This is a genomic window from Stenotrophomonas sp. TWI700, assembly GCF_039673645.1.
Classification (GTDB): domain Bacteria; phylum Pseudomonadota; class Gammaproteobacteria; order Xanthomonadales; family Xanthomonadaceae; genus Stenotrophomonas; species Stenotrophomonas maltophilia_AA.
Genome location: NZ_JBDJMB010000009.1, coordinates 55,259 through 142,517, shown reverse-complemented (window position 1 = coordinate 142,517; position 87,259 = coordinate 55,259). Strand labels below are relative to the sequence as shown.

The following is an 87,259-nucleotide window of genomic DNA, read 5'->3' as shown; positions in this document are numbered from 1 at the left end:
CGGGGACCGTGTGCTGCCATGGAGGGCAGCACACGAGCCTACATGGACGTACTTGCGGCGGGTCCCGGAATGGCAAGCCCGTCGCGCCTAGCTCGAAAGAACATGGTGGCCGCTTTGAGCTTTGAGCTTGAGCTTTGAGCTTTCCCAGCGTTTGACGCCTAGCGCTCGAGCAGAGGAATCAGCCCGACTTCCGCCGGAACAACAACCCGGATACCACCATCATCACGATCGGCGGCAACGCATACGCAATCCGGTAATCGAACTTCAGCGCACCGGCCATGCGGCCGAAGAACAACTGCAGCAACCAGAAGCCCAGCGCGAACAGAATGCCCAGGAACAAGCGCTTGCCCATCCCGCCACTGCGCAGCGAACCGAACGCGAACGGCACCGCCGCCAGACACAGCGCCAGCACATTGATCGGATAGAACCAGCGGCTCCAGTACACATCCTCGTAATCGCGCGCATCCAGCCCATTGCGCTTGCGGTACTCGATGCTGGTGCGCAGATCCATCGCCGTCAGGTTGCGCGGCTTGGAAATGCCGCTGGCCAGCGCAGCCGCGTCCAGGCGTGAATTCCACGGCTCGGACTCGACCGTCTCGCGCGTCGCCGAACGCTCACCAAAGGTATCGCGGCGGATCTTGTTCAACACCCAGCCGTCGGCACCGTGCTCGGCGGTGGCCGCATAGGTCAACGAGGCCAGGCGACCGTCCTCGGCGATCTTGTACAGACGCACATCGTGCAGGATCAGGCGCGTACCGCCGCCGGCCTGCAACTGCTCGTCGCCGCTCTGGGCATTGAGGAACGTATCGCCTTCGCGCGCCCACACGCCCGAATAGCGGGCCGCGCTGAGGCTGCTGCCCCACTTCGCGCTGGCCTTGATCTCGTCCGCCTTGCTCTGACCCCACGGGCCCAGCGTTTCGCCGCTGAACACCATCACCGCGGTCATCAGCGACAGCGCGATCGCCACCGAAACACTCAGGCGCTTGCGCGACAGGCCCAGCGCGCGCAGTGCGGTGAGCTCGGAGGTGGCGGCCAGCTGGCCCAGGCCCATCAGCGCGCCGATCACGGCGGCGGTCGGGAAGAAGGTATAGGCGCGGCGCGGCACGGTGTAGAGCACCCAGGCAGCGGCGTGGCCGAGCGTGTAGCTGCCCTTGCCGACGTCCTTGAACTCGCCGGAGAAGGCCATCACCACGTCCAGGCCGACCAGCACGGCCCAGGTCAACAGGACGGTGCCGAACACGGCACGGCCCAGATACAGATCGAACCGCATGGGGCGCAACACGTTCATGCGGTCCTCCGGGGACGCGACAGTTTGCCGTCGCGGAAATACATCCACAGTGCGAGTGCCAGCAACGGCAGGGTCAGCCACCACAGGCCCGCAATGCCGGGAATCTTGCCATCGGCGATCCAGCGGGTGCCGATGAACATCAGGTTCATGCCCACCATGTAGGCCAGGAAGGCCAGCATCATCCGGCCGTAGCGCTGCTGGCGCGGCGAACTGCGGGCCAGCGGCAGGGTCATCAGGGCGAAGGCCAGGGCGATCAGCGGCGGGGCGATGCGCGAGTGCAGCTGGGCCTGCGCCTCGGGGCGCTCATCGCCGAACAACTGCGTGGTCGGCAGCAGCTCGGGGTCGTCGTCCTTGCGCGTTTCGGCACCGTCGGGCATCGCCACGTCGTTGCGGGCGAAGGTCATCAGCTTGTAGTCCAGGGCGCCATTGGCCGGGCCCTGCACCTGATGACCGTCGTCGAGCTCCAGGTACCGCTGCTTGGCCCCTTCGAAGTACATCCGGCCACGATCGGCGGAGATCACCTCGATACTGTCTTCCTTCTGGCGCTGCATGAAAACCTTGCCCAGCTGGGTGCCGTCCGGGGAGACCGAGGACAGGTAGACCACGCCGCCATTGGGCAGGGACGTGAACTTGCCCGCCTCCAGTCCGGCCATGACCACGCTGCGGTTGGCCTCGTCGATCATGGTCTCGCCGGTGCGGTCGGCCCAGGGGCCCAGCCACAGCGAGCACAGGGCGATCAGCCCGACCACCGGCACCACCAGCATCAGCAGCGGGCGCAGCAGGCGCCTCGGGCCAACACCGATGGCGGTGATGACCGCCATTTCCGAGTCCCGGTAGAGCCGGGCCGTGGCCAGCAGCAGGCCCAGCATCAGCGCCAGCGGCAGGATCAGCGGCATATAGACGATGAACTGCAGGCCCAGCTGTGAGAACAGCAGGCGGGCAGGCAGGCGGCCGTCGGCGATGTTGCCGAGGATGTCCACCAGGACACCACCGACGCTCACCACCAGCAACACGATCAGGGTGGCCAGGAAACTCTGGACGAAATCACGCAGGAGATAGCGATCGAGCTTCGACATGGGGCGGTGGTTTAAACTCTCGGATTCGTTCGCGGTGCTGCCCAGTCTACTGACGGGACGTAAACAGCTCGCGATTGTACGGATTTGCCAACGGAATCTGATCAATGGCCCTGGAATTCACCCTGAACCACGCAGCGCCGGCCTCGGCCGAGTGCGATTGCGTCATCGTCGGCGCCTATGCCGACCAGACCCTGAGCCCGGCGGCACAGGCCCTGGACACCGCGTCCGGTGGCCGCCTGTCGGCCCTGATCGCCCGCGGCGACGTGGGCGGCAAGACCGGCAACACGACCCTGCTGCATGATCTGCCCGGCGTCACCGCCGCGCGCGTGCTGGTGGTCGGGCTGGGCGAGCCGGCCAAATTCGGCGTGCCGCAGTACCTCAAGGCGGTCGGCGATGCCAGCCGCGCCCTGAAGAGCGGGGTCAACCACCACGCGCTGTTGACCCTGACCGAGATCGAGGTCAAGGGCCGCGATGCCGCCTGGAACATCCGCCAGGCCATCATCACCGCCGACCACGCCGCCTACCGCTACAGCGCCACGCTGGGCAAGAAGAAGGCCGACGAGCCCGGCCTGACCACGCTGGCCATCGCCGGCACCGACACCCAGGCGCTGGCCCAGGGCCAGGCCATCGCCGCCGGCGTGCAGTACGCCCGCGAGCTGGGCAACCTGCCGCCGAACGTCTGCACCCCGGCCTACCTGGCCGAGTCCTCGGTCGCGTTCGCCCAGGCCCATGACGGCGCCGAGGCGGAGATCCTGGACGAGCAGCAGATGGAAGCGCTGGGCATGGGCTCGCTGCTGGCCGTGGCCCGCGGCTCGGCCAACCGCCCGCGCCTGGTCGTGCTGAAGTGGAGCAACGGCGGCGACGCCAAGCCCTACGTGCTGGTCGGCAAGGGCATCACCTTCGATACCGGTGGCGTCAACCTGAAGACCCAGGGCGGCATCGAAGAGATGAAGTACGACATGTGCGGTGGCGCCAACGTCATCGGCACCTTCGTCGCGGCCGTGACGGCCAAGCTGCCGCTGAACCTGGTGGTGGTGGTGCCGGCGGTCGAGAACGCCATCGACGGCAATGCCTACCGCCCGTCGGACGTGATCACCTCGATGTCGGGCAAGACCATTGAAGTCGGCAATACCGACGCCGAAGGCCGCCTGATCCTGTGCGACGCGCTGACCTACGCGCAGCGCTTCGAGCCAGCCGCGCTGATCGATGTGGCCACCCTGACCGGTGCCTGCCTGGTCGCCCTGGGCCACCAGACCGCCGGCCTGATGACCAAGCACGACGACCTGGCAAACGAGCTGCTGGCCGCCGGCGAGCACGTGTTCGACCGCGCCTGGCGCCTGCCGCTGTGGGACGAGTACCAGCCGATGCTGGATTCCAGCTTCGCCGATATCTACAACATCGGCGGCCGCTGGGCCGGTGCGATCACCGCCGGCTGCTTCCTGTCGCGCTTCGCCGAAGGCCAGCGCTGGGCCCATCTGGACATCGCCGGCGTGGCCAGCGACGAAGGCAAGCGCGGCATGGCCACCGGTCGCCCGGTCGGCCTGCTGAGCCAGTGGCTGCTGGACCAGGTTGCCCGCGCCTGATGCCCTGCCCGATCGCGGCCGCCCTGCGGTGGCCGCGATCCCGCCCGGCCTGGCGCCGGGTTCCCCCTCCGCTCCAGGCCCTGCCATGTCCCGTGCTGATTTCTACCTGATCGCCAAGCCCCGCTTCCTGACCGAGCCGTTGCGCCTGGTCTGCGAACTGGCCCGCAAGGCCAACGATGCCGGGCTGTTCACCCTGGTGCTGGCGCGCGACCAGGCCCAGGCCGAGGAGCTGGACGAGCTGCTGTGGGCGTTCGACAACGATGCCTACATCCCGCACCAGATCGCCGGCGAAGACATGGACGAGGAAGAGGCGCTGGTGCTGATCGCCGTGCCCGGCACCGAGGTCCCGGCCCGGCCGCTGGTGATCAACCTGCGCGACGACCCCTACCTGGCCGCCTGCGACCGCGTGCTGGAAGTGGTCCCGGCCGACCCGGAAGCGCGCGAACCGCTGCGCGAGCGCTGGCGCCAGTACAAGGCGCTGGGCTTTGACCTGAACAAGTACGACATGTAACCCGCGCGGCGCCCGTCCGGTCGCCGCCGACCCCGGAGACCCTTGATGCGCCTGTTGATCGCCCTGATCTTTCCCTGGTTCGCCTTCTTCACCATCGGCCGCCCGATCGCAGGCATCCTCTGCCTGATCCTGCAGATCACGCTGATCGGCTGGCTGCCCGCCGCGATCTGGGCCGCCTACGCGGTCTCGCAGTTCCATACCGACCAGAAGATCCGCCGCGCCTTCGGGCGCTGAGCTTCCGGCACCCCCACCTTCCGTATTCGATCCTGGTTCCCGCATGACCCAACTCGCCTCCAGCTACGACCCGAAAACCTTTGAAACCGCGTTGTACGACGCGTGGGAGAAGGCCGGCCATTTCAAGCCGTCCGGCAAGGGCGAGCCGTACACCATCCTGCTGCCGCCGCCGAACGTGACCGGCACGCTGCACATGGGCCATGCCTTCCAGCAGACCCTGATGGATGCGCTGGTGCGCTACCACCGCATGCGCGGCTACGACACGTTGTGGCAGGTAGGTACCGACCACGCCGGCATCGCCACCGAGATGGTGGTGTCGCGCAACCTGGCCCTGGCCAACACCGGCGAGACCCGCGATTCGCTGGGCCGCGACGGCTTCATCGAGAAGGTGTGGGAGTGGAAGGCGCAGTCCGGTGACACCATCGAGCGCCAGATGCGCCGCCTGGGCACCTCCAGCGACTGGTCGCGCAGCACCTTCACCATGGACCCGCAGCCGTCCGAAGCGGTGGTCGAGGCCTTCGTGCGCTGGCACGAGCAGGGCCTGATCTACCGTGGCCAGCGCCTGGTCAACTGGGATCCGGTGCTGAAGACCGCCATCTCCGATCTGGAAGTGGAGAGCGTGGAGGAAGACGGTTTCCTGTGGTCGATCAGCTACCCGCTGGCCGACGGCAGCGGCACCCTGACCGTGGCCACCACCCGCCCGGAAACCATGCTGGGCGACACCGCGGTGATGGTCCACCCGGAGGATGAGCGTTACGCGCACCTGATCGGCAAAATGGTCAAGCTGCCGCTGACCGACCGCGAGATCCCGGTGATCGCCGATGATTACGTCGACCGCGAGTTCGGTACCGGCGTGGTCAAGGTCACCCCCGCGCACGATTTCAACGATTACCAGGTCGGCCTGCGCCACGACCTGCCGATGATCAACCTGTTCACCCCGGACGCGGCGATCAACGACAACGCCCCGGAGAAGTACCGCGGGCTGGACCGTTACGAAGCGCGCAAGGTGATCCTGGCCGAGCTGGAAGACCTCGGCATCCTGGTCGAGACCAAGGCGCACAAGCTGCAGGTGCCGCGCGGTGATCGCACCCAGCAGGTGATCGAGCCTTACCTCACCGACCAGTGGTTCGTGAAGATGGACGTGCTGGCCAAGCGTGGCCTGGAGCTGGTCGAGAACGGCAGCATCCAGTTCGTGCCGGCCAACTGGATCAACACCTACCGCCACTGGATGGAGAACATCCAGGACTGGTGCATCAGCCGCCAGCTGTGGTGGGGGCACCGTATCCCGGCGTGGTTCGACGACGCGGGCAACTGCTATGTCGGCCGCGACGAAGCCGAAGCACGCGCGAAGAACAATCTTGCCGCCGATGTCGCCCTGCACCAGGACAGCGACGTGCTGGAGACCTGGTTCTCCTCGCAGCTGTGGCCGTTCTCCACGCTGGGCTGGCCGAACGAGCAGGCGATGGACGCGCGCGGTTTCGAGCGCTACCTGCCGTCGTCGGTGCTGATCACCGGGTTCGACATCATCTTCTTCTGGGTGGCCCGCATGATCATGGCCACCGACAGCTTCACCGGGAAGATCCCGTTCAAGGACGTCTACATCACCGGCCTGATCCGCGATGCGCAGGGCCAGAAGATGTCCAAGTCCAAGGGCAACGTGCTGGACCCGCTGGACATCATCGACGGCATCTCCATCGAGGACCTGGTTGCCAAGCGCACCACCGGCCTGATGAAGCCCAAGGACGCGCCGAAGATCGAGAAGGCGACGCGCCGCGAATTCCCCGAGGGCATCATCGCCCACGGTGCCGACGCGCTGCGCTTCACCATCGCCGCGCTGGCCACCCACGGCCGCGACATCAAGTTCGACATGAACCGCGCCGAGGGTTACAAGAACTTCTGCAACAAGCTGTGGAACGCCAGCCGCTTCACCCTGATGAACACCGAGGGCAGCAGCTTCACCGGGGTGCCGCAGCCGCGCACCGATGCCGAGCGCTGGATCCTCGCGCGCCTGGCCGCGGTCTCGGCCGAAGCGCAGACGCATTACGCCAACTACCGCTTCGACCTGCTGGCGCAGTGCCTGTACGAATTCGCCTGGAACGAGTTCTGCGACTGGTTCCTGGAACTGACCAAGCCGGCCCTCAACGGTGCCGACGCGGACGATGCCGACAGCACCCGCCACACCCTGCTGTACGTGCTGGAAGCGCTGCTGCGCCTGCTGCACCCGCTGACCCCGTTCGTCACCGAGCAGCTGTGGCGCCAGGTCGCTCCGCGCCTGGGCATCACCGACGACACCATTTCGCTGCGGCCGTACCCGACCGCCGAGGAGTTCGCCGGTGATTTCGCCCGCGCCGAAGCCGATGTGGAATGGCTGAAGTCGATGGTCAACGCCCTGCGCCGCGTGCGCAGCGAGTTGAATGTGCCGCCGTCCAAGCTGGTGCCGCTGCTGCTGCAGGGTGGCAACGACGACGATCGTGCGCGCATGACCCGCTTCACCTCCTCGCTGTCGTTCCTGCTCAAGCTGGAGCGCATCGAGTGGCTGGCCAACGGCAGCGACACGCCGCCGGCCGCCGCCGCGATCGTGGGCGATCTCACCCTGCTGGTGCCGCTGGAGGGCCTGGTCGATCTGGGCGCCGAACGCGCACGCCTGGACAAGGAAATCGCCCGGGTGGAATCGGAGAAGGACAAGAGCGAGACCAAGCTGTCCAAGTTCACCGACAAGGTGCCGGCGGCGGTGGTCGAACAGGAGCGCGTGCGCCTGGTCGAGTGGACCGCCCAGCTGGCGGGTCTGCGTTCGCAACGCGCGAAGCTGTAAGCGCATGGGGGGGAGGTAGTGCCACGCCATGCGTGGCTGCCTTTCCGGGGCGGGATGACGTGCAGCCACCCATGGGGTGGCTCTACCCTGGGCCGATGATGTCGCTGTCCCTCTTCTGCATCGTGCTGTTCGCCGCCCTGCTGCATGCCAGCTGGAACGCGATCGTCAAACGCGGCACCGACACGCTGCTGACCACGATCCTGGTCACCGGTTCGGCGGCGGTGATCGCCGCGATCGGCCTGCCCTTCCTGCCCGCGCCCGCGACACAGAGCTGGCCCTGGCTGGCCGCCTCGACCCTGCTCCAGGTGGGGTATTACGTGCTGGTGGCACGCACCTACCAGCTGACCGACATGAGCGCGTCGTACCCGCTGATGCGCGGCTGCGCGCCGATCCTGGTCGCCCTGGTCAGCACGCTGTTCCTTGGCGAGCGCCTGGCGTGGATCGCATGGGCCGGCATCGCGCTGATCTGCCTGGGCATCCTGTGCATGACGCGCGGCCTCCCGCGGCAACACGCGTGGCTGCCACTGCTCAATGCCGGGGTCATCGCCACCTATACGCTGGTCGATGCCTGGGGCGCGCGCCACTCGGGCGCCGCGGTGAGTTACACCCTGTGGCTGTTCCTGCTCTCCGGCCTGCCCCTGCCCCTGTGGGCGCTGTGCACCCGCGCCGGCGCGCTGCGCGACTATGCGCGCCGCAACTGGGGCTACGGCATCGTGGGCGGGTTTGGGACATTGATCTCCTACGGCCTGGCGCTGTGGGCCATGACCGTCGCGCCGGTTGCGATGATCTCCGCGCTGCGCGAAACCTCGATCCTGTTCGGCATCCTGATCTCGGCCTGGATCCTGCACGAACGGGTCACCCGCCAGCGCTGGATCGCCGCCGGCCTGATCGTGCTCGGCGCGGTGGTGCTGAGGATCACGTAGAGCCACCCCATGGGTGGCTGCGCGCGAAGTCGGATCGAAGAGCAGCCACCCATGGGGTGGCTCTACACCACGCTGTCAGAGCGGCGGCATTACCTGGATGTCGTCGTCGACCAGCTCGATGGCCATCACCAGCGCATCCTCGCGACCCTCGCGGGCCGGGTAATAACGCGGCCGGCGGCCGATCTCGTTGAACCCCTCGCTGTGGTACAGCGCCACGGCCGAGGTATTGGACGGCCGCACTTCCAGGAACACGCGGTGCGCACCATGGTCGCGCGCCAGTTTCACCAGCGCACGCAACAGGTGACGGCCATGACCGCGCGACTGGCACAGCGGATCCACGCAGATGTTGAGGATATGCGCTTCATCGGCGGCGATGCTGAGCAGGCCGTAGCCCATCAGCAGGCCATCTTCTTCCATCGCCAGGCCCGGATAGCCGGCACGCAGGCAATCCTGGAAGATGCCGCGGGTCCACGGGTACGGGTAACCACGTACCTCGATGGCCATCACCGCATTGAGATCGCTTTCGCGCAGCGCGCGCAGCGACAACGGCCGCGGCGAGCTCACCGCGCTCACGGGCGGCCCCGCTTGCGCAGCGCACGCAGCTGCGGCCACAACGCACGCTTGGCGGCGGCGCTGCTGCGCAGTTCGTCCAGGTTCCAGCTGGCCATCAGGGCCTGGGTGTCCGGCTCGGCCGGGTTGCAGCCGGAGGCGCGCAGCAGGGCGATCTGCAGGCGATCGGGCATCCGCACCGTGGCGCGGCGGCCGCTGCCGGCGCGCGCTGGAGCGGCGGCCGAAGCAATGGCCGGGGCCTGTTCTTCTACCGTACGCGGGGCATTGCGCCGCACCGGTGGCGGCGCGTCCGCTGGCGGCGCCGGGCGCGGGGAACGCACCGGCGCCGGCGGCTCGGCAACCGGGGCCGCATGCAACTCGATCTCCGGCACAACCAGGGCTTCCGGCTCGACGCTGCCGTCGACGAACACCGTATAGCCCATCGCCTGCAGCCAGGACTGCTGCGCCGGCGACCACAATGGCGGCAGCGCCTGCCCGCTCACGCGTTCGGCTCGACCGTCTTGCGGGTGCGCTGCCACACCCAGTAACACGGGCCGGACAAGGCATACACCACGCCCACCGCGAACAGCACGCGTGGCATATCGATGACCATGATCGCGATGGCGATCGGCACCAGGGCCAGCGCCAGGAACGGCACGCGATCCGCGCGCGGTCCCTTCTCGCCACTGCCCTTGAAGCTCCAGAAGCGGATCCGGCTGACCATCAGCAGGGCCGACACCAGGGTCACGCCAAGGGCGACATAGCGCAGCTGGTTGCCGTCCCAGCCGAGGTTGCCATCGGCGAAGGCCCAGACGAAGGACATCATCAGGCCCGCGGCGGCCGGGCTGGCCAGGCCGATGAACCAGCGCTTGTCGACCACGGTGACCTGGGTGTTGAAGCGGGCCAGGCGCAGCGCGGCGCAGGCGGCGTACAGGAAGGCGACCGCCCAGCCGACACGGCCGAGGACCGGGTCGTCGAACTTCAGCCACGACAGCGACCAGTGGTACATCACCAGGGCCGGGGCCATGCCGAAGCTGACCAGGTCGGCCAGCGAGTCGTACTGCACGCCGAATTCGCTGCTGGTGCCGGTCAGCCGGGCCACGCGGCCGTCCAGGCCGTCCATGACCGCGGCGACGAACACCGCGATGGCGGCATTGACGAAGTCGCCATTGGCCGCGGCGATGATCGCGTAGAAGCCGGCGAACAGGCCTGCGGTGGTGAACAGGTTGGGCAGCAGGTAAATGCTGCGCGAGCGCGGCGGGGGTTTCAGTTGATCCATGGGGCCAGTTTAGCTTGCCAGCACCGGCCCGGGGTGCTGCAATCGCGGCTCTGTCCCGTTCCCGGAGTTGCCATGCGTGCCCTGTCCCGTCTGAGCGCCCTGCTGCTGCTCGCCAGCGCCACGGCCAGCGCCGGCAACGTCTATAAGTGGAAAGACGCCAACGGCGTCACCCAGTATTCGGAGAAGCCGCCGACCGGGCAGAAATACGAGGCCCGCCAGGTCGAGAACCTGGACCCGGTCCCGCGCGCGACGGCAGCCGCCCCGGCCGAGAACAAGGCCTGCACCGACGCCCGCGGCAACCTCGCCCTGCTCGACGGGCCGGGCAAGGTCCTGCAGGACACCGATGGCGACGGCAAGGCCGATACCGCGCTGACCGACGCGCAGCGCAGCGCCCAGAAGACCCTGGCCGAGGCCGCCATCCAGGCCTACTGCACGCCCAAGGCCTGAGCCGCCGGCCCCGCCGCGCGGGGCCGAAAACCACCGGCACCCCCCATCGTGGCGGCCGGACTGGCAGAATATCGGCTTCTGCCGTTCAGCGAAGCCGACGATGCGCCTCTCCCAGTTCCACCTGCACACCACCAAGGAAACCCCCAGCGACGCGGAGCTGACCAGCCACCGCTTGATGCTGCGCGCGGGCATGATCCGCAAGCTGGCCTCGGGGCTGTACACCTGGTCGCCGCTGGGCCTGCGCGTGCTGCGCAAGGTCGAGCGCATCGTGCGTGAGGAAATGGAGCGTGCCGGTGCGGTGGAATTCCAGATTCCGACCATCCAGCCGAAGGAACTGTGGGAAGCCACCGGCCGCTGGGAAAAGTTCGGGCCGCAGCTGCTGAAGATCAAGGATCGCAAGGAGCAGGTGTTCTGCTACAGCCCGACTGCCGAAGAGGCCGCTGCCGACTTCGCGCGCCAGGAGCTGTCCAGCTACAAGCAGCTGCCGGTCAATTTTTTCCAGATCCAGACCAAGTTCCGCGATGAGATCCGCCCGCGTTTCGGCGTGATGCGCTCGCGCGAATTCCTGATGAAGGATGCCTATTCCTTCCACCTGCACGATGAGTGCCTGGTGCGCGAATACGAAAACATGAAGGCGGCCTACAGCCGCATCTTCACCCGCCTGGGCCTGGACTTCCGCATGGTGCAGGCCGACTCCGGCGCGATCGGTGGCGATGCCTCGCAGGAATTCCACGTGATCGCCGAGTCGGGCGAAGACGCGCTGGTGTTTTCCACCGGCTCGGATTATGCGGCCAACATGGAAGCGGCCATCGCCGCCACGCCCGGCGAGCGTCCGGCCGCCAGCGAAACGCTGCGCAAGGTCGAGACGCCCACGCAGAAGACCTGCGAGGCCGTGGCTGCGCTGCTCGGCCTGGGCCTGGAACGCACGGTCAAATCGATCGCGATCATGAGCGAGGCCGGTTTCGTGCTGGCGCTGGTGCGCGGCGATCACGACGTCAATGAAATCAAACTGGGCAAGGTCGAAGGCCTGCAGGGCTACCGCATGGCCAGCGAGGCGGAAATCGCCACGCACCTGGGCAGCCAGCCCGGCTTCCTCGGGCCGCTCAACCCGGCCCAGCCGATCCGCATCGTGGCCGACCGCGAGGTCGCCGCACTGGCCGATTTCGTCGTCGGTGCCAACGAAGCCGGTTTCCATATCGCCGGCGTCAACTGGGGCCGTGACCTGCCCGAACCGGAAGTGGCAGACATCCGCAACGCCAAGGCCGGCGATCGTGCCGCCGATGGCGGTGAACTGAAGATCGCGCGCGGCATCGAAGTCGGCCACGTGTTCCAGCTCGGCCGCCAGTATGCGCAGGCATTGAATGCGACCGTGCTCGACGAAAACGGCAAGGCCGCGGTATTGGCGATGGGCTGCTACGGCATCGGCATTTCGCGCATCGTCGCGGCGGCGATCGAGCAGAATCATGACGACGCCGGCATTATCTGGCCGGACGCGATGGCGCCGTGGCAGGTCGTGGTCTGCATGATCAACCCGAAGCAGGACGAGACCGTGTCGGCCACCGCCGCCGAGCTGCTGACGCAGCTGCAGGCCGCCGGCCTGGACGTGGCGCTGGATGATCGCGGTCTGCGCCCGGGCGCGATGTTCGCCGACATGGAACTGATCGGCGTGCCGCACCGGATCGTGGTTTCCGAACGCGGCGTCGCCGCCGGCACCTTCGAGTACCGCGCGCGCAGCGCGGCCGAAGCGGAGGTCCTCGACAAGGACGCGCTGCTGGCGAAATTGACGAAGTAATGACAAAAGGCCGGGTGAGTAACCCGGCCTTTTTCAATGGCGGACCCGGTTTCAATATTTACAGTTTGTTTGTGTATTTCGCAAAAGAGAATGTATGCTGTTTCCGATGCCAAGGACCGGCTCACCCTGTCCTTAATATATTGCGGAGTAGTAGATGAGCATTGACCTGAGCGGCCTGTCCGCCAAAGAGCTGGGCGCGCTGATCAAGAACGCCAAGAAGCAGCAGACCATCGTCGCCAAGCGTCCGGCGATCAGCAAGGTCCGCGCACAGCTGACCAAACTGGCCAAGGCCCAGGGCTATTCGGTGGAAGAGCTGTTCGGCGGCGCCGCACCGGCCGCACGTGGCCGCGCCGCGGGCAAGGCCACCAAGGCCCCGGCCAAGGCCGTGCGCAAGCTCGGCAAGGTGGCCCCGAAGTACCGCAACCCGGCCAACCCGAAGGAAACCTGGACCGGCCGCGGCAAGCAGCCGCGTTGGCTGGCCGCGCATACCGCCAAGGGCAAGAAGGTCGAAGAGTTCCTGATCAAGAAGTAAGCCGGTCAGTCACTGCTGCAGATGGAAACGCCGGCCTCGCGCCGGCGTTTTCGTGTCCGCTGTCCGGGCGTGCGCCGACCGGGACGGTCAGAGATTCTTGCGCGCCGGAACCAGCAGATTGCCGAACAGCAGGCCGGCCACCAGCGCCATCACCACGTTGAGCACCGTCATCAGCACGGTCTGGCCGGCGCTCATGTCCTGCTGCTGGACCAGGGTCAGCACCCCGCGCAGGCTGGTGCTGCCGGGCACCAGCATGATGATGCCGGGCAGGCGGATGATCGCGCCCGGGCGCTGGGCCAGGCGACCGAACAGATTGCCGGCGGCGGTCAGCAGCATCGCCGACATGAAAATGCCGGCCGGGATGCCCCAGGCCTGGCCCGCGAATTTGGAGATCGCATAGCCGGCGACCGCCGCGGCCATCACCCACGGGAAATCGCGACGGTTGGCCTTGAACAACATCGCGAAGGCGAACGCGGCCAGCAGCAGCGCGCCCCATTCGACCCAGTCGGCCTGCGGCCGCGAGGCGCGGACCAGCGGTTCCAGCCCGACGATGTCCGCCAGTGTCACCGCGATCACCGCGCCCACCGTCAGTTTCAGGATCGTGGTCACCGCACCGGCAAACCGCGCCGTGCCCGAGACCCAATGCTGGCTGGCCAGCTCGTTGACCGCATTGGTCAGCGACATCCCGGGCAGCAGTACCACCAGCGAGGCGATGATCACCGTATTGAGATTGAGCGCCCCGATGAAGGAGGCCACCAGCGTCGCCACCGAGCCGGCCAGCAGCGCCGCCAGCGCTTCATTGGCTTCGCGCGTCGCCGGGCGGCGGTCGGTGTACATGCCCATGACGCCGATCAGCAGGCCGATCACCCCGGCGGTGGCGATATCCAGCCACGGCAGTTTCCACAGGCCGGCCACGCCCGCCGCGCCCAGGCTGTAGGAAAGTATGGTGCGGATCTTGCCCCAGCGGCCCGGATCCTTGTCCAGCTGGCGCAGCGCGGTATGGCCCTGCGCGATGCTCATGGTGCCGTTGGCGACCGCATCGGTGATCTGGTCGGCGATGCTGAGTTTGTGCAGGTCGTTCTCGCCCGGTGCCAGCCGGATCACGCGGGTAATGTCGGAGGAACCGATCGCCTTGGTCGGGTCGCTGAAACTCAGGATCAGCCCGGTCGGGTTCGACCACGGCTCGCAATCCAGGTCCAGGCGCTGCGCCAGCGCGACCACGGCCGCTTCCAGCCGCTGCGCGGTGGTGCCATAGCTGTGCAGGCGCCCGGCCATTTCCGAAACGAAGGCCACGCGCTGTGCGTAGGTGGCCGGTGGTGCAACGATGGTGGGGGCGTCGGCAGACATGCGCCGTAGTATTACCCGAACACGCCCCGGCCTGAAGAATCCCGGTGTCATCGTGCCGCGGCGTGCAGGCCCCGGCCTTGCCGACCGACGCGTTCAGCCCGGTCGGCGCATACGCGAGCCATGCACCCGGACAGGTTATGCTGCGCGCAGGACGCCTACATGACCTCAGACCAAGCCCCCCATCTCGAGCAGGATGCCCAGGAACCCGGCCTGATCCGGTTGTCTGGCCATTGGACATTGCGCACCGCGCTGGACGCGGCCGAAGTGCTGCGCGGCCTTCCGGAGAAAGTGACCGGTCTGGATGCCAGCGGGATCACCCTGCTCGACTCGGCCGGCGTACTGCAGCTGCTGCGGGTCGCGCACCGCGCCGACCTGGGCGAAGACGCCGTGACGTTCCGCGAGGAGCATCGCGCGCTGGTCTCGACCATCGAGGAAGTCGCCGACGACCGGCCGAAGGCCAAGCGCGACTTCGGCGTGCTGGCCGCATTGGAGCGGCTCGGTGTCAGCGTGCACGGCATGGGCCACAACATCGTGGCGCTGGCCAGTTTCCTTGGCGAGAACCTGGTCAAGGGCGCGCGCCTGATCAAGGAGCCGCGCCGCTTCCGCCTGACCGCCACGGTCGCGCAGATGGAACAGGTCGGCCTGGATGCGGTACCGCTGGTGGCGCTGCTCTCCTATCTGGTGGGTGCGGTGATCGCGTTCCTCGGCTCGACGATCCTGCGCGACTTCGGCGCGGAGATCTACGTGGTCGAGCTGGTCAGCATCGCCTTCCTGCGTGAGTTCGCGGTGCTGCTGACCGCGATCGTGCTGGCCGGCCGTACCGCCAGTGCGTTCACCGCGCAGATCGGTGCGATGAAGGCCCGCGAAGAAATCGACGCGATGAAGACGCTCGGCCTGGACCCGGTCGACCTGCTGGTGTTGCCGCGCTTGATCGCCCTGCTGATCACCCTGCCGCTGCTGACCTTCATCGCGATGGTTGCCGGCCTGGCCGGTGGCATCACCGTGGGCGCGTTCGATCTGGATATCCCGCCGCAGATGTACATCGCGCGGATGCACGACACCATGGAAGTGCGCAACATGCTGGTCGGCCTGGCCAAGGCGCCGGTGTTCGCGCTGGTGATCGGCCTGATCGGCTGCCTGGAAGGCCTCAAGGTCGAAGGCACCGCGCAGTCGGTTGGCGAGCGCACGACCTCCAGCGTAGTGCAGGCTATTTCGCTGGTGATCATCCTCGACGCGTTCGCCGCGCTGTGGTTCATGAAGATGGGCTGGTAACCGATGAACACCGATACCGCCCCGGCCCCTGACCGCGACGACGCCGCCACCGATGACGGCGAGCTGCTGATCCGCGTACGCGGGCTGACCAACCGTTTCGGCACGCAGGTCGTGCACGACGGACTGGACCTGGACGTGCGCCGCGGCGAGATCCTCGGCGTGGTCGGCGGCTCGGGCACCGGCAAGTCGGTGCTGATGCGCAGCATCCTCGGCCTGCGCACGCCGGACGATGGCCAGATCGAGGTGCTCGGCGTCGACGCCCGCTCCAGTGATCCGGCCAACCGGCTGCATATCGAACGCAACACGGGCGTCCTGTTCCAGGATGGCGCGCTGTTCTCCTCGCTGACCGTGGGCGAAAACGTGCAGGTGCCGCTGAAGGAACATCACGGCGAACTGCCCGAGCGCTGGCATTACGAGCTGGCCCTGCTCAAGGTGAAGCTGGCCGGCCTGCCCGCCGATGCGATCAACAAGCTGCCCTCGCAGCTGTCCGGCGGCATGCGCAAACGCGCCGGCCTGGCCCGGGCGCTGGCGCTGGACCCGCCCCTGCTGTTCCTGGACGAGCCCACGGCCGGGCTGGACCCGATCGGCGCGGCCGCGTTCGACCGCCTCATCAAGACCCTGCAGGAAGCGCTGGGCCTCACTGTCTTCCTGATCACACACGATCTGGACACCCTGTATGCGATCTGTGACCGGGTGGCGGTGCTGGCCGACAAGAAGGTCATCGCCAACGCCCCGCTGCACGAGATCGAACAACTGGACCACCCGTGGATCCAGGAGTACTTCCACGGACCGCGCGCGCGTGCTGCGCGCGATGCAAAGCACGAGAGCGAGTAAGCCATGGAAACCAAAGCCAATTACGTCCTGATCGGCGCCTTCACCCTGATAGTGGGCCTGGCGCTGCTGGCCTTCGGGCTGTGGGCCGCCAAGTACTCCTCCGACCGCACCTGGACGGAATACCGCGTGGTGTTCCGCGAGGCCGTCACCGGCCTGTCGGTCGGCAGCCCGGTGCAGTACAACGGCATCGCGGTCGGCTCGATCACCGAGTTGAACCTGGTCCCGGATGATCCGCGCCAGGTGGTCGCGCGGATCCGGCTGAACTCCAATACGCCGGTCAAGACCGACACCCGCGCCAAGCTGGCGATCACCAGCCTGACCGGCCCGTCGATCATCCAGCTCAGTGGCGGCACGCCGCAGTCCGCCGCGCTGACCGCGGTCAACAAGGATCCGGCCCCGATCATCCCGACCACGCCGTCGGCGCTGCAGAACATCACCGACGTGGCCAACCGCATCGTCGAGCGCATGGACCAGGTGCTCAGCGACCGCAACGTGGCCAGCATCAATGCGACCCTGGCCAACCTGGAAACGATCAGCGGCGGCCTGGCCGACCGTGACCAGGGCACCCAGGCGCTGCTGCTCAGCGCGCGCGACGCCGCGCGCAGCCTGGATGTCACCCTCAAGAGCACCAACGGCACCATCCAGCGCCTGGACAAGAACCTCGTGCAGCAGCTGCCGCCGATCCTGGACAAGCTGGAGACCACGCTGAGCAAGCTGGATTCGGCCGCCGGCAATGCCGACTCGATCCTTGGCGAGAACCGCGCCGCGATCAACAGCTTCGCCAATGATGGTCTGGCCCAGCTCGGCCCGACCCTGACCGAACTGCGCGGCCTGATCCGCGACCTGCGCCGGGTCAGTGACCGTCTGGACAACAACCCGGCACGTTACCTGCTCGGCCGCGACGCACCCAAGGAGTTCGAACCCAAATGAGCCGCCCGACCTTCTTCCGGCCCCTGCTGCCGATCGCCCTGATCGCCGCGCTTGGCGGCTGCTCGCTGCTGGGCAGCAATGAACGCAGCGCGGTGACGATCTATTCGCCCGTGGTCCGCATCCAGGCCGACCCGGGCTGGCCGACCGTCGATTGGCAGCTGGTGCTGGTCAAGCCCAGCGCCGCGCGCGTGGTCGACAGCCCGCGCATCAACGTGCGCCCGACCCCCTCCGAACTGGAGGTCTACAAGGGGGTGAGCTGGGCCCAGCCGGCCACCGACATGCTCGACGACGCGCTGGTGCGTGGCTTCGAGGATTCCGGCCGCATCAACGGCGTGGCCCGGGTCACCACCGGCATCCGCGCCGACTACAAGCTGGCCATGGACGTGCGCCGCTTCGAAGCCGATTACCGTGGCCAGGCCACGCCGACCGCGCTGATCGAAGTCAACGCGAAACTGATCCACGTGATCGACCAGCGCGTCGTCGCCGATCGTACGTTCCGCCAGGAAAACCCGGTCGGCAGCACCGACGTCGCCCAGGTCACCGCCGCGCTGGAACAGGGGCTGCAGACGCTGACCACGAACGTGGTGGGCTGGACGCTGGTGACCGGCGAGCAGGATCACGCCCGCAGCGCGGTCATCCCTGCCCGGGTGCGTTGATCCAGCGGAACGTGAGATTCAGGCGCTCGGCCAGCGGTCGCGCGCTCTTCGGCAGGGAATGCTGGTAATGGCGCTGGGTCTGCCCGCCCATCACCAGCAGATCGCCATGGTCGAGCAGCACCTCGGCCTTCTTCGCATGGTCGTCCCGACGGCGCAGCAGGAACCGCCGCGGCGCGCCCAGGCTCACTGACGCGATCACCGGCGCCGGTCCCAGCTCAGGTTCGTTGTCGCTGTGCCAGCCCATGCCGTCATCGCCATCGCGGTAGCGGTTGAGCAGCACGCTGTTGAAGGCATGGCCGCAGAAAGCGGTCAACTGATCGCGCAGCGGCAGCAGCGCCGGATGCCAGGGCTGCGGCACGAACTCGGTACCGGAATAGCGGTAGCGCGCGGCCGGGTCGCCCATCCAGCAGCTCAGGCGCGGGGAATCGACCTGGCGGCCGAAGATGCGGATCCTGTGCACCTCCCACGGGACATCGTCGCGGAGGGTGCGCTGGAGGGTGTCGGCGGCGTCGTGGGAGAGCCAGTGGCGGTGCCAGTGCACCTGGGCGTCGGGGAGGTGGAGATCCATGGGGTGACGCTAGCATTCCTTTGCCGGTGAGCGTATCCCGACCAGAGCAGGTCGCAGTGGATTTGCCCCCTGTCCACCAAAGATCGAAAATGACCGTCTGCCGGACCGGCATCGTTGAAAGAGCACCCCATGGCCCCACTTCGCCTCAGCGCTTCACACACCGCGACGGCTGCCAGCGAGGCTGTACCCAGCGCGCGCCACTTCAATGCATCGACGCTGTTCGCTGCGCGCCGCCAGGAAGTGGCGCGATGAGCTCGTCTGTAACCCGCGCGGTCCGCGCAGCCAGCCAGGCGGTTTCCCGGCATGGCGGCGGGCTGACCGGGCTGTGGTCGGTACTGCGGCGCGCTCTCAAGGTCGCCTCTGCAATGGGTGTTCGTGGGCTCGTCAATCGGCTCAAGCAGGCCAGCGCATCACGCATCCAGGTGGCGCAGCCGGTGGAACACCTGTTTCCCGCGCCCGTGCCCCTTGCCCGGCTCCAGCAGCGCGTCGGGCTCATGGCCCATGTGTACTACCCGGATCTGATAGAAGAATTCGCAGAGCTGCTGGCGCACATCCCGGTGCCGTTCGAGTTGCTCGTGTCAGTGATGGACGACACAGCCAAGGTCCAGGCCGAAGAACGCTTTGCAAAGGTTCCGCATCTTTCTGCATTGCACGTCCGCGTCGTGCCCAATCGTGGCCGCGATATCGCGCCGCTGCTGGTCACGTTCCGCGCCGAGATCATGGCCTTGGATATCGTCGGCCATATCCACACCAAGAAGTCGCTGTACACGGGCAGCGAGCAGGAGCAGTGGCGGCACTACCTGCTGCGATCGTTGCTTGGAAGCGAAACACGGGTCGCATGGATTCTGGGCATGTTCGCCGCCGAGCCCCGTCTTGGCATGGTCTACCCGGAAACCTATGAAAGCCTCCCCCCCTGGGCACACACATGGCTGAGCAACGCCGATGTCTGCGCAGCATTGGCGGCACGGCTGGGCATGGAGATAGATCGCACGGCCTACATCGATTATCCGGCAGGCTCCATGTTCTGGGCACGCGTCGATGCGCTGCGCCCCCTCTTCGCGTTGAATCTGACTACCAGCGATTTCCCCGTCGAAACCGGCCAAGTGGATGGCACCCTGCAGCACGCAGTGGAGCGCCTTCTGGCCACCGTCACGCGCCACCAGGGTCTGCTTGTCGGTGTACTGGCCCCGGGCGACACATCTCACCTGATCAGCGAGGGGCAGCGCAACTGGACCGAGGCGTTCGCCACACCGGTTGCCACCCGCATCCAGCTCTCCGCGCTGGATGCAGATCTGGTTACTACCGATGTATTCGATACGTTGGTGACCCGTCCGTTCCTGTCACCACACGCCGCGCGCGACTATCTCTCCTTCCAGGCCCTGGCTCAGTTCGGCGTGGATGATTTCTCGGCGGCGCGCCAGCTCGCCGAGGAACGCGCGCGCATGTCGAGCGGGCGCGATCCCACACTTCATGAGATTTACGCGCACTTCCCTGCGTTGGAATCCGCCGTGGAACCGCAGGCGCTCTTGGACTTGGAAATCACCACCGAGCAGCGTCTACTGCGTCCGCGCGAAGGGGTGTTGGAAGCCGTAAAGGCATTGCAAGGCAAACGCGTTGTCGCGCTATCGGACATGTACCTGCCAGCCGCAGTGCTCCGCCAGGTGCTGCCGCCCGCAGTGTTGGCGCTCACCTCGGAGTGGTGGGTATCGTGCGAGACAGCGATGCGCAAGGACGATCCCGCCACATGGACGACGATCTCACAGCGTGAAGGCATCCCGATGAAACGCTGGCTGCACATAGGCGACAACGAGCACGCCGATGTGCAGATTCCACAGTTGTCCGGCCTGATTTCCCCCGTCCATATCGTGCGCCCTGCGGCGTTGCTGGACATGGTGCCGGCACTGCGTCCGCTCCGACATGCCGCCGGGCTCAACGCACCATGGCCCGAGCAGTTGTGGCGGGGTCTGCTCGCCAACCATTTCGCCGCGGTGGGCGATCGGAGTCCGCCCCATCTCTCGCCGCGACCCACGCTGGATGCCTACAGTGCGGGCTATACGGTCCTGGGACCCGTCGTTCTGGATTATCTGGTGTGGCTGGCAAACCTCGCGAAAGAGCGCGAGATCGGAACGGTGCTCTTCCTCAGCCGCGAGGGATTCCTGCTGCAGCAAGCATGGGACGTCTTGGCCGGCAGCGCGCCGGCTCTGCGATCGCTGACGTCGTCATACCTTCTGGTATCCCGACGCGCCGCAGGCATGGCCAGCCTGCGCAAAGCAGCCGATCTCGAGCGGCTGCTGCATGGCACTTACACCGGTCCTCTGGTAAACCTCGTTGCCTCGCGCCTGGGTGAAGAAGCCGCTGTGGCCGTCCGCGAGCAGCTGGGCACCCTGGCAGATCGCGACATCTATCTACCTGAAATGCTGGATCAGGCCATCGTGACGTTGGCGCCGGCGCTGCCCTCGTTGCTGAACATCGCAGCGCACGAACGCGACGCCTACCTGGCGTACTGGCGCGAGACCGTTGGAGACGATGCTGCTCTGGTCGCGGATATCGGCTATGCCGGCACCATCCAGACCTATCTGTCGAGCATCATTGACCGCCCCTTGGGCGGAGCGTACTTGGCATTGCGTGCCGCTGCCCGGAAGATGGAAGGACATGGCTGGGCGGCGGCCCGGTATCACGATGGTCGCACGGCACCGGAGGAGGCCTCGCCGATTCTGGCCCATGACCTTCTACTTGAAGCACTGCTGGCAGCACCGTCCGGTCAGTTCTGCGGCTTCCGCGACACCGGCAGTGGACGCGAGCCGATGTTCGCGCCGCCCGAGCTGTCCGCCACAGGCCAGGCATCCCTCGCCCAGGTCCATCACGGCGCATTGACCTTCATCGCCGACGCCTGCGCGGCAGTGGGTGAGGATGTGCAGCACCTGAGCTTCGACCCCGAGGGTGTGCTGCTTCCACTTCAGTGCCTGGCCGATGGCCATTGGTCGGCGGGCCCCTGGCTGGAGACGCTCGCCACGGACGACAGCTTCACCGGCCGCGGCAGAGTCGCGGCCGGTGTCGCCGGATCGGTCAGTCGCTGAACGCCACGCCGGTTTTTTCCTTCAGCTCATCGATGCCCACGCCCGGGGCCGCCTCGACCAGCACCAGTCCCTTGTCGGTGACATCGAACACGGCCAGCTCGGTGATGATGCGATCGACCACGCCCACGCCGGTCAGCGGCAGCGTGCACTCGGGCAGGATCTTGTGCTCACCACTCTTGGCGGTGTGCTCCATCAGCACCACCACGCGCTGCACGCCGGCGACCAGGTCCATCGCCCCGCCCATGCCCTTGACCATCTTGCCCGGCACCATCCAGTTCGCGAGGTCGCCCTTGTCGGTGACCTGCATCGCGCCGAGGATGGCCAGGTTGATGTGGCCGCCGCGGATCATCGCGAAGCTGTCGTGGCTGCCGAAGTAGCTGGCGCCCGCGCGGGCGGTCACCGTCTGCTTGCCGGCATTGATCAGGTCGGCATCCACTTCGGCCTCGGTCGGGAACGGTCCGATGCCGAGCAGGCCGTTCTCGGACTGCAGCCACACATCCACGCCGTCGGGAATGTGGTTGGCGACCAGGGTCGGCAGGCCGATGCCCAGGTTCACGTAGGCGCCATCGGTCAGTTCGCGCGCAGCGCGCTGTGCCATTTCATCGCGGGTCCAGGCCATCTCAGTTCGCCTCCTGGCGCACGGTACGCTGTTCGATACGCTTCTCGGGATGCGGGTTGTGCACGATGCGGTGCACGTAGATCCCCGGCAGGTGGACCTGGTCCGGATCGATGCTGCCCACCGGCACCACCTCTTCCACTTCCACAATGCACAGCTTGCCGGCCATCGCGCAGGCCGGGTTGAAGTTGCGCGCGGTCTTGCGGAACACCAGGTTGCCGGCCTCGTCGGCCTTCCACGCCTTGACCAGCGCGACGTCGGCGCGCAGCGCGGTCTCCATCACGTAGTGCTTGCCATCGAATTCGCGGGTTTCCTTGCCGTCGGCCACCACCGTGCCGTAGCCGGTCGCGGTAAAGAAGGCCGGGATGCCCGCACCACCGGCACGCAGGCGCTCGGCCAGGGTGCCCTGGGGGTTGAATTCCAGCTCCAGCTCGCCGGCCAGGTACTGGCGTTCAAATTCCTTGTTCTCGCCCACGTAGGACGAGATCATTTTCCGGATCTGCCGGGTCGCCAGCAGTTGGCCAAGGCCGAAGCCATCCACGCCGGCATTGTTGGAAATCACGGTCAGATCCTTGGCACCGGTATCGCGCAGCGCGGCGATCAGGGCCTCGGGAATACCGCACAGGCCGAATCCGCCGACCGCCAGGGTCTGGCCATCGGCGACGGCACCTTGCAGCGCCTCGGCCGCACTGGCGTACTGCTTGCCACGTCGCCCGGCGTTGTCTGGGGACTTGCTCATCTACGCCCTCACCTCGTTGATGGAAGCAGGCATTGTAGCCATTGCACGGGGGTTTCCCCGGCTTTGGAGACCGCTGCCCGCCCGCCCACCCGCCTGAAAACGATTCCCATACACGGCAGCGGCTAAACTACTGCGCTGACTGTCAGAAGGACTGAATAGATGACGCTCCCCGCATTCAAGGCGTACGACATCCGCGGCCGGGTTCCGGATGAACTGAACGAAGATCTGGCCCGCCGTATCGGCGTGGCACTCGCCGCGCAGCTGTCGCCCGGCACCGTGGTCGTCGGCCACGATGTCCGCCTGACCAGCGGGGCCCTCCAGGACGCCCTGGCCGCCGGCCTGCGCGGCGCCGGCCGTGAAGTGCTCGATATCGGCCTGTGCGGGACCGAGGAAGTCTATTTCCAGGTCGATCACCTGAAGGCCGCCGGCGGCGTGATGGTCACCGCCAGCCATAATCCGATGGATTACAACGGCATGAAGCTGGTCAAGGAGCAGGCCCGGCCGATCAGCTCCGATACCGGCCTGTTCGCGATCTCCGATGCGGTCGAAGCCGACCAGGCGCCCGCCGCCGCGCCGACCGCCGGCCTGCAGTCGCATCCGGACAAGAGCGCCTACATCGCGCATCTGCTGAGCTACATCGAACCGAAGGCGCTCAAGCCGCTGAAGCTGGTGGTCAATGCCGGCAACGGCGGCGCCGGCACGATCGTCGACCTGCTCGCCCCGCACCTGCCGCTGGAGTTCATCCGCATCTGCCATGAGCCCGATGGCAGCTTCCCCAACGGCATCCCCAATCCGCTGCTGCCGGAAAACCGCGAGCTCACCGCGCAGGCCGTGCGCGAGCATGGCGCGGACTTCGGCATCGCCTGGGATGGCGATTTCGACCGCTGCTTCTTCTTCGACCACAACGGCCGCTTCATCGAGGGCTATTACCTGGTCGGCCTGCTCGCTCAGGCGATCCTGGCGCGCCAGCCGGGCGGCAAGATCGTGCACGACCCGCGCCTGACCTGGAACACCGTGGAAATGGTCGAGGACGCCGGTGGCCAGCCGGTGCTGTGCAAGAGCGGCCACGCCTTCATCAAGGAAAAGATGCGCTCGGAAAATGCCGTCTACGGCGGTGAGATGAGCGCGCACCACTACTTCCGCGAATTCGCCTATGCCGACTCCGGGATGATCCCGTGGCTGCTGATCGCTGCGCTGGTGTCCGAATCCGGCCGCTCGCTGGCCGATCTGGTCGAAGCGCGCATGCAGAAGTTCCCGTGCAGTGGCGAGATCAACTTCAAGGTGGCCGATGCCAAGCGTTCCGTCGCCCGCGTGATGGAGCACTACGCCGCGCAGGCACCGGCGCTGGACCACACCGATGGCATCAGTGCCGATTTCGGCGACTGGCGCTTCAACCTGCGCAGTTCCAACACCGAGCCGCTGCTGCGCCTGAATGTTGAAACCCGCGGCGATGCAGCACTGCTGCGCGCGCGCACCGATGAAATTTCGCAGTTACTCAAGGACGCCTGAGGCGAGTACCCCCACCATGCATAACCTTCTTCCCGTCATCCTTTCCGGGGGCTCCGGCACCCGCCTGTGGCCGCTGTCGCGCGAGTCCTACCCCAAGCAGTTCCTGGCCCTGGCCGGCGAACAGACCATGCTGCAGGCGACCTGGCAGCGTGTGGCAGCGATAGCCGGCCGCGCGCCGCTGATCGTCGCCAACGAGGAGCACCGCTTCGTCGCCGCCGAGCAGCTGCAGCAGCTCGGCGTGGCGCCGCAGGCGATCCTGTTGGAGCCGGTCGGCCGCAACACCGCACCGGCGATCGCGGTGGCCGCACTGGAAGCGACCCGCGATGGCGATGACGCGCTGCTGCTGGTACTGCCGTCGGACCATGTGATCGCCGATGAGGATGCCTTCCGTGCTGCGGTACTTCGCGCGGTTCCGGCTGCCGAGTCCGGCAAGCTGGTGACCTTCGGCATCGTGCCGACGGGCCCGGAAACCGGCTACGGCTACATCAAGGCAGCCTCCAACGGTGATGTCCGCGCCGTGGATCGGTTTGTCGAGAAGCCGGATGCTGAAACCGCGAGTGCCTACGTGCAGTCGGGGGAGTACTTCTGGAACAGCGGCATGTTCCTCTTCAAGGCCTCGCGCTTCCTGGCCGAGCTGGAGACGTTCAATCCCGCCATGCTGGCCGGCAGCCGCACCGCCTGGCAGCAGGCGCGCCGCGACAGCGATTTCACCCGCTTGGACAAGGAGGCCTTCGCCGCCGTGCCATCGGACTCGATCGATTACGCGGTGATGGAAAAAACCGCCGACGCCGTGGTCGTGCCGCTGGATGCCGGCTGGAACGATGTGGGCTCGTGGACGGCACTGCGTGACGTGTCCGAACAGGATGGGGACGGCAACGCGCACCACGGCGACGTGATCGCGATCGACTGCCGCAACACCTTCGCCTACGGCGAGCGCCTGATCGCACTGGTCGGCCTCGACGATGTGATCGTGGTCGAAACCGATGATGCGGTCATGGTCGGCAAGAGCGACCGCATGCAGGAGATCAAGCAGGTCGTCGCGCGGATCAAGGCCGAGGGTCGTCCCGAAGCGACGTGGCACCGCAAGGTGTACCGGCCGTGGGGCGCCTACGACTCGATCGACAACGGCGCCCGCTTCCAGGTCAAGCGCATCACGGTCAAACCGGGTGCGACGCTGAGCCTGCAGATGCACCACCACCGCGCAGAGCACTGGATCGTGGTCAGCGGTACGGCTGAAGTGACCCGCGGCGAAGAAGTGCTGCTGCTCACCGAGAACCAGAGCACCTACATCCCGCTGGGTGTGACCCATCGGTTGAAGAATCCGGGCAAGCTGCCGCTGGAGCTGATCGAAGTGCAGTCCGGCAGCTATCTGGGCGAGGACGATATCGTGCGGTTCGAGGACACGTACGGTCGTACCTGAGCATGCGGATGATCGAAAAAAACCCGGCCAAGGCCGGGTTTTTTCATTGCCGGTAGCAACTGTCTTGTCAGATGCCTGCCAGGGCCGCCTCGGCGTCCCGTTTGCGGGCGTTGAGGATGACGAGCATTTTGCGCATGACGGCTACCAGCGCCACCTTGCTGGCCTTGCCTTTGGCCTTCAGGGTGGCGTAAAAATCGCGCAGCCTTGGCTCGTAACGAATAGCGGTTAGCGCGGCCATGTAGAGTGCTTCCCGTACTACGGCACGGCCGCCGGCGATGCTCCGTTTGCCCTGCCAGGTACCGCTTTCGCGGTTCATTGGGGCCAGGCCGACCAGCGAGGCAATGGCCTTGCTCCCGAGGGTTCCCAGCTCTGGCAGTTCGCAGGCCAAGGTACTGACCAGGATCGGCCCAGCGCCTTTGAGGGTCCCGATGTTTTTCCAGCCGGGCTGCGCGTCAAGCTGCTGGGCAATGGCTTTGTCCAGCTGTTTGATGTCTTCGGCCAGCTGGGCAAGATGGCGCTGCTTGATCGTGATCAGGACCGGATCGGTCAGCTGCCGCAAGCGTTGCGTCTCGCTGACGCGCATCTGCACCAGATGACGGCGGCACTGGGCAAATTCGGCCAAACGCCGTTGCCAAGGCGCCGGCGGCACATAGCGGGTAAGCGGCAGAAGGTGGGCCATCTGCGCCAGCACGGCTGCATCGAGCCGATCTGTTTTGGCGGCACGTCCAGTGCCTTGGGCGAAGCGGCGTGCCCGAGCTGGATTGATGCGAACCATCGGAAGGCCGGCTTCGTGCAACGCGTCCAATGCAGCACGCTCATAGCCACCGCTGGCCTCTAGGACGACCTGCCTGGCAGGCCATTGTTTCAGCCATCGAATCAACTGAGCAAAACCGCGCTTATCGTTGCTGAACTGGCGAAATTGTGTTCATGGACGGCCACATCCAGCGCGGCCTGACTCACGTCGATCCCGATCCCATACATGGCAAAACTCCGCTAGGCTGACAGGGTCGAGAGCTCCCCCCGCTTGCCCAGTCTTATCAGTCCGAGCGCCAACTCGATCAACTGTTCGGGCGGATCAGGGAGAATCCGGCGTGGGGACCCAAGCTACCGAGCGGTCGCAAGACCTAGATCCACACGGTCGCCCACGCCGGGCTCTCGGCACCTAAAATGCCAGATCGGCAAGAGATAAGATCCACGCCATGCGTGGATAACCTGCCTGTGATCCTGCACCGCGTCAGCCACACATGGCGTGGCTCTACGCCTCGGTCAGCATTCCGCGATGACCTGCTTCAGGCCGTCCTGCCAGCGCGGCAGGGTGAGGCCGAAATCCTGCTCCAGTTTTGCCACATCCAGGTGCGAATAGGCGGGCCGCTTGGCCGGCGTCGGATACTCGGCCGTGGTGATCGCCTCGACGGTCGGCGCGCGCGCCAGCACACCGGCGGCGACGGCCTCGGTGAAGATGGCCTCGGCAAAACCATGCCAGCTGGTCTCACCGGTGGCCGTCAGATGCCAGGTCCCCGACAGTGCGCCATCGTGCTGCAGCGCCTGTGCGGTCACATCGGCGATCAGCGCTGCCGGCGTTGGCGTGCCCACCTGGTCGGCGACCACGCGCAGCACACTACGATCGGCGCCCACCCGCAGCATGGTGCGCAGGAAATTTGCGCTGTGCGAGGCATACACCCACGCCGTGCGGAAGATCAGATGGCGCCCACCGGCCATACGGATGGCGTCCTCACCAGCCAGCTTGCTGGCGCCATACACGCCGAGCGGTGCCGTCGCGTCGTCCTCGCGATACGGGCGCGTGCCCTGCCCGTCGAAGACGTAGTCGGTGGAGTAATGCACCAGCGGGACGCCGGCCTGCGCGCACCAGCGTGCCAGCACGCCCGGTGCCTCGGCATTGGTACGGAAGGCGGCATCGCGGTCGTCCTCGGCGCGGTCGACCGCGGTGTAGGCGGCGGCATTGACCACCAGCGTCGGCCGGACGCGGTCCAGCAGTGCGGTCAGCGAGCCAGGCTGGTCGAAGTCGGCGACCTCGCACACGCTTCCGTCGGGCAGCGCGCCGCTGCGCGTGGTCGCTACGATCGCACCCAGCGGAGCCAGCGCACGTCGCAGTTCCTGGCCAAGCTGGCCATTGGCCCCCAGCAGCAGGATCGTCACGGCTGGTAGACCGGCAGGCGGTCCTCGGCGATGTCCTTCAGGAACGGCGCGGTTTCATCCTTGCCCGAGAGCGTTGGTGCGCTGATCGGCCAGTCGACGGCGATGTCGGCATCGTTCCAGCGGATGCCAGCATCGGCTTCCTTGACGTAGACATCCGTGCACAGATAGCTGAACAGTGCACGTTCGGAAAGCACGGCGAAACCATGCGCGAAGCCTTCCGGAATCCAGAACTGCTTCTTGTTCTCCGCACTCAGCACCACCGCAGCCCACTGGCCGAAGGTCGGCGAGCCTCGACGGATATCGACGGCCACGTCGTATACCTCGCCTTCCAGCACCGTCACCAGCTTTCCCTGGGGGCGCGGCCACTGGTAATGCAGGCCCCGCAGCACGCCCTTGGCCGAGGCGGACACATTGCTCTGCACGAATGCGCCCGGCAGGCCATGCTCGGCAAAACGATCCGCGTTCCAGGTTTCGAAGAAGAAACCGCGATCGTCGCCAAAGACGGCCGGCTCGATCACCTTGCAGCCGGAGAGCGCGGTCTCGATCAGCTTCACGGCACCACGCCCCGCAATGCCAGCGAATGCAGGTACTGGCCGTAGCCGTTCTTGATCAACGGCGCCGCCAACGCCTCCAGTTGTTCGGCGGTGATCCAGCCCTGGCCGAAGGCGATTTCTTCCGGGCAGCAGACCTGCAGGCCCTGGCGGGTCTGGATGGTCTCGATGAAGTTGGAGGCTTCCAACAGCGACTGATGCGTGCCCGTATCCAGCCACGCATAGCCACGGCCCAGCGCCTGAAGGTGCAGATTGCCCTCGCGCAGGTAACGCTGATTGAGATCGGTGATCTCCAGCTCGCCGCGCGGCGACGGCTTCAGCTCGGCGGCGTAATCGCTGGCGTTACCGTCGTAGAAGTACAACCCCGTGACCGCATAGTTCGAGCGCGGCTTATCCGGCTTCTCCACCAGGTCGATGACCTTGCCGGCCTTGTCGAACTCGGCCACGCCGTAGCGCTCCGGATCGTTGACCCAGTAGCCGAACACCGTGGCGCCGGTATCGCGCTGGTCAGCGTCGCGCAGTATTTCGCGCAGGCCGTGGCCGTGGAAGATGTTGTCGCCCAGCACCAGGCAGCTCGGCTTGCCGCCGATGAAGTCCTTGCCGATCAAATAGGCCTGCGCCAGCCCGTCCGGACTCGGCTGCACGGCGTACTCGATGTTCATGCCCCACTGCGAGCCGTCGCCCAGCAGGCTCTGGAACAGCGCCTGCTCGTGCGGCGTGTTGATGATCAGCACGTCGCGGATGCCGGCCAGCATCAACACGCTGAGCGGGTAGTAGATCATCGGCTTGTCGTACACGGGCAGCAGCTGCTTGCTGACGCCCTTGGTGATCGGATACAGGCGCGTGCCCGAACCACCCGCGAGGATGATGCCCTTGCGTTGAGTCATGCGGTTGTCCTCTGTCTGGTGATCACCGCGCTCAGGCGGTGGTGCCGATGCGCTGCAGGCGGTAGCTGCCGTCGAGCACGCCGTTGACCCAGTCCTGGTTGTCCAGGTACCAGTCCACGGTGAAGCCGATGCCCTGTTCGAAGGTGTACTTCGGCTCCCAGCCCAGCTGGTCCTTGAGCTTGGAGGCATCGATCGCATAGCGACGGTCATGGCCCGGGCGATCGGTCACGTAGGTGATCTGGCCGGCGCGCGGCTGGCCATCCTCACGCGGGCGACGCGCATCGAGCAGGGCGCAGATCGCCTGTACCACCTCGATGTTCTGCTTCTCCGAATTGCCGCCCACGTTGTACGTCTCGCCGACCTGGCCCTTGGCCAGCACGGTGCGGATCGCTTCGCAGTGGTCGCTCACGAACAGCCAGTCGCGCACCTGCTTGCCGTCGCCATAGACCGGCAGCGGTTCGCCGGCCAGGGCCTTGGCGATCACCAGCGGGATCAGCTTCTCGGGGAAGTGATACGGGCCGTAGTTGTTGGAGCAGTTGGTGGTCAGCACCGGCAACCCGTAGGTGTGGTGGAATGCGCGCACCAGATGGTCAGAGGCCGCCTTGGACGCCGAGTACGGCGAGTTGGGCGCGTACGGGGTGGTCTCGCTGAATTTGCCGGTCTCGCCGAGAGTGCCGTACACCTCATCGGTGGAGACGTGCAGGAAGCGGAACGCCTGGCCCTTGTCGGCCGGCAGTGCCTTCCAGTAGTCGCGTACCGCTTCGAGCAGCGCCAGGGTGCCGACCACGTTGGTCTGGATGAACGCGCCGGGGCCGTCGATGGAGCGGTCCACGTGGCTTTCCGCAGCGAAGTTCAGCACGGCGTCCGGGCGGTGTTCGGCCAGCAGGCGAGCGACGAGCGCCTGGTCGCCGATGTCGCCTTCGACGAACACGTGGTCCGGATTGCCGTCCAGCGAGGCCAGGGTCTTGAGGTTACCCGCGTAGGTCAGCGCATCGAGATTGATGACGCGCACGCCTTTGGCGACCGCTTCGAGGACAAAGTTACCGCCAATGAATCCGGCTCCGCCGGTGACAAGCCATGTGGGCACTACCTGTTCTCCTGTTCGATGCGCGTGCAGGGACCCTTGGTGGTGCCCCAACTCAGCGCAACAGGATACATGCCGGCCGTCTTCACGACTGCCCGCCCAGCGTGAACGGCATGGGTTTCCCCTCGGTTTCATGCGGCACTGCAGCACAACCATACGCATTCGCATGGTGCCCCTGCGCCAGTTAGAATCGCTGTCCCACCCGAGAACCGGTTGCTGTGTACAGAACCGGACGTTCCCCCGTTATTGAAGGATCGAGCACCAGATGAAAATCCTCGTCGCGTACAAGCGCGTGGTGGACTACAACGTCCGCATTCAGGTCAAGCCGGACGGCTCCGGCGTGGTCACCGACGGCGTCAAACTGTCCCCCAACCCGTTCGATGAAATCGCCCTCGAAGAAGCGCTGCGTCTGCGTGACAAGGGCATCGCCACCGAGGTCGTGGTCGCCACGATCGCACCGGCCGATGCCCAGGCGCACCTGCGCAACGGCCTGGCCATGGGCGCCAACCGCGCCATCCATGTCGTGACCGACCAGGCCATCCAGCCGCTGACCGCCGCGCGCACCCTGCTCAAGCTGATCGAGAAGGAACAGCCGGACCTGGTCATCCTCGGCAAGCAGGCCATCGACGACGATGCCAACCAGACCGGCCAGATGCTGGCCACGCTGTGGGGCCGCCCGCAGGCGACCTTCGCCAGCAAGCTGGAGATCGCCGACGGCAAGGCCACGGTCACCCGTGAAGTCGACGCCGGCCTGGAAACGCTGGAAGTGGATCTGCCGGCCGTGGTCACCACCGACCTGCGCCTGAACGAACCGCGCTTCATCAAGCTGCCGGACATCATGAAGGCCAAGGCCAAGCCGCTGGAGACCCTGCAGCTGGCCGACCTCGGCGTGGACGCCGCCGATACCTTCAAGACCACCCAGTACGCCGCGCCGGTCAAGCGCAGCAAGGGCGTGATGGTCAAGGACGCGGCTGAACTGGTCGCCGCACTCAAGCAGAAGGGGTTGCTGTAATGACCAAGATCCTCGTTGTCGCTGAACACCACGACGGCAAGCTCAACGCCGCCACCGCCAAGACCGTCAGCGCGGCCGCCGCGATCAGCGGCGCCAGCATCGACGTGCTGGTGCTGGCCGCCGATCCGGCCGCCGTGGCCGCCGACGCCGCGCAGCTGGCCGGCGTGGCCAAGGTGCTGACCGTGACCAACGCCGCCAACGCGCAGGCGCTGGCCCAGGTGCTGGCCCCGCAGATCGCGCAGCTGGCCACCGGCTACACCCATGTGTTCGGCCCCTCGACCACGTTCGGCAAGGACCTGATGCCGTGCGTGGCCGCGCTGCTGGGGGTCAACCAGGTCTCGGACCTGATGACCGTCGAAGGCAGCCACAGCTTCAAGCGCCCGATCTACGCCGGCAACGCGATCATCACCGTGGAGGTCCCGGCCGACCAGATCGTCGTGGCCACCGTGCGTGCCGCGTCCTGGCCCGAAGCGGCCAAGGGTGGCAGCGCCGCGGTTGAAGCGGCCAGCGTGGAGGCGACCCTGCCGTCGCACACCCGCTTCATCGGCCTGGCCGCCGGTGCGACCGACCGCCCGGACCTGCAGAGCGCCAAGCGCGTCGTCTCCGGCGGCCGTGGCGTGGGTTCGGAAGAGAACTTCAAGGTGATCTTCCAGCTGGCCGACAAGCTGGGCGCCGCCGTCGGTGCCTCGCGCGCCGCCGTGGACGCCGGCTATGTGCCGAGTGACCTGCAGGTCGGCCAGACCGGCAAGATCATCTCGCCGGAGCTGTACGTGGCCGTGGGCATCAGCGGCGCGATCCAGCACCTGACCGGCATCAAGGACGCCGGTACCATCGTCGCGATCAACAAGGATCCGGACTCCCCGATCTTCGAGATCGCCGATATCGGCCTGGTGGGCGATCTGTTCACCTTGCTGCCGGAGCTGGAAGCGGCGCTGTAAGGTTAAGCTGTGAGGTAGTAGGCTCTGCCACGTCGGCCGCCTTGTGCGGCCGACGTTCTTCCCGCCCTGTCCAGGATCTCCTGCAAGCGTGTCTTCGTCGTCCTCAACGCCAGTGCCACAGAATGACTTGCATCGAAATGCGATGCGGGCAGGTTCATTCTCTCCGGATGTATCCGTCGTCGTTCCAGTTTACGGGTGCGCCGGCTGCCTTGAAGAACTGACCGAAAGGGTGCTGGCGGCGATCGCAGGCATGGGCCGGACGGCCGAGGTCATCTTCGTCGACGACAACAGCCCGGACCAAGCATGGAGCCGCATCTGTGAACTATCCCACCTGCATGCGGAGGTACGCGGCCTGAGGCTTTCCCGAAATTTCGGGCAGCACGCAGCCATCAGTGCAGGAACCAGCCACGCCCGTGGCAACGCCATCGTCGTGATGGACTGCGACCTGCAGGATGTCCCCGAAGAGATTCCTGCACTTCTGCAAGCACTTACACACGACGTCGAGATAGTCCTCGGCCAGCGCATCGAGCGTCGGGACACATGGTTCAAACGCACCGGTTCGCGCACCTTCTATCGCACCCTGGGTTGGCTCACTGAAACCAACTACGATCCAAGCACCGCGAACTTCGGCGCGTACAGCCGACAGGTCATCGATGCCATGAATGCGATGCCTGAGACGGACCGATTCCTTCCGCTTCTAGCTCGTTGGACCGGCTTTCGGACAGTCCGCATTCCTGTCGAGCACGCGCAGCGAAGCGAGGGCAAGAGCGGCTATACGCTCGGGAAGCTGCTGCAGATGGCTACCCGGATTGCACTCTCCTTCTCCGACAAGCCGTTGCGGTTGGTGATGACCGCCTCCTTCGCGCTCACCGGGGTTGGCCTGTGCGTTGCCGCCTTTGCCGTCTACCGGTATCTGATGGGGGACATCCGTGTTGCTGGCTTCACCAGCATCCTCGCCTCTGTCTGGCTGGTGGGTAGCTTCATCATGGCCAGCATCGGCGTGGTCGGCCTCTATGTTGGACGCATGCACAACGAAACCAAACGGCGCCCGCAGTACCTGGTCTGGCAGGATTCCTGGAGTGTCCGCCATGACTGAACATCGTCTGCTCAGGCCCTCACCGTTGGACTCGAAACGTTTCGCGATTCACGTCGAGCGTGCAAACATCGGCGCGAATACGCCTGAAGACATCGCCATCCATGCGATTCACGCTTCGTTGGCCGATCTGATCATCGCGCGTTTTCCTGCAGGTGCCTGCACGATCCCCAATGCACTCATACAACAGGGGGAGACGCTGATCCATGCCGACACGCTTGTCTACTATGACACTCCCCTTCCCTCCCCGGCGGGCAAAGAAGCCGGCAATGTGCGGCGTGCGTCGGCGACCGATCTTGAGGCGATCCACCATATCGCGTCTGCGGCCTTCCAAGGCTATCGCGCTCACTATGCCGCCAACCCGTTGCTGCCAGCCAAGCAGATTCTCGATGGGTACATTGAATGGGCGCAGAGTCGTGCGGACCCCACCGATTCCTCTAACGATACCTGGCTGGTGTTCGACGAAGACGCCGCAGCAGGCTTCGCCACGTGTGATGTCCAGGGCAAGAGCATCGAGATCGTGCTGAACGCCGTCCATCCTGCCTTTGAGAGGAGGGGACACTACGGAACGCTATTGCGTCACCTGCTTCACCACTATGCGGAACAGGGTTTGACAAAGCTGAGTATTTCCACGCAGATCTGGAACTACACCGTACAGCGTCAATGGTCGCGTTCCGGCCTGCTACTGGCAAATGCCTACGATACCTTCCATATTGATCGCCGCTTGAGCGCGCAGCGGAGCAAGCCGTGAACCCCACCAGCGCCTTTTTCCCGTGGCTCATGGTGGCCGCAACCGTTCTGCTCACCAGCTATGGCCAGCTCGTCATCAAGTGGCAGGCCACTTCGTACCAGGCGACCAACTTGGGATGGCTCGGGAAGCTGCCGGTCGTAGTCCAGTTGCTGCTCCAACCGTGGGTGATTTCGGCTTTTGTCGCCGCTTTCGGTGCGTCGCTGTGCTGGATGCTCGCCGTTTCGCGGCTGGAACTCAGCCGTGCCTACCCGTTCATGGCATTGAACTTCCTCATCGTCTGCATCGCAGCCGTGCCCTTGTTCGGCGAGGCATTCACCCTGTCAAAGACCATCGGCTTGGCCACCGTCATAGTCGGCCTGATCATCATCAGTCAAGGCTGATCTCACCCTGCTTCCCGCGAAGAGACCTCATGATTCCGTTCAATCGCCCGTTCATGACCGGCAAGGAACTCCCCATGATTGGCCAGGCTCATGCCAATGGCCACCTGTCAGGAGACGGCCCGTTTACCAAGCAATGTCACCAGTGGCTGCGAGAACGTACCGGCGCCGCGACCGCACTACTGACTCACTCCTGCACTGCAGCGTTGGAAGTGTCAGCCTTGCTTCTGGACTTGGAGCCGGGCGATGAAGTGATCATGCCGTCCTTCACCTTTGTATCGACTGCCAATGCGTTCGCCCTGCGTGGTGCAGTACCGGTGTTCGTCGACGTGCGTCGCGACACCCTTAACATCGACGAAACCCTGATTGAGGCTGCGATTACCCCGCGTACACGCGCCATCTGCGTCGTCCACTACGCTGGCGTGGCCTGCGAAATGGATGCCATCCTGGAGATCGCCGAGCGCCACGGCCTTGTGATCATTGAAGATGCGGCGCAAGGCATCATGTCTCGCTACAAAGGGCGCCCCTTGGGCACCATTGGCGATCTCGGTGCCTTCAGTTTCCACGAGACCAAGAATGTCATCTCCGGAGAAGGTGGTGCGTTGCTGTGCCGGGACGCGAAGTTCGGGGAGCGTGCGGAAATCATTCGTGAAAAGGGCACCAACCGCAGCCGCTTCTTCCGAGGCCAGGTGGACAAGTACACCTGGGTTGACGTCGGGTCATCCTATCTGCCCGGCGAAATCATCGCGGCCTTCCTTAGTGCGCAGCTGGAAGACGCTGAAGCGATCACGGCCCGACGCTTGGCGATCTGGGATCGTTACCACGCCTGGGCGGCACCGCACGAGGCCGCTGGTGCGTTGCGGCGCCCGATCGTTCCCGATGAGTGTGCACACAACGCGCACATGTATTACCTGTTGCTGCCCACCCTGGAAGCCCGCACCCAGTTCATCTCCAGCATGAAGGAACGTGGCGTGCAGACGGTGTTCCACTACATTCCCCTGCACTCTTCGCCAGCAGGCGAGCAGTTCGGCAGAACGGCTGGAGCCATGCGTGTCACCGATGACATAAGCAGCAGATTGGTTCGCCTGCCGCTCTGGCTTGGGCTCGAACCGGAACTGGACGCTGTATTGAGTGCTGCCGATGCAGCAATCCACAAGGTGCAGTGATGACGAGCCCAGCATCGGTGGCACGCCAAACGGATCCTGATGGCAGCATTCCCTCCCATGCGGGGTGTGGTCAAGAGCATTCATGGAAGCGCCACGTCGATGCCGGCATGCTGTTCCTGCTGGCATACGTCGCATTTTTCCTGGCTTCGAAGCTCATCGGCTTCACGACAGGCTACGCGCTTGATGATTACGGCATCATCCGGCAGGGCGGGGGCGAGAGCCTCGCTGCGTTCTTCATTTCGCAAGGACGCTATGCCAGCGCCCTGATGGATGTCGTCGTGCACGCAAGCCATCTGACGATGTCGAGCTTTTCGACGATCGGGCTTGTCGCGACTACAGTATTCAGCGGGCTGTTCTTCAAAGACGCGCTTGACCTTCCAAAGAAGGGTTCGGCCTCAGTCGCCATCGGCCTTGGCGCTTTGCTGGGCGCTCACCCCTACTACACGGAGTATGTGTCTTTCCGTCAGTCAGCGCTGCCCATGTCCCTGATGTTCCTTGGCATGTGGTACGCGCTTCGGCTGTATAGAACCGCGCTGGCGAATCACCCAGTCCGGCTGCTCCCACTGATCGGAAGCATCCTGGTTGGCACACTGGTGATGGGTTTCAACCAACTCGCCACGTCCTTCCTGGCCATCGCGGTGTTGTGCGTGCATCTTCGCCGTCAACAGCGGCACGCCCCGCTTGTGCTCGGCGCAGAAGTTCTGCGGCGCGCGGCCTGGATCTCCCCGATCTACCATGCCGCATTGGCCGGAGCCGTGTTGATTGTTGGCAACATGCTCGTAGCTAAACTCTGCATCGTCGTGTTCGATACGCCGGCTATGGAGCGCACCCAGTTGGTCGCCACTGGAGTGCTGGCAGAGCGCGCCAACGACGTCATGCGCCTGCTGCCGTTGCTCTGGACGCGTTCGGAGACGATCGTAGCCTGGCCCTCCAAGGTCATCGCGCTGACCGCCTTCGTCCTTCTGTTCGCCGGCCTTCTTCCCCGGAATCCCCGCCTGGCCGGCATCGCACTACTGACCTTCATGGTTGCCACGGCCGCGGCACTGATTCCTACGGCAGCATCCGCATCGTGGTGGCCGGTTCCCCGGACACTGATCGCAGTCCCATTTGCCTTGGCTGCAGCAATCGCCATGGCGATTCCGGTCGACAGCAGGAGAACGTCACTTGCCGGCATTCTTCTGATTGTGAGTGCCAGCATTTTCGCGGCACACAGCACAACCATTCTTTCGAATCAGCAACGCTTGAACCGCTGGGATCAGATGCAGGCTAGGGATATTACCCAGCTCGCGAACGAGAAGTACCCCGACGCCCCTGGAAAGCTGGCAATCGTCGGGCCCTCATGGGCGCACGATATCGCCCAGAGCATCGCCCAGGGAGATCTCAACATCTCGGCATTGAGTGTCGATTGGGCCCTCGACCCCTTGTTCGACGAGGCTACGGGGCGTGATCAGACGGTTCGTCTTGCTCCGGAGTTCAGCGAACTGTGCTCGACTTCGGCAAAATATCCAAACTCCGCTTCACTGCATCGGGAAGGCGACGAAGTTGTCGTCTGCATGCACTGACCAGCGTGTCAGTGGCGAGACCGCCCGGCCGCAGGCTTGTGGGTGGACGCCCCTTCCCCTTTAATGCGTTTGTGTTCTGAAATTACCCATAGGTACTTCAAGATGAAAGTGTTGGTAACCGGCGGCACCGGATTTATTGGCTCCCATACGACGGTTGAACTGCTGGCACTCCACCATGACGTGGTCATCCTGGACAACCTTGCGAACAGCGATGCGACTGTCGTAGCTGGCGTGACCTCCATAGCTGGACGTGCCCCCGTATACATCGAGGGCGACATTCGTGATCGCCCCCTTGTCGAGCGGATCCTTCGCGAGCACGATATTGATTCGGTCATCCACTTCGCCGCGTTGAAATCGGTTGGCGAATCATGGCAACGCCCCCTCGATTATTTCGAGAACAACATCTCGGGCACGATTGCTCTGCTGCAGGCAATGCAGGCATGCGAAATCAAGAGATTCGTATTCAGCTCCTCTGCAACCGTCTATGGCGAACCGGATCAGTGCCCGATTCCAGAGTCCGCCATCACGCGCACGACCAATCCCTATGGGCGGACCAAGCTCATCTGTGAACAGCTGCTCGAAGATGTGGTGGCCACCTCCCCGCAACTCAATGTTGCGTCGCTACGCTACTTCAATCCGGTTGGCGCCCACCCTTCGGGCCTGATCGGTGAGTCCCCGAGCGGGATACCGAACAACCTCATGCCCTATGTGTCGCAGGTCGCCAATGGCCAGCGCGCGTATCTGCAGGTGTTTGGCGATGATTACCCAACGATCGACGGAACGGGCGTGCGCGATTACATCCACGTCGTTGACCTGGCCATCGCCCATGTGCGGGCGCTCGAATACCTCGATCGCACAGCGCGCAGCACCACGTTGAATCTTGGCACCGGCCATGGCTATAGCGTCCTTGAAGTGGTTGCTGCGTACGAGCGCGTGATCGGACGCAGCATCCCGGTTCAGATCGTGCAGCGGCGCCCAGGCGACGTCGCTTCGTGCTTCGCCGACCCATCTCTCGCGAGTGAGCTGTTGGGATGGACGGCCACGCGGGATCTGGATGATATGTGCAGGGATGCCTGGCGCTGGCAGCTGCGCTTGGCATCCAGAAAGGAGTGACCCAACGATGTCGCCTCACCTTCGTGCGGATGTCACCGCCCTTATCACTTTCCACCGTGAGGGATTGTTGGCACACAAGAGTCTTCTCTCGCTGTTTCGCTGCAGAGAGGCTGCAGAGAAGGCGGGCATCTCACTGGAGATTCTTGCGACGCTTGATCGAGCCGACGAGGAAACGACGCGCATTCTTTCGGGACATGCACAGAGCGGAGCGGTGGACCGCCTGTTATGCCTGGATTGCGGCGACCTCGGCATGTCGCGAAATGCCGGCGTCCTGGCCGCTTCCGGGAGCCAGGTCCTGATCTGTGATGGGGATGACTATCTTTCGGCCGATTTCATTGTCCGCTGCAGAAGATTCAGCGACCTGCATGCACGGAACACGATCCTGCATCCCCAGCTCGTGGTTACGTTCGAGGCGGAGACCGCGCTCTGGTGGCAGACAGGCAGCGACGAGGCAACGTTCGATTCGGCGTGCATGCTGGTCACGAACCCTTGGAATGCCTGCAGCTTTGCGTCCCGCGACGTCTACCTCCAGACGCCCTATGCACGAGCCCGTCCCGGAGAGTCCGGATTTGGATTTGAAGATTGGCATTGGAACTGCGAGACCCTTTCCAAGGGCAATGCGCATCTGGTCGTACCAGACACGGTGCACTACGTTAGAAAGAAGAGTTTTGGCTCACTGAACAATGCCCATTCAAGCCAAGATGCCCTGATTCCTCCGACCAGCCTGTTCGACCTTCAATGACCGTTCTCCGGCGTATCCTTCGCGCTGCTTACCACCTGTTCGACCAGCTGCTGCTCGGGCGGTTGCCGGACAGCGTCCAGCGCCGGTTGATCGCGGCGATGCTGCGGCTCGCAAAGATCATCCATCCATCCGGAAACTGGCCCTCGGGCGAATCGCTGCTTGTGCGCCGGGTATTACTGCCGCCGCCTCCTTCAATGCGCAACCTGCCCTCATGGGCCATAGAGGATCTGCGGGATCTGTCGATCCGGGTAGACCCGCTGTTGACACCGGAACTTGTTCTCGGCCAGGCTCCGGTGGCCTTCATGCCTCCGCTCCATTGGACACAGGCCGGTCACGCTTATCAGCGCATTAGACAGAGAATCGGTAACGGGCAGTTCGACACCATCATTCTGGTTCCGTGGCTGAAGCGCGGAGGTGCCGATCTCGGCGCCCTCCACCATGCGCGTGCCTGCAAGGAGGTGTTCGGGCATCGAACGCTGGTGCTTGCCACTGAAATCGGCGGGTCCCCGTGGGCAGCACGGCTCGATCCATCGATTCCCTTCATCGAGCTGGGCCCCGAGCTTTCGCTTCTAAGCAACACCCAGCATGAGCAGGAGCGGGTACTTGCGCGCCTGCTGATTCAGCTGGCTCCGAAACGGATCCACATCATTAATTCCCATACGGCATGGCGTACCGTTGAAAGGTATGGGAAAGCCATCCGGCAGAACTCCCGGGTATTTTCCTCACTCTACTGCGATGAGCTTAGTCCTGAAGGACGCCGCGAGGGTCTGGCGCAACACTATCTGCCCACTTGCCACCGATGGTTGGACGCAGTCATCACCGACAACAGCGCCTCGCCGCGCGATTGGTGTAGAACGCTTGGCGCGGATCCAGCACTGTTCCACGTTGTTCATTTCCCTGCCCCTGACATGCCGCCAGCGCGCGCCGAGCAGGACAATGTTGTCGCGGGCAAGCGACTACTGTGGGCAAGTAGGTTGGAGCGGCAGAAGCGACCAGACTTACTCATTTCTCTGGCGGAATCGATGCCGGATTTCCACTGGGACGTTCATGGCTCGCCGCTCAATGGTAACGACCCACATCTGAAGCAATTGAAACGACTGAGGAACGTGAGCCTGCATGGGAGCTACGAACGATTCGCCGATATCGTCAGCAGCGGCCATCTGGCGTATGTATACACGACACGCTGGGATGGCCTTCCAAATGTACTGCTTGAAGCGGCAAGTTGTGGCATCGCGATTGTTGCCCCCAACGTTGGCGGCATCAGCGACCTGATTCCGAGTGACCAGCTGGTCGCTAGTGAGGGCCCCCTGGATGCCTACAAACAGGTCATCCGCAGCCTGGTCGACACGGAGACGCATGCTCAGTGGCTCAGCGAACAGAAGAACAGCGTCTGCAGGTTCACATGGGAGCGGTTCATCGCCGAACTCCGGCGGGTTCCCCACTATGCCCAACCGGATCAGTGAACCTGAGCGCGAGGCATAGCCTCAGCGGATCTTGCGAGCGACGAGCAGTCCACTACCGCCGATAGGAAAGCGAATCCCGGCCTTGATCAGGACCCGCTCGACGGTCATTGCCGCTAGCAGCATCCGATTGAGGATCGGGGAAAGCCTCAGCTCGGCATTGGGGTCGTCGGCAAGAGCATCTTTCCGGGAGAGCCGAGAAGCAACCATCATCGGGAGCAATAGGCTCACGAACGACGTGTCCAATTCAACGCGGAAACCTGCACGCTCGACCTTCCTGCGCAGCTCACCAACACGATAGCGACGCACGTGGCACGCGTGCTCATCCGTCACACTCCATAGCCACTGATGCTGCGGGACGGTGAGTATCGTGCCCCCCCCTGCGGCCAGCGTGCGGTGGATCTCGACCAGCACATCTTCGTCCTCCTCGATGTGTTCAAGCACATCGAAGGCTCCCACCACCTCGAATTCATCCTGATAGGGAATGCGTCTGGCGTCCATCTGAAGGAGTTCGGCCTGCCCCAGACGGGCGGCGGCGAATGGTAGGCCGGCGCTGAGTATCTCGCTGCCGGCCATCCTTGCCTCGGGAAACGCCTTGGAGACGCCATCGAGAACGAAACCAGTACCGCAGCCTATTTCAAGGAAGCTCTGCATCCGGGGAAAGTGTCGCCGGAGCGCCCATATAAGTAGCTGATTGCGCGCTTCGAACCAGAAGTTTCCAGCCTCAAGGCTGGCGAGCTCGGAGAAGACCTCGGGATTGAATCCACTGGTCGCGATCGCCGACTCCGGGGCGAACGCTGGGCGCCCATCAATGATCGGCGGCCCAACGCCACATGCAGGGCAAACCCAGGTAATCGCCTCATAGCAGCTATGGCACTTGGTACATTGCTTCATGCTTCGCCTCTCCGGTCCAAAGGGGGTCAACAGCCAAGCTTCGTGCGGCGCGAGGGGGCTTTCTACGCCAGGAAATCATCACCCATACTGCGGGGAACCGGGACAACTGTGCAAGTGCATGGGCGAAAGCGCCTCCCGCGTGCCACAGGCTGCGCTCACATGTGGCGCCTGCACAGCCGAATCAACGCCTGCGAAGCCGTCGAAGAACATGTCCGAGCCGGCACTTCACTGATGGCGGAAGCGGTAGCTTCGCACCCATGCGCCTGACCACCTCGAAGATGCCGACTGTTCCCTGCGCATCGAACCGCCTTGTTTTTGCGAACCGAGTGATTGCCCGGATCGGCCGGGTCCATTTCCATGAACGACTGTGCACGATGCCTTGGAGCAGCTCGCTGGCATTGCGTTCCGCTTCGTGCGCCTGCCGCCATCGAATGTGCTCATGCTCAGCCTGCTCCCGATATTGCCGCGCTTCCGCGCCCACACTCGTGAGCCGTTCCCGGTAGGCCTCCAATCGCTCTTCGATCGACTGTCTGTTCTTGTCCGTGTCGTCTCGCACCGCCTGGGCGTTCTGCAACTCAGCGTTGAGGCGACTTATGTCCTCCTGCAAGCCACAGACAGCAGCCCAGCTTTCGTTCAATCGCATCTCCATCCGCGGCTCGCCCTTGAAGTTGAACGAACGGCGCGCAGCATCATGATTCAACGCCGCCCACTCCAGTGTGTTCTCCACACGCGGCAGTTCCCCGAGCCGCGATTCCAGACGCCGAACCCAGGCAGAACGCTCTTCCAGGTTCAGCGAGTGATCAACGGTCGGCATGTGCTCGAGGAACGATTCAAAACTGCCCTCCACGCCAAGTGATCTGCGCTTCTGGTCATAGTAAGGATTGCTGCTCCGCAGCCAGCACGGAACGCCATTGAGCTGGAGCCAAAGGGTGACATGGTAGGAACATACGTACCCGTATTCCCCCTTCAGCACTGCCGGCGCCAATGCCTCGCCCCCCTTCATGATGTAGGAGACCAACATGATCGTGTTCATGTCGACAAAGGGAAGTCCTCCCTCCAGGCGCTTTACGGTCTCAATCGAATCGACGACCTCTTCTCGCGAATCCTGGAAGGCTTGGAACAGCACAAGGTCACGGTCTCCGGACCGATCGGAAAGCAAGCGCATATGCGCCGAGATCTCCTCGATCTCGGCGCTGTTGCCTGTGTATCCGGAGGAGTTGAGGTGTAGGAAGGCTCCGGTTGCGGCACGCTGCGGCGTGAGAACCTGCGACAGCTCCTGCAGGGGCTCCACCGCGTCATCGAACGAGTAGTACGCGTCTATTCCCAACGACTGCATGGTGCCCAGCGAGTCACGATCACGAACGCCAACCAGCTGCGGCCGGAATGCATTGATGTGCGCCTGAACCGTCGGGGCATAACTCTTCGAAATTTGCTGGCCGGAAATGTAGTAGGCCGCGCCAGGCAGGTGGCGCAGAAAGAACTCTGTCACCTGCAACACGAAACTTCCCCACATCTCATTGAGGAAGCCGCCGCCATAAAGCTGGACGCAGGCTACGTTACGCAGGGTACGCACCCGTGCAAGTCCCAACTGCTCGGCCCGCTCGGCGCTCAGGGGCTCGGGGGAAACAAACATCTGCGCATCGACGCCATATGACTGGCGCAATGCCGATACACCAACGTGGCGCGAGATCGCATCCAACGAAAGCACCGAAACGACCGAGAGAGAAGAAGCCCGCTTGACCCGGTTGATGCTTCCCATGTGTTGCAATAGGTCGCCAAAATTGCCGTAGCCAAAGTCGCTACCGATCAGTACTGCCTTCGCGCCTTCGCAGGCGAGGAGATCAATGCTTTGCGTATCTGCATAAAAGTGGAGGTGTTGCATCAGACAACCTTGCGACTATTCTCGGGGACCAGACAAAGCACGTCATTGACTTGCCGGGCGAAAGCGTCCGCGCCATGGCGCGTATTAATCAGATTCCGGCCGGCTTCCGCCATTCCACGCAGGTCCGTGCCATCCGCGTAGAGTGAAACGATGGCGTCGACATAGGCATCGACCAGGGCCGCATCATCATCCATTGAAGGGATGAGCCACCCGTTCACGCCATCCTTGACCACCTCGCCAATGCCACCCACATCCGGGGCGATGATCGGCAGACCGGCACCCGCCATCTCAAGCAGGATGTTGGGCAAGCCATCGAAGGCGGTTGTATACAGGAAAGCATCGTACTCGCCCACCGGCAACTCGCTGAAGGTCGTAAAACCACCGCGGTATTTGATCTTTGCGCCGCTCTGGGTAAAGAGATCCTTGGCATTGATACTTGGATCAGACATGCCAAATGCGTCAATCTTAACGGCCAAGCCACGCTGTAGCAGTCCTCGGGAGATCGCCGCGACAAGTTCAGGCCGTTTTTCTGGCGCCACGCGAGAAGCCCAAAGCAGCTTTTTGCGAGTTCCCAAACCACTGACGCTTTCGGCATTCACTGCGTCGCAGCGTGCATAGATTGGGCGGTAGGAAGGCAGAGACCCCAGGAAGGCACTGTCGGCGGCAACGATCGCCTCGCAATCGGTCAGCACGCGCCAGAATCCGGCCAAGTGTCTGCGCAGCACGCCTGCTCCCCAAGGCCCGCGCAGGACCTTGCCCTTCCATCGATAGGTTCCATCGCTGAAACGGTAATAGACAATCCGGAACAACCTTGAGAGCACCGGCGCATAGGCATCCAGCAGCCTGTGGGCAAAAGCGGATGACTTGACGTGCAGTCTCGCGTCACCGTCGCGGATGGCCAGCATTGCCCTGATCGTCAACGCATCCAGATCTGCGGTCTCCAGATGCGGAAACGCATTGCAGATGTCGATGAACACCGACCCCGGCGGCAGCTTATTGACCCACTCATGCTTTCTCGCCCTTTCACCAGCGAGCACAATGACCCGCGCAGATGGCTGCTGTGTGACGATCTCGTTGAGGACCTGCAGGATGTACTTCTCCGCCCCGCCAGCATTGAGCCAAGGAAGCAGGACGATGTCGGTAAACCGGCCATCACCGATCATCCGGTACAGACTCTCCAACTGCATGCCCCAATGATTGGGGTTCCAAGGCATCGGGCTGTAGCTGCCTGCGCTCTCCACCCGATGCGGCTCGATCTCCGGCTCCAGCTGTATCGCTTCCTGCAGAAACTCCTGCAGGATCTCGGATTCCACGATGCGTCGGGTCGTGTCCTGATCGAAGATCGACTGCCGTTTGGCTAGCATGGCATTCCAGTCACCGGCTCGCTTCCTGCTGTCGCGCATGTCGGCGAGGAACACGTCCTGATCGAACAGACGACTGTGTGGAATCAACCGGACCGATGCCGCGTTGGCTTGGCGCAGCAGACTACCGGATCGTTGACGGTAGAAAATAACGGTATCGGGTGCGACGATCATGTCGTACCCGGCCGCACGCAACTGGCAGTTGAAATACCAATCCTCATACGCGAACCCGCTCGTCACCCGCAGGTCGTCGTACTTCAAAGTATCGAAGGCGGAGCGCTGGATAAAAATGCGCGACACATAGGGATGCTGGAGCGCGAAATCGGCTGCGGTCAGATACTTCGAATCCACATAGCGCACGTTGTGGTACTGCTCACCAAAGGCGCAGAGATACTCAAGGAATACCGCGACCTTGCCCCCTTGATGCCCACGCGCAGCCTCAAGGAGCGCAACAATGGAATTGGACGACACCAGATCATCCGCGTCCGACGTCCAGACATAGTCGCCCTTGGCACGTTCGATGCCGGCATTTCGCGCCAGGCCCAACGAGCCGACATCAACATCGACTTCTTCGACGCCTGCGAAGGCGGAAAGGTCGTGCGATCGAAATACCTCGCGGGTCGCATCGTCGGCGCGATCAAAAACCGCTACAAGCTCCACGACGACTCCCTCTTCCCGTGCCCTCTTCGCGCATTCAACCAGCGATTTCAGGGTGGGGAGAAGGTAGAGCGCTTCCCTGTGCATGTTCAACACAACGCTCACGTCAATTCGATTCATCAGTAGCTCACCTTGAAAGGCATCTTGAACTTGAACCACATCGGCTGATCTACATCGGCCATTACGTCGAAAACGGCAGCCAACTCGTCCGCGTAGATGGTTACGTTGTCACTGCGATCCCAGCGACTGACCTGATTGACGCGAAGTGCCACTGAGTAGGACTGTCCGCCTCGCAACTGATTGGGTGAGGTGAACCGCACCTTCAACACCTGGCCAGCAACCACGTCCGTGCTCCTACGCTCCGAGTTGAAGATACTCTCGCCAGTCAAATCCTGCCCGAACTGGTCCTTGATCAGAAACCCGACACTGATGTTCTTCAGCGCCCGATAGAAGCGAACGTCGACAGCCAGCGTGAGTTCTTCGCCCTGTTCGATCTTCTTGCTCGGACGACCCTGCGCATCCACCAGTCCCACGCGTTCGATCCGCAGTACGGCACCATCCTCAGGTCGATGATCAGTCCCCGCTGCCGCGATATCACCGCGCTCACCAGAGAGCCCCGCCGCATGCATCGCCTCCGCTTCTTCCATATCTGCTGGCACATGACCACTGGCATCGGCCGCCACCTCGTTTGCCTCGAGGATGATCTTGTTGTGCTCGACGAAAACGTCGTTCATGTAAGCATTCGTCACCTCGGTGACGTTGCCATGCATCTTGAGCTCACCTGCATCGATCCAGATGGCGTAGTCGCACAGCGCACGCACAGCATCAATCGAATGACTGACGAACAGGACCGTGCAGCCGCTTTCCATCAGTTTGCGCATGCGCGCCATGCTCTTGTGCTGGAACCAGGCATCACCGACGCTCAACGTCTCGTCGACGATCAGGATATCGGGGTCCACATGGATGGCCACCGAGAACGCCAATCGCGCGAACATGCCACTGGAATAGGTTTTGACCGGCTGATGCACGTGGTCGCCGATGTCGGCAAAGGCGATGATCTTGTCCAGTTTCCCGTCGATCTCGGGCCGCGTCAGGCCGAGAAGTTGGGCATTCATGTAGATGTTTTCGATGCCAGTGAATTCTGGATTGAAGCCCGAACCAAGCTCCAGCAGCGCAGAGACCCGCCCGGCCACCCGGGCTTCGCCCCCCGTCGCGGCCAAGGTGCCGCAGATGATCTGCAGCAGCGTCGACTTGCCTGCACCGTTCTTGCCGAGAATGCCGTACACCTGGCCCTTGGGAATGCTGAAGGACACGTCCCGCAGCGCCCAGAACTCACGATAGAAGCGCCTCCCGCTTCTGCCCAGCATCATCTGCAGCAGCCGATCACGAGGCTTATCGTAGATCTGATAGCACTTGCTGAGTCCACTCACTTCGATGGCGTTTTCAGATGACATCGGCGAAACCCTTTCTGGTCTTCTGGAACCAAGCAAACCCAAGTGCAGCCATCACCAATGACAACCCGAGCATCTTCAGCCACGTGATCCAGTGCATGCTGCCGTGCCAGATGAGCAGTTCACGGGATTGCTCGATGAAGTAGGTGAGCGGACTGAGATACAGGTAGGGTCGAAATGCCTCGGGCATCGCGGCGGTGGGGAAAAAGACGGGTGACATGAACATCAAGGCCATGGTGACAACGGCGATGGCCTGTCCGACATCGCGCAGGTACACGCCCAGAGACGCCAGGAACCAGGAGAGCCCCAGGCACATCAGCAGCAGAGGGAAGAGAACGACAGGTAGCCAGAGGGTCTGGATCGAGGGCACACCAAACAACACGATGTAGAACAGCAACCACACCAGCATGCTGACTGCGAAGTGGAAGAGCGCTGCACCGAGTGAAACCACTGGAAGGATCTCCAGCGGGAATATCACCTTCTTGACATAGTTTGCGTTGGAAAGGATGAGAGAGGGCGCGCGATTTAGGCACTCGGAGAACAGGCCGAAGATCATCATGCCGATGAACAGGACCACCGCGAACTCTGTCTTTGAACCTGAACCACCTGCCCAGCGAGCCTGAAAGACCACGCTGAAGACGAATGTGTAGACCACAAGCATCAGGACGGGGGTGAAGAAGGACCATAGGAGGCCCATGACCGAGCCCCTGTAGCGGCCGACTACCTCCCGCTTGATCATTTCGAGAATCAGACTGCGGTAACGCACGATCGAGCGTAGCGCGGTGGTCGGCGCCAGGCTCATCGCTTGGTTTGAATTGAACATTCTTGAGCTTCCTGAATTCCCGGCATTGCGTCCTCCGGCGGAAGACGCAACGCATAAGTTCCACATTCGCTGATATCAGCTGGAAAGGGCCCGCTCCAGATCCACCTGCAGATCCCCCAGCTCCTCCACTCCAACACTCAGCCGCACCAACGCATCACTGATCCCCAGCTTCTCCCGGCGTTCCACCGGAATCGAGGCATGCGTCATCACCGCAGGATGATTCACCAGGCTTTCCACCCCACCCAGCGACTCAGCCAGGGTGAACAGCTCGGTCTTCTCGCAGAAACGCTTTGCCGCCTCGTAACCGCCCTTGAGGACGATCGAGACGATGCCGCCGTAGCCGTTCATCTGGCGCGTCGCCAGTTCATGCTGCGGGTGCGAGGTCAGGCCGGGGTAAATGACCTTCTCGACGGCCGGGTGCTTTTCCAGCCACTGGGCCAGGGCCAGCGCATTGGCGCAGTGCGCCTTCATGCGCAGCGGCAGGGTCTTCAGGCCGCGCAGGGCCAGGAAACTGTCGAACGGCCCCTGCACGGCGCCGATGGAGTTCTGCAGGAACGCCATCTGCTCGGCCAGTTCGGCGTTGTCGCCAACCACGACCATGCCACCGACCATGTCCGAGTGCCCGTTGAGGTACTTGGTGGCCGAGTGCAGGACCAGGTCCGCGCCCTGCTCCAGCGGACGCTGCAGCATCGGCGAGGCGAAGGTGTTGTCGACCACCACCAGCAGGCCGTGGCGCTTGGCGATGGCGGCCACCGCGGCGATGTCCACGATCTTTAACATCGGGTTGGTCGGGGTTTCGATCCAGACCATCTTCGTCTGCGGGGTGATCGAGGCCTCGAACGCGGCCAGGTCGGTCAGGTCGACGAAACTGAACTGCAGGCCGGCGGTGCGCTTACGCACGCGCTCGAACAGGCGGAAGGTGCCGCCGTAGATGTCGTCCATCGCCACCACGTGGCTGCCCGCATCCAGCAGCTCCATCACCGTGGAGCTGGCGGCCATGCCCGAGGCGAACGCGTAACCGCGACTGCCGCCTTCCAGGGAGGCCACGCAACGCTCGTAGGCGAAACGGGTGGGATTGTGGGTGCGCGAGTACTCGAAGCCCTGGTGTTCGCCGGGGCTGGACTGGGCGTAGGTGGAGGTCGCATAGATCGGCGGCATCACCGCGCCGGTGCTCGGATCCGGCGATTGGCCGCCGTGGATGGCCAGGGTAGCCAGGGCGAGCGAGCGGTCGCCGTGCCCGGAAGAAGCGTGATCGGACATGTTGTTTCCCAGCAAGGGGAGCCCCGGGGGGCCCCCGCAAAAGGAGCGGAAGTCTATCAGCGGTGGCTTAATCGGCCGTTGACGCGGATAAACATGGATTCATTGCGACACAGACGCTTACTGTACGCGCCGGCGCAGGTAGTTCAGCAGGTCGATCCGGGTGATCAGGCCGAGGAAGTTGGCGCCGTCCATGACGATGGCGACCTGGCCGCGGTCGAACACCGGCAGCAGGGCTTCGATCGGTGATTTCACGTCCAGGCGGTCCAGCTTGCTGACCATCGCGGTGGCGACCGGGTCGCGGAAGCGGGCTTCGTCGCCGTAGACGTGCAGCAGCACGTCGCTCTCATCCACGATGCCCACCAACTGGTCGCCGTCCATCACCGGCAGCTGCGAGACGTCATACAGCTTCATGCGCTGGTAGGCGGTGGTCAGCAGGTCGTTCGGGCCGATCACCACGGTGTCGCGCTGGCCGTACGGGCGCAGGATCAGATCGCGCAGGTCGCCGGACTGCGGACGCTCCAGGAAGCCGTTGTCCAGCATCCAGTAGTCGTTGTACATCTTGGAGAGGTACTTGTTGCCGGTATCGCAGACCAGCACCAGCACCTTCTTCGGGGTGGTCTGCTCCTTGCAGTACTTCAGCGCCGCGGCCAGCAGGGTGCCGGTCGAGGAGCCGCCGAGGATGCCTTCCTTGCCCAGCAGCTCGCGTGCGGTGTGGAAGCTCTCGGCATCGCTGATCGCGTAGGCCTTGGTGACGCGGCTGAAATCGGCGATCGAGGGCAGGAAGTCCTCGCCGATGCCTTCCACCAGCCAACTGCCCGACTTGTCGTTGAGCACGCCGTCATTGATGTACTCAGCCAGGATCGAGCCGACCGGATCGGCCAGGACCAGCTCGGTCTTCGGCGAGAGGGTGGAGAAGGCGCGCGAGAGGCCGGTCATGGTGCCCGAGCTGCCGCAGCCGAACACGATCGCGTCCAGGTCGCCGTCCATCTGCGCCAGAATTTCCGGGCCGGTGCCGAACTCGTGCGCCGCCGGGTTGTCCGGGTTGCCGAACTGGTTGATGAAGTAGGCGCCGGGGGTTTCCTCGGCCACGCGCTTGGCCATGTCCTGGTAGTACTCGGGATGGCCCTTGGCCACGTCCGACCGGGTCAGGCGCACTTCGGCACCCATCGCCTTGAGATTGAAGATCTTCTCGCGGCTCATCTTGTCCGGCACGACCAGGATCAGCTTGTAGCCCTTCTGCTGGGCGACCAGCGCCAGGCCCAGGCCGGTGTTGCCGGCGGTGCCCTCGACCAGGGTCGCGCCCGGCTTGAGGTCGCCCCGCTGCTCGGCGGCTTCGATCATCGACAGGCCGATGCGGTCCTTGATCGATCCTCCGGGATTGGCACTCTCGAGCTTCAGGTAAAGCTCGCAGACGCCGGTATCCAGGCGCTGGGCCTTGACGATCGGGGTCTGGCCAATGAGTTCGAGTACGGAGGAGTGGATTGCCATCGGTTCACATCGATTCGCGCCGCAACGCGGCCGGACCGGTGATTATCCGACGGTTGGCGGCGAAAGTCAGGTTGCCGCGTTCATCAAGCGGCGCGGACGGCACCGGTCGACGAGGTGACCGGAACCGCCCGCGACGTAGGGGCTAATAGACGTGGAGGTAAAGGCGTCAGTGCACGGGGGAGGCGTACATCCGTTCCAGCTTCTGCTTGGCCAGCAGCTTCTCACGCTTCATCTGTCCCAGGGTGAGGCGGTCTATCGGAAGTACGCCCAGCTCGGCATCCATGCACTTCTTGTTCAACTTCTGGTGCCGTTCGTAGAGCGCCTTGAATTCCGGATCCTGCTTGCGCCGTGCGTCGATGTCGCTCTGGGGCTGACCTTCAAACATGATGAACCTCCTATCGCTTCTGCAGAAACAAGAACGCCCCGGCCTGACGGCACGGGGCGCTGCTTGGGGCGGAGTGCACGGCAACCCTGACCTGCGAACCCGCAGCGGCGTCCAGTTCAACCTGGACCTCGGACTGCTCTGATTCGTGGCGCTGGTGCATTGCCGGCCCTCCAATCGTCCAGGCCGCGGAAGGCGACCCGGACAACTGACCCTACGCTTGCTTCGAAGCCGGTTCAACCCTTTCAGACGATATCGTCGAGCCCGCCTAGGCGGGGTTCAGGCTGAACACGCAGAACAACGGAAATTAAACAAAAACAACCAGTTGCGTCATGCCCGAGGGGCATGACGCGCTGCCGGCCGGGCATCACGGCGCGATGATGACCTCGGCCGAACGCGCCTTGGTCGCCGCCGCCTTCTTGCCGCTGACCTGGAGCCGGCTGGCGCTCACGCCGGCGGCCACGAGGGCGTCACGCAGGGCCTCGGCGCGCTGCTGGCCGACACCGGCAGCGGCGTCGTAGGCCTCGATCCGGACCCGGCCCTTCTTGCCGATGTTCAGGTACTCGGCCAGCGCCTTGGCCTGGCCCTTGGCGCCGCCGGACAGGCTGCCCTTGCCGGCCGCGAAAGCGTCGCCGTTGAAGGTGAACACTTCGCCACGGCTGTCGAATCTGGAGCCCGGCAGCTTGCTGCCCGCCACCAGCTCGGCTTCTTCACGGGCCAGCTTGGCCGCGTTCTGCTGGGCCGCGCTCAGGCGGGCGGTCTGCTTGCCGGCCACGCTGGTGAGCGCGGTTTCAGCGTCCTGGCGGGCCAGGGCTTCCTGTTCGGCCGCCTGGCGCAGGCGTTCGCTTTCCTCGGCCTGGATCTGGGCCTGGACGCGCAGGCGCTCGGCTTCCTGGCGGGCCCGCTGGGCATCGCGGCGGCTGGCTTCGATCAGCAGCTCGCTGCGGGTGCGTTCGAGCTGGTCGACCTCACGCTGGGCCAGGGCGGCGCGGACGCTGGTCTCGGCGATCTCGACCCGGCGCTCGGCCAGGTAGCGAGCCTGGTCCAGGTCCCGGCGCTTGGCCTTGGCCAGATCGGCCACGGCCTGCTGGGCCTGCAGGCGCTCGAAGGCGGCCAGCTGGGCCGCATCCGGGTTGGCCTGGATCGCCATCAGGCGCTGGGTCAGCTGGGCCACGGCGGGGTCATCGGCGGCCTGGACCAGCAGCGGCAGGCTGAGGCTGACGGCCAGCAGCAGGCAGGGCATGCGCATCTTGGTGGACATCATCAGCGGTCTTCCCCGGTGGCGAGCTGGCGCTGCAGCTGGCTGACTTCATTGCGACGCAGTTGCAGCTGGGCGGTGGCGGTGGCTTCTTCGCTGCGGGCGCGGGCCAGGTCGGCATCGACCGTGGCGCGAACGGCCAGCATCGGCGCGTTCTTGCGCTCGCGGCGGTCGCCGGCGGCGCGCTGGGCCTGCTCCAGACCCTGGCGGGCCACGGCGATCAGGTCCGGGGCGTACTGGTCGGCATCGGCCTGGGTGGCCTTGTCGACCGCCTGCCGGGCCTGCATCAGTTCCAGGGCGCCATCCTGCGCCTGTGCAGCACCAGAGAGCGCGAATGCGCACACCGTCACATACAGGGCCCGTCGTATTTGTGCGAAGCTAGGTTTCATTGGGGGTGCCGTCGCCAGAGTTGTGTGCGCGGCCATTGTCGGAAGCCTGCGGTGCGCTTGCAATGGCAAGCCGCTGATTGTTGGGGAAACATTTCGCATGGATATCGGCTATTTCCTGAAGCTGATGACCGAAAAGAACGCGTCGGACATGTTCTTGACGACCGGAGCACCGGTATACATCAAGATCGAGGGGAAACTCTATCCGCTGGGCAATACCGGGCTGCCGCCCGGGATGGTCAAGAAGATCGCCTACTCGTTGATGGATGAAGGCCAGGCCCCGCAGTTCGAGCGCGAGCTCGAGCTCAACATGGCCATTGCCCTGCCCGATGCGGGGCGCTTCCGCGTCAACGTGTTCAAGCAGCGCGGCGAGGTCGGCATGGTGATCCGTGCGATCCGCAGCAAGATCCCCAGCATCGAAGAGCTCAACCTGCCCCAGGTCCTGAAGGACGTCATCATGACCCCGCGCGGGCTGGTGCTGGTGGTCGGCTCGACCGGCTCGGGCAAGTCGACCTCGCTGGCCTCGATGATCGACCACCGCAACACCACCACGACCGGGCACATCCTCACCATCGAGGACCCGATCGAATATTTGCACAAGCACAAGATGTCGATCGTGAACCAGCGCGAGGTCGGGCTGGACACGCACACCTTCCACGACGCGCTGAAGAACGCGATGCGTGAAGCACCCGACGTGATCCTGATCGGCGAGATCCTGGATGCGGAGACCATGGAGGCGGCGATCGCGTTCGCCGAAACCGGGCACCTGTGCCTGGCCACCCTGCACTCCAACAACGCCGACCAGACCATCGAGCGCATCCTCAACTTCTTCCCCGAGAGCGCGCACCGCAACGTGCTGATGAACCTCTCGCTGAACCTGCGCGCGGTCGTGTCCCAGCGCCTGGTCAAGGGCAAGGACGGGCGCCGCCTGCCGGCCACCGAGGTGCTGATCAACACGCCGATGATCCGCGACCTGCTGCGCCGCGGCCAGGTGCACGAGATCAAGGCGGCAATGGAAGCCTCGCTGGAGGAAGGCATGGAGAGCTTCGACCAGTGCCTGTTCCGGATGGCCAAGAACGGCATCATCGAGCAGGAGGAAGCGCTGCGCGCGGCCGACTCGCGCGATGGCCTGGCGTTGAAGTTCCGGCTGTCCGAAGGCGGCAGCGAGCACGATCCATACGCGGATTACTCGGCCAGCTCGGCGCCGGCGATCACGCACGGGTTCCAGTAGGTCCCCACCGTTGGTGGGGGCAATTGACACGGCGCATCGACCAACGGTCGATGCCTACCCGTCTCCCTGCGTCGATCGGTCGATGCCCACCGTCACCCTGCGTCGATCTGACGCTCGGGCCGCGCCGCGTCGAAGGCCGGCAGCGCCAGGCAGGCCGCTTCGATCCGCTGCAGGGTCGGGTACGGCGCCAGCGCCAGGCCGAACCGGTGCGCGTTGTACAGCTGCGGCACCAGGCAGGCATCGGCCAGGCCGGGCTGGTCGCCATGGCAGAAGGTGCCCGTCGCGGCATGGCCGGCCAGCAGGGTTTCCATCGCCGCCAACCCTTCCGCCATCCAGTGCAACGTCCATTGCGTGCGCGTCTCGGCGCTGGCCTGCAGGGTGCGTTCCAGGTACTGCATCACCCGCAGATTGTTGAGCGGGTGGATGTCGCAGGCCACCAGCTGGGCCAGTGCCCGCACGCGCGCCCGGCCCCCGGCATCGCCGGGCAGCAACGGCGTGGCCGGGAATACCTCGTCGAGGTACTCCAGGATCGCCATCGACTGCTGCAGCACGCGCTCGCCATGGCGCAGGGTCGGCACCAGTTCCTGCGGGTTGAGTGCGGCATACGCCGCGCTGTGCTGCTCGCCGCCCTCGCGGACCAGGTGCACCGGGGTGATCCGGTGCGGCAGGCCCTTGAGGTTCAGCCCGACCCGCACGCGGTACGCCGCGCTGGACCGCCAGTAACTGAACAGTTCGATCGGGTCCATGACGGTCTCCGCAGCGGCGCTCAGGGCTTGGACGCCTGCTCGATGCGCTGCTCGATCGCACCGAAGATGCTCTCGCCGGCCGCGTCGAACATCTCGATCCGCACCACGTCGCCAAAGGACATGAAGGGCGTGCTCGGCTTGCCGTCGCGCAGGGTTTCCACCGTGCGCTGTTCGGCGAAGCAGGAGGCGCCCTTGCTGGTGTCTTCGTTGGCGATGGTGCCCGAGCCGACGATCGCACCGGCGCCCAGCGGGCGGGTCTTGGCCGCGTGCGCGACCAGCTGGGCGAAGTTGAACTGCATGTCCACACCCGCTTCCGGCGCGCCAAACCAGGTGCCATTGATGTGGGTGACCAGCGGCAGGTGGACCTTGCTGTCCTGCCACGCCTCGCCGAGTTCATCGGGGGTAACGAACACCGGCGACAACGCCGAGCGCGGCTTGGACTGCAGGAAGCCGAAGCCCTTGGCCAGTTCGCCCGGGATCAGGTTGCGCAGCGAGACATCGTTGACCAGGCCGATCAGCTGGATATGGCCGGCGGCCTGCTCGGGCGTCACCGCCATCGGCACGTCGTCGGTGATCACCACCAGCTCGGCTTCCAGGTCGATGCCGTACTCCTCGCTGACCACCTTCACCGCATCGCGCGGGCCGTAGAAGCCGGCGCTGGTGGCCTGGTACATCAGCGGGTCGGTGTAGAAGCTCTCCGGCACCTCGGCGCCACGGGCGCGGCGCACCCTGGCCACGTGCGGCAGGTAGGCGCTGCCGTCGACGAACTCGTAGGAGCGCGGCAGCGGTGCGGCCAGCGCCTGCAGGTCGATGTCGAACACCCCGTCGGCATCGCCGTCGTTCAGCGACTCGTACAGGGCGTTGAGGCGCGGCGCCAGGTGGCTCCAGTCTTCCAGGGCCTGCTGCAGGGTCGCGGCGATGCCGGTGGCGCGCACGCCCTGGCGCAGATCGCGCGAGACCACGATCAGGGTGCCGTCGCGGCCGCCTTCCTTCAAAGAACCAAGCTTCATGGGTGGGTATCCGGGATCGCGAAAATAGGTTTCAAGTGTAATCAAATGGTTGGCGGGCCGACCAGCTGCACCGCCGCATCGCTTTACCGTAATGCATTGCCGACGCGCAGGAGCAGCCACGCATGGCGTGGCTCTACTGTTCCGTCCCCCTGCTCCCAAGCTGAACAGGGGGGTTTGGTATGGGTCTCAAACATCCGTTAGACTATCCGGGTCTGCAGCGGCCGTCCGTTTCCCTTCGGGATCGCCGGCGATATGGATCAAACGATCCGTCGCCCGCCCCCACTCCGACGCCATTCGTCATGCATTCCAGTCTGCGCACCGCGTCGACTGCACCCAATTCTCGCAGCGCGGTTTACGGGAACGCTCCGAGTCAGCCGATCACATTGATCTGCCTCGCGTCCGGCCATTCGGCCTGGCGTTACTTTGTCTTTGGAGCTTCCACCCGATGTCTTTTGAATCCTTGGGCCTTGCCCCGTTCCTGCTGCGCGCGTTGGCCGAGCAGGGCTACGAAACCCCCACCCCGATCCAGGAGCAGGCGATCCCGCTCGCCCTGGAAGGCCGCGACCTGCTGGCCGGCGCGCAGACCGGTACCGGCAAGACCGCCGCGTTCGGCCTGCCGCTGCTGCAGCACCTGGGCACCAACCCGCAGGCCGTCGATGGCCCGCGCCGTCCGCGTGCACTGGTGCTGACCCCGACCCGCGAGCTGGCTACCCAGGTGCATGACAGCCTGCGCGGCTACAGCAAGTACCTGCGCATCCCGAGCGCCTGCATCTACGGCGGCGTCGGCATGGGCAACCAGTTCGACGTGCTGCGCCGTGGCGTGGACCTGCTGGTCGCCTGCCCGGGCCGCCTGATCGATCACATCGAGCGTCGCAGCGTCGACCTCTCCGGCATCGAAATCCTGGTGCTGGACGAAGCCGACCGCATGCTCGACATGGGCTTCCTGCCGTCGATCAAGAAGATCCTCGCCAAGCTGCCGCGCCAGAACCGTCAGACCCTGCTGTTCTCGGCGACCTTCGAAGAGAGCATCAAGCAGCTGGCGCTGGAGTTCATGCGCAACCCGGAGCAGATCCAGGTCACGCCGAAGAACACCGTTGCCGAGAACATCAGCCACCGCGTGCACCCGGTCGATGGCCCGCGCAAGCGCGAGCTGCTGCTGCACCTGCTGGCCCAGGACAGCCGTGAGCAGACCCTGGTGTTCGGCCGTACCAAGCACGGCTGCGACAAGCTGGCCATGTTCCTGGACAAGTCCGGCATCAAGACCGCGGCGATCCACGGCAACAAGAGCCAGGGCCAGCGCCTGCGTGCGCTGGGCGACTTCAAGGCCGGCCGCGTGACCGTACTGGTCGCCACCGACATCGCCGCGCGCGGCATCGACATCAACGAGCTGCCGAAGGTCATCAACTATGACCTGCCGATGGTGGCCGAGGACTACGTGCACCGCATCGGCCGTACCGGCCGTAACGGCTCGACCGGCCAGGCGATCTCGCTGGTGGCGCAGGACGAAGCCAAGCTGCTGCGCCAGATCGTGCGCCTGCTCGACAAGGACATGGACATCCGCGACGTGCCGGGCTTCGAGCCGCAGACCCCGATCCGCTGGGGCAACAGCGCGCCGGGCAAGGCCGAGCTGCCGGGTGGCGATCGCTCGCCGCGCAAGCACGCGCGTCGTCCGCATGCCGAGGCTCCGCGCCACGCCCATGCCGGCCCGAAGAAGGCCGGTGGCGGCCAGCGTGATGGCGCCGGCCGCGGTGCACCGCGCGGTGGCCAGCCGCAGGGCCAGCGCCGTGGCGGCGGCAACGCCGGTGGCGGCCGCAGCCAGGGCGGCGGTGGCGGTCGCGCCAGCTGATTCCTTCGGGCATCGCTGAGACGCAAAAAGGGCGACGCATCTGCGTCGCCCTTTTTTGTTTTTCTGGAGCCGGCCAGCGGCCGGCACTACAACGGCCGTTGAATGGTGCGTTGCCTCAGAAGCTGTAGGCCACCGTGATCCGCGCATTGCGGCCTGGCTCGCTGTAACGGCCGATGCCCTCATCGTTGACGTAGCCGTACAGCGTGTTGGTGCCCTTGTTGATGTTGCGCACGCGCTGCCAGAGGTAGTACTCCTCGTTGGTCAGGTTGTAGATGCCAGCGCTGAGCTTCCACTGCGGGGTGACGTTCCAGGTCCCGTACAGATCCAGCACGGTGTAGCCATCGGCCTTGTCGACGAAGGCTGGCGTGGTGACCTTGCCGGTGGCGTCGGTGGTGTAGGCGTCCTTGGCCTTCTTGGCCACGGCATGGGTCACGCTGGCGGTGAGGTTCCACACCGGCGAGGGGGCATAGCGCACGCCGAGTACGGCGCTGGCCGGCACGATGCTGTCGAGCGGATCGCCATTGCGCTTCTCGCCTTCGCTGTAGGAGGCGGCCAGGCGCGAGGACCATGCATCGCTGATCTGCCAGCGGCCCTCCAGCTCCACGCCCTTGACCGTCACTTCGCCCGCGTTGGTCGGCATCGTGTAGTTGCGCGAATACAGCACCGGGCCGGTCGCGGTGGTGCGGAAGCCACCCGGTACCGACTGGACCAGGTTGGTGTACTCGATGAAGTTCTCGTAGCGGTCGCGGAACACCGACAGGCCCAGCTGCGCGCGGTCCGTGCTCCAGCGGTAGCCGAACTCGAGGTTCAGGCTCTTTTCCGCCTCCAGATCCGGATTGGACACGGTGTCGTTGAGCAGCAGCGGCTGGCCGTTCTGCGCGTTGATCACCTGGGTGGCGCTGGTCGGCGAGTACATGTCCGCCACGGTGGGCGCACGGAAGCCACGACCCACCTGGGCCCACAGCGCGTGGTCGGGCAGGAAGCGGTATTCGGCGCCCAGCTGCCAGGTCGGCGAAGCGAAGCTCACGTCACGCACGGTGCCGGTGCGGTCCACGAAGGTGGCGTCCACCTGCGGCGAGTAGTCGTAACGGTCGTAGCGCGCACCCGCGCTGAGGGTCAGGCGTTCGTCGAGCAGCTGCACGCTGTCGCGCAGGTACAGGTTCCAGGCGGTGACGTCGGTCTTGGGCACCTGGCGCGGATCGATCTCCACCGAGGCCACGGCCCCGGCCGCGTTCCAGCGCGTGTCGACCGCAGTGAAATCGATGTCGCGCTGCTGCCAGGCCAACCCGTACACCACGTCATGGCGCGCGCCCGCGGTGGCGAAGACCTTGCTGAAGTCGGCCGCGGCACGGTCCAGGGTCTGCTTGGTGGAGCGGTTCTCGCTGCGCAGGCACGGCGTGGCGCCGCCCGGGCAGCCGCTGCCGGCCACGATGGTGGTGATGCCACGGCTGTCGGTGACCTGGCGATCCACCTGCGCATCCAGGGTATCGAACAGCGCGTTGTCGGCCCGCCACTGGTAGTTCACCCCGTAGCGGTCGCGGTCGTTGGTGTCACGGCCTTTGCGCGACAGGTAGCCCGGTGCATAGACACGCGACAGGTTGTCCACGTCGTTGGTGGCGCGGCCACGCTCGTACAGAAAGCCCAGCGTATTGGCGTCGTCGAGCTGCAGGTCAAGCTTGCCAAGCAGGTTGTCGCGGGTGCTGTCGACCGGATCAGGCGTGCGGCGACCGACACCGATGCGATCATTCGTGGTGTCGTACCACGATTCGGATTCGTGGCCTTCGCGCCGGGTATAGACCAGCATCGATTCGACGATGCCGGTGCGGTTGGCAAAGGTCAGCGTGCCCATGGTTTCGTCATTGGCGCCCGAGTAGCCCGCCTTGAAACCCAGATGGGTATCGTTGCCGGTGGGCGTGAGATAGTCCGCCGGGTCCTTGGTGGTGAACACCACCGCGCCGCCCAGCGCGCCGCTGCCGGCGCTGATCGCGTCGGCGCCCTTGATCACCGCCAGGCTCTTGAGCGTATCGATGTCCACGTCGCCGCGGCCACCCCGGAAGAACTCGTAGGAACGCGCGGTTTCCACCGATTCGCCCAGGCTCAGGCCATCGACGGTGATCGCCACGCGGTCGCTTTCCAGTCCGCGGATGTTGAAGCCGTTGTCGCCGAAGCGGCCCATGTCCACGATGCTCACACCGGGGATGTAGCGGATCGCTTCTTCCATCGTATTGGCCATCTCGTTGTCGAGATCGGCTGCGGTGAGCACGGTGACGTTCTGGTTGGTCGAGCGCGTTTTCTTGGCACGTTCGGCCTGCACGCGCACGGTATCGAGCGTGCTGGCGTCGTTGAGGGTTTCGGCGTGCACGGTGGCGGACAGGCTGGCGGCAACCGCCAGGGCCAGCAGGGTGAGGGACGACGTCATGATCAGGCTCCGCAGAAGAGGAAGGGAATGGCGTGAGCGCCGCGGTTGGCGGCGGGCCGTTCCTGGCTGCGGCGATCGGTGGACCGAGCGGGGCTGGGAGGCGCAAGGACGCGCGGGGAATCGCGCGCCGGAATCATCGTTGGCTGATACGTGGGACGTGCACGGCACGTCCGGGCCGCTAGCGGTTGCCGTTGGCCGAGTGCGCGCCGGCGACCGGCTCAAGATCGCGCGCATCGACGACGCCATCAGCGTTGCTGTCGGCACGGTCGAACATGCGCTTGCCCGACAGCTGATACTCGGCGAAGGTCATGCGACCATCTTTGTCCTTGTCCAGCGAGGCGAAGCGCACGCGGGCCTGGCGCCCGGCATCGGCGCGCACACGCTGGCGTTGCTGGTCAAGGCGCCCTTCGAACTCGGTGGTGTACTCGGCCAGCGACAACGCGCCGTTGCCGTCGATATCGGTGGCGGCGAAGGCCGCCGCACGCGCCGCGTCGAACTCCGCGCGATCGACCACGCCGTCCTTGTTGCGGTCGTACAGCTCCAGCATGCCGTTGGCGGTATGCGAGGTCGGCATCTTCAACGGATCGCGCGAGGACGCGGCAGCGGTTTCCTGCGTGGCGTCCTGCGATGCCTCGTAACCGGCCCAGGTGCGTTCCCCGGCCGCATCGTATTCGGCGCGGCTGATCGCCCCGTTCCTGTCGCGGTCCAACGCCTTGAAGCGGGTGTCGGTCTGGCGCAGGTGGCCGGCGCGTGCGTCGGCCAGGCGGACATCGAAGCGCTGCAGGTATTCGTCGACGTATTCCTGCTCGTCGACATGGCCGTCGTGGTTGCGGTCGGTCTCGGCGTAGCGCTGTGTGCGGAAGGCCTCGAACTGGGCCCAGCTGACGCTGTCCGCGCCCTCGGTGGCGAACTGCGCCAGGAAAGCGGCCGCGGTCGGCGACACCGTGGCGGTCTTGGTGGCCGGCTGCGCGAGGGCGGCCGGGGTCAGCGCCAGTGCCAACACGGCAGCGGTGAGCGGGACGATCTTCATGGTGGTTCCCCTGGAGAAAGGACGGTGACGGTTCCGAGGACCCGGACGCGCAACCCGGGAGGGTTTGGCGTGGATCGGCGCGACGGTACCGGTGACGCTCGCGTCCAGCGTGAGCGGGCGCCATCCTATTCTTATTGCGAATGATTCGCAATACGGAATTTTCACAGGGGCTGTGATGGGGCGGAATGAACGCAGCCGACGGGGAGTCGGCTGCGTGGGTGGCGGTGTTCGGGGAGCCGGCCAGCGGCCGGCACTACCGGAGGCGAGAGCCGCCAGCGGGATGCCTGCGCGTCGCGGTGGAAACGATTGGGAGCCGGCCCGCGGCCGGCACTACTTGAAGCGGACGCGTCAGCCGCGCGGCTTGGCCGGGTTGAGCTGGTTGCCGAAGAAGATCGCGTTCAACAGCAGGCGCTCGGTGCCGTGCCAGTACTTGCGGTGGGCCGGGTCATCGGCGAACAGGACCACGTTGCCCTGCCCCTGCGGCGACACCACCAGCCACGCGGCACCGGCGACGCGGCTGCGGTTGCGCTCGGACAGATAGCCGTTGACCTTGGGCGCCTCATCGATGCGCACCACGGTGGAGAACGGGTTGCGGCTGGGCTGGAAGCTCAGGCCGTTCTCCTTGTTCACCGCCAGCTGCCGGCGCGGCACGCCGAAGCCCAGCGGATGGGTGTTGTCCACGTCCGCGCTGAGGATGTTGCCGCTGACGCGCTCGATCGCCGCGATGTCACGCTGGTCACCGAACGCACGTCGTGCTGCTTCCGGCTCCTTTTCCTCCGGCCCCAGCACTTCATCGCTGAGCTTCTGCTCGATCGCCCAGCGCGCGGCGGTGCCATAGGTGATCAACGAGCCACCGGCGTTGATCCAGCGCTTCAGCGCCGCGACTGCGGTGGCATCCACGCCGGTGTAGGTGCCGCCGGCCAGGACGATGGTGGTGTAGCGGTCCAGCGTGATCTTGCCCAGCTGGGCCGGGTCGGTCTTGCTGGCCGGCAGCTGCAGGTGCTGGTCGAGCAGGAACCACGCCGAGCCGATTTCGGTGGCGCTGACGCCCTCGCCCATGACCAGGGCCACTGCCGGCTTGCGCAGCGCCTTGACGCTGTCGCTGCCCAGGTCGATGCCGCCCCGGCTCTGCCCACTCGACAGCGCCTGGATGTGCACGCCACTGCTGCGCGCGGCCGCGTCGACCGCGGCGAGCAGCTCGGCGCCTGCCAGCGGCTGGCCTGCAACCGGCACCACGATGCTGCCGTAACCGAACGACTGCTCCCCCTGTGCGGTGGCCGCCGTGAACGGCTGGAACGCGGCACGGGTCAGCAGACCCTTGGCCTGCAGTGCGTACAGCGCGCGGCTGGCGTTGTAGTCGCGCCAATCGAACACATAGGCGTAGCCCGCCTGGCCACCCGCCACGCCACCGTTCGCGGCCGGCACGCTGGCCACGCGCTCGCCACCGGCGATCCGGCTGCGGCTGGCGGCGAAGGCGATGCCGTAGGCCGGCGCGATCGCGTAGGAGGTGCTGCCGTAGAACACATCGCCCTTGATCGGCGGCGTATCGGCGAAGATCGAATGCACCAGGCGGAACTGCGGTTGCGCGGCCTGGACCACGTAGGCGCTGCCCGGCTCGAAACGCTGGCCGTCCACCGTCACCGGCGCGCTCAGTGCCTGCACGGTGATCTGGTGCTGCAGCAGCAGGTCCAGCAGCCGCTGGGTCAGGCCCGGATCGGCCGCGTCGCCGAACACGAACGACTTCACCGGCTGCTGGTTGGCCTGCTTCAACGCGGACTGGAAGAAGTCCTTCTGCAGCTTCAGCAACCCGTCGCGCTCGGTCACCGCACCACGGACCGTGCCCAGGCCGGTCGCCACCTGGTTGCGGATGGTGAAGCCGAAGGTCAGCAGGCCATTGACCGATTCCTGCACGCGGCCACGCGAGCTCGCCTGCTCGACCGTCACCCCGACCGCACCGTGGAAGTCCGGGTAGGTCGAGCCATACACCGGCGAGAAGTTGTCGAAGTTTTCCCCGGTGTAGTACAGCGAGCCCAGCGCATCCAGCGACTGCGCGTGGTACCTGGCCAGGGTCTTGTTGAAGTCATACGACGATGCCGGAATCAGCGGGCTGTGCATGCTCGCCGGCGACGGTTCGAAGTAGTAGGTGCTGTCCTTGCCCATCTCGTGGAAATCGATCTGGACGTTGGGATACCACCGATGGAAATAGGCGATCTTCGGTCGCGTGTCCTGCTGGGTCAGCGCCAGCCAGTCGCGGTTGAGGTCGGTGAAGTAGTGGTTGGTGCGGCCCTGCGGGAACGGCTCGACGTGTTCCTTGTCGGCCGGATCGGGCGAGGCCGGCGACGATGCGTAGGCGTTGTGCCAGCTCGCCGCGCGGTCGCGCCCGTCCGGGTTCTGCGCCGGATCGAACAGCACCACCGCCTGCTGCAGCCACTGCGCGGTCTCCGGGCTGCGGTTGGCGACCAGGTAGTAGGCGGTCAGCATCGCCGCTTCACCGCTGGAGGTCTCGTTGCCGTGCACGCTGTAGCCCAGCCACACCACCACCGGGCTGTTGCCGGCGGCCGAGAGCGGCTGCGCCGGATCGGCCAGGGTGACATGCTGGCGGCGCAGCGTCTCCAGGTTCTGCAGGTTCTGCGCCGAGGTCACCGTGGCGATCAGCAGCGGGCGGCCCTCGTAGCTGCGGCCGATCTCCTCGACCCTGATCTTGTCCGAGTGCCTGGCCAGTTCATTGAAATAGGCCACCAGCTGATCGTGCCGCGTGTAGCGGCTGCCGATCTCATAGCCGAGGAACTGCTGGGGCGTGGGCACGGCCGGATCGAAATCACCGCCGGCCGGGAAGAAGTACGCGCTCTGCGCGGAGGCAGGCGCAGCGAACAGGCACAGCACCAGCGCCAACCAGGCGAGGGGAGACAGCAGACGACGTTGCAAAGACACAGCGATTCCCCGGGGTCAGAAGCGGTAGTCGAAGCCGACCGTGAAGTAGCGGCCGCGCAGGTCGTACTGGCTGAAGTCATACGGCGCGCGGATACCCGGGAACGAGGCGTCGTACGGCGGCTCTTCGTCGGCCAGGTTCTGGATCTTCGCGTACAGGGTCAGCTTGTCGATGCCGGTGTAGCCCACGTACAGATCGAACTGGTTGTACGCATCGACGCGATCCTGCACGGCGGTGGCCACGTCGCTGGCCTTCTGGTCGTAGCCGCTGGTGTAGTACCAGGTCAGCGCAGTGCGGAAATCGCCGTAGCTCCAGTCGAAGGTGGTGGTCGCCTTGTTCTTCGGCAGGGTGGCGCCGAGGTTGCTGCCGGCGTAATCCACCAGCGGACCACCGACCACGGTGGGGCGGCTGTAGTCGCGCACATGGGTGAAGGCGGTGCTCAGGCCGAAGTCGCCGGCACGCGCGGTCGGGAAACGCTGGCGCAGCTCGATGTCGAAGCCGGAGGTCTTCAGCTCGCTCAGGTTCTGGTAGCGGTTGTAGACCGCCAGCAGCTTGCCGCGCTCATCGCGCTGGACCGCACCGGGCACGTCATCGGTGACCAGGGTCTGGGTATTGTTGGTGCCGACCAGGTTCTCCAGCTCGATGCAGTAGTAGTCCACGCTCAGGCTGGTGTTGGACCACGGCGAGAGCACGATGCCGGCGTTGAAGCTCTTGGTGCGCTCCGGCTTGAGGTCGTTGTTGCCGACGGTGAAGAAGGTCGGGTTCTGCCGCGAACCCGGCACGTCCGGGTCGCGCGGATCGATCACGCTGCCGTAGGCGATGCTGGTGCTGTTGGAGTTCTCCGAGAGCGACGGCGCGCGGAAACCCTTGGAGGCGGCCGCACGCACCAGCAGGATGTCCCACGGCTGCCAGCGCAGGCTCAGCTTGGGCGAGAACGCATCACCGAAATCGCTGTAGTGATCGGCACGCGCCGCGGCCTGCAGTTCGAGGCGGTCGGCCAGCGGCACGTTTACTTCGGCATAGGCGGCGGTGACCTTGCGCTCGCCATGCACTTCGGCGATCGCCGGACGGATCTGCAGGCCGGCATCGATCTGCCAGGGATTGTTGGAATCGAGCTTCTCGCGGCGCCACTCGGCACCGGCGGCGAAGCCGATTTCACCGGCCCAGGTATGGCCGATCGCACCGGAGATCTTGGCGTCCACGCCCTGCAGCACCGACTCGGCCGGGCGCAGCGTGCTGATGTTGATCGCGTTGAGCACGTCCTGCGGAGTGGCCGACGGATTGAGCAGGTTGTAGCTGCCGCTGGCCAGCGCATCGGCCAGCGCGTAGCGGTTGGCGAAGCCGCCGGAGACGGTCTCGCGCTCGCTGCTGCGGGCGCCGAACGCACCGACTTCCCAATCCCAGTTCTGCAGGCTGCCGCGCAGCCCGACCAGGCCGCGGTAGGCCTGCGAGCGGTTGGTCTTGATGGTCGCGCCGAGGTTGAAGAAGGTGTATTCGATCGGCACGGCGCGGCCGTACGGGTTGTACGGGCTGCTCGCCGGTAGATTGGAGGAGACCGGCTCGGCCAGCCCGGTGTCGGCGTTGAGCGCGAAGCGGCCGCTCTCGAGGGTGAAGAACGGGCTGCTGCCGAACCAGGAGACGCCCTTGATGTCGCTGTAGAGCACTTCGCCGAACGCTTCGACGTTGTCGTTCACGCGGAAGGTGCCGTTGACGTAGGCCTGGTAGCGCTTGGTCGAGGGGATCAGCGTGGTGTACGGGGCCTGGTTGAAGCCGCAGGTGTTGCCGGCCAGGCCATCGATCGGCGCGCTGGCAACGAGCGTCGTGCCTTCGGGGCAGTTGCCGCTGGCATCCAGCATCGGCACCGAGGTGCCGTTGACCAGATAGCGTGCGCCCTTGGCCGACCAACCGTTCCAGCGGCCGCCGGGCTTGTCGGTATAGATGCCGGACTTCGTCAGGTCGCGCTGGTCCTGGTCCAGGCGCTCGCGGTTGTAGCCTTCCAGGCTGACCAGGATGTTGTAGCCGTCCGTGTCCAGGTCACCGATGCCACCGATGAACTTCAGGTTCTGCTCGTCCAAGCCGCCCTGGTCGGCGGTGCCCAGGCTGCCACCGAGTTCGGCACCTTCGAAATTCTGCCGGGTGATGATGTTGACCACACCGGCCACGGCATCAGAGCCGTACACGGCGGAGGCACCGTCCTTGAGCACTTCGATGCGTTCGACCGCAACCAGCGGCAGCGCGTTGAGGTTAACGAAGGTGTCGGACAGGCCGCCGGCCGGGAAGCCGTAGTTGGCCAGGCGGCGGCCATTGAGCAGCACCAGGGTGTTCTTCTGCGACAGGCCGCGCAGGCCGATGCCGGCCGAACCGGAGGCCCAGCCGTTGTTGGTGGTTTCGTTGGCAGCGTTGCCGGTGTTGGCCGAGATCGAGCGCAGCAGGTCGGCGACGGTGGCCTTGCCGGTCTCCTCCAGCTGCTGGCGCTCGATCACCTGCACCGGGTTGGCCGACTCGGTATCGGTGCGCTTGATGTTGGACCCGGTGACCCGCACGGCAGCGAGGGTCTTGCTGTCGCCGGTGGCGGCGGCATCGGGGGCGGCGTCGGCGAACGCGGTCAAAGGCGTTGCCAGAGCGACGGACAACGCCGCTACAAGAAGAGTGTGCTTGGGCATGAACTTCAGTGGGGTGGTGGACGACAAGTTCCGCAGTAGTCCATGCCTGGCTGAACCACGGCCAATAACATCTCTTCATACGGATATAAGAGAAACTAACATCTCTTCATCCGGATGGAAATGTTTTCGTGAGCAACAATTAACGCGCCGGGCCTGCTGGACCCCCGGCCCACCGCTACAATGCGGCCATGGAAATCTTCAAAGTCTTTACCCTCGAGGCCGCTCACCACCTCCCCAACGTGCCGCCGGGCCACAAGTGCGCGCGCCTGCACGGGCACTCGTTCCGGGTGGAACTCAAGGTGGAGGGGGAGCCTGGCGAGCAGACCGGCTGGATCATGGATTTCGGCGACGTCAAAGCCGCCTTCCAGCCGATCTACGACCGCCTGGACCACCACTACCTCAACGACATTCCCGGCCTGGAGAACCCGACCAGCGAACGGCTGGCGATCTGGATCTGGAACGAACTCAAGCCGGCCCTGCCCGAGCTGAGCGAAGTCACGGTGCACGAAACCTGCACCTCCGGCTGCCGCTATCGCGGCTGATCCGGCGGCGCAACCCATTGATCTTTAAAACATTCACCTGAAACCGGACCACAACGGGCAACGAAATGTTGCAATGCAATATTTTCGGCGTATGCTGCATTGCATCAACGTTCTCGAGCCGTCCTGACCATGGCGTCCGCGTTCACCGATTCCTTCAGCGACTACACCCGCCAGCTGGCCGCCACGGCCACGCGTGCCAACCGGCTCGCACTGGAAAATGCCGAGAGCATGTTCGGGGTGCAGTTGAAGACGCTGGAGAAGAACATCACCGCCACCAGCGGGTTCTTCGGTGAAATCGTGCAGTCACAGGATGCCGGCACGCTGCAGTCGCTGCTGCCCAAGGGCGCGCAACTGGCACGTGACAACCTCGCTCGTTGGACCAGCGCCAGCCAGGAAGTGGCCGGCCTGGGGCTGAAGGCCTCCGAAGCCTTCGGCGAACTCGCCCGGCAGCCGTTCGCGGCCGCCACGCCCAGCGCAGGCAAGACGCGCGGCTGAGCCGGACAACATCGAATTTGCGTGGGTCCCTCCCCCCACGCAATCCCAGACCCGACAGAACCCTCCCTCTGTCGGGTCTTTTTTTGTCCGGCGTTATTGCCGGGTCGTCGGCAGCGAGAACACGAACAGCGCCCCGTCACGGTGGTCCAGCAGGCGGATGTCGCGCCCGTGCAGCTGCAGGATGCGATGCACGATCAACAGGCCCAGCCCGCCGCTGTCCGGCCGCTGGCTGCCGAGTGCCGGCATCGCGGTGAACAGGGTGTCGCGCCGTTCGGGGGCGATGCCGGGGCCCGTGTCGGCCACGCTGATCTGCACCTCGCCCTCGGCCGCGCGCAGGGTCACGGTGATACGACCACCTTCCGGCGTATGCCGGATGGCGTTGTCCAGCAGGTTGGTCAGCACCCGCTCGATCAACGCCAGATCCGCGACCACCGGCGGCAGACCGGGCGGGATGTCGGCGCCCAGCGTCTGCCGGCGTGACTCGGCCGCCAGCTCGAACTTCTGGAATACATCCTGGATCAGATCCGGCAGCGAGAAGGCCTGGCGGTCGAGCACCACCCCGCCGTGCTCCAGCCGGGCCAGCTCGAACAGGGCCTGGGCCAGCCGCCCGACCTTGTGGCTCTGCGACAGAGCGATCGAGAGATAGCGCTGACGCTCGTCGGCGCTGAGCGTGGCGTCCTTGAGTGCCAGTGTTTCCAGGTAGCCGTGCAGCGACGACAGCGGCGTGCGCAGGTCATGGGAAATGTTGGCGACCAGCTCGCGCCGCTGCAGGTCCTGCTGGCGCAGCTGCTGCCACTGCTCGCCCAGTCGCTGGGCCATGTGGCCGAAGCTGTGCTGCAGGATCGCCAGCTCGTCGCGCTCACCGGCACGCAACGGGGCCGGCGGCGGCGCGGCATCCGGCGTGGCGGTATCGACATCGAAGGACTGGATGCGCCGGGTCAGCTGGCGCAGGGGGCGGGTCACCCAGCGGAACGCGACCAGGCCGGCGAGCAGGCCAACGACCGCGACGATCGCCAGCGACCACAAGGTGGTGCGCAGCGTGCTGTTGGCAGCGATGTTGGCGGCGAGTGCTTCGCGCTGCTCACCGACCAATACCACGTAGATGTACCCCGCCTGCCGTCCCTGCACCCACAGCGGCGCCGCATTGAATACCTTGCGGCCGGTCGCACTGCGTGGGTCGTCGCCGAGGATCGGCAGCGGCTCATCGCGCAGCAGCGCCTGCACCGGACCCAGATCGACCCGGGCCCGTTTCAGATGCCCCTCCGGCGCGTCGTGGCCCAGGATGCGCCCCTGATCGTCGAGCAGGTACACCTCCACGCTCGGGTTGACCGCCATCAGCTTGCCGAACAGTGCGCGCACTTCGCCATTGCGCATGCCGCGGCCATCCATCAGCTCGCCACTGCGCGCGATGTGCTCGGCCAGCCCGCGCGACAGGCGCTGCACGGTTTCCTGCTCATGCACGGCGGTGCTGCGCATCTGGATCCACAGCAGCGCGCCCCCGCACAGCAACAGCAGCGCGAAGAACACGGCGGACAGGCGTTGCGACAGCGTGAGCCGGATCATGCGCCTGCGTCCTCGCTGGCATCGACCAGTTTGTAGCCGCGCCCCCACACCGTCTGGATGCGTTGCGGGTTTGCCGCGTCGCGCTCGATCTTGTTGCGGAGCCGGTTGATGTGGGTGTTGACGGTGTGCTCGTAGCCGTCGTGCTGGTAGCCCCAGACCTGGTTGAGCAGGTCCATGCGCGAGTACACCTGGCCGGGATGGCGGGCGAAGAAGTACAGCAGGTCGAATTCGCGCGGGGTGAGTTCCAGCGCGCGGCCGTCGACCAGCGCCGTGCGCGCGACCGGATCGATACGCAGCCCGGCGACCTCGATCTCACCCGCATCGATGCGCGCGTTCTGCGCCATCGCCTCGACCCGGCGCAGCAGCGCTTTCACGCGTGCCACCAGTTCCAGCATCGAGAAGGGCTTGGCCAGGTAGTCGTCCGCGCCCAGCTCCAGGCCGAGAATGCGGTGCACTTCGCTGGCACGCGCACTGGTGATGATGATCGGCGTGTAGCGCGTCATGGCACGGGCGCGCTTGCAGATCTCCAGCCCGTCCACGCCGGGCAGCATCAGGTCGAGCACGAGGGCGCTCCAGGGCTGCGCTTCGAGCAGGGCCAGGCCTTCGTCGCCGGTGGCGGCATGGGTGACCTCATAGCCTTCATCGCGCAGGTGCATGCGCAGCAGGTTGGCGATGTGGACATCGTCTTCGACGATCAGGACGCGCTTGGCACTGCTCATCGGCTCGGGGGGCGGCAGGAGGGCATGGCGCCATTGTCGACGGATCGCGACCGGAATGTGTCACGGAAAATTTAACCCTGCGTGAGGATTCGTTGACCGGCCCGGGCGCAGCATGGCCGCATCGTTCCCGTGCCCGGAGATCGGCCATGCGTTACACACGTCGCAATGTGCTTGGAATGGGTGGCATGGCCGCCGCGGCCGGCCTGTTCGGACTGACCGCCTGCAGCGGGCCCGCCCCGGCTGCCCCCGCCGCGCCTGCGCGCCAGTTCGAGGTCATGCGCAGCGATGCGCAGTGGCGCGAACAGCTCACCCCGGCCCAGTACAGCGTGCTGCGCCGGCAGAGCACCGAACGGCCGTTCAGCAGCCCCCTCAACAAGGAGCACCGGCGCGGCACCTTCACCTGTGCCGGGTGCGCGTTGCCGCTGTTCTCCTCCTCCACCAAGTTCGACAGCGGTACCGGCTGGCCCAGCTTCTGGGCACCGCTGCACGATGCGGTCGGTGAAGACCGCGACACCACGCTGGGCATGGTGCGTGTCGAGGCGCACTGCCGGCGTTGCGGTGGCCACCTCGGCCACGTCTTCGATGATGGCCCACGCCCGACCGGCCTGCGTTACTGCATGAACGGCGTGGCCATGAATTTCGTCGCGGCCTGAGCGCCGCACTTCCCCGCGTCATAGAAGGACCTCTCCATGCTTCTGCTCGTGCTGGCCTACCTCGGTGGCGTGCTCACCATCCTCAGCCCCTGCATCCTGCCGGTGCTGCCGTTCGTGTTCGCCCGCTCGGACCGCCCCTTCCTGCGCAGCGGCCTGCCGCTGCTGATCGGCATGGCCTTGATGTTCGCCGTGGTCGCCAGCCTGGCCGCAGTGAGCAGCCAGTGGGTGGCGCAGGCCAACCAGATCGGGCGCTGGTTCGCGCTGGTGGTGATGGCGCTGTTCGCGCTGGCGCTGCTGTGGCCGGCCCTGGCCGACCGCCTGCTGTCGCCGTTCCAGCGGCTGGGCGCGCGGCTGAGCGCCTCGGCCGATGCGGCCAGTGACGCGGGGCGCGGGGGCGTCGGCACCTCGCTGCTGATCGGCATCGCTACCGGCCTGCTGTGGGCGCCGTGCGCGGGTCCGATCCTCGGCCTGATCCTGACCGGTGCGGCGCTGCAGGGCGCCAGTGTCGGCACCAGCGGATTGCTGCTGGCCTACGCGCTGGGTGCGGCGACCTCGCTGGCGCTGGCGATCTGGATCGGCGGGCGCGTGTTCGCCGCGCTCAAACGCCGCCTTGGCGTGGGCGAGTGGGTGCGGCGTGGGCTGGGCATCGCGGCGTTGCTGGCGGTGATCGCCATTGCGATGGGCTGGGATACCGGCGTGCTGACCCGGCTCTCCACGGTCAGCACCGCCAAGCTGGAACAGGGCCTGCTCGACGTGCTGCCGGCGCAGGAGCCGCCGGCCGGCGGCGCGATGAGGCGCGCCGCCACCACGCCCGGAGAACCGCTGCCGGTGGAAGGCACGTTGCCTTCGCTGGCCGGCGCCACCGGCTGGCTCAACAGCCCGCCGCTGGATGCGCAGGCGCTGCGCGGCAAGGTGGTGCTGGTCGATTTCTGGACGTACTCCTGCATCAACTGCCTGCGTGCCATGCCCTACGTGCGCGAGTGGGCCGAGCGCTACCGCGACCACGGGCTGGTGGTGATCGGGGTGCATGCGCCGGAGTTCGCCTTCGAGCGCAACCTGGCCAACGTGCAGCGCGCGGTGAAGGATCTGAAGGTCACCTACCCGGTGGCGATCGACAACGACTTCGCGATCTGGCGCGGCTTCAACAACAAGTACTGGCCGGCGCACTACTTCATCGATGCGCAAGGCAATATCCGCGCGCATCACTTCGGCGAGGGCAACTACGCGCAGTCCGAGCAGATCATCCGCCAGCTGCTGCGCGAGGCCGGCAACACGCTGCCTGGTGACGATGCACCGGTGGCGATGGCGCTGGACGGCGTGGCGCGCCAGGCCGACATGGACAACCTCAAGTCGCCCGAGACCTACCTCGGCCATGCGCGCGCCGAGAACTTCGCCTCGGCCGGTGGGCAGCGCCACGATCAGCCTGCCGACTACACCGTGCCGACCACGCTGCAGCACAACCAGTGGGCACTGGCCGGACGCTGGACCGTGGGCAACGAAGACGCCCGGCTTGAGACAAGCGGTGGCCGCATCGCCTTCCGCTTCCATGCCCGCGACCTGCACCTGGTGCTGGCCCCGGGCGCAGACGGCAAACCGGTGCGCTTCCGCGTGCGCATCGACGGCCAGCCGCCGGGCGCCGCGGCCGGCGGGGACGTCTCGGCCGATGGTGAGGGCCGGGTCGATGAGAACCGTCTGTATCAGCTGATCCGCCAGTCCGGCGCCGTGCAGGAGCGCACCTTCGAGATCGAGTTCCTCGATCCGGGCGTGCACGCCTACGCCTTTACCTTTGGTTGAGGAGCCATCGCATGAAGATCGCAATCGACAAACTCGTGGCCGGCGGCATCGCTGTCGCCATCGCCGCACTCACCGTCAGCGTGGTGGTGGGTCTTGATCGGCCGGCACACGCGGCCGCGGCCGGCACCACGACGGTGGCCGTGCCGGCGCCCACCGGCATCGCGGACCTGCGCCAGCCCGGGGTGAAGCGCGCCCAGGTGGTGTTTGCCGGCGGCTGCTTCTGGGGCGTGCAGGGCGTGTTCCAGCACATCAAGGGCGTGGACAACGCGCTCTCCGGCTACATCGGCGGCAGCGCGGCCAATGCCACCTACCCGCGCGTGGGCAGTGGCAGCACCGGCCATGCCGAGGCGGTGCAGGTCACCTACGACCCCGCGCAGGTGAGCTACGGCCAGTTGATGCAGGTGTTCTTCTCGGTGGCCCACGACCCGACCCAGCTCAACCGGCAGGGCCCGGACCGTGGCACCCAGTACCGCTCGGCGGTGTATGCCGACGACGCGGCCCAGCGGGGTGCGACCCGCGCCTACATCGCCCAGTTGCAGCAGGCCAAGACCTACGCCGCGCCGGTGGTGACCCAGGTCGAGGGCGGCAAACCGTTCTTCGCCGCCGAGGGCTACCACCAGAACTACCTCACGCTGCATCCGGAATCGCTGTACATCCGGATCAACGACCTGCCCAAGGTCGTCGCGCTGAAACAGCAGTTCCCGGCGCTCTACCGTGAGCAGCCGCGCCTGGTGAGCACCACCATTTCAGCGCGCTGACCGCGCGGGAACACAAGAAAAGACGCACGGCACACAAGATCCTGCCGTGCGTGGGGGAAGTCTGGAAGCGCATGGTAGGCTGGCGCCGGACGCGGATACAGATGCAGATGACTGGCATCCGCACGGTTACAGATTTCCATGGATGCAGCTGCCGATGGCGACCAACCTCTACCAGTCCCTGGCCGATGAAATGGCCGATGCGATCCGCAGCGGACGGCTGCCGGTCGGCACCCGCCTGCCATCGCTGCGCGGACTGGCGACGCAGCGCAGTCTCAGCCTCAACACGGTGATCGCGGCGTATCGGCAGCTCGAGGATGCCGGGCTGGTGTTGCCGCGGCCCAAGGCCGGCTTCGTGGTCAGCCCGCGCCTGCCCGAGCCCACGCAGTCGCTGCGGCAGGCGCCCTCGCCGCCGACCGCCCCTGCACAGCAGGCGATGATGGCGCGCGTGCTGGCCGCGCAGCAGCAGCCGGGCATCGTCGACCTGGCCTTCGCCGGGCCGCGCGGCAAGCGCTTCTATCCCGGTGCGCAGCTGGCCCGCAGCACCGCGCAGGTGCTGCGCCGTGCGGCCACCACCGTGGAAACCTATGCCCGCCAGAATGGCGCGGCACGCCTGCTGACGCAGATCGTGCAGCGTGGGCCGCGGCTGGGGCTGCACACCACCGCCGACCGGCTGGTGCTCACCCATGGCGCCATGGAAGCGCTGCAGCTCGCGCTGCGTGTGGTAACGAAGCCCGGCGATGCGGTCGCGATCGAGGCGCCGTCGTACTTCAACATTTATCCGCTGCTGCGCAGCCTGGGCCTGCGCGCGATCGAACTGCCGACCCATCCGCGCGACGGGCTCGATCTGGACGCGCTGGAAGCGCTGCTCGATGCCGGCGGCATTGCCGCGATCATGGCCATGCCGACCGTGCACAATCCGCTCGGCGGCAGCATGCCGGTGCCGAACAAGCAGCGCCTGGCCGCGCTGGTGAACCACTACCAGGTGCCGTTGATCGAAGACGCGGTGTACGCCGAACTGCAGTTCAAGGAGCCGCTGGAACCGCTTGCCAAGAGCTTCGACCGCGAGGGCTGGATCATGGTCTGCAGCGGATTCTCGAAAACGCTCGCGCCGGACTACCGCATCGGCTGGCTCGACGGCGGACGCTTCGCCGCCGATATCCAACTGCTCAAGTTCCACTCCTCGGGCGCCGAATCACGCCTGCTCGGCGATGCGGTGGCCGCGTTCCTGGAAGCCGGCAACTACGAGCATCACCTGCGCGGGCTGCGCCGGCTCTACAGCGATCAGGTCAGCCACGTGCGCGGCCTGATCGCGCAGCATTTCCCGCCGGGCACGTCGGCCACCCAGCCGACCGGCGGCTTCCTGCTGTGGGTGGAGCTGCCCGCGGCGATCGATGCCGGGGAGCTGTTCGAACAGGCGCTGGCCGAGGGCGTGGTGTTCATGCCGGGCCAGGTGTACTCGCGCGGTGCGCGCTACCGGCATTGCCTGCGTCTGTCCTGCTGCCAGGAGCTGGACGAGCGGTTCACCGGCGCCATCGCCACGGTCGGTCGGTTGGCCACGGCGCTGCTGGCCCGCGCGGACGGCTGACGCTCAGAACACCAGACGGTCGGCCAGGCTGGCCGGGTCCGCGCCCGGCGCATACGGCAGCCGCCCCCAGCACGGCATCGGCAGCCGCGCGGTGAGCAGCGCGATGTTCTCATCCCGTCGTGCCATGGTCGGATCCACCTCGTTGGCGATCCAGCCGATGCAGCGCGCGCCCTGGGCCGCGATCGCCTCGGCGGTGAGCCGCGCGTGGTTGAGGCAGCCCAGGCGCAGGCCGACCACCATCACCACCGGCAGCTCCAGTGCTCGCACCAGGTCGCCCTGGTCCAGCGTGGCCGACAGCGGCGCCAGCCACCCACCGACCCCCTCGACCACCACCGTATCGGCGCTGGCGCGCAGGCGTGCGAACGCCGCTTCGATCGGGGCCAGCGACAGCTGCACGCCCGCCTCCGCGGCGGCGATCTCCGGGGCCAGCGGCTGCTCCAGCGCGAACGGGTTGAGGTCGTCGTATGCCGGCGCCGGCACGCTGGCCGCCAGCAGGGCGGTGGCATCCTCGTTGCGCAGGCCTTCGGGCGTGCGCTCGCAGCCGCTGGCGACCGGCTTCATGCCCACAGCGGTGCCGCCGTGGCGGCGCAGGGCATGCAGCAGTACGCAGCTGCTGAAGGTCTTGCCGATGCCGGTATCGGTACCGGTGACGAACAGGGCGGCAGGGCGCGGCGCAGGCAGGGACATGGGGGGACGACCGGAAGCGGAAACGCGCCATTATCCGCCGTCCCGGCAGCGCCGCCACGCGGTCCGCTGCGTTCCGTCGGGCCCGGCGCAGACGGGCGTGCAGCTTGGTAGACTGCGGCCATGTTCGATACTTCCACGCTCACCGGCAGCAAGCCGGAACAGTACGGCCAGCTGCTGGCCCAGGCCCGCTCCCTGGTGCACGGCGAGCGCGACCGCATCGCGAATGCAGCCAACCTGTCGGCGCTGGTCTACCACGCCCTGCCGCACCTGAACTGGGTGGGCTTCTACTTCTTCGACGGCAAGGAACTGGTCGTCGGCCCGTTCCAGGGACTGCCGGCCTGCGTCCGCATTCCGCTCGACAAGGGCGTGTGTGGCGCCGCGGCCTCGCAGCGCGTGACCCAGCGCATCGAAGACGTCGACGCGTTCCCGGGCCACATTGCCTGCGATTCGGCCTCGCGCTCGGAACTGGTGGTGCCGCTGGTCCACAACGGTGACCTGGTCGGCGTGTTCGATCTGGACAGCCCCTCGCTGGCACGCTTCGATGCCGAGGACCAGGCCGGTCTGGAAGCGATCGCCGCCGTGTTCGTCGAGGCCCTGGGATGAGTGGCGTCAAGCTGCGCAACATCGGCCCGAAGAGCGCAGCCTGGCTGCGTCAGGTCGGTCTGCGTACGCCGGAAGACCTGGTGGCGGTCGGTGCGGTCGGTGCCTTCGTCAAGGTCCGCCGCGCCGGCTTCAAGCCGAGCTTGAACCTGCTCTACTCGCTGGAAGGCGCGCTGCAGGACTGCCACTGGCAGGAACTGCCGGAAGCACGCCGCACTGTGCTGGTGGCCGAGTACGAAGCGATCATCGCCGACCAGCCGCTGAAGAAGGCCCCCCCTGCCTCCGGTCCGGTCTATGACCGCACGGAGGAGCATCGCGACGATGACGGCGACGAAGCACCGCCGTTCGAGGTCGACGACGACAACCGCTGATCCGCGGGCACCGATACACCGTCGGTACCCGCGTGCCTCACACCTGCTGCAGCTCCAGCAGTTCGCCCCACAGCCGGTCATCCTCGCGCTCCACGCGCAGGCGCAGCCGTGTGCCGTGATCGATGCGCAGCGCCCAGCACATCGCCATCGGCAGACCGCACACCTGCGACAGCACCATCCGCAGCGGCCCGCCATGACTGACGATCAGGGTCGGCACCGGGTCCGGGTCATCCAGCAACCGATGCAGGCCACGCGCGATGCGACGCTCGAAATGGCCCCAGCTTTCCCCGTGCGGCGGTGGATTGGCGTGCGGGTCCAGATGGAAGGCCGACAGCGCGTCCATCGGCAGAGCCTCCAGTGCAAGGCCATCCCAGTCGCCGAAGTCGAGTTCCTCCCATTCTTCGTCGGCCTCCACGTCCACCGCGTGGAGAGCGGCCAGCGCCTCGGCGCTCGAGCGTGCACGCTGCCGCGGCGAGGACAGCACGCGCTGCCAGGACAGCCCGGCATAGCGCGCGCACATGGCCTCGGTCGCGCCCTCGTGCAGCGGCGGATCGGTGCGGCCATCCAGATGATCGTCGCGGCCGGTGCTGGCATGGCGGATCAGGTCGAGGATCATGCCCGCTCCCCTCTGCTGCCCGCTGCGGCCGGCCAGTGAAGGTCACGGGCGTCGGTGCCGGGGTGCTGCAACCACGTTGGGGTCATGGAGATCACATCGAAAAAGCGAGGCGCATTCTAACCGGTGCGCTCCACCGGCCCGGCCGATGGCTTAGACTGCGCCCACTTTCAGGTGACCCGGGGCTGCAAGGCCGCCAGGTTGAAACGGGAAGCCGGTGACGCGTCAGGCTCTGTGCCACGCCGCCACTCCGGCGCTGCCCCCGCAACGGTAAGCGTGGAAACACCAGGCAATACGCCACTGTGCTCCGGCATGGGAAGGCGCCTGGCACGATGGCACCGCCATCGACCCGCGAGCCCGGAGACCGGCCTGGAAGACGACTGGTTGCGATGCGGTGGGCATGGCGGCGGCAAGCCGGCGCCTGCGCGCCCGCCCACCGTCGATGGCCCCTGCAGCGCGATCATCCCCACCCCTTGCCGCGCGGGCGTGCGCGGTGCATGGAGTCATCGATGAAGCTGCAAACCCGCGTTCTTTCCCTGGCCGTGCTGTCGGCCCTGCCCCTGCTGGCGTCCGCACAGGACGATGCCACCGCACTGGACCAGGTGCTGGTCACCGCCACCCGCACCCCGATCGCCCTGCAGGACAGCATCTCGCCGGCACAAGTCATCGACCGCGCCGAGATCGAGCGCAGCCAGGCACCGTCGCTGCAGGATCTGCTGCGCGGCCGTGCCGGCATCAACCTCAACAACAGCGGTGGCCTGGGCAAGCAGAGCTCGCTGTTCCTGCGCGGCACCAATTCGGCGCACACCCTGGTGCTGGTCGATGGCGTGCGCATCAACACCGGCGACCTCGGCCTGGCCATGATCCAGGACCTGCCGCTGGCGCAGATCGAGCGCATCGAAATCGTGCGGGGTCCGCAGTCCAGTCTGTACGGCGCCGATGCGATCGGTGGCGTGATCCAGATTTTCACCCGTCGCAACGCCGGCCAGTTCGCGCCGCACCTGCAGCTCGGTGGTGGCAGCAACGGCCTGCGTGAGGCCAGCGGCGGTTTCGGCGGCAGTGGCGCGCGTGGCTGGTTCGGCACCGACATCGCCTACCAGCACACCGATGGCATCAACGCCTGCCGCGGCTCGGTGTCGCCGTTCGCCGGGTGCGGCGCCGATGAGCCCGACCGCGACGGCTACCGCAACCTGTCGATGAGCCTGCGCGGCGGCTATGCGCTGACCGACACGCTGAGCCTGGAAGGCACCGCGCTGCGCGCCGAAGGCGAAAACCATTACGACGGTTACTACAACTACTCCGAGACCCTGCAGCAGGTGCTCGGCGGCAAGCTGCGCTACACGCCCAGCGAGCGTTTCAACCTGACCGTGAATGTCGGCCGCTCCGACAACGAATCGGACAACTTCAACGGCGACACCTGGCTGGGCAACGCGCAGACCCACCGCGACAGCGCCTCGGTGCAGGCCGATATCGGCATCGCCGACGGCCAGCTGCTGAGCGCCGGGGTGGACTGGAGCCAGGACAACCTGGACGGCAGCAGCGCCGGTTACCTGGTCGACAGCCGCGACAACACCGGCGTGTTCGTGCAGTACCAGGGTCGCTTCGGCGCACACCACCTGCAGGCCAGCGTGCGCAACGACGACAACGAGCAGTTCGGCAACCACACCACCGGCAGCCTCGGCTGGGGCCTGGAGCTGGGCAGCGGGTTCCGCCTCAACGCCAGCTACGGCACCGCGTTCAAGGCGCCGACCTTCAGCGACCTCTACGACCCGTGGAGCGGCGTGCCGACCCTGGATCCGGAAACGTCCAAGAGCGCGAACGTCGGCATCGCCCAGCAGGGCGACGGCTGGCGCTGGGGCCTGGACGTGTACGAAACCCGCATCGATGACCTGATCACCTACGATGCGACCACCTTCATGATGTCGCAGGTCGAAAAGGCCCGCATCCGCGGTGCCGAACTGACCGGCGCGATCACCGTCGCCGGGTTCGACCTCAACGCACAGCTCAGCCACACCGACCCGCGCAACCGCACCGACGGCAGCGCGCAGTTCGACAACTGGCTGGCCCGCCGCGCACAGAACACCGCACGCCTGGACGTGGATCGCCGCTTCGGTGACTTCCGCGCCGGCCTCACCGCCAACGGCGCCGGCAAGCGCTACGACGACGCGGCCAACAGCGTGCGCCTGGGTGGCTACGGCACCCTCGACCTGCGTCTGGAATACGCCCTGACCCGCGACTGGTCGGTGCTGGGTCGGGTCAGCAACGTGTTCGACCGCGACTACGAAACCGTCGCCTGGTACAACCAGCCCGGCCGCGAATACCGCCTGAGCGTGCGTTACCAGCCGAAATAAGGCGTCCGGACGGCGGCACCGCCGCCGTCCCGGCCCAGGTGGGTGCGGCGGGGTGTGGGGCTCATTTTTCCGGGGTTTGGGGCCGCCGGTGGGGCGGCACACGCCTTGATGCGTCACAGCACCAGCAGTTCCCGCAGATCATCCACCACGGCAACCGCCTCAACGGTGTCCAGATCCAGCCCACGCGGATACCCATACCGCACCAGCGCCACCTGCATGCCGGCATCCACCGCGGCACGGTAATCGGTGATCGAATCACCCACCATCAGGGCCGCCTCGACGGCCACCCCGAACTGCGCGGCGATATGCCGCAATGGCGCACCACTCGGCTTGCGCTCCGGCAAGGAATCCCCACCCAGCACCAGCGCGAATGCGTCCTGCAGACCGAAGTGCTGCAGCAACGGCGCCACCAGCGCGGACGGTTTGTTGGTGCAGATCGCCAGGGTCACCGAACGTTCGCGCAAGGCAGCCACCGTTTCGGCGACACCATCGAACAGACGCGGGCTGCGCAACAGACACGCTTCGTAGTGCCGCATGAAACCCGGCATCACCTTGTCCAGATCGATATCACTGCCGGCTGCGGTAAACGCCTGCTCGACCAGCCGTCGCACGCCATCCCCGATCCACGTCAACACCGTCGCCTCCGGCACCCGCGGCAACTGCCAGTCCTGCAGTGTGCGGTTGAGCGCTTCGGCGATATCGGCAGCGCTGTCGACCAGCGTGCCATCCAGATCGAACACCACCAACGGGTACGGATAAGACAAGAGGACACTCACTTCAACGACGTGGGGAGGCCATTGTACGGGGCGGCTTGCAACGTCGGCATCACTCACGCTTGACCATGCCGCAAGGAAAAATCGAGCGTCAGGCAGTCAGCTTGTAAGCCCGTGGTAGCGCCATTGCATCACCCCATCCACATCGCAAATTTCTGCGGTCAGCCGTGCCTCGGTGGGATGGCCGTCCGAATACAGCGTGCATTCGATCCCCCAGGTCCGCGGCGCGTTACGCTCGAAGACATCAAATGGCGCCATGCCGCAGAAATTCTCGGTGAAGGCGATATCCCAACCAGGCATACGCAGCGTCATTGGGTTCAGTGCATACCTCGCCAGTTCCTCGTCGATCTCTTCAAGACTACCGGCATGCACCGCGAAACGCTGTTGCAGCTGCGCCGTGTCGCGCGCACGCAAGGCCGCAATGAATTCAGAGGTGAGTTGGTAGGCCAGCGCGGAAGTCATTGGCGCATTATCGCTGATGGGGTCGAACACATTCAGATCTGTGCAAGAAATGCTTGGCTGGCGAACCGCTCCACCAGGAAATCCAGGAAGCTGCGCATGATCGTCGGCAACTGCCGGCGAGACGCATATACCGCGTGGATGCCCAGCTCTTCGACCTCGTAATCCGGCAACACTTCGATTAGCTCGCCACTGCGCAGCAACGGGGCGATCTGGTACGTCGGCAACATCGCGATACCCGCACCGGCGCGCACCGCTTCGAGCAGCAGCGACGCCTCATTGGCACTGATGTTGCCGCCCACCGCCACCGCGATCTTCCGTCCCTCGCGCTGCAGATGCCACACGCTCTTGCCGACGTAGTGATGGGTCAGGCAGTTGTGCGCGGCAAGTGCGTCGGCCGTGGCCGGCGTGCCGCGCTCGGCCAGGTACGCCGGCGCCGCGCACAGCACCGAACGGCACGGCGCCAACGGCCGCGCGATCAGGCTCGGATCGATCGCGCGCGAGATGCGCACGGCGATATCCACGCGCTCTTCGACCAGGTTCACCACCCGATCGACGAGGAGCAGTTCGACCCGTGTCAGCGGATGCCGTTTGACGAACTCGGCTACCGCCGCGGCCAGGTGGATCTGCCCGAACGAGACACTCGCGGTGACCCGCAGCAGCCCGTGCGGCTCGGGGTTGTCGGTAGCCAGCTCGCCGCGCAGCTCATCGCCGATCGCCAGCATCTGCCGGAAGCGCAGCAGCGCCGCCTCGCCCGGCCCGGTCAGGCTGATCCGGCGCGTGGTCCGGTGCAGCAACCGCGCGCCCAGCCAGCGCTCCACCTCGGCCAGGTAGCGCGTCACCATCGCCCGCGACATCTCCAGCGCCTCGGCCGCAGCCGTCAGGCTGCCGCGCTCAGCAACCTCGACGAACACGTTCATGGCGGTCATCCGGTCCATTTGATCGATCCGTGCAACAAATTAGGCCGTTATACGCGGTTTTTCGTTCGATTCCAGAGGCATACGCTGGCCTTCCTTCCTCAACGGACCTTCCCCATGAAAATCGCGCTTGTTGGTGCCACCGGCAACATTGGCCGTGAAATCGCCCGCCAGGCTCTCGCCCGCGGCCATCAGGTCACCGCCATCGTGCGCCGTGAGACCGACCTCCCGGCCGAACTGGACGGCGCCCAGCTGGCCGTGGCCGCGCTGGACGACACCGATGCGCTGGCCGCCGTGATCGCCCGCCATGACGTCCTGGCCAGCGCCTTCGGCCCGCGCCCGGGCGATGCCCCCACCACGGTGACCACCACCAGTGCCGCACTGGTCGCCGCTGCGCGGCAGGCCGGCGTGCCCCGCTTCATCATGGTGGGTGGCGCCGGCAGCCTGGAAGTTGCCCCCGGCGTGCAGCTGGTGGACACCGAGGGCTTCCCGGACGCCTACAAGCCGGTCGCCCTGGCCGCCCGCGAGACGCTGACCCAGCTGCGGGCCGTCGACGACCTCGACTGGACGTTCTACTCCCCCGCCGCCGAAATCGGCCCCGGCCCGCAGCGCGGCGGCTTCCGCACCCAGGCCAGGAATTTCCTGGTCGGCGATGACGGCCACAGCCGGATCAGCTACGCCGACTACGCCGACGCCTTCGTCAGCGAGATCGAGACCCCGCAGTACCTCCGCCAGATCGCCACCGTCGCGTACTGAGCCCTGCCCGCCCCGGCGATTCCCGCCGGGGCCCTGGATGGAACCCACCGCATGTCAATGCTCTTCCGCGCCCCCCTCGCCCTCAGCCTGGCCCTGATCACCGGCCTCACCGCCCTCGCGCCGGCCAGCAGCCACGCCCGCCCGGCCGCGACCGCCCCGGCGCAGGCCGCTCTCCTCGCGGTGCAGCCCTACCATCCCGGCGACGACGCCCTGTTCGCGGTCTCCTCCACCCTGATCACCGGCCGCCACGACGCCATCCTCGTCGACGCCCAGTTCGCCGCCACCGACGCCGCGCAACTCGTCCAGCGCATCCGCGATTCCGGCAAACGGCTGACCACGATCTACATCAGCCACGGCGACCCCGACTACTACTTCGGCCTGGCCACCCTGCAGGACGCCTTCCCCGACGCCCGCATCGTCGCCACCCCCGCGACCGTCGCCCACATCAACGCCACCCAGGCCGCCAAACTCGCGTACTGGGGCCCACAGATGGGCGCAGGCAAACCCACCCGCATCGTCATCCCCAAACCCCTCGACGGCGAGACCCTCACCCTCGAAGGCCAACCGATCAGGATCATCGGCCTCACCGGCCCCACCCCGGACCGCACCGTCCTGTGGATCCCCGCCCTGCGCACCATCCTCGGCGGCATCCCGGTCGTCGCCGGCGAACACGTCTGGATGGCCGACACCCAGAGCGCCCCATCGCACGCGCACTGGCTGCAGACACTGGCAACCATCAAGGCGCTGAAGCCCACTCGTGTCATCCCCGGCCATTACGCAGCAGGTGCCCCCCTCGACATCAGCGCAGTGGATTTCACCGCCGACTACATCCGCGCCTTCGACGAAGAAACCGCACGCAGCAAAGACGCCAACGCACTGATCGCCGCCATGAAAAAACGCTATCCGAATCTCGCGGGCGAGAGTTCACTGGAACTGAGCGCGAAAGTAGCCAAGGGCGAAATGCAGTGGCCGTAACGATGCGGACGTAAGGCAAAGCGATGTCGATTTTCCATGCGCACCGACCCAGTGTCGGAGGGACGGCGCGGGTGGGGTATCGGGACCGTGTGTTGCCATGGATGGCAACACACGAGCTTACATGGGTGAAGGCGCATTGCTTGCGAGGCACTGCCTCGCATGCGACTGAACGCACAGCCGCCAGCGGCTGGGCCGGGCCGCGGAGCGGGACTTGCAGCGGGTCCCGATACCCCATCCGCGTCGTCCCAAACCCTCATCACCCGTACACCAGCGCATCAGCCGTTGCCGTTGCCTTTGCCTTTGCTGTTGCCATCACCCAGATGATCAAACAACCCCGGCTGGCGCACCACCTCCCGCTCCCGGAATCCCCCCAACCCCACCCCCACCAACCGATACCGCGTCTCCAGCGGCAACTCCACCCGCGCCCGCAACCCCAACGCAATCTCCCGCAGCTCCTCCAACGAATCCGGCGGCGACTCCGGCGTAAAACTGCGCGTAATGATCCGGAACTGCGACGTCTTCAACTTCAACACCACCGTATGCCCCACCCGGTCCGTCTTCCGCGTCGCCTGCCAGGTCTTCTCCGCCAACTGCACGATCGCCGGCGCCAGATCCTCCAGCAACAGATCCTCCGCGAACGTATCCTCCGACGAAATCGACTGCACCGGCTGGTCCGGCTCCACCGGCCGCTCATCCACGCCGCGCGCACGATTGAACAACCGTCCCCCGAACGTCCCGAACCGCGCCTCCAGTTCCTCCAGCGACAGCGTGCGCAGATCGCCCACCGTCGCCACGCCCAGCTCCGCCAGCTTCGCCGCCATCACCTTGCCCACGCCCGGCACACGGTTCACCGGCAACGGCGTCAGGAACTGCTCGATGCGATGCGGCGGCACCACGAACTGACCATCCGGCTTGCGCCAATCCGACGCGATCTTGGCCAGGAACTTGTTCGGCGCGATCCCCGCCGAGGCCGTCAACTGCGTCTCCTCGCGGATCTGCGCACGGATGATCTGCGCGATCTCCGTCGCCACCGTCATCCCGCCCTTGTGTTCGGTCACATCCAGATACGCCTCATCCAGCGACAGCGGCTCCACCAGGTCCGTATGCCGCAGGAAAATCTCGCGCACCTGGCGTGAGACCGCCTTGTAGCGCACGAAATCCGGCGGCACGAACACCGCATCCGGACACAGCCGCTCCGCGCGCACCGCCGGCATCGCCGAACGCACCCCGAACACCCGTGCCTCGTAGGACGCCGCGCAGACGACCGAGCGCATTCCCCGCCACGCCACCACCACCGGCTTGCCCCGCAAAGAAGGGTCGTCACGCTGCTCCACGGACGCGTAAAACGCGTCCATGTCGACGTGAATGATCTTGCGGGGGCGGGACACGGGCGTCGGCACTCGGATTCAGATGAACAAGATTACAGCCACACGCCGCAGTATGGTTGTTGGATAACAACGACATGCGTTTTTGAACCTGAAAACACTACGGCGGCGTACGGTTAAAACGTTTGATTGAATCACTTTTTCTCATGCACTCTTGAGCACTTGCTTCATGCAAGAGCAGTCGACCTGTGGTCGGCTCACCCCGATGACAACTTCTTCAGGATTGCGTTTTCCATGACTCGTCTCAACGCGTTCTCGCGCGACCAGCTGCTGGCCAGCGCCCGCGGTGAACTGTTCGGCCCGGGCAGCGGCCGCCTGCCCAATGATCCGATGCTGATGTTCGATCGCATCACCGACATCCGCGAGGACGGCGGTCCCCATGGCAAAGGCATGGTACGCGCGGAACTGGATATCCGCCCTGACCTGTGGTTCTTCGACTGTCACTTCCTCGGCGACCCGGTCATGCCCGGTTGCCTCGGCCTGGATGCCATGTGGCAGCTGACCGGCTTCTTCCTGACCTGGATCGGTGCGCCCGGCCGTGGCCGCGCCCTGGGCTGCGGCGAAGTCAAATTCACCGGCCAGGTGCTGCCGAGCGCCAAGCGCGTTACCTACGAAATCGACATCTCGCGCGTCATCAACCGCAAGCTGGTGATGGCACAGTCCGATGCCCGCATGCTGGTGGACGGTCGCGAAATCTATTCTGCCAAGGACCTGCGTGTAGGTCTGTTCACTTCCACTGAGAACTTCTGATGCGTCGCGTCGTCATTACCGGAATGGGCATCACTTCGTGCCTGGGCAACGATCTGGACACCGTGTCCTCGGCACTGCGTGAAGGCCGCGCCGGCATCCGCCACCTGCCCGATCACGCCGAAGCCGGCCTGCGCAGCCACGTGGGCGGCAATATCGAGCTGGACCTGGACGCGCAGATCGACCGCAAGGTGAAGCGCTTCATGAGCGATGCCTCGGCCTACGCCTACATCGCCATGCGCGACGCCATCGCCGACGCCGGCCTGGACGAGGCGCAGGTCGCCAATCCGCGTACCGGCCTGATCGCCGGTTCCGGCGGTGGCTCCAGCCAGTGGCAGGTGGAATCGGCCGACATCCTGCGTGCGCGTGGCGTGCGCAAGGTCGGCCCGTACATGGTGCCGCGCACGATGTGCTCCACCGTGTCGGCCTGCCTGGCCACCGCGTTCCAGATCAAAGGCCTGAGCTATTCGCTGTCGGCCGCCTGCGCCACCTCGGCGCATTGCATCGGCGCCGCCGCGGACCTGATCCGTCATGGCGCGCAGGACGTGATGTTCGCCGGTGGCGGTGAAGACCTGCACTGGTCGATGAGCGTGATGTTCGATGCGATGGGCGCGCTGTCGACCCGTTTCAACGAGACGCCGGCGTCCGCCTCGCGCCCGTACGACAAGGACCGCGACGGCTTCGTCATCGCCGGTGGCGGCGGCATGCTGGTGCTGGAAGACTACGACCACGCCGTGGCCCGTGGTGCGCGCATCTATGCCGAGCTGGTCGGCTACGGTGTCACCTCCGATGGTGCCGACATGGTCGCCCCGTCCGGTGAAGGCGCGGTGCGCTGCATGAACATGGCGATGGAGCACATCACCGCCCCGATCGACTACCTCAACACGCACGGCACCTCGACCCCGCTGGGCGACGTCACCGAGCTGAAGGCCGTCCGCGAAGTGTTCGGCGAGAGCATTCCGCCGCTGTCCTCGACCAAGGCGCTGTCCGGCCACTCGCTGGGCGCCGCAAGCGTGCACGAAGCGATCTACTGCCTGCTGATGATGCGCGACGGCTTCATCGCCGGCTCGGCCAACATCGGCGAGCTGGATCCGCTGGTGGAAGGCTTCCCGATCGTGCAGCAGACCCAGCCGGCACAGCTGAACACCGTGATGTCCAACAGCTTCGGCTTTGGCGGCACGAATGCGGCGCTGGTGTTCAGCCGCATCTGAGTACCGCCTGGATCGACATGAAAAAGCCCGGCCATGTGCCGGGCTTTTTCGTGGTCCAGACGGGCGACGCCGTTCGTTACCGCGCGCCGGTCACCGGCAACAACGGCACCAGCAACTGCCGCGCATCCAGCAACGAATCGACGATGCGATGCCCCAGCGCGCGCAGTTCCTCGTCCGGATGCACCAGGTCCGGCACCTGGATCGCGGTCATGCCCGCACCCACCGCCGCGCGGATGCCGGCGGGGGAATCCTCCAGCGCCAGGCAGCGCGCCGGGTCCTTGCCCAGCTTCTGCGCCGCCAGCAGATAGATGTCCGGGGCCGGCTTGGGATGCGACACGTCGCTGCTGGTCACCACCACCTCGAAGAACGGCAGCAGCCCGGCCGCCGCCAGCTTGCGCGAGGCACGCGGCTGCCGCGTCGAGGTCGCTACCGCACGCGGAATGCCGTGTTCGTGCAGCAGCTGCAGGATTTCCAGGATGCCCGGACGCAGCGGCAGCCCCTGCTGTGTCCGCGCCTCGTACAGGTCATGACAGCGCGCGAACAGCGCAGCGACCTGCGCGGCATCCACCGTCTGCAGCAGCAGGCGTTCGCAATCGCGATCACCCAGGCCCACCATGCGCAGCCAGAACCCCTCCGGGAACGGCAGCGCCAGTTCCTGCGCCGCCTGCGACCAGCACGCGACCGAGACCCGCTCGCTGTCGA

Annotated in this window: 77 protein-coding genes, 2 pseudogenes and 1 riboswitch (1 of these 80 only partly in view); of the genes and pseudogenes, 40 read left to right on the top strand and 39 right to left on the bottom strand. The window is 65.6% G+C overall.

Annotation, left to right across the window (positions count from 1 at the left end; all coding sequences use genetic code 11):
• Positions 1–178: 178 nt before the first annotated feature.
• Together lptG and lptF are read right to left on the bottom strand one after the other, a co-directional pair.
• Positions 179–1,288 (bottom strand): LPS export ABC transporter permease LptG, encoded by a 1,110-nt coding sequence (lptG, locus tag ABE473_RS09515; protein WP_346489302.1) that lies wholly within the window; start codon positions 1,286–1,288, stop codon positions 179–181.
• Positions 1,285–2,364 carry an LPS export ABC transporter permease LptF gene (lptF, locus tag ABE473_RS09510; RefSeq protein ID WP_346489301.1) on the bottom strand — a complete coding sequence of 360 codons (1,080 nt, stop codon included), beginning with the start codon at positions 2,362–2,364 and terminating at the stop codon, positions 1,285–1,287. The genes lptG and lptF overlap by 4 nt, the downstream gene beginning before the upstream one ends.
• Before the next feature lie 104 nt (positions 2,365–2,468).
• Between lptF and ABE473_RS09505 the strand changes: the two genes are divergently transcribed.
• From ABE473_RS09505 to ABE473_RS09485, 5 genes are all read left to right on the top strand, one after another.
• A complete protein-coding gene (locus tag ABE473_RS09505) occupies positions 2,469–3,947 on the top strand; it encodes a leucyl aminopeptidase (protein WP_346489300.1) in 1,479 nt (492 codons plus the stop codon).
• An 85-nt stretch (positions 3,948–4,032) separates the two neighbouring features.
• On the top strand, positions 4,033–4,458 hold the full coding sequence (locus ABE473_RS09500) for a DNA polymerase III subunit chi (RefSeq protein ID WP_346489299.1): 426 nt from the start codon (positions 4,033–4,035) through the stop codon (positions 4,456–4,458).
• A gap of 45 nt (positions 4,459–4,503) precedes the next feature.
• Complete coding sequence (locus tag ABE473_RS09495; RefSeq protein WP_121042605.1) at positions 4,504–4,692, top strand: YqaE/Pmp3 family membrane protein; 189 nt, start codon at positions 4,504–4,506, stop codon at positions 4,690–4,692.
• Between the two features lie 43 nt (positions 4,693–4,735).
• Entirely contained in the window at positions 4,736–7,504 is a 2,769-nt protein-coding gene (locus ABE473_RS09490; protein WP_346489298.1) for a valine--tRNA ligase, read from the top strand.
• A 98-nt stretch (positions 7,505–7,602) separates the two neighbouring features.
• The gene (locus ABE473_RS09485) at positions 7,603–8,427 is read left to right on the top strand and encodes a DMT family transporter (protein WP_346489297.1); all 825 of its coding nucleotides are present in this window, start codon (positions 7,603–7,605) and stop codon (positions 8,425–8,427) included.
• Positions 8,428–8,502: 75 nt separating this feature from the next.
• Here the strand turns inward: ABE473_RS09485 and rimI are convergent, their stop codons facing one another.
• The 3 genes from rimI to pssA are packed head-to-tail and all read right to left on the bottom strand — an operon-like array spanning position 8,503 to position 10,255.
• On the bottom strand, positions 8,503–9,000 hold the full coding sequence (rimI, locus tag ABE473_RS09480) for a ribosomal protein S18-alanine N-acetyltransferase (protein WP_176991052.1): 498 nt from the start codon (positions 8,998–9,000) through the stop codon (positions 8,503–8,505).
• Complete coding sequence (locus ABE473_RS09475; protein WP_346489296.1) at positions 8,997–9,479, bottom strand: hypothetical protein; 483 nt, start codon at positions 9,477–9,479, stop codon at positions 8,997–8,999. Before ABE473_RS09475 ends, rimI begins: the two co-directional genes overlap by 4 nt.
• Positions 9,476–10,255 (bottom strand): CDP-diacylglycerol--serine O-phosphatidyltransferase, encoded by a 780-nt coding sequence (gene pssA / locus ABE473_RS09470; RefSeq protein WP_176991050.1) that lies wholly within the window; start codon positions 10,253–10,255, stop codon positions 9,476–9,478. Before pssA ends, ABE473_RS09475 begins: the two co-directional genes overlap by 4 nt.
• A 72-nt stretch (positions 10,256–10,327) precedes the next feature.
• Here pssA and ABE473_RS09465 point away from each other — a divergent pair, with 72 nt between their 5' ends.
• The 3 genes and pseudogenes from ABE473_RS09465 to ABE473_RS09455 form a co-directional block, all read left to right on the top strand.
• Positions 10,328–10,702, top strand: coding sequence for a DUF4124 domain-containing protein (locus tag ABE473_RS09465; protein ID WP_179461123.1), 375 nt, complete (start codon positions 10,328–10,330; stop codon positions 10,700–10,702).
• 100 nt (positions 10,703–10,802) lie between these two features.
• A complete protein-coding gene (locus tag ABE473_RS09460) occupies positions 10,803–12,494 on the top strand; it encodes a proline--tRNA ligase (RefSeq protein WP_346489295.1) in 1,692 nt (563 codons plus the stop codon).
• A gap of 154 nt (positions 12,495–12,648) precedes the next feature.
• Positions 12,649–13,023 (top strand): annotated as a pseudogene (locus tag ABE473_RS09455) (H-NS histone family protein); the annotation flags it as partial.
• A 90-nt stretch (positions 13,024–13,113) separates the two neighbouring features.
• Here ABE473_RS09455 and ABE473_RS09450 read toward each other — a convergent pair.
• The gene (locus tag ABE473_RS09450; RefSeq protein WP_179461125.1) at positions 13,114–14,373 is read right to left on the bottom strand and encodes a threonine/serine exporter family protein; all 1,260 of its coding nucleotides are present in this window, start codon (positions 14,371–14,373) and stop codon (positions 13,114–13,116) included.
• Between the two features lie 159 nt (positions 14,374–14,532).
• Between ABE473_RS09450 and ABE473_RS09445 the strand changes: the two genes are divergently transcribed.
• Genes ABE473_RS09445 through ABE473_RS09430 form a run of 4 tightly spaced genes read left to right on the top strand, consistent with a single transcriptional unit; the run spans position 14,533 to position 18,065 of the window.
• Entirely contained in the window at positions 14,533–15,645 is a 1,113-nt protein-coding gene (locus ABE473_RS09445; RefSeq protein ID WP_346489294.1) for an ABC transporter permease, read from the top strand.
• A 3-nt stretch (positions 15,646–15,648) separates the two neighbouring features.
• Positions 15,649–16,479 (top strand): ABC transporter ATP-binding protein, encoded by an 831-nt coding sequence (locus ABE473_RS09440; RefSeq protein ID WP_346489293.1) that lies wholly within the window; start codon positions 15,649–15,651, stop codon positions 16,477–16,479.
• A gap of 3 nt (positions 16,480–16,482) precedes the next feature.
• Positions 16,483–17,409 carry an MlaD family protein gene (locus tag ABE473_RS09435; protein ID WP_176991044.1) on the top strand — a complete coding sequence of 309 codons (927 nt, stop codon included), beginning with the start codon at positions 16,483–16,485 and terminating at the stop codon, positions 17,407–17,409.
• The gene (locus tag ABE473_RS09430) at positions 17,406–18,065 is read left to right on the top strand and encodes an ABC-type transport auxiliary lipoprotein family protein (protein ID WP_346489292.1); all 660 of its coding nucleotides are present in this window, start codon (positions 17,406–17,408) and stop codon (positions 18,063–18,065) included. The genes ABE473_RS09435 and ABE473_RS09430 overlap by 4 nt, the downstream gene beginning before the upstream one ends.
• Here ABE473_RS09430 and ABE473_RS09425 read toward each other — a convergent pair.
• Positions 18,043–18,633 carry an alpha-ketoglutarate-dependent dioxygenase AlkB gene (locus ABE473_RS09425; RefSeq protein ID WP_346489291.1) on the bottom strand — a complete coding sequence of 197 codons (591 nt, stop codon included), beginning with the start codon at positions 18,631–18,633 and terminating at the stop codon, positions 18,043–18,045. The two genes, ABE473_RS09430 and ABE473_RS09425, sit on opposite strands and share 23 nt — an antisense overlap.
• Before the next feature lie 248 nt (positions 18,634–18,881).
• Between ABE473_RS09425 and ABE473_RS09420 the strand changes: the two genes are divergently transcribed.
• Entirely contained in the window at positions 18,882–21,710 is a 2,829-nt protein-coding gene (locus ABE473_RS09420; protein ID WP_346489290.1) for a rhamnan synthesis F family protein, read from the top strand.
• Here ABE473_RS09420 and ABE473_RS09415 read toward each other — a convergent pair.
• Both ABE473_RS09415 and ABE473_RS09410 read right to left on the bottom strand, forming a co-directional pair.
• Positions 21,700–22,329, bottom strand: a complete 630-nt coding sequence (locus ABE473_RS09415) for a CoA transferase subunit B (RefSeq protein ID WP_121042580.1) — start codon at positions 22,327–22,329, stop codon at positions 21,700–21,702. The genes ABE473_RS09420 and ABE473_RS09415 overlap by 11 nt on opposite strands.
• Before the next feature lies 1 nt (position 22,330).
• A complete protein-coding gene (locus ABE473_RS09410; RefSeq protein WP_346489289.1) occupies positions 22,331–23,065 on the bottom strand; it encodes a CoA transferase subunit A in 735 nt (244 codons plus the stop codon).
• Positions 23,066–23,224: 159 nt separating this feature from the next.
• Between ABE473_RS09410 and ABE473_RS09405 the strand changes: the two genes are divergently transcribed.
• Positions 23,225–24,574, top strand: coding sequence for a phosphomannomutase (locus tag ABE473_RS09405; RefSeq protein ID WP_346489288.1), 1,350 nt, complete (start codon positions 23,225–23,227; stop codon positions 24,572–24,574).
• Between the two features lie 16 nt (positions 24,575–24,590).
• Complete coding sequence (locus ABE473_RS09400) at positions 24,591–25,994, top strand: mannose-1-phosphate guanylyltransferase/mannose-6-phosphate isomerase (RefSeq protein WP_346489287.1); 1,404 nt, start codon at positions 24,591–24,593, stop codon at positions 25,992–25,994.
• 67 nt (positions 25,995–26,061) lie between these two features.
• Here ABE473_RS09400 and ABE473_RS09395 read toward each other — a convergent pair.
• The 5 genes and pseudogenes from ABE473_RS09395 to rfbB all read right to left on the bottom strand — a co-directional run bounded on the left by ABE473_RS09395 (position 26,062) and on the right by rfbB (position 30,676).
• Positions 26,062–26,975 (bottom strand): annotated as a pseudogene (locus ABE473_RS09395) (transposase).
• A 285-nt stretch (positions 26,976–27,260) separates the two neighbouring features.
• Entirely contained in the window at positions 27,261–28,151 is an 891-nt protein-coding gene (gene rfbD / locus ABE473_RS09390; protein ID WP_346489286.1) for a dTDP-4-dehydrorhamnose reductase, read from the bottom strand.
• Complete coding sequence (gene rfbC / locus ABE473_RS09385) at positions 28,148–28,705, bottom strand: dTDP-4-dehydrorhamnose 3,5-epimerase (protein WP_346489285.1); 558 nt, start codon at positions 28,703–28,705, stop codon at positions 28,148–28,150. The genes rfbD and rfbC overlap by 4 nt, the downstream gene beginning before the upstream one ends.
• Positions 28,702–29,589, bottom strand: coding sequence for a glucose-1-phosphate thymidylyltransferase RfbA (rfbA, locus tag ABE473_RS09380; protein ID WP_346489284.1), 888 nt, complete (start codon positions 29,587–29,589; stop codon positions 28,702–28,704). Before rfbA ends, rfbC begins: the two co-directional genes overlap by 4 nt.
• A 31-nt stretch (positions 29,590–29,620) precedes the next feature.
• Positions 29,621–30,676, bottom strand: a complete 1,056-nt coding sequence (gene rfbB, locus ABE473_RS09375) for a dTDP-glucose 4,6-dehydratase (protein ID WP_346489283.1) — start codon at positions 30,674–30,676, stop codon at positions 29,621–29,623.
• A 262-nt stretch (positions 30,677–30,938) separates the two neighbouring features.
• Here rfbB and ABE473_RS09370 point away from each other — a divergent pair, with 262 nt between their 5' ends.
• The 10 genes from ABE473_RS09370 to ABE473_RS09325 all read left to right on the top strand — a co-directional run bounded on the left by ABE473_RS09370 (position 30,939) and on the right by ABE473_RS09325 (position 40,890).
• Positions 30,939–31,685, top strand: coding sequence for an electron transfer flavoprotein subunit beta/FixA family protein (locus ABE473_RS09370; RefSeq protein WP_176990683.1), 747 nt, complete (start codon positions 30,939–30,941; stop codon positions 31,683–31,685).
• Complete coding sequence (locus ABE473_RS09365) at positions 31,685–32,623, top strand: electron transfer flavoprotein subunit alpha/FixB family protein (RefSeq protein WP_346489282.1); 939 nt, start codon at positions 31,685–31,687, stop codon at positions 32,621–32,623. The genes ABE473_RS09370 and ABE473_RS09365 overlap by 1 nt, the downstream gene beginning before the upstream one ends.
• A gap of 88 nt (positions 32,624–32,711) precedes the next feature.
• Positions 32,712–33,719, top strand: a complete 1,008-nt coding sequence (locus ABE473_RS09360; protein WP_346489281.1) for a glycosyltransferase family 2 protein — start codon at positions 32,712–32,714, stop codon at positions 33,717–33,719.
• Positions 33,712–34,467, top strand: coding sequence for a GNAT family N-acetyltransferase (locus ABE473_RS09355; protein ID WP_346489280.1), 756 nt, complete (start codon positions 33,712–33,714; stop codon positions 34,465–34,467). The genes ABE473_RS09360 and ABE473_RS09355 overlap by 8 nt, the downstream gene beginning before the upstream one ends.
• Positions 34,464–34,847, top strand: coding sequence for a hypothetical protein (locus ABE473_RS09350; RefSeq protein ID WP_346489279.1), 384 nt, complete (start codon positions 34,464–34,466; stop codon positions 34,845–34,847). The genes ABE473_RS09355 and ABE473_RS09350 overlap by 4 nt, the downstream gene beginning before the upstream one ends.
• A gap of 29 nt (positions 34,848–34,876) precedes the next feature.
• Complete coding sequence (rffA, locus tag ABE473_RS09345) at positions 34,877–36,010, top strand: dTDP-4-amino-4,6-dideoxygalactose transaminase (protein WP_346489278.1); 1,134 nt, start codon at positions 34,877–34,879, stop codon at positions 36,008–36,010.
• Positions 36,011–36,117: 107 nt separating this feature from the next.
• The gene (locus ABE473_RS09340) at positions 36,118–37,572 is read left to right on the top strand and encodes a hypothetical protein (RefSeq protein WP_346489277.1); all 1,455 of its coding nucleotides are present in this window, start codon (positions 36,118–36,120) and stop codon (positions 37,570–37,572) included.
• Positions 37,573–37,674: 102 nt separating this feature from the next.
• Complete coding sequence (gene galE / locus ABE473_RS09335; protein ID WP_346489276.1) at positions 37,675–38,685, top strand: UDP-glucose 4-epimerase GalE; 1,011 nt, start codon at positions 37,675–37,677, stop codon at positions 38,683–38,685.
• A gap of 7 nt (positions 38,686–38,692) precedes the next feature.
• Positions 38,693–39,427 (top strand): glycosyltransferase family A protein, encoded by a 735-nt coding sequence (locus ABE473_RS09330; RefSeq protein ID WP_346489275.1) that lies wholly within the window; start codon positions 38,693–38,695, stop codon positions 39,425–39,427.
• A complete protein-coding gene (locus ABE473_RS09325) occupies positions 39,424–40,890 on the top strand; it encodes a glycosyltransferase family 4 protein (RefSeq protein ID WP_346489274.1) in 1,467 nt (488 codons plus the stop codon). Before ABE473_RS09330 ends, ABE473_RS09325 begins: the two co-directional genes overlap by 4 nt.
• A 21-nt stretch (positions 40,891–40,911) precedes the next feature.
• Here ABE473_RS09325 and ABE473_RS09320 read toward each other — a convergent pair whose 3' ends face one another.
• From ABE473_RS09320 to ABE473_RS09275, 10 genes are all read right to left on the bottom strand, one after another.
• Positions 40,912–41,781, bottom strand: coding sequence for a class I SAM-dependent methyltransferase (locus ABE473_RS09320; protein WP_346489273.1), 870 nt, complete (start codon positions 41,779–41,781; stop codon positions 40,912–40,914).
• Positions 41,782–41,962: 181 nt separating this feature from the next.
• Positions 41,963–43,663 carry a hypothetical protein gene (locus ABE473_RS09315; protein WP_346489272.1) on the bottom strand — a complete coding sequence of 567 codons (1,701 nt, stop codon included), beginning with the start codon at positions 43,661–43,663 and terminating at the stop codon, positions 41,963–41,965.
• Positions 43,663–45,801, bottom strand: a complete 2,139-nt coding sequence (locus ABE473_RS09310; RefSeq protein WP_346489271.1) for a glycosyltransferase — start codon at positions 45,799–45,801, stop codon at positions 43,663–43,665. Before ABE473_RS09310 ends, ABE473_RS09315 begins: the two co-directional genes overlap by 1 nt.
• Positions 45,801–47,135: an ABC transporter ATP-binding protein gene (locus ABE473_RS09305; protein ID WP_346489270.1), complete on the bottom strand. Its 1,335-nt coding sequence runs from the start codon at positions 47,133–47,135 to the stop codon at positions 45,801–45,803. Before ABE473_RS09305 ends, ABE473_RS09310 begins: the two co-directional genes overlap by 1 nt.
• Positions 47,125–47,955, bottom strand: a complete 831-nt coding sequence (locus tag ABE473_RS09300; RefSeq protein WP_346489269.1) for an ABC transporter permease — start codon at positions 47,953–47,955, stop codon at positions 47,125–47,127. The genes ABE473_RS09305 and ABE473_RS09300 overlap by 11 nt, the downstream gene beginning before the upstream one ends.
• Before the next feature lie 75 nt (positions 47,956–48,030).
• A complete protein-coding gene (locus tag ABE473_RS09295; protein WP_346489268.1) occupies positions 48,031–49,215 on the bottom strand; it encodes a cystathionine gamma-synthase in 1,185 nt (394 codons plus the stop codon).
• A gap of 117 nt (positions 49,216–49,332) precedes the next feature.
• A complete protein-coding gene (locus ABE473_RS09290) occupies positions 49,333–50,703 on the bottom strand; it encodes a pyridoxal-phosphate dependent enzyme (RefSeq protein WP_102788976.1) in 1,371 nt (456 codons plus the stop codon).
• A gap of 166 nt (positions 50,704–50,869) precedes the next feature.
• Complete coding sequence (locus ABE473_RS09285) at positions 50,870–51,088, bottom strand: YdcH family protein (protein ID WP_176990672.1); 219 nt, start codon at positions 51,086–51,088, stop codon at positions 50,870–50,872.
• Between the two features lie 364 nt (positions 51,089–51,452).
• Positions 51,453–52,346 carry a hypothetical protein gene (locus ABE473_RS09280; RefSeq protein WP_176990671.1) on the bottom strand — a complete coding sequence of 298 codons (894 nt, stop codon included), beginning with the start codon at positions 52,344–52,346 and terminating at the stop codon, positions 51,453–51,455.
• A 2-nt stretch (positions 52,347–52,348) separates the two neighbouring features.
• A complete protein-coding gene (locus ABE473_RS09275) occupies positions 52,349–52,732 on the bottom strand; it encodes a DUF4398 domain-containing protein (RefSeq protein ID WP_183073797.1) in 384 nt (127 codons plus the stop codon).
• Between the two features lie 97 nt (positions 52,733–52,829).
• Between ABE473_RS09275 and ABE473_RS09270 the strand changes: the two genes are divergently transcribed.
• Positions 52,830–53,960, top strand: coding sequence for a PilT/PilU family type 4a pilus ATPase (locus ABE473_RS09270; RefSeq protein WP_179461154.1), 1,131 nt, complete (start codon positions 52,830–52,832; stop codon positions 53,958–53,960).
• A 92-nt stretch (positions 53,961–54,052) separates the two neighbouring features.
• Here the strand turns inward: ABE473_RS09270 and maiA are convergent, their stop codons facing one another.
• Together maiA and ABE473_RS09260 are read right to left on the bottom strand one after the other, a co-directional pair.
• A complete protein-coding gene (maiA, locus tag ABE473_RS09265; RefSeq protein ID WP_346489267.1) occupies positions 54,053–54,706 on the bottom strand; it encodes a maleylacetoacetate isomerase in 654 nt (217 codons plus the stop codon).
• Between the two features lie 20 nt (positions 54,707–54,726).
• Complete coding sequence (locus tag ABE473_RS09260; RefSeq protein ID WP_346489266.1) at positions 54,727–55,716, bottom strand: fumarylacetoacetate hydrolase family protein; 990 nt, start codon at positions 55,714–55,716, stop codon at positions 54,727–54,729.
• A gap of 445 nt (positions 55,717–56,161) precedes the next feature.
• On the opposite strand from ABE473_RS09260, the gene ABE473_RS09255 reads away from it, so the two are divergent.
• Positions 56,162–57,562: a DEAD/DEAH box helicase gene (locus ABE473_RS09255; protein WP_121042519.1), complete on the top strand. Its 1,401-nt coding sequence runs from the start codon at positions 56,162–56,164 to the stop codon at positions 57,560–57,562.
• Between the two features lie 115 nt (positions 57,563–57,677).
• On the opposite strand, the gene ABE473_RS09250 is transcribed toward ABE473_RS09255, so the two are convergent.
• The 4 genes from ABE473_RS09250 to ABE473_RS09235 form a co-directional block, all read right to left on the bottom strand.
• Positions 57,678–59,981 carry a TonB-dependent hemoglobin/transferrin/lactoferrin family receptor gene (locus tag ABE473_RS09250; RefSeq protein WP_346489265.1) on the bottom strand — a complete coding sequence of 768 codons (2,304 nt, stop codon included), beginning with the start codon at positions 59,979–59,981 and terminating at the stop codon, positions 57,678–57,680.
• 178 nt (positions 59,982–60,159) lie between these two features.
• Positions 60,160–61,011, bottom strand: coding sequence for an EF-hand domain-containing protein (locus ABE473_RS09245; protein ID WP_346489263.1), 852 nt, complete (start codon positions 61,009–61,011; stop codon positions 60,160–60,162).
• 348 nt (positions 61,012–61,359) lie between these two features.
• Positions 61,360–63,924: a M14 family zinc carboxypeptidase gene (locus ABE473_RS09240; protein WP_346489305.1), complete on the bottom strand. Its 2,565-nt coding sequence runs from the start codon at positions 63,922–63,924 to the stop codon at positions 61,360–61,362.
• A 33-nt stretch (positions 63,925–63,957) separates the two neighbouring features.
• Complete coding sequence (locus ABE473_RS09235; RefSeq protein WP_346489304.1) at positions 63,958–66,603, bottom strand: TonB-dependent receptor; 2,646 nt, start codon at positions 66,601–66,603, stop codon at positions 63,958–63,960.
• 188 nt (positions 66,604–66,791) lie between these two features.
• Here ABE473_RS09235 and queD point away from each other — a divergent pair, with 188 nt between their 5' ends.
• Together queD and ABE473_RS09225 are read left to right on the top strand one after the other, a co-directional pair.
• A complete protein-coding gene (queD, locus tag ABE473_RS09230; protein WP_176990663.1) occupies positions 66,792–67,145 on the top strand; it encodes a 6-carboxytetrahydropterin synthase QueD in 354 nt (117 codons plus the stop codon).
• Positions 67,146–67,274: 129 nt separating this feature from the next.
• Complete coding sequence (locus ABE473_RS09225) at positions 67,275–67,640, top strand: phasin family protein (RefSeq protein WP_088432036.1); 366 nt, start codon at positions 67,275–67,277, stop codon at positions 67,638–67,640.
• Between the two features lie 93 nt (positions 67,641–67,733).
• Here the strand turns inward: ABE473_RS09225 and ABE473_RS09220 are convergent, their stop codons facing one another.
• Positions 67,734–69,203 carry a HAMP domain-containing sensor histidine kinase gene (locus ABE473_RS09220; protein ID WP_346489261.1) on the bottom strand — a complete coding sequence of 490 codons (1,470 nt, stop codon included), beginning with the start codon at positions 69,201–69,203 and terminating at the stop codon, positions 67,734–67,736.
• Positions 69,200–69,922: a response regulator transcription factor gene (locus ABE473_RS09215; protein ID WP_346489260.1), complete on the bottom strand. Its 723-nt coding sequence runs from the start codon at positions 69,920–69,922 to the stop codon at positions 69,200–69,202. The genes ABE473_RS09220 and ABE473_RS09215 overlap by 4 nt, the downstream gene beginning before the upstream one ends.
• 146 nt (positions 69,923–70,068) lie before the next feature.
• Between ABE473_RS09215 and msrB the strand changes: the two genes are divergently transcribed.
• From msrB to ABE473_RS09195, 4 genes are all read left to right on the top strand, one after another.
• Positions 70,069–70,575, top strand: coding sequence for a peptide-methionine (R)-S-oxide reductase MsrB (gene msrB / locus ABE473_RS09210; RefSeq protein WP_176990660.1), 507 nt, complete (start codon positions 70,069–70,071; stop codon positions 70,573–70,575).
• Between the two features lie 36 nt (positions 70,576–70,611).
• Positions 70,612–72,369 carry a cytochrome c biogenesis protein DipZ gene (locus tag ABE473_RS09205; RefSeq protein ID WP_346489259.1) on the top strand — a complete coding sequence of 586 codons (1,758 nt, stop codon included), beginning with the start codon at positions 70,612–70,614 and terminating at the stop codon, positions 72,367–72,369.
• 11 nt (positions 72,370–72,380) lie between these two features.
• Complete coding sequence (gene msrA / locus ABE473_RS09200; RefSeq protein WP_346489258.1) at positions 72,381–73,127, top strand: peptide-methionine (S)-S-oxide reductase MsrA; 747 nt, start codon at positions 72,381–72,383, stop codon at positions 73,125–73,127.
• Between the two features lie 154 nt (positions 73,128–73,281).
• Complete coding sequence (locus tag ABE473_RS09195) at positions 73,282–74,712, top strand: PLP-dependent aminotransferase family protein (RefSeq protein ID WP_346489256.1); 1,431 nt, start codon at positions 73,282–73,284, stop codon at positions 74,710–74,712.
• 3 nt (positions 74,713–74,715) lie between these two features.
• On the opposite strand, the gene bioD is transcribed toward ABE473_RS09195, so the two are convergent.
• Complete coding sequence (bioD, locus tag ABE473_RS09190; RefSeq protein ID WP_346489254.1) at positions 74,716–75,399, bottom strand: dethiobiotin synthase; 684 nt, start codon at positions 75,397–75,399, stop codon at positions 74,716–74,718.
• A 120-nt stretch (positions 75,400–75,519) separates the two neighbouring features.
• On the opposite strand from bioD, the gene ABE473_RS09185 reads away from it, so the two are divergent.
• Complete coding sequence (locus ABE473_RS09185) at positions 75,520–76,002, top strand: GAF domain-containing protein (RefSeq protein WP_346489253.1); 483 nt, start codon at positions 75,520–75,522, stop codon at positions 76,000–76,002.
• The gene (locus ABE473_RS09180) at positions 75,999–76,370 is read left to right on the top strand and encodes a TfoX/Sxy family protein (protein WP_179461172.1); all 372 of its coding nucleotides are present in this window, start codon (positions 75,999–76,001) and stop codon (positions 76,368–76,370) included. Before ABE473_RS09185 ends, ABE473_RS09180 begins: the two co-directional genes overlap by 4 nt.
• 37 nt (positions 76,371–76,407) lie before the next feature.
• Here ABE473_RS09180 and ABE473_RS09175 read toward each other — a convergent pair whose 3' ends face one another.
• Positions 76,408–76,986, bottom strand: coding sequence for a histidine phosphatase family protein (locus ABE473_RS09175; RefSeq protein ID WP_179461173.1), 579 nt, complete (start codon positions 76,984–76,986; stop codon positions 76,408–76,410).
• 152 nt (positions 76,987–77,138) lie between these two features.
• Positions 77,139–77,371, top strand: a riboswitch (cobalamin riboswitch).
• Between the two features lie 121 nt (positions 77,372–77,492).
• Between ABE473_RS09175 and btuB the strand changes: the two genes are divergently transcribed.
• The gene (btuB, locus tag ABE473_RS09170) at positions 77,493–79,334 is read left to right on the top strand and encodes a TonB-dependent vitamin B12 receptor (RefSeq protein WP_346489252.1); all 1,842 of its coding nucleotides are present in this window, start codon (positions 77,493–77,495) and stop codon (positions 79,332–79,334) included.
• Positions 79,335–79,447: 113 nt separating this feature from the next.
• Here the strand turns inward: btuB and gph are convergent, their stop codons facing one another.
• The 3 genes from gph to ABE473_RS09155 form a co-directional block, all read right to left on the bottom strand.
• Entirely contained in the window at positions 79,448–80,098 is a 651-nt protein-coding gene (gene gph / locus ABE473_RS09165) for a phosphoglycolate phosphatase (RefSeq protein WP_346489250.1), read from the bottom strand.
• A 108-nt stretch (positions 80,099–80,206) separates the two neighbouring features.
• Positions 80,207–80,599: a hypothetical protein gene (locus ABE473_RS09160; RefSeq protein WP_346489249.1), complete on the bottom strand. Its 393-nt coding sequence runs from the start codon at positions 80,597–80,599 to the stop codon at positions 80,207–80,209.
• A gap of 2 nt (positions 80,600–80,601) precedes the next feature.
• Positions 80,602–81,504 carry a LysR family transcriptional regulator gene (locus tag ABE473_RS09155; RefSeq protein WP_346489247.1) on the bottom strand — a complete coding sequence of 301 codons (903 nt, stop codon included), beginning with the start codon at positions 81,502–81,504 and terminating at the stop codon, positions 80,602–80,604.
• Positions 81,505–81,600: 96 nt separating this feature from the next.
• Between ABE473_RS09155 and ABE473_RS09150 the strand changes: the two genes are divergently transcribed.
• Together ABE473_RS09150 and ABE473_RS09145 are read left to right on the top strand one after the other, a co-directional pair.
• Complete coding sequence (locus tag ABE473_RS09150; protein ID WP_346489246.1) at positions 81,601–82,239, top strand: NAD(P)H-binding protein; 639 nt, start codon at positions 81,601–81,603, stop codon at positions 82,237–82,239.
• A gap of 51 nt (positions 82,240–82,290) precedes the next feature.
• On the top strand, positions 82,291–83,214 hold the full coding sequence (locus tag ABE473_RS09145; protein ID WP_346489245.1) for an MBL fold metallo-hydrolase: 924 nt from the start codon (positions 82,291–82,293) through the stop codon (positions 83,212–83,214).
• A 275-nt stretch (positions 83,215–83,489) separates the two neighbouring features.
• Here ABE473_RS09145 and dinB read toward each other — a convergent pair whose 3' ends face one another.
• Positions 83,490–84,602, bottom strand: coding sequence for a DNA polymerase IV (dinB, locus tag ABE473_RS09140; RefSeq protein ID WP_346489244.1), 1,113 nt, complete (start codon positions 84,600–84,602; stop codon positions 83,490–83,492).
• Between the two features lie 231 nt (positions 84,603–84,833).
• Here dinB and fabA point away from each other — a divergent pair, with 231 nt between their 5' ends.
• Both fabA and fabB read left to right on the top strand, forming a co-directional pair.
• Positions 84,834–85,349, top strand: coding sequence for a 3-hydroxyacyl-[acyl-carrier-protein] dehydratase FabA (gene fabA, locus ABE473_RS09135; RefSeq protein ID WP_070471641.1), 516 nt, complete (start codon positions 84,834–84,836; stop codon positions 85,347–85,349).
• The gene (gene fabB, locus ABE473_RS09130; protein ID WP_176990647.1) at positions 85,349–86,557 is read left to right on the top strand and encodes a beta-ketoacyl-ACP synthase I; all 1,209 of its coding nucleotides are present in this window, start codon (positions 85,349–85,351) and stop codon (positions 86,555–86,557) included. The genes fabA and fabB overlap by 1 nt, the downstream gene beginning before the upstream one ends.
• Before the next feature lie 76 nt (positions 86,558–86,633).
• On the opposite strand, the gene ABE473_RS09125 is transcribed toward fabB, so the two are convergent.
• A protein-coding gene (locus ABE473_RS09125) for an HAD family phosphatase (RefSeq protein ID WP_346489243.1) crosses the window boundary here: on the bottom strand, positions 86,634–87,259 show its 3' portion. 67 nt of this gene lie beyond the right edge of the window; 626 of the gene's 693 nt are visible here — the last part of the coding sequence; the start codon falls outside the window, past its right edge; the stop codon is at positions 86,634–86,636.

Bases quoted from the DNA above. Each gene is read 5' to 3' on its own strand.
- ABE473_RS09445 (WP_346489294.1), top strand. From the start codon at position 14,533: ATGACCTCAGACCAAGCCCCCCATCTCGAGCAGGATGCCCAGGAACCC.
- ABE473_RS09440 (WP_346489293.1), top strand. From the start codon at position 15,649: ATGAACACCGATACCGCCCCGGCCCCTGACCGCGACGACGCCGCCACC.
- maiA (WP_346489267.1), bottom strand. From the start codon at position 54,706: ATGGACCCGATCGAACTGTTCAGTTACTGGCGGTCCAGCGCGGCGTAC.
- rfbA (WP_346489284.1), bottom strand. From the start codon at position 29,589: ATGACTCAACGCAAGGGCATCATCCTCGCGGGTGGTTCGGGCACGCGC.
- pssA (WP_176991050.1), bottom strand. From the start codon at position 10,255: ATGGATCAACTGAAACCCCCGCCGCGCTCGCGCAGCATTTACCTGCTG.
- ABE473_RS09465 (WP_179461123.1), top strand. From the start codon at position 10,328: ATGCGTGCCCTGTCCCGTCTGAGCGCCCTGCTGCTGCTCGCCAGCGCC.
- ABE473_RS09320 (WP_346489273.1), bottom strand. From the start codon at position 41,781: ATGAAGCAATGTACCAAGTGCCATAGCTGCTATGAGGCGATTACCTGG.
- ABE473_RS09195 (WP_346489256.1), top strand. From the start codon at position 73,282: ATGGCGACCAACCTCTACCAGTCCCTGGCCGATGAAATGGCCGATGCG.
- ABE473_RS09155 (WP_346489247.1), bottom strand. From the start codon at position 81,504: ATGGACCGGATGACCGCCATGAACGTGTTCGTCGAGGTTGCTGAGCGC.
- ABE473_RS09310 (WP_346489271.1), bottom strand. From the start codon at position 45,801: ATGAATCGAATTGACGTGAGCGTTGTGTTGAACATGCACAGGGAAGCG.
- ABE473_RS09150 (WP_346489246.1), top strand. From the start codon at position 81,601: ATGAAAATCGCGCTTGTTGGTGCCACCGGCAACATTGGCCGTGAAATC.
- ABE473_RS09420 (WP_346489290.1), top strand. From the start codon at position 18,882: ATGAGCTCGTCTGTAACCCGCGCGGTCCGCGCAGCCAGCCAGGCGGTT.
- ABE473_RS09285 (WP_176990672.1), bottom strand. From the start codon at position 51,088: ATGTTTGAAGGTCAGCCCCAGAGCGACATCGACGCACGGCGCAAGCAG.
- ABE473_RS09175 (WP_179461173.1), bottom strand. From the start codon at position 76,986: ATGATCCTCGACCTGATCCGCCATGCCAGCACCGGCCGCGACGATCAT.
- ABE473_RS09205 (WP_346489259.1), top strand. From the start codon at position 70,612: ATGCTTCTGCTCGTGCTGGCCTACCTCGGTGGCGTGCTCACCATCCTC.
- ABE473_RS09300 (WP_346489269.1), bottom strand. From the start codon at position 47,955: ATGTTCAATTCAAACCAAGCGATGAGCCTGGCGCCGACCACCGCGCTA.
- ABE473_RS09305 (WP_346489270.1), bottom strand. From the start codon at position 47,135: ATGTCATCTGAAAACGCCATCGAAGTGAGTGGACTCAGCAAGTGCTAT.
- ABE473_RS09425 (WP_346489291.1), bottom strand. From the start codon at position 18,633: ATGGATCTCCACCTCCCCGACGCCCAGGTGCACTGGCACCGCCACTGG.
- ABE473_RS09275 (WP_183073797.1), bottom strand. From the start codon at position 52,732: ATGAAACCTAGCTTCGCACAAATACGACGGGCCCTGTATGTGACGGTG.
- queD (WP_176990663.1), top strand. From the start codon at position 66,792: ATGGAAATCTTCAAAGTCTTTACCCTCGAGGCCGCTCACCACCTCCCC.
- ABE473_RS09325 (WP_346489274.1), top strand. From the start codon at position 39,424: ATGACCGTTCTCCGGCGTATCCTTCGCGCTGCTTACCACCTGTTCGAC.
- fabA (WP_070471641.1), top strand. From the start codon at position 84,834: ATGACTCGTCTCAACGCGTTCTCGCGCGACCAGCTGCTGGCCAGCGCC.
- ABE473_RS09185 (WP_346489253.1), top strand. From the start codon at position 75,520: ATGTTCGATACTTCCACGCTCACCGGCAGCAAGCCGGAACAGTACGGC.
- ABE473_RS09255 (WP_121042519.1), top strand. From the start codon at position 56,162: ATGTCTTTTGAATCCTTGGGCCTTGCCCCGTTCCTGCTGCGCGCGTTG.
- galE (WP_346489276.1), top strand. From the start codon at position 37,675: ATGAAAGTGTTGGTAACCGGCGGCACCGGATTTATTGGCTCCCATACG.
- msrB (WP_176990660.1), top strand. From the start codon at position 70,069: ATGCGTTACACACGTCGCAATGTGCTTGGAATGGGTGGCATGGCCGCC.
- ABE473_RS09365 (WP_346489282.1), top strand. From the start codon at position 31,685: ATGACCAAGATCCTCGTTGTCGCTGAACACCACGACGGCAAGCTCAAC.
- ABE473_RS09410 (WP_346489289.1), bottom strand. From the start codon at position 23,065: ATGAGCAAGTCCCCAGACAACGCCGGGCGACGTGGCAAGCAGTACGCC.
- msrA (WP_346489258.1), top strand. From the start codon at position 72,381: ATGAAGATCGCAATCGACAAACTCGTGGCCGGCGGCATCGCTGTCGCC.
- ABE473_RS09485 (WP_346489297.1), top strand. From the start codon at position 7,603: ATGTCGCTGTCCCTCTTCTGCATCGTGCTGTTCGCCGCCCTGCTGCAT.
- ABE473_RS09315 (WP_346489272.1), bottom strand. From the start codon at position 43,663: ATGCAACACCTCCACTTTTATGCAGATACGCAAAGCATTGATCTCCTC.
- ABE473_RS09220 (WP_346489261.1), bottom strand. From the start codon at position 69,203: ATGATCCGGCTCACGCTGTCGCAACGCCTGTCCGCCGTGTTCTTCGCG.
- ABE473_RS09370 (WP_176990683.1), top strand. From the start codon at position 30,939: ATGAAAATCCTCGTCGCGTACAAGCGCGTGGTGGACTACAACGTCCGC.
- rffA (WP_346489278.1), top strand. From the start codon at position 34,877: ATGATTCCGTTCAATCGCCCGTTCATGACCGGCAAGGAACTCCCCATG.
- ABE473_RS09250 (WP_346489265.1), bottom strand. From the start codon at position 59,981: ATGACGTCGTCCCTCACCCTGCTGGCCCTGGCGGTTGCCGCCAGCCTG.
- ABE473_RS09435 (WP_176991044.1), top strand. From the start codon at position 16,483: ATGGAAACCAAAGCCAATTACGTCCTGATCGGCGCCTTCACCCTGATA.
- ABE473_RS09450 (WP_179461125.1), bottom strand. From the start codon at position 14,373: ATGTCTGCCGACGCCCCCACCATCGTTGCACCACCGGCCACCTACGCA.
- ABE473_RS09355 (WP_346489280.1), top strand. From the start codon at position 33,712: ATGACTGAACATCGTCTGCTCAGGCCCTCACCGTTGGACTCGAAACGT.
- ABE473_RS09270 (WP_179461154.1), top strand. From the start codon at position 52,830: ATGGATATCGGCTATTTCCTGAAGCTGATGACCGAAAAGAACGCGTCG.
- ABE473_RS09415 (WP_121042580.1), bottom strand. From the start codon at position 22,329: ATGGCCTGGACCCGCGATGAAATGGCACAGCGCGCTGCGCGCGAACTG.
- ABE473_RS09500 (WP_346489299.1), top strand. From the start codon at position 4,033: ATGTCCCGTGCTGATTTCTACCTGATCGCCAAGCCCCGCTTCCTGACC.
- ABE473_RS09330 (WP_346489275.1), top strand. From the start codon at position 38,693: ATGTCGCCTCACCTTCGTGCGGATGTCACCGCCCTTATCACTTTCCAC.
- fabB (WP_176990647.1), top strand. From the start codon at position 85,349: ATGCGTCGCGTCGTCATTACCGGAATGGGCATCACTTCGTGCCTGGGC.
- ABE473_RS09245 (WP_346489263.1), bottom strand. From the start codon at position 61,011: ATGAAGATCGTCCCGCTCACCGCTGCCGTGTTGGCACTGGCGCTGACC.
- ABE473_RS09405 (WP_346489288.1), top strand. From the start codon at position 23,225: ATGACGCTCCCCGCATTCAAGGCGTACGACATCCGCGGCCGGGTTCCG.
- ABE473_RS09505 (WP_346489300.1), top strand. From the start codon at position 2,469: ATGGCCCTGGAATTCACCCTGAACCACGCAGCGCCGGCCTCGGCCGAG.
- ABE473_RS09235 (WP_346489304.1), bottom strand. From the start codon at position 66,603: ATGCCCAAGCACACTCTTCTTGTAGCGGCGTTGTCCGTCGCTCTGGCA.
- ABE473_RS09495 (WP_121042605.1), top strand. From the start codon at position 4,504: ATGCGCCTGTTGATCGCCCTGATCTTTCCCTGGTTCGCCTTCTTCACC.
- ABE473_RS09400 (WP_346489287.1), top strand. From the start codon at position 24,591: ATGCATAACCTTCTTCCCGTCATCCTTTCCGGGGGCTCCGGCACCCGC.
- ABE473_RS09460 (WP_346489295.1), top strand. From the start codon at position 10,803: ATGCGCCTCTCCCAGTTCCACCTGCACACCACCAAGGAAACCCCCAGC.
- ABE473_RS09180 (WP_179461172.1), top strand. From the start codon at position 75,999: ATGAGTGGCGTCAAGCTGCGCAACATCGGCCCGAAGAGCGCAGCCTGG.
- ABE473_RS09430 (WP_346489292.1), top strand. From the start codon at position 17,406: ATGAGCCGCCCGACCTTCTTCCGGCCCCTGCTGCCGATCGCCCTGATC.
- ABE473_RS09260 (WP_346489266.1), bottom strand. From the start codon at position 55,716: ATGAAGCTTGGTTCTTTGAAGGAAGGCGGCCGCGACGGCACCCTGATC.
- lptF (WP_346489301.1), bottom strand. From the start codon at position 2,364: ATGTCGAAGCTCGATCGCTATCTCCTGCGTGATTTCGTCCAGAGTTTC.
- ABE473_RS09225 (WP_088432036.1), top strand. From the start codon at position 67,275: ATGGCGTCCGCGTTCACCGATTCCTTCAGCGACTACACCCGCCAGCTG.
- ABE473_RS09295 (WP_346489268.1), bottom strand. From the start codon at position 49,215: ATGTCCGATCACGCTTCTTCCGGGCACGGCGACCGCTCGCTCGCCCTG.
- ABE473_RS09145 (WP_346489245.1), top strand. From the start codon at position 82,291: ATGTCAATGCTCTTCCGCGCCCCCCTCGCCCTCAGCCTGGCCCTGATC.
- ABE473_RS09280 (WP_176990671.1), bottom strand. From the start codon at position 52,346: ATGTCCACCAAGATGCGCATGCCCTGCCTGCTGCTGGCCGTCAGCCTC.
- ABE473_RS09290 (WP_102788976.1), bottom strand. From the start codon at position 50,703: ATGGCAATCCACTCCTCCGTACTCGAACTCATTGGCCAGACCCCGATC.
- bioD (WP_346489254.1), bottom strand. From the start codon at position 75,399: ATGTCCCTGCCTGCGCCGCGCCCTGCCGCCCTGTTCGTCACCGGTACC.
- ABE473_RS09215 (WP_346489260.1), bottom strand. From the start codon at position 69,922: ATGAGCAGTGCCAAGCGCGTCCTGATCGTCGAAGACGATGTCCACATC.
- lptG (WP_346489302.1), bottom strand. From the start codon at position 1,288: ATGAACGTGTTGCGCCCCATGCGGTTCGATCTGTATCTGGGCCGTGCC.
- ABE473_RS09490 (WP_346489298.1), top strand. From the start codon at position 4,736: ATGACCCAACTCGCCTCCAGCTACGACCCGAAAACCTTTGAAACCGCG.
- btuB (WP_346489252.1), top strand. From the start codon at position 77,493: ATGAAGCTGCAAACCCGCGTTCTTTCCCTGGCCGTGCTGTCGGCCCTG.
- ABE473_RS09340 (WP_346489277.1), top strand. From the start codon at position 36,118: ATGCTGTTCCTGCTGGCATACGTCGCATTTTTCCTGGCTTCGAAGCTC.